87 protein-coding genes are annotated in these 93381 nt (G+C 46.1%); 35 read left to right on the top strand and 52 right to left on the bottom strand.

Translation table 11 applies throughout. The features are described 5' to 3' along the window. The 15 genes from B067_RS20865 to gspC all read right to left on the bottom strand — a co-directional run. Positions 1-195 (bottom strand): transposase (locus B067_RS20865; protein ID WP_420806529.1); only part of this gene is annotated, 195 nt, incomplete at its 3' end. Between the two features lie 181 nt (positions 196-376). Beyond that, on the bottom strand, positions 377-1111 hold the full coding sequence (locus tag B067_RS0117565) for a TerC family protein (RefSeq protein WP_019531406.1): 735 nt from the start codon (positions 1109-1111) through the stop codon (positions 377-379). 251 nt (positions 1112-1362) lie between these two features. Next, the gene (locus tag B067_RS20860) at positions 1363-1656 is read right to left on the bottom strand and encodes a hypothetical protein (RefSeq protein ID WP_156820890.1); all 294 of its coding nucleotides are present in this window, start codon (positions 1654-1656) and stop codon (positions 1363-1365) included. 92 nt (positions 1657-1748) lie between these two features. After that, a complete protein-coding gene (gspN, locus tag B067_RS0117550) occupies positions 1749-2513 on the bottom strand; it encodes a type II secretion system protein N (protein WP_035802638.1) in 765 nt (254 codons plus the stop codon). A gap of 2 nt (positions 2514-2515) precedes the next feature. Further along, on the bottom strand, positions 2516-3016 hold the full coding sequence (gspM, locus tag B067_RS0117545; protein ID WP_019531402.1) for a type II secretion system protein GspM: 501 nt from the start codon (positions 3014-3016) through the stop codon (positions 2516-2518). A 4-nt stretch (positions 3017-3020) separates the two neighbouring features. Beyond that, positions 3021-4280, bottom strand: a complete 1260-nt coding sequence (gene gspL / locus B067_RS0117540; RefSeq protein WP_169335592.1) for a type II secretion system protein GspL — start codon at positions 4278-4280, stop codon at positions 3021-3023. 12 nt (positions 4281-4292) lie between these two features. Further along, positions 4293-5294 (bottom strand): type II secretion system minor pseudopilin GspK, encoded by a 1002-nt coding sequence (gene gspK / locus B067_RS20855; RefSeq protein ID WP_019531400.1) that lies wholly within the window; start codon positions 5292-5294, stop codon positions 4293-4295. Continuing rightward, entirely contained in the window at positions 5272-5904 is a 633-nt protein-coding gene (gene gspJ / locus B067_RS0117530) for a type II secretion system minor pseudopilin GspJ (protein ID WP_019531399.1), read from the bottom strand. The genes gspK and gspJ overlap by 23 nt, the downstream gene beginning before the upstream one ends. Before the next feature lies 1 nt (position 5905). Further along, complete coding sequence (gene gspI, locus B067_RS0117525) at positions 5906-6325, bottom strand: type II secretion system minor pseudopilin GspI (RefSeq protein ID WP_240472883.1); 420 nt, start codon at positions 6323-6325, stop codon at positions 5906-5908. Beyond that, on the bottom strand, positions 6315-6929 hold the full coding sequence (locus tag B067_RS0117520; RefSeq protein ID WP_156820888.1) for a prepilin-type N-terminal cleavage/methylation domain-containing protein: 615 nt from the start codon (positions 6927-6929) through the stop codon (positions 6315-6317). The genes gspI and B067_RS0117520 overlap by 11 nt, the downstream gene beginning before the upstream one ends. 130 nt (positions 6930-7059) lie before the next feature. Continuing rightward, a complete protein-coding gene (gene gspG / locus B067_RS0117515) occupies positions 7060-7515 on the bottom strand; it encodes a type II secretion system major pseudopilin GspG (RefSeq protein ID WP_156820887.1) in 456 nt (151 codons plus the stop codon). A gap of 67 nt (positions 7516-7582) precedes the next feature. Next, entirely contained in the window at positions 7583-8818 is a 1236-nt protein-coding gene (gspF, locus tag B067_RS0117510; protein ID WP_019531395.1) for a type II secretion system inner membrane protein GspF, read from the bottom strand. Between the two features lie 4 nt (positions 8819-8822). Continuing rightward, positions 8823-10277 carry a type II secretion system ATPase GspE gene (gspE, locus tag B067_RS0117505; protein ID WP_205619998.1) on the bottom strand — a complete coding sequence of 485 codons (1455 nt, stop codon included), beginning with the start codon at positions 10275-10277 and terminating at the stop codon, positions 8823-8825. Between the two features lie 85 nt (positions 10278-10362). Further along, complete coding sequence (gene gspD / locus B067_RS0117500; protein WP_019531393.1) at positions 10363-12396, bottom strand: type II secretion system secretin GspD; 2034 nt, start codon at positions 12394-12396, stop codon at positions 10363-10365. Between the two features lie 36 nt (positions 12397-12432). Next, positions 12433-13371, bottom strand: a complete 939-nt coding sequence (gene gspC, locus B067_RS0117495) for a type II secretion system protein GspC (RefSeq protein WP_019531392.1) — start codon at positions 13369-13371, stop codon at positions 12433-12435. Positions 13372-13686: 315 nt separating this feature from the next. On the opposite strand from gspC, the gene B067_RS0117490 reads away from it, so the two are divergent. After that, positions 13687-13884, top strand: a complete 198-nt coding sequence (locus B067_RS0117490; RefSeq protein ID WP_019531391.1) for a hypothetical protein — start codon at positions 13687-13689, stop codon at positions 13882-13884. Positions 13885-13964: 80 nt separating this feature from the next. Here the strand turns inward: B067_RS0117490 and B067_RS0117485 are convergent, their stop codons facing one another. From B067_RS0117485 to B067_RS0117475, 3 genes are read right to left on the bottom strand one after another with little or no spacing between them, the layout of a single operon-like run. Beyond that, a complete protein-coding gene (locus tag B067_RS0117485) occupies positions 13965-15266 on the bottom strand; it encodes a sodium ion-translocating decarboxylase subunit beta (RefSeq protein WP_019531390.1) in 1302 nt (433 codons plus the stop codon). A 13-nt stretch (positions 15267-15279) separates the two neighbouring features. Next, a complete protein-coding gene (oadA, locus tag B067_RS0117480) occupies positions 15280-17073 on the bottom strand; it encodes a sodium-extruding oxaloacetate decarboxylase subunit alpha (RefSeq protein WP_019531389.1) in 1794 nt (597 codons plus the stop codon). Between the two features lie 52 nt (positions 17074-17125). Further along, a complete protein-coding gene (locus B067_RS0117475; RefSeq protein ID WP_026244756.1) occupies positions 17126-17371 on the bottom strand; it encodes an OadG family protein in 246 nt (81 codons plus the stop codon). 426 nt (positions 17372-17797) lie between these two features. Between B067_RS0117475 and B067_RS0117470 the strand changes: the two genes are divergently transcribed. After that, on the top strand, positions 17798-18769 hold the full coding sequence (locus B067_RS0117470; protein ID WP_035802673.1) for a tRNA dihydrouridine synthase: 972 nt from the start codon (positions 17798-17800) through the stop codon (positions 18767-18769). Positions 18770-19049: 280 nt separating this feature from the next. On the opposite strand, the gene B067_RS20850 is transcribed toward B067_RS0117470, so the two are convergent. Further along, a complete protein-coding gene (locus B067_RS20850) occupies positions 19050-19955 on the bottom strand; it encodes a DMT family transporter (protein WP_019531386.1) in 906 nt (301 codons plus the stop codon). Positions 19956-20479: 524 nt separating this feature from the next. On the opposite strand from B067_RS20850, the gene B067_RS0117460 reads away from it, so the two are divergent. Beyond that, a complete protein-coding gene (locus B067_RS0117460) occupies positions 20480-22054 on the top strand; it encodes an ExeA family protein (protein WP_019531385.1) in 1575 nt (524 codons plus the stop codon). Further along, complete coding sequence (locus tag B067_RS0117455; RefSeq protein ID WP_019531384.1) at positions 22054-22797, top strand: general secretion pathway protein GspB; 744 nt, start codon at positions 22054-22056, stop codon at positions 22795-22797. The genes B067_RS0117460 and B067_RS0117455 overlap by 1 nt, the downstream gene beginning before the upstream one ends. A gap of 10 nt (positions 22798-22807) precedes the next feature. On the opposite strand, the gene B067_RS0117450 is transcribed toward B067_RS0117455, so the two are convergent. Further along, on the bottom strand, positions 22808-23731 hold the full coding sequence (locus tag B067_RS0117450; RefSeq protein WP_019531383.1) for a hypothetical protein: 924 nt from the start codon (positions 23729-23731) through the stop codon (positions 22808-22810). A gap of 36 nt (positions 23732-23767) precedes the next feature. Next, positions 23768-24586 carry a hypothetical protein gene (locus B067_RS0117445; protein WP_205619996.1) on the bottom strand — a complete coding sequence of 273 codons (819 nt, stop codon included), beginning with the start codon at positions 24584-24586 and terminating at the stop codon, positions 23768-23770. Positions 24587-24864: 278 nt separating this feature from the next. Between B067_RS0117445 and B067_RS0117435 the strand changes: the two genes are divergently transcribed. Together B067_RS0117435 and B067_RS21900 are read left to right on the top strand one after the other, a co-directional pair. Beyond that, entirely contained in the window at positions 24865-25878 is a 1014-nt protein-coding gene (locus B067_RS0117435) for an HDOD domain-containing protein (RefSeq protein WP_019531380.1), read from the top strand. A 60-nt stretch (positions 25879-25938) separates the two neighbouring features. Then, positions 25939-26088, top strand: a complete 150-nt coding sequence (locus B067_RS21900) for a hypothetical protein (protein ID WP_019531379.1) — start codon at positions 25939-25941, stop codon at positions 26086-26088. 13 nt (positions 26089-26101) lie between these two features. Here B067_RS21900 and B067_RS0117425 read toward each other — a convergent pair whose 3' ends face one another. Further along, positions 26102-26524 carry an acyl-CoA thioesterase gene (locus B067_RS0117425; protein ID WP_019531378.1) on the bottom strand — a complete coding sequence of 141 codons (423 nt, stop codon included), beginning with the start codon at positions 26522-26524 and terminating at the stop codon, positions 26102-26104. Between the two features lie 261 nt (positions 26525-26785). Between B067_RS0117425 and B067_RS0117420 the strand changes: the two genes are divergently transcribed. Next, positions 26786-27151 (top strand): YacL family protein, encoded by a 366-nt coding sequence (locus tag B067_RS0117420; RefSeq protein ID WP_019531377.1) that lies wholly within the window; start codon positions 26786-26788, stop codon positions 27149-27151. 337 nt (positions 27152-27488) lie between these two features. After that, positions 27489-29870 (top strand): Lon protease family protein, encoded by a 2382-nt coding sequence (locus B067_RS0117415; RefSeq protein ID WP_019531376.1) that lies wholly within the window; start codon positions 27489-27491, stop codon positions 29868-29870. Positions 29871-30046: 176 nt separating this feature from the next. Here the strand turns inward: B067_RS0117415 and B067_RS0117410 are convergent, their stop codons facing one another. Together B067_RS0117410 and B067_RS0117405 are read right to left on the bottom strand one after the other, a co-directional pair. Continuing rightward, positions 30047-32023 carry an NAD(P)-binding protein gene (locus B067_RS0117410; protein WP_019531375.1) on the bottom strand — a complete coding sequence of 659 codons (1977 nt, stop codon included), beginning with the start codon at positions 32021-32023 and terminating at the stop codon, positions 30047-30049. Positions 32024-32078: 55 nt separating this feature from the next. After that, a complete protein-coding gene (locus tag B067_RS0117405) occupies positions 32079-32519 on the bottom strand; it encodes a hypothetical protein (RefSeq protein ID WP_019531374.1) in 441 nt (146 codons plus the stop codon). A gap of 224 nt (positions 32520-32743) precedes the next feature. Between B067_RS0117405 and B067_RS0117400 the strand changes: the two genes are divergently transcribed. Both B067_RS0117400 and B067_RS0117395 read left to right on the top strand, forming a co-directional pair. Beyond that, positions 32744-33373 carry a TetR/AcrR family transcriptional regulator gene (locus B067_RS0117400; protein ID WP_156820885.1) on the top strand — a complete coding sequence of 210 codons (630 nt, stop codon included), beginning with the start codon at positions 32744-32746 and terminating at the stop codon, positions 33371-33373. A 905-nt stretch (positions 33374-34278) separates the two neighbouring features. Next, the gene (locus B067_RS0117395) at positions 34279-34716 is read left to right on the top strand and encodes a GFA family protein (protein ID WP_019531372.1); all 438 of its coding nucleotides are present in this window, start codon (positions 34279-34281) and stop codon (positions 34714-34716) included. 238 nt (positions 34717-34954) lie between these two features. Here the strand turns inward: B067_RS0117395 and B067_RS0117390 are convergent, their stop codons facing one another. Beyond that, positions 34955-35821: a LysR family transcriptional regulator gene (locus B067_RS0117390; protein WP_019531371.1), complete on the bottom strand. Its 867-nt coding sequence runs from the start codon at positions 35819-35821 to the stop codon at positions 34955-34957. Positions 35822-36172: 351 nt separating this feature from the next. Here B067_RS0117390 and B067_RS0117385 point away from each other — a divergent pair, with 351 nt between their 5' ends. After that, positions 36173-37303: an S-(hydroxymethyl)glutathione dehydrogenase/class III alcohol dehydrogenase gene (locus B067_RS0117385; protein WP_019531370.1), complete on the top strand. Its 1131-nt coding sequence runs from the start codon at positions 36173-36175 to the stop codon at positions 37301-37303. 46 nt (positions 37304-37349) lie between these two features. Then, the gene (gene fghA / locus B067_RS0117380) at positions 37350-38189 is read left to right on the top strand and encodes an S-formylglutathione hydrolase (protein WP_019531369.1); all 840 of its coding nucleotides are present in this window, start codon (positions 37350-37352) and stop codon (positions 38187-38189) included. Between the two features lie 221 nt (positions 38190-38410). Here fghA and B067_RS0117375 read toward each other — a convergent pair whose 3' ends face one another. After that, positions 38411-38866 carry a GNAT family N-acetyltransferase gene (locus tag B067_RS0117375; protein WP_019531368.1) on the bottom strand — a complete coding sequence of 152 codons (456 nt, stop codon included), beginning with the start codon at positions 38864-38866 and terminating at the stop codon, positions 38411-38413. Between the two features lie 31 nt (positions 38867-38897). On the opposite strand from B067_RS0117375, the gene B067_RS0117370 reads away from it, so the two are divergent. The 3 genes from B067_RS0117370 (at position 38898) to B067_RS0117360 (ending at position 42352) form a co-directional block, all read left to right on the top strand. Further along, complete coding sequence (locus tag B067_RS0117370) at positions 38898-39503, top strand: tRNA-uridine aminocarboxypropyltransferase (RefSeq protein WP_019531367.1); 606 nt, start codon at positions 38898-38900, stop codon at positions 39501-39503. Between the two features lie 107 nt (positions 39504-39610). Then, positions 39611-40375 carry a substrate-binding periplasmic protein gene (locus B067_RS0117365; RefSeq protein WP_019531366.1) on the top strand — a complete coding sequence of 255 codons (765 nt, stop codon included), beginning with the start codon at positions 39611-39613 and terminating at the stop codon, positions 40373-40375. Positions 40376-40975: 600 nt separating this feature from the next. Further along, complete coding sequence (locus tag B067_RS0117360; RefSeq protein WP_019531365.1) at positions 40976-42352, top strand: Hsp70 family protein; 1377 nt, start codon at positions 40976-40978, stop codon at positions 42350-42352. Between the two features lie 85 nt (positions 42353-42437). On the opposite strand, the gene B067_RS0117355 is transcribed toward B067_RS0117360, so the two are convergent. Both B067_RS0117355 and B067_RS0117350 read right to left on the bottom strand, forming a co-directional pair. Next, complete coding sequence (locus B067_RS0117355) at positions 42438-43151, bottom strand: glucosaminidase domain-containing protein (protein WP_019531364.1); 714 nt, start codon at positions 43149-43151, stop codon at positions 42438-42440. A gap of 148 nt (positions 43152-43299) precedes the next feature. Then, entirely contained in the window at positions 43300-43773 is a 474-nt protein-coding gene (locus B067_RS0117350; RefSeq protein WP_051083876.1) for an rRNA adenine N-6-methyltransferase family protein, read from the bottom strand. 276 nt (positions 43774-44049) lie between these two features. Between B067_RS0117350 and B067_RS0117340 the strand changes: the two genes are divergently transcribed. From B067_RS0117340 to B067_RS0117315, 6 genes are all read left to right on the top strand, one after another. Beyond that, positions 44050-44847: an SDR family NAD(P)-dependent oxidoreductase gene (locus tag B067_RS0117340; RefSeq protein WP_019531361.1), complete on the top strand. Its 798-nt coding sequence runs from the start codon at positions 44050-44052 to the stop codon at positions 44845-44847. A gap of 339 nt (positions 44848-45186) precedes the next feature. Beyond that, positions 45187-45894 (top strand): helix-turn-helix transcriptional regulator, encoded by a 708-nt coding sequence (locus tag B067_RS0117335; RefSeq protein ID WP_019531360.1) that lies wholly within the window; start codon positions 45187-45189, stop codon positions 45892-45894. 190 nt (positions 45895-46084) lie between these two features. Further along, positions 46085-47374: an aspartate aminotransferase family protein gene (locus tag B067_RS0117330; protein ID WP_019531359.1), complete on the top strand. Its 1290-nt coding sequence runs from the start codon at positions 46085-46087 to the stop codon at positions 47372-47374. 86 nt (positions 47375-47460) lie between these two features. Then, positions 47461-48474: a phosphotransferase enzyme family protein gene (locus tag B067_RS0117325; protein ID WP_019531358.1), complete on the top strand. Its 1014-nt coding sequence runs from the start codon at positions 47461-47463 to the stop codon at positions 48472-48474. A gap of 88 nt (positions 48475-48562) precedes the next feature. Then, entirely contained in the window at positions 48563-49261 is a 699-nt protein-coding gene (locus tag B067_RS0117320) for a helix-turn-helix transcriptional regulator (RefSeq protein WP_019531357.1), read from the top strand. A 199-nt stretch (positions 49262-49460) separates the two neighbouring features. Further along, the gene (locus B067_RS0117315) at positions 49461-49907 is read left to right on the top strand and encodes a MoaF C-terminal domain-containing protein (protein WP_156820884.1); all 447 of its coding nucleotides are present in this window, start codon (positions 49461-49463) and stop codon (positions 49905-49907) included. Positions 49908-50041: 134 nt separating this feature from the next. Here B067_RS0117315 and B067_RS0117310 read toward each other — a convergent pair whose 3' ends face one another. The 3 genes from B067_RS0117310 to B067_RS0117300 all read right to left on the bottom strand — a co-directional run bounded on the left by B067_RS0117310 (position 50042) and on the right by B067_RS0117300 (position 54335). Next, complete coding sequence (locus B067_RS0117310) at positions 50042-51229, bottom strand: MFS transporter (protein WP_019531355.1); 1188 nt, start codon at positions 51227-51229, stop codon at positions 50042-50044. 94 nt (positions 51230-51323) lie between these two features. Then, on the bottom strand, positions 51324-52664 hold the full coding sequence (locus B067_RS0117305) for an aspartate aminotransferase family protein (protein ID WP_019531354.1): 1341 nt from the start codon (positions 52662-52664) through the stop codon (positions 51324-51326). Between the two features lie 264 nt (positions 52665-52928). Further along, complete coding sequence (locus B067_RS0117300) at positions 52929-54335, bottom strand: aldehyde dehydrogenase family protein (protein ID WP_019531353.1); 1407 nt, start codon at positions 54333-54335, stop codon at positions 52929-52931. A 681-nt stretch (positions 54336-55016) separates the two neighbouring features. On the opposite strand from B067_RS0117300, the gene B067_RS0117290 reads away from it, so the two are divergent. Beyond that, positions 55017-57224: a TonB-dependent receptor gene (locus B067_RS0117290; protein ID WP_019531351.1), complete on the top strand. Its 2208-nt coding sequence runs from the start codon at positions 55017-55019 to the stop codon at positions 57222-57224. A 126-nt stretch (positions 57225-57350) separates the two neighbouring features. Beyond that, entirely contained in the window at positions 57351-59075 is a 1725-nt protein-coding gene (locus tag B067_RS0117285) for an arylsulfatase (protein WP_205619995.1), read from the top strand. Positions 59076-59121: 46 nt separating this feature from the next. Here the strand turns inward: B067_RS0117285 and B067_RS0117280 are convergent, their stop codons facing one another. The 4 genes from B067_RS0117280 to B067_RS0117260 form a co-directional block, all read right to left on the bottom strand. Beyond that, positions 59122-61395 carry a tetratricopeptide repeat protein gene (locus B067_RS0117280; RefSeq protein ID WP_019531349.1) on the bottom strand — a complete coding sequence of 758 codons (2274 nt, stop codon included), beginning with the start codon at positions 61393-61395 and terminating at the stop codon, positions 59122-59124. A gap of 303 nt (positions 61396-61698) precedes the next feature. Continuing rightward, positions 61699-63036 carry an MFS transporter gene (locus tag B067_RS0117270; protein WP_019531347.1) on the bottom strand — a complete coding sequence of 446 codons (1338 nt, stop codon included), beginning with the start codon at positions 63034-63036 and terminating at the stop codon, positions 61699-61701. 121 nt (positions 63037-63157) lie between these two features. Then, positions 63158-63598: a homoprotocatechuate degradation operon regulator HpaR gene (gene hpaR / locus B067_RS0117265; RefSeq protein WP_019531346.1), complete on the bottom strand. Its 441-nt coding sequence runs from the start codon at positions 63596-63598 to the stop codon at positions 63158-63160. Continuing rightward, a complete protein-coding gene (locus tag B067_RS0117260) occupies positions 63598-64458 on the bottom strand; it encodes a fumarylacetoacetate hydrolase family protein (RefSeq protein WP_019531345.1) in 861 nt (286 codons plus the stop codon). The genes hpaR and B067_RS0117260 overlap by 1 nt, the downstream gene beginning before the upstream one ends. 198 nt (positions 64459-64656) lie before the next feature. Here B067_RS0117260 and hpaE point away from each other — a divergent pair, with 198 nt between their 5' ends. From hpaE to B067_RS0117225, 7 genes are all read left to right on the top strand, one after another. After that, complete coding sequence (gene hpaE, locus B067_RS0117255) at positions 64657-66174, top strand: 5-carboxymethyl-2-hydroxymuconate semialdehyde dehydrogenase (protein WP_019531344.1); 1518 nt, start codon at positions 64657-64659, stop codon at positions 66172-66174. A 27-nt stretch (positions 66175-66201) separates the two neighbouring features. Continuing rightward, a complete protein-coding gene (hpaD, locus tag B067_RS0117250) occupies positions 66202-67050 on the top strand; it encodes a 3,4-dihydroxyphenylacetate 2,3-dioxygenase (RefSeq protein ID WP_026244752.1) in 849 nt (282 codons plus the stop codon). Positions 67051-67068: 18 nt separating this feature from the next. Continuing rightward, positions 67069-67467: a 5-carboxymethyl-2-hydroxymuconate Delta-isomerase gene (locus tag B067_RS0117245; protein WP_019531342.1), complete on the top strand. Its 399-nt coding sequence runs from the start codon at positions 67069-67071 to the stop codon at positions 67465-67467. Positions 67468-67510: 43 nt separating this feature from the next. Beyond that, on the top strand, positions 67511-68314 hold the full coding sequence (hpaH, locus tag B067_RS0117240) for a 2-oxo-hept-4-ene-1,7-dioate hydratase (protein WP_019531341.1): 804 nt from the start codon (positions 67511-67513) through the stop codon (positions 68312-68314). Positions 68315-68326: 12 nt separating this feature from the next. Then, positions 68327-69124: an aldolase/citrate lyase family protein gene (locus B067_RS0117235; protein WP_019531340.1), complete on the top strand. Its 798-nt coding sequence runs from the start codon at positions 68327-68329 to the stop codon at positions 69122-69124. Between the two features lie 8 nt (positions 69125-69132). Further along, on the top strand, positions 69133-70353 hold the full coding sequence (locus B067_RS0117230) for a multidrug effflux MFS transporter (protein ID WP_019531339.1): 1221 nt from the start codon (positions 69133-69135) through the stop codon (positions 70351-70353). Positions 70354-70578: 225 nt separating this feature from the next. Beyond that, positions 70579-72513: an FAD-dependent monooxygenase gene (locus B067_RS0117225; protein ID WP_019531338.1), complete on the top strand. Its 1935-nt coding sequence runs from the start codon at positions 70579-70581 to the stop codon at positions 72511-72513. Positions 72514-72521: 8 nt separating this feature from the next. On the opposite strand, the gene B067_RS0117220 is transcribed toward B067_RS0117225, so the two are convergent. Further along, a complete protein-coding gene (locus B067_RS0117220) occupies positions 72522-73280 on the bottom strand; it encodes a helix-turn-helix transcriptional regulator (RefSeq protein ID WP_019531337.1) in 759 nt (252 codons plus the stop codon). A 303-nt stretch (positions 73281-73583) separates the two neighbouring features. On the opposite strand from B067_RS0117220, the gene B067_RS22285 reads away from it, so the two are divergent. Next, positions 73584-74051, top strand: coding sequence for an MsnO8 family LLM class oxidoreductase (locus B067_RS22285; protein WP_051083875.1), 468 nt, complete (start codon positions 73584-73586; stop codon positions 74049-74051). Continuing rightward, the gene (locus B067_RS22280) at positions 74021-74599 is read left to right on the top strand and encodes an LLM class flavin-dependent oxidoreductase (RefSeq protein ID WP_019531336.1); all 579 of its coding nucleotides are present in this window, start codon (positions 74021-74023) and stop codon (positions 74597-74599) included. The genes B067_RS22285 and B067_RS22280 overlap by 31 nt, the downstream gene beginning before the upstream one ends. 221 nt (positions 74600-74820) lie before the next feature. On the opposite strand, the gene B067_RS0117210 is transcribed toward B067_RS22280, so the two are convergent. From B067_RS0117210 to B067_RS0117190, 5 genes are all read right to left on the bottom strand, one after another. Further along, positions 74821-76404: a GMC family oxidoreductase gene (locus B067_RS0117210; protein ID WP_019531335.1), complete on the bottom strand. Its 1584-nt coding sequence runs from the start codon at positions 76402-76404 to the stop codon at positions 74821-74823. Between the two features lie 6 nt (positions 76405-76410). Next, positions 76411-76965 (bottom strand): gluconate 2-dehydrogenase subunit 3 family protein, encoded by a 555-nt coding sequence (locus tag B067_RS0117205; protein WP_026244751.1) that lies wholly within the window; start codon positions 76963-76965, stop codon positions 76411-76413. A 156-nt stretch (positions 76966-77121) separates the two neighbouring features. After that, positions 77122-77610 (bottom strand): flavin reductase family protein, encoded by a 489-nt coding sequence (locus B067_RS0117200; protein ID WP_019531333.1) that lies wholly within the window; start codon positions 77608-77610, stop codon positions 77122-77124. Further along, the gene (locus tag B067_RS0117195) at positions 77611-78699 is read right to left on the bottom strand and encodes an LLM class flavin-dependent oxidoreductase (RefSeq protein WP_019531332.1); all 1089 of its coding nucleotides are present in this window, start codon (positions 78697-78699) and stop codon (positions 77611-77613) included. 282 nt (positions 78700-78981) lie between these two features. Further along, a complete protein-coding gene (locus B067_RS0117190; RefSeq protein WP_019531331.1) occupies positions 78982-81411 on the bottom strand; it encodes a TonB-dependent receptor in 2430 nt (809 codons plus the stop codon). A 316-nt stretch (positions 81412-81727) separates the two neighbouring features. Between B067_RS0117190 and B067_RS0117185 the strand changes: the two genes are divergently transcribed. Both B067_RS0117185 and B067_RS0117180 read left to right on the top strand, forming a co-directional pair. After that, on the top strand, positions 81728-82312 hold the full coding sequence (locus B067_RS0117185) for a winged helix DNA-binding protein (protein WP_156820883.1): 585 nt from the start codon (positions 81728-81730) through the stop codon (positions 82310-82312). Between the two features lie 153 nt (positions 82313-82465). Next, the gene (locus B067_RS0117180; protein WP_019531329.1) at positions 82466-83713 is read left to right on the top strand and encodes a DEAD/DEAH box helicase; all 1248 of its coding nucleotides are present in this window, start codon (positions 82466-82468) and stop codon (positions 83711-83713) included. A 393-nt stretch (positions 83714-84106) separates the two neighbouring features. Here the strand turns inward: B067_RS0117180 and B067_RS0117175 are convergent, their stop codons facing one another. After that, complete coding sequence (locus B067_RS0117175; RefSeq protein WP_019531328.1) at positions 84107-84751, bottom strand: PEP-CTERM sorting domain-containing protein; 645 nt, start codon at positions 84749-84751, stop codon at positions 84107-84109. Positions 84752-85527: 776 nt separating this feature from the next. On the opposite strand from B067_RS0117175, the gene B067_RS0117170 reads away from it, so the two are divergent. Continuing rightward, positions 85528-86016 (top strand): GreA/GreB family elongation factor, encoded by a 489-nt coding sequence (locus B067_RS0117170; protein ID WP_019531327.1) that lies wholly within the window; start codon positions 85528-85530, stop codon positions 86014-86016. A 99-nt stretch (positions 86017-86115) separates the two neighbouring features. Here B067_RS0117170 and B067_RS0117165 read toward each other — a convergent pair whose 3' ends face one another. From B067_RS0117165 to B067_RS21890, 10 genes are all read right to left on the bottom strand, one after another. Continuing rightward, positions 86116-86637, bottom strand: a complete 522-nt coding sequence (locus B067_RS0117165) for a YcxB family protein (protein WP_019531326.1) — start codon at positions 86635-86637, stop codon at positions 86116-86118. 111 nt (positions 86638-86748) lie between these two features. Beyond that, positions 86749-87900 (bottom strand): Fic family protein, encoded by a 1152-nt coding sequence (locus tag B067_RS0117160; RefSeq protein ID WP_019531325.1) that lies wholly within the window; start codon positions 87898-87900, stop codon positions 86749-86751. A 285-nt stretch (positions 87901-88185) separates the two neighbouring features. Then, positions 88186-88941: a hypothetical protein gene (locus tag B067_RS0117155; RefSeq protein WP_156820882.1), complete on the bottom strand. Its 756-nt coding sequence runs from the start codon at positions 88939-88941 to the stop codon at positions 88186-88188. Between the two features lie 98 nt (positions 88942-89039). Beyond that, positions 89040-89228 (bottom strand): hypothetical protein, encoded by a 189-nt coding sequence (locus B067_RS21895; protein WP_019531323.1) that lies wholly within the window; start codon positions 89226-89228, stop codon positions 89040-89042. A gap of 45 nt (positions 89229-89273) precedes the next feature. Continuing rightward, positions 89274-89798 (bottom strand): hypothetical protein, encoded by a 525-nt coding sequence (locus B067_RS20840; RefSeq protein WP_019531322.1) that lies wholly within the window; start codon positions 89796-89798, stop codon positions 89274-89276. Next, positions 89795-90814: a hypothetical protein gene (locus tag B067_RS0117145; protein WP_019531321.1), complete on the bottom strand. Its 1020-nt coding sequence runs from the start codon at positions 90812-90814 to the stop codon at positions 89795-89797. Before B067_RS0117145 ends, B067_RS20840 begins: the two co-directional genes overlap by 4 nt. A 786-nt stretch (positions 90815-91600) precedes the next feature. Beyond that, the gene (locus B067_RS0117140) at positions 91601-92272 is read right to left on the bottom strand and encodes a pseudouridine synthase (protein ID WP_019531320.1); all 672 of its coding nucleotides are present in this window, start codon (positions 92270-92272) and stop codon (positions 91601-91603) included. 6 nt (positions 92273-92278) lie between these two features. After that, positions 92279-92449, bottom strand: a complete 171-nt coding sequence (locus tag B067_RS21970; RefSeq protein ID WP_019531319.1) for a hypothetical protein — start codon at positions 92447-92449, stop codon at positions 92279-92281. Positions 92450-92778: 329 nt separating this feature from the next. Then, entirely contained in the window at positions 92779-93135 is a 357-nt protein-coding gene (locus B067_RS20835) for a DUF2956 family protein (protein ID WP_019531318.1), read from the bottom strand. 61 nt (positions 93136-93196) lie between these two features. After that, a complete protein-coding gene (locus B067_RS21890) occupies positions 93197-93370 on the bottom strand; it encodes a hypothetical protein (RefSeq protein ID WP_019531317.1) in 174 nt (57 codons plus the stop codon). Between the last annotated feature and the right edge of the window lie 11 nt (positions 93371-93381).

Genomic DNA, 93381 nt, shown 5'->3' with positions numbered 1-93381 from the left:
TAACAGTACCGCTGGGTCGTAGGCTGATCGGCCGCCTTTATCGTTTTTATATTTGTCGTTGAAGGCAGATAAATCAAGGCGGTTGCTGATGAGATGATGAAGTGTATATTCGAAGGTATTGGGCTGAAGCTGCTCTTCGAAGTTAATAACAACCATGGCTGTTTGGTTGTAATCGTAGGATTTGAAATTTGGCATGTAGACTCTCCGTGTAGATGCCGTATTTTATCAAAAAACACCGAGAATATTAAGTTTTTCTACAGCCTCAACGCCGCCAACACGGGCGGCAAAGCGGAGCTTTGACGTCCAGCCGCGCAGCGGCGTGTGTGCTTGGCCTTGTTATAGCCTGACCCTCCGGTTAATGAAGAATAATTTTCTATCACAGTTTCTTTCGCGCTCTCCTAGAAAGCATATTCAACCCTTCAATTAACACTGAGAAAGCCATGGCGGAATATATATAGCCCTTTGGTAAATGAGCTCCAAACCCATCAGCAATTAATGTGGTTCCGATTAGCAGCAAAAAACCAAGTGCTAACATGACTATAGTAGGGTTGGCATGAATAAATTTCGCAAGAGGTTCTGCCGCAAGAAGCATAGATAAAACAGTCAGAATAACAGCTAAAACCATTATTGGTATATGCTCGGTCATCCCTACAGCAGTAATGATACTATCTATTGAAAATACGATATCCAACACCAGTATTTGAAGCACAACTACCAAGATAGCAGTTGTTGCAACTGTTGGATTCAATGAATCAGGGCCTGGGTCGGGGTCTACGATATGGTGAATTTCCTTAGTTGCTTTCCACACCAGAAAAAAACCACCTGCAATTAGGATTAAATCTTTCCACGAAAAAGAATTCCCCAAAACCTCGACCACGGGGTAAGTAAGCTTAACAATCGACGCGATAATTCCTAGAAGGGCTAGCCTAAGAACCAATGCTGCTGCGATGCCTATTCGTCGTGCTTTAGCGCGTTGATCTTCGGGTAATTTATTTGATAACACAGAAATAAAAACAAGATTATCTATGCCAAGAACAACTTCCATTGCTGTTAACGCAAAAAAAGCCGCCCATGCATTAGGGTCATATAATAGTGAAATAAGATAATCCATCAGAAATATCCGAGATTGGAAGAATAGTTTGAGCTATAACAGTTTGTTCTTGGGAATGGCTACATCTAACCATAAAGTGTAGATCTAGGCAAAAAAGTATATACCTACACATTTATGTCTATATATAGCCCCATAAAAATGTCTACATCTAACCATAAATTACCACATCATCAATCATGGCCATCAAATCAGGGCGCTGCCTATGTATCAGGCCCAGCTCAACCGCTTGATGATACAAAAGTACCCACACTTTATGTTTTTTTACTCCACTGCGCACCTATTTGTTTAGCTTGCTGTCGTAGCTGAAACTCTTCAAAGGCAATAGGAATGGCCACACTTTGCCTGCGCTTATCAGTATGGTTGGCTAGTATGCTGAGGCCTTTACCGGCGTATTCACGCTCATCGACGATAATCTCTACAGTGGTATAGGTTTTATTATCATTGGGTTTGCGCCTATAACGCACAGGCACCAACTGCTTGCCATATTTTCGTAAAAAACGGTTGGCACCTGTCTGCCCCGGTTTCATTGTTTTTATTACGTTCATACTGCCTCCTTGCAATAATTATTGACCTTGATATTAGACTAACTTTTCTGGCTGTACACTGTGTAGTTCGGTAACCACACGCCAACTGCAATTTATTTCCACTCCCCCCTACGCCCAATAACCACAACCCCCTCACCCCGCTTCTTACCCAACCAAGCCACCGACTTAATTACCGCAGGGTTCAAGCCCTCTCTCGCGCTTGCGGTTAACTCCATTTGATACTCACCACTAAACATGGCGTTTACCAAACCCTCTAAACCCAAGCGGGCATTCTTGTCGCTTATGTTTACGGTAATAGCTTCGGCATTGCTGCTCAGCTGCGCTTGGTAATTACCCAGTGGCATGGGTACGTCACCGCCGCGCCAGATGATGTCGCGTAAGTTAATGGCACCTTGTAGCTTTTTAATTGTGTTTTCTTTAATGGCTATGCGGTTAAAATCAAAAAACACCTGGCCGCTGATTAATACCGGCACCCAAGGTTCGATAATCGATACCGGCACCTCACCGCGCACATCGCTTAGGTTTACGCTGCCATTAGGGTAAGCCTTGGCCGTTGCCATTAAGGTTTGCCCTGCCGCCTCGGTTTTAATACTGATGCTGGGGCTTAGTAACAATAAGCTTAACGGCTGAATAGACCACTGCAGTTTGCCTAAATAAAGACTGCCGCCATTAATTTTTACCGCCGCCTGGGCAACCTTGCCCTGCCAAAAAGACCCGTGAGCCTCGCCCAGCAGTAAATTGGGTGCTGCACTTTTAACGAGTAAGGTTAACAAGGACGCCGGAGCACTGGTTAATACAAAAATACAAAATAGCAGCGCATAAACTTTATAACGCCATTGCCAAACCTTTAACAACACAATCAACCCTTACGTATACGAACAGAACTACTGACTACGCCATCACTATTGCCCGGCGTAATGGAGGCATCTTTAACAATAACCGCGTACTCACTCTCTAGCTCGTGCAACCAAGCCACTAAGTCATTAAACGACACATCTTCAAAACGCAGCTGTATGTCGCCACTGGCCGAAGGCTGCATGCGTTTTAGCCTTAATTGATGGCGCAGCAAGCTGCTATCCACCAGCTGCGGCAAATTGACGTCGGTATTGTGCACGCCAGAGCTGTTTTGTAATTTTTTATATTGTGCTGCCAGTTGTTGCACATTTTGCAACTGCTGTTGCGCGACAATATTAGCCTGCTGCAACTTTTTATTGTCGGTAAGCACGGGCTGCCATATCGCTACATAAAAAACATAGGGCACTAACAACAGTAGCAAAGCGGCCACGTAATATTGCTCTTTGCGTTTCAGTTGATTAAAGCGCTCTAGCAGTTGTTGCTGTATAGACTGTAATGCATGCATAGTTTTAACCCCTCAAGCGCAAACGCGCCCGGGTTTTACCCCCTTCACTGCTGCTACCGGTTAACTCCGCCTGCACGCCTTGTTGCTGTAACTGGCTGCGCACACTCTCTACCTCTTTAAAGCTATTGGCCAATACGGTTAAGCGCACTTCGTTTTGGCTTTCGCTGTAATTCATGCTTTGTATGGTAAAACCCGGCACGGTATGGGTGATGGCGGCTATTTTTGCTAGCAGACTAACAAAGCCTTCACCGCTACCACCCTGCAAGGTTGCCACTTTACGTTTTAATTGTTTTTCGGCATTTATCACCGCGCCTTTTGGTATGGCGCTGCGATAGGCGCTTTCTATTTGGCTGCGCAGGCTGAGGTTTTTGTTTTGCAGGTGATAATTTTCGGTATAGGCATAGGCTAATTGTGCCACCGCAACTATCGCCAATAAGGCTAGCAGCTTGCGCCACTGCAGCCAGTATTTGCGCCAGGCCAAACCACGAGCAAACATGGCCTGTAACAGGTTAAGCTCATCGGCCGCTGTTTGCTGGGCCGTCATTAGCCCCCAATAATGGCCGCTTTGCCATAGCACTAATGCGCGCAACGCTTCTGGCAACACCGCTTTAACCTCGTCGCGTAGTGCATCAGTGCAATACAGCACGATGCTTTTGGGTAGCCCCTGCTCGGCTATAAGCAAACTTAGCGCCTGTGGTAATAACGCTGCAGGCAAGGCAAAACCTTGATAAGCCGATGAGCGCAGTAGGTAACGTAGCTCTACGTCGCCGTCACTGCCACTGTCGTCTACGCACAAAGTCCATTGCTGCTCTAACCAAGGCAACATTAATAATTCGGGGATAACTTTTTTAATATCTAGCTCGCGGTCAACAGCAGCTGCACGTATATCTGCCAACCAGTTAGACAACAGCTTACTGCTAATAATAGCAACGGGCACTTGTTCTTGTAGTGGCTCACCCAAGGCAAAATGCAATTCATCCACATCGGTAAGTAATTCATCTTCTAAACTATAGGGCAGTGTTTGCCGCAGCACTTTACTTTCACTGCTTTCAAAACCGTAGTGTTTGAGTGTGCAATATTGAGCGGGCACGATAAGTTCTAATTGCGTAGCTGCACTAAGGCTGGCCATTAATTCAACCGCGCTGCCGCTGTGTACCTGCTGGCTACTGGTATCTAGCCATTGATAATAAGGCTCGCCGTTAGCCTGCACGCTGGCTTTAACCATGGCAATAGCTGCTGCGTTATTGGGTGTTGGTGTGTTCACAGTCATCTCTCGTTATAAGGGTTGCTGGCTTCTAGCTATTACGGTGGCGCTATCATTACTGCGAAAAATAACACTGTATAGATGGTACTCTCTATCTAACATGAGCACCTTAGTGCTTAGTAAAAACATTTCGCTATTCACCGCTAGCTCACTGCTATCTATTTTTAAATCCGCTAAAGGCGGCTGGGTAAAAACACTAATATCGTCATAGCCGCCCTCTTCGGGCTGTTGCGCCTCGACTAAAATTGCAACGTCCATCTGCGATAAAGGCCTTAAATCTTTAGGCTTGTTTAAACTGCGCAACACTTCTTCAGTAGCCGTATTGATGTTAATTTTGCCATTACCCCATAGGGTAATATGCGGCAGTAGCGCTTGGTAAAGTTCTGGGGTAATGCCTTTTACCCAACGCAGCTCACTCACACTTTGCATAGCGCGGTTGCCAGCCCGCCCTGGCGGCGTGGCCTCGCTGTAATAATAGGACTCAGCACCACCGGGATCGCGCTCATTATTATCAACATCCAACCAATCAAACACCGCATTGGCAATTTCTTCTGCGGTAAACAGCTCCAAGGGCGCTTCCAAATTTAACGTTTGTAATAGCCGTATGAAACGCTCCTGCGGCACAGTGTAATCACCTGCAGAGCCTTTACTAGCCGACTGTAGCGTGTTGATGTTGATGCGCCCCTGTATATCTGACAAGGTTCCGGTAAATTGGGCAATCTCATTAGCAAAGGCTGTGGGCTGCTGCAAAATACCTTCACTGAGGTGATCATAGCTCCAGCTAGGATCCTGCAATACGGCACTACGCCCTAAACCTTCAGCCCCCACCAAATACGCATAGGCCTGCTGGCCGTGAATTTGGTTTTCTACACGCCTAAACATCACTAAAAAATCGCTGCTTACGGTAACTGCCAAGGAAGCCACGATAAACACAATAAGCAGGGCCACCACCAAGGCAGCGCCGGCTTGTTTTTTAATCGCCTTGGCGATGTTAGGGCGTGCTAAGTATTTCAAAGACACGCCTCACTAAGCCAAAACGATTTAGTTGTAGCTTTATTTCCAAAGCTGCGGGTAATTTCGTCTCATCCCAATTGGCCTGCCATTCGCCGCCTATATCATTACTCGCGGTGGCATCGGGTTTTAAAAAACGCAGTTCAAAGCTCTCGACATCAGCAATTAATTTTACGCGCTGCTTGCTGCTATCTTCATCTACCCTATCCAACACCAGCCAATGCTCACGCCATAAGGTGTTATCGCTAAACTCATAACGCACGCGCTGTAATTCACCGCGGCGTATCTCGCTGGGGTTAGTCCAACCGCGCCGGGTCAGTTGCAGCGGAAACTCGGCTAAATCTCCACCACTCAACGCCGCCTGCTCATGGCTGTATTCATCGATGATGGGCCGCGCTACCGCATTGCGTATATCGCGCTCTAATACAGTTAGGGCCAGCTGCACATCGCTAAGCTCTTGCGCTTTTAATTCATGTTGTTCGGCAGTGCTAATAGCCGTACTAATGGCACTGTAACCCAAAGCCGCCACAAAAGCGGTGATAGCCATAGCCAGCACCACCTCTATTAAGGTGAAACCTTGCTGCTGCTTTTGTTGAGATATGTATGTTTTCATATTAGCGACGATGGAAACTATCGGCTAAGGCCATTATTGTTACCAAAGGCTGGTCGCTATTGGGCTGGTCGCTCACCGACACCTGCATTTGGATAAAGCCTTGGTTAGCCGTTTTAATCGGTTTTATTTTCCAATACCAGCTGCGGTTGGCCATATCTTCTTGGCCGCTCTTTTCATCCTTTAATACGGTATTGCTATTTTTATTGCTAATACGCTGTAACTCAATTTGGTTTAATGCCACCCACTGGGCTACCGTTTTTTGATCTAAGTAAATGGTGTCATCAACCAAACTCATCATTTTGAGCATTAAGGCCGAAACGGCCGTAGCGACTATAAACAAAGCCACCATCACCTCTATGAGGGTAAAGCCTCGTTGTTTTTTATGCTTGCACCATCTAATTATGTTTATGCTATTCATCATTGGGTAAATCTAAGGCTATACGGCCCAGTAAATCACCGCTAACAGTATGCAGTAGTTGCTCGCCATCGCGGCTGTAGAACTGCACTTTAAAAGGTGTAATTTCGCCATTACCCCAAAAATAAATATCGGGTTTTATCTCTATTTTTTGGTTTTCTGGTTTTTTTTCTACCGGTACTTTTTGCCCTATCTGCAGCTCTATGCTTTCCATTTCTAAACGCAGCGTAAGTTGTGACGAAAAGAATAATTCTGCTTCTATTTCTTTAGGCGCTACCGGCAGCCATAACCAGCGCGGCTGCTCGTTACTCTCTTCAGCTGGAGCCCAATACACTCGTTGCAACCAGCGATAGGCAAACACTTCATCATCAACGCCGCCATTATTAGCGGGCGCATCATTGGTGCGAAAAATATCTATACCCCAGGGCTGTTGATTAATCACCGCTTCGTCGGCCACCATGGCGCTGAGGTTAGCAAATTGCTTTGCTTGGCTGCGAGCGTCGTCATCACCCAATCCTACGTTAACGGCAACCATGCCGATACCAAAGCCAATGATGAGTAGCACGACTAGTAGCTCTATGAGGCTGAAGCCCTGCTGATGTGAATGCATGCTTTTTATAATGGCTGCTACCTTCAATTTATTCGCTTGTGGACTCCGGCCTACCCCAGGGCACCCTCTCTTGCTGCGCAATTCACCTTGTGCGCCGGAGTGACGATTATTTGTAATCAATTAAGGGTTATCAACCTTCTTCGTTGTCTTTTTTCCACGTGCCCAGGTCGGCGTTTTGGTCTTCGCCGCCGGTTACGCCATCGGCACCTAGGGTGTAGATGTCGAAATCGTTATCGCTGAACTCGCTTGGGCTTAGGTATAGGTAGGGACGGCCCCAGGGATCTTTAGGCATTTCTTCTAGGTAGCCATTTTTTTTCCAGTTGCTGGGTATGGGGTCTATGCTGGGTTTGTTCACTAAAGCCTCTAAACCCTGCTCGCTGGTGGGGTAATTGTAATTATCTAAGCGATACATTTTTAAAGTGGTGGCTATGGTACTGAAATCTGCCTGTACTTTTTGTACCCGAGCGTCGTCAGCACGGTCTAATACATTAGGTGCCACTATACTCACCAATAAACCTATAATAACCAGCACCACCATAATCTCAATTAAACTAAAACCCTGCTGTAAACGTTTAGCTGTTCGCATCTCTAACCTCATCTATTAACTTTTGTCTTTAATCTTGCAACTTACAGCTTGCCGCTTAAAGCTGCCCTTAAGCTACCAAATTATTCATTTGTACAATAGGCAGTAATATCGCCACCACAATCAAACCCACAACAGCAGCCATTAGCACTATCATCATGGGTTCCATGACCGCCATTACACTGCCTAAGGTCATTTCTAATTCACGCTCTTGGTTTTTAGCACAGCGCGCCAACATGCCTTCTAATTCGCCACTGGCTTCACCGCTGGCTACCATGTGCACCATCATGGGTGGAAACACGCCCGCTTGATTGAGCGCCTTGTTTAAGCTCATGCCCTCTTGCACCGCCACCGCCACTTGCTCGCTGGCCGCACGCAGTTGTAAATTATTAAGCACGGCACCGGCTATGCGCAGTGCCTCTAACAGCGGCACACCGCTGGAGGCTAAAATACTTAAGGTGGAGGCAAAGCGGGCGCTATCGGCGGCGGTAAAAAAGTCGCCTATAAACGGCAGCTTTAATTGCAGCTTATGCCAGAGGTAACGGCGACTGGGTTTCTTGAGTAATTGTTTAATGGCAACAATAAACGCAATTATGGCGATTAATAACCAATGCCCCGAGCTATTAATAAAATCGCTGAGGGAAATAAGTACTACGGTGATGGCGGGTAATTCTGTGCGCGATTGCTGAAACAAACCCACTAGCTCTGGCACTACAAATATCATTAGCAGCGACACTACGCCCACCGCCACTAACATTAAAATAATGGGGTAGATCATCGCCATTTTTAATTTTTGCTGGGTGTACTGGCTGTTTTCGGTGTAATCCGCTAACTGCTCTAACACCAAACCTAAAAAGCCCGCGTGCTCGCCCGCTTTCACCATGGCGCAATACATGCTGTTAAACACCTGCGGAAAATCACCCAAGGCGTAGGCCAAGCTATGGCCTTCTAATACGCGTGCCCGAACTTGTAGAATCAAACTTTTTATTTTTGGCTTTCTGGCTTGTTGTGCTGAAGCGGTTAAGGCTTCATCCAAGGGCATATTGGATTGTATTAAGGTGGCCAATTGGCGGGTGAGCATAGAGAGATCGGCGGAGCTAATACGGGTTTTAAAAAGCCCGCCGCCCTGCTTATCGGTTTTGTTATCGCTAGTGCTAGCTCTAGCCCCAGCAGCGGAACTGACTTCTACCGGTTTTAATTGCTGCGCTCGCAATAGGCTGCGTACCTGCCGCTCGGAGTCGCCCTCGACTATGCCCTTAGTCATTTTGCCTTTGGCGTCTAACGCCTTGTACGCATATGCAGCCATGGCGTTACGCTGCGGTTACCCGCAACACCTCTTCTACCGTAGTTTTGCCTGCCAATATACGTTGACGGCCATCTTCTAAAATACTATTGGAGGATTGCCGCGCATAGGCGGTCATCGCTTGCTCGCCGGCTTGCTCGTGCATCATCAGCCGCAGTTGATCATCCACTTCGATTAATTCATAAATACCGGTACGGCCACGGTAGCCAGTGTTATTACAGTGCGAGCAGCCTTTAGATCTAAACAGCTGCGCGGTTTGCCCCGGTAAATTGAGCAACGCCAATTCCGATTCGCCCGCCTGGTAAGGCTCTTTGCAATGGCTGCACAGCAAACGGATTAAACGCTGTGCCATTAAACCAATGACACTGGAGGATAATAAAAACGGCTCTACCCCCATATCTTGCAAACGGGTTACCGCACCTATGGCGGTGTTGGTATGCAAAGTCGATAATACCAAGTGGCCAGTTAAACTGGCTTGCACGGCGATGTCGGCGGTTTCGGTATCGCGTATTTCACCGACCATGACTACGTCCGGATCTTGTCGCAAAATAGCACGCAGGCCACGGGCAAATGTCATGTCGACTTTGGCATTCACTTGCGTTTGGCCTATACCCGGCAAAATATATTCTATGGGGTCTTCTATGGTTAAAATATTACGGCTGCTGTCGTTAATTTCGGTGAGGCCAGCATACAGTGTGGTGGTTTTACCGGAGCCTGTGGGGCCAGTGACTAAAATAATGCCATGCGGTGTATGTAATAATTTTTGAAATTTATTATATACCTGTTCGCTCATATGCAGCTGCGATAACTGTAACTGCCCCGCCTGTTTATCTAACAAACGCAGCACCACCCGTTCGCCGTGTGCAGAAGGAATAGTCGACACTCGTATATCCACCGCATGGCCTGCTAGGCGCACCGAGATGCGGCCATCTTGCGGTATCCGTTTTTCGGCAATATCTAATTTCGCCATCACTTTTAAACGCGAAACCAACAAGGGGGCCAGCATACGCTTGGGGCTTAGTACTTCGGTTAACACACCGTCTACCCGAAAACGTACGGTGAGTTTATTTTCAAAGGTTTCGATATGGATATCAGAAGCTTGCTCGCGCACCGCCTGCGATAAGATGGCATTGATTAAACGGATAACCGGAGCATCATCTTCGGCATCCATTAAATCACCCATGTCGGGAATTTCATCGGCCAAGCGCGATAAGTCTATGTCGGCACCCATATCTTCAGCCATTTGCACGGCTTCGTTATTATCACGCTGATAACGCAGGCTTAGCCGCCGTTGAAATTCATCATCGCTTAATTGGCTACAGGTGAAATGGCTGCCCAATACTCGCTGCACTTCTAACAGCGTCGCTAAGCGTAAACTATCCCTATGTAATAGCACCGGCGTAGCTTGGCTATTATCAATAATTACGCCATGGGCTTGAGCAAAACTAAAAGGCACATGCATAGGCGCTGACGGCAACTCTGCAGCTTCACTGGTAACGTGCTCTTCGTTGTTGTTTTGTTCTGTGCTACTAGCCTCAGCCGACATATCAACCACCCTGCAATGCAGTATCGGCTGCCTGTTTTTGCTCTAACCTTTGCTGCTCACGTATATCGTCTAACTGGTTTAGTTGCTCCTGCCACTCAGGCAATAGTGGTAGGACGGCATGATCCACAAACTCTACCCCGCCCTCTATACGCTCTAATTGTTTTTGTCTTATCAGTTTATATTTAACGGCTGTGACTGCATCCATCTCGCGATTATCGCGAATAATGCTGGAACGCAAAAACACCAACAAATGCGTTTTACCGTAAGTGGTGCTAGTGCTTCTAAATAAAGCTCCAAGAAAGGGGATATCACCTAGGAAAGGGACTTTTTGCTGAGTTTCAGTGACATTGTCTTTGATCAAGCCACCCAAAACGATAGTTTGGCCGTTATTCGCTAAAATTTTGGTATTGATTTTTCGCTCGGTGGTAATCAAGTTACCGTTAATGGCCGAACCGGGTATAGCGTCTGACACTTCCTGCGAAAGCGCCAGTATTAAAGAATCGCCCTCATTAATTTGTGGCGTCACTTTTAAGGTAATACCCACGTTTTCCCGCTCTACGGTTTGAAAGGGGTTACCGGGATTAGATGATGTGCCACCGGTGCTGGTGTAAGAGCCCGTCACAAAGGGAATGCTTTGCCCCACCACTATAGAGGCCTCTTCGTTATCTAAGGTTAATAAAGAAGGAGTAGATAATATATTGGCTTGGCTATTGGTTTTTAAGGCATTGAGCACCACATTAAAACTTAAGGCCTTATCCAAACGACCGATGCCTAACACCTGCCCAGGTACTTGCGACAGTGCTCCGGCCAAACCCAAGGTTGGATCGACGGTATTACCATCGCTATCCTCGCCGGTGCTGGCAGCGCCTAAAGCCCCAGCCAAACCGGCGCCGGAAGAAGAGCCATAGGAGCCATTGTCATCAGAAAACAACCACTCTACGCCTAGGCTTTGGCCATTATCGGCGGACATTTCTACAATAATAGCCTCAACCAACACTTGCGCACGGCGTATATCTAAACGCTGCACCACCGATAATAAAGACTGCATCACATCGGCATCGGCGGTGATAATTAAGGCATTGGTGCCGGCATCTGCCTCAACCGTAGCCACAGATTTTTTCGCTGACTTAACACCATCATTCTGTGACATACCATCAATGTTTTGTATGACTTTACTGAGCATTTTTGACAGCTCTTCGGCTTCGGCATACTCCAAGTAAACCACTTTCACGTTGCCGCTTTGGGTTAGCGGTGTATCCAAATGCTTAACCAAAATTTTAATGCGCTGGCGCTCTAACTCATCGCCGTTGATTAATATGCTATTGGTACGCTTATCGGCAACCAATAAAGTGGATGCCGATTCAGGCTGGCCCTTAGTTTGCTCACGCTTTTGTAGCTTCTCTAACATTTTTACCACTTCTTCAGCGGCGGCATGCTCTAGGCTAACAATTTCAGTTTTTTCCTGGGCCGATCTATCGATCTGTTGAATGATTTTTTGTATGCGTAAAATATTGGCGCGCGTGTCGGAAATAATAATGGCGTTGCTAGGCGCATAGGCGGCCATATGGGATTGCTGTGGCGCTAAGGGCCGCAACACGGGAATCAGTTTGGCTGCCGAAATATTCTCTAGCTGAATAACTTGAGTGATCACCTCACTGGTTTCTGGGCCAGAATCCAGCTCTACCGGCACCGGCGAACTGCGCGCATCTTTGGTGGGCACTACCCGTACCACACCGGTATTTTCTATAGCGGCAAAGCCATGGATATCCAAGATGGTTAAAAATAAGTTGTAGTACTGCTCGCGGTTTAAGGGCTTGGATGAAATCACTTGCACCTTGCCCTTCACCTTGGGATCTATGATGATGGTTTTATCGGTAGCCTTGGCCACGCTGATAATCAGCTGCTGTATATCCATTTCCTTGGAGTTCAAAGTCCAGGTTTTTTCTAGTGCCACAGCGGGCATAGCTAAAGCCGCGCTAACTAGCAACCACAACCACGGTTTAATTTGACGACTACGGGTCACAATAAAACTCACACGATTACCTAATTATTTAGTTATTAATATGGGGGTTTACTCGCTATCCAGCGAAATAAGCATTTGTATAGATTGACCATCACGCTCAATAATAAAGGTGGCCTGTTTCGCCGAACGCATAATTTTATACAGCTCCACAGCCTTGGCCGGGTCATTGAGGGTAATGCCGTTAATACTGGTAACCACATCATTGGATTTTAGCCCCAACTGCTCAAATTGCTGCTTATCCCGGCCTGGATTTATGCGGTAACCATACATTACCCCGTCCACTTGGTACGGACTAATACGCAGGGCATCCGCCAAGGAGCTGGGGTTTTTATAAAGACGCTGTCGATACTCTCTGGCCATGCTGCTGACCTGACCATTCTCGCGCTTATCCTGCTGCCTCACTTGTTGCTGAGCCGGGCTAGGCTCGCTGACTTGGCTATCACCATCTGCGTCACCCTCAAACAGCCATAGCGACTCATAACGCCCCGCGTTTTCTATAATCACATGATCGCGGTAAATTTGCGATAACAGCACCCGCCCTACAGGCAAGCTGTCGCCTATACTGTATTGCTCTTCTTTGCCCTGATAGACGATCATCGCCAAGGCATCGTCAGAGTTGCTGGTCAGCACAACCCCGTTTAATTGTAGGCTTAAACGTGTGGGCTCAGCCTCGACGGTTTGCTTAGGCTGCACCACCGCAGCCTCGGCCTGCACCGTACCACCCTGCATAGCACCAAATAAATTATAAGATTGCAGCTGCGTAATATCGACCTGCTGGCCAGGCTGTGCCCCCAGCCCTTGGCTGCTAGCCACTACAGGCATAACACTGGGTTCAGCTTCAGGCAGTAACAGCCACAGCCACTGGCTCAAGGTATAGAGTAATAATACGGACAAGCCAAAACATAGGCCTCGGTACCACACCAGTACCGGTAGACTTTGTACGGCCTGTAAAATAACGAGCAAACGCTCTGGCACCACTGATGTCATGGCTAACTTGGACAACACACACCCCAATTTCGACTTTTTATTATCAAGAGTATCAAGCCACACATTATAGGCGTCCAAAGATTAGGATTCATCCTTTCCTTACCTCGCAGGGAAATCATTTCTGTGACTTATTCACATTTTGAAGGCAAAAGCTGGCAGGACATCTACATTGAGCTACTTTATAGTATCTGGCTTAGCTATCCCCATGACATTAGCCACTACCATTGCACAGCACATCAACTATAACGGACTGCGACAGTACTGTGACAAACAGCTTTCAACCCTATTATTAAACGACAACAATATAACAAAATTATGACAATACTCATTAACCGCAGAGCCATCAGTGATCGCAGACTAGGCAACGATAGACGCAAAGCCCCTAGGCTAGACCTCAGCCATAAGCGCCGCCGTAAAAGCGACGACCGCAGAGACAGCGCCCGCACCCTAGTAGAAGACTTTCATGCCAGCATCGCCCTTAGGCAATTAAGCAGCAGCAAGCTCGCCCACTGATCACCTACTGAGCGATAAGCCATCGAATAGTTACAGGCATAAAAAAAGCCCGCAAGCGGGCTTTTTAATAAGATCTACGCTTAACCTACCAGACTAATCATTACCCCTGCCGCTACCGCAGAGCCTATAACGCCCGCTACATTGGGGCCCATAGCATGCATTAGCAAGAAGTTTTGTGGGTTGTATTCTAAGCCTAGCTTATTCGACACCCTGGCTGCCATAGGCACTGCCGACACACCTGCCGAGCCTATCAGTGGGTTAATAGGCGTGCTAGAGAACTTGTTCATAACCTTCGCCATTATTACACCGCAGGCGGTACCTATACCAAAGGCCACAATACCTAGCGCTAGAATACCCAGCGTACTCAAGTCCAAAAACTTATCGGCACTGAGTTTAGAGCCCACCGACAAACCTAGGAATATGGTAACAATATTGATAAGCGCATTTTGTGCGGTATCGCTTAAGCGATCAACTACACCACACTCTCTCATCAAATTACCAAAGCAGAACATACCCAATAACGGTGCCGCACTAGGCAGGCATAGTGCCACCAAGATTAATAGCACCAAGGGGAATACGATCTTCTCTACTTTCGAGACCGGGCGTAATTGCACCATCACTATCTTGCGCTCAGCCTCAGTGGTTAAGGCACGCATAATAGGGGGTTGAATTAACGGTACCAAAGCCATATACGAGTAAGCAGCAACCGCGATAGCACCCAGCAAATCTGGCGCCAACAAGCTAGCCACATAGATAGCCGTTGGCCCGTCAGCACCGCCGATAATACCTATGGCGGCCGCGTCCTTCATGCTGAAGTCCATCCAGCCCAAGCTGGTTAAACCCACCGCTCCTATCACCGTGGCAAAAATACCAAACTGTGCCGCCGCTCCTAAAAACAAGGTTTTAGGGTTAGCTAATAGAGGGCCGAAGTCAGTCATGGCGCCCACACCCATAAAGATCAATAAGGGTGCGGCACCACTGGCTATAGCTATGGTATAAAAGTTATACAGCATGCCATTAGCAAAACCTGCATCGCTAGCGGCTTGCACCGCATGATGATGAGCCTCGGCAGGGGCTACGCTATAGGCCTGCAATAAGGCCTTGCCCGATTCCCAACTGCTTAAACCCAGTGCGTGACCGACTTGCTGCAGCACTGTCATATCACCGGACATCACTGCATTTTCTACTGCCGAATAGGCCAAACCAGCACCCGGGATATTGGCCAAAATACCGCCAAAACCTATAGGCACTAATAGCAAGGGCTCAAAGCCCTTACGAATAGCCAAGTACAGTAGCAATAAACCCACGGCTATCATTATCATTTGGCCTGATTGCGCCTGATAGATGCCCGAGTCTTGCCACAGTATAAGTAACTTCTCCATGCAACAATCCCCGTTATGCGATAGAAATCAAAGTATCGCCAACGGCAACGGTGTCGCCCTCTTTGACATCAACAGAAGCAACCACACCGGCTTGCGCCGCGCGTACTTCTGTTTCCATTTTCATGGCTTCAAGGATAAGGATCACGTCACCCTGTTGGATATGCTCACCCACGGCAACATTCACTTTAAAGATATTACCCGCTAATGGTGCCAACACAGGCTCTGCCGGGCCAGTAGCTGCCGCAGCACTCGCCGCAGGCGCTGCCGCGGTGTTTACCGGCGCAATGGCAGAAACATCACCACCATCAGCCACTTCAACCACATAGCTTTGGCCGTTAACCGTTACGGTATACACACCGCTATCGGTTGCTGCTGCCGGTGCTGCCGCCGCTACAGGTGCTTTACCGGTAGGTACGGGCTCGAAGGCATCGGGGTTGCCGCGGTTATCTAAAAACTTCAAACCAATTTGTGGGAACAAAGCGTAGGTTAATACATCGTCCACTTGGCCTTCACCGCTAGTAAGGCTAATACCTTTTTCTGCGGCCACTTCTTTTAGCTCAGCGGTTAGCCTGTCCATTTCTGGCTCTAGCAAATCGGCTGGGCGACAAGTAATGGCTTCAGCGCCATCTAATACGCGGGCTTGTAACTCGGCATTCATAGGTGCTGGGGTCGCGCCGTATTCGCCTTTTAAGATACCTTGGGTTTCTTTAGAGATAGACTTGTAACGCTCGCCAGTCAGTACATTAAGTACCGCTTGGGTGCCTACAATTTGCGAAGTAGGTGTAACTAGCGGGATGTAACCTAGGTCTTTACGTACACGGGGAATCTCGTCTAACACTTCAGCAAACTTATCTTCAGCGCCTTGATCTTTTAGCTGGCTTTCCATGTTGGTTAACATGCCGCCGGGTACTTGCGCCGTTAAGATGCGACCATCAACACCGCGCAACGAGCCTTCAAACTGAGCGTACTTCTTGCGCACTTCGCGAAAGTAGATGGCGATTTCTTCTAGTAACACTAAATCTAAGCCGGTATCGCGCTCAGTGCCTTCTAGCATGGCGACTAATGATTCAGTGGGGGTATGACCATAAGTCATAGACATAGAAGAGATGGCAGTATCGATATTGTCTATACCCGCCTCAACACACTTCAATGCCGTAGCGGCTGATAAACCGGTAGTGGCGTGACAGTGCATGTGCACAGGAATATTACAGCTCGCTTTTAACTTGCTCACTAACTCATAACCCACATAAGGCGTTAACAAACCGGCCATGTCTTTAATGGCGATAGAGTCTGCACCCATATCTTCTATGCGCTTACCCTGCTCTACCCACATGTCGATGTTGTGCACGGGGCTCAAGGTATAAGAGATGGTGCCTTGCGCGTGTTTGCCTTGTTTCTTAACCGCTTTCAGTGCTGTTTCGATATTGCGCATGTCGTTCATGGCATCGAATACACGGAACACATCTACACCGTTAACCGCACAGCGCTCGACAAATTTCTCAACTACGTCGTCCGCATAGTGGCGGTAGCCTAAAATGTTTTGGCCGCGAAATAGCATTTGCATAGGCGTGTTAGGCATGGCCTTTTTAAGCTGGCGTATACGATCCCATGGATCTTCGCCTAAGTAGCGTATGCATGCATCAAAGGTTGCGCCGCCCCACGTTTCTAATGACCAGAAACCTACCTGATCCAGCTTTGCAGCGATCGGCAGCATGTCGTCTAAACGCATGCGGGTAGCAAATAAAGATTGGTGTGCGTCACGTAACACGACGTCGGTAATGCCTAGTGGTTTTTTTGTTTCACTCATGGGTAACGAGCCTTTTATAATTTAACTAAAAAAGGGTGAACAGCGCTGCAAATTAACGCGCGCGGTGTTGTTTAATGGCGGCTGTGATAACGGCGACTAACTGACTATCGGCTTGTGTCGCGGTGGTTGTCGGACGTCCAGTAGCAGTAGCAACAACTGGTGGTTCGATCTTAACAAAGCGCTGTATTAACGCAGACATAATGGTAGTTAATACAACTAAAAGCGTTAAAAAAACAAATACAGTGCCCATGCCATAAAGCATTAGCTCTGTACCCTGCTGCATCAATGTCTGTTGCATTGCTTTACCTCGAATTTGCTTACAAGCGCCAGGATCTGCCGGAGCATGTCAGTATGTTAGTTAACGCTGTAGGGTCATCTACAGCCTCACTTAATAGGGGAGCGCTAATTTACCTATAAATACGGCGTTAGGCAACCAAACTACAAAAAGTAAAAAAATTACATTATCGTTAAAATTCAATCGCTTACGCCCATTTCCACTGTCTATTTATCAGCCAAATTGACGTTTACTGGCCTGCACCGCTCTTTTGCAAAAAGCTTATAGATCAATGAGTTAAACCGCCATTGTAGTAAAATTACATAATTATGCCGCACAGACTACATAATCGAGAATAGGCTTTTTATTCTGAGTAAAAAACTTATAATGCGCGCCATTAATGGAATAGATACGCTCAAAAATCAGCCACCCCAGCGACGTGCCCAACCTATGCGAATTATGCTTGCCCCTATGGAGGGCGTTGTCGACCACACTATGCGTGACATGCTAACGCGCATAGGCGGCATCGATCGCTGCGTCACCGAGTTTGTGCGGGTCACCAACCAGCTGCTACCACGCCGCGTATTTTACCGACTGTGCCCGGAATTAAAACAAGGCGGCACTACCCCCAGCGGTGTCCCCGTGTATGTGCAATTACTGGGTGGGCAACCCGAGCCTATGGCCGCCAATGCCCAACGTGCTGCCGAGCTGGGCGCACCGGGTATAGACATCAACTTTGGCTGCCCCGCCAAAACCGTTAACCGCAATGATGGCGGCTCGGTATTACTGCGTGAACCGCAGCGGCTATACGATATTGTTAGCGCCATACGCAACGCCGTGCCCCAGCCCACACCGGTCACCGCCAAAATACGTTTAGGTTTTGATGACCATAGCCTGCTGGCTGATATTACCGACGCCATCTTAGCCGCAGGTGCCAACGAACTCACCATACACGCACGTACCAAGCTGGACGGCTACAAGCCCCCCGCCTATTGGCAGCATATACACGCTATCCAAGCCAAGGCCAAGATACCGGTGATCGCCAACGGTGAAATATGGACGCCACAGGATTACCAACAGTGCTTAGCCGAAAGCGGCTGCCAAGATGTAATGCTGGGCCGCGGTCTATTAACCCGCCCCGACTTGGCTAGGCAAATACAGACCTTTAATAAAGGCGAAACTGTAACTAGCATGTGCTGGAGTGACATCGCCCAGCACTTGGCGCAGTTCAGCCTAGTCACAGAAGAAATGTACGAAGCCAAATATGTAGGCAGCCGAGTGAAACAATGGCTGAGCTATTTGCGCCAAGCTCACCCCATGGGCCAGCAATTATTTGAACAGGTCAAACGCATGCGCTGCCCGCAAGAAATTTATCAGACTATAGAGCAGCATAGAGAGGATTATTTGCTGACTAAGCGCTAGGGCTTGGAGCAAAGGCTTGATGCCTGTGCCTAGCAGCTGCCTTACTCCCGGCCAGTGCTGCTCACATAGATACTCTACTTTTCTTGCAACTTGTAGCTTGCCTCTTGTAGCTTAAATGTTTTCTCACTTCGCCATCACATCCAAATACAATATCACCGACATCGTCACCAGTATCACCGCCGTTAATACCCAGCGGGTACGCTGGCAACGTTTACAGGGCTTTTTCTTCGCCACAAGCACTCACCTCTTAAATCATATCATCACAGTTAATGGCAAGACGCTAACGGCTTAACCAGTAGCACTTCGCTTTTTGCCACAACCAAATAGGTATACCTTCATACAGCATTAGGCCAGTGATAATCAGGCCCGCCCCCATCAGCGTTATCGCCGATAACTCTTCACCGGCAATACTCATGCCCAGCCACAGCGCTAGCATAGGGGTAATCACCGGTATGATAGCGATTAGGCTCATAGGCAACTTGCCCAGTATGCTAAAAAAGGCAAAGAAACCCACCAGCGAACCAATAAAGGCCAAGTACGTAATACTGATCGCGCTGGTGCTACTGAACACTAGCTGATAATCATCAACTAATAACCACCAGCAGATAAACATGCCCGGCAGCGAAAACAATAAAGCCCCCACGGTTTGCTCAAAAGCCGGTACCGCTTTGCTTGCGTTATATTTTTTTAAATACACGCTACTCCAAGAGTAAATCGTGGTGGCCAACACCGTGAGCAGCACGCCATAAATAGCGTGTTCACTGAGATTTAATTGATTGTAAGAAATTAACACCAAGCCGGCCAAGGCAATGAGCTGCGCCACGACCCTGCGCCATGTTAAAAAATGCTCATCTAATATATAGGCGGCAAACACCGCAGACACCAAGGGCATTAAACCAAATAGCACCGAAATCAAACCCGAAGAAATAAACTGCGCGGCGTAATAAACCAACGGCATAGAGGGAAACAGGGTTAACGAGGCCAGGGCATAGGATTTAGCATTGCCCAGCTGCAAACGACCAGCCTTACGCCACAGCAGTGTAATCAATAACCCGCCCACACAAGCCAGCAACATACGCAGGCTTACTGCGGCGATGGGCGCTAGGCTATCGTTGCTCAACTTAATCGCCAAGGGCGTTGTTGACCAAATCAATATCACAGCAATATAGGCAGCAATAACAGCCATAGTAACCTCTACATCCTTGCCGTAGCATCAGCCTGCGGATGCTTGTTTGCGAGTATTAAAAACAAAAAAGCCGCAGGTTTCAGGCTGCGGCTATAGTAAACAATCTAAAAAAGACCTTAACTCAACCGCGCCCAATCCTAATCACCGCCACTGGATGACCCACCATAACCGGCAGCAACGGTAGCCGGCAATAATAGCCAGTAACAGACAACGCCAACATCGAGGCAATATTCATGTATATATCCGAGGGTGATAGTAGGGTGACTGCACAAAGGTATAACTTTAAATGACAGCCATTAGCGGCGTGGTAAAGATAAAACTATCGATAGCACTAAAATAATAGCACCAGTGTAATTTACCACCTTTAATATGCAAGCCTTATTTAGCAGCCAAACTATCCCCCACAGCTAAGGGTAAGCTGGGTTGGAGGGCACTCACCCCATAGCCTTCGCAGCAGTGCTAAGGCATAATGCCAACTAGCCAAAAACACTAATGATAAAGCGACAGGGTTAAGTACAGCGACTATGTATCACCGCTATTTTGGATTAACAGAACCGCCCTTCTCCATAGCCGTAGACCCGCGCTATTTATTTATGAGCGCCAGGCACCGCGACGCACTCGCTCACCTGCTTTATGGGGTAGGCGCTGGCGGCGGTTTTATTTTATTAACCGGCCCGGTGGGCACAGGCAAAACCACCATTACCCGCAGCCTGTTAGCACAACTACCCGTCAATACCGACTTAGCATTAGTGCTTAACCCCTCGCTTAACAGCCTAGAGCTACTAGCCACTATTTGTGATGAGCTAGCCATCGCTTACGATAAAGACGAACTGCAAGGTAAAATCCTTACCGATAAAATACACCGCTACTTAGTCGACAATTTTTCGCAGGGCCGCAACACGGTTTTGCTCATAGACGAAGCCCAGCATTTGCACTTTGATACCTTGGAGCAAATACGCCTGCTCACCAATTTAGAAACCAACACCAAAAAACTGTTACAAATTATTTTAGTGGGCCAACCTGAGCTGCGCACACTGTTACAAAAACCCGAACTCAGCCAACTAGCACAACGCATTACCGCACGTTTTCAACTCAGCACACTTAACTTGGCCGAAACCCAATCCTATATACGCCACCGCCTGCATATCGCCGGCCTGCCGGGCAACCAAAACCTGTTCCCTACCCGTATAGTTAAACAAATATATCTAGCCAGTCGCGGCACCCCGCGTATTATTAATGTGCTCTGCGACAGAATGCTATTAGGCTGTTACGGCAAAAACAAAACCATTATCGATAAAGCTATAGCCCAACAAGCTATCAATGAAGTCAATGACGAAGAGCAAAACACCACACCAACTTACCGCCACTGGCCTAGCATTAGCAAAGCCTTAGCCGCCACTGCGCTGATTATTATGGCTATTTTAGCGGCACCCAAACTGCAGCAATTTATTAGCAGCCCTGCCCAACCAGTACCAATAAGCATCCCTGTTGCTAGCGTCACCGCGCAAGAGCAAGAGCAAGTGCAATCCAACCCCCGTACTAGCAACTGGCATCCACAGGAAGACGCCGCCATCACACAATTAGCCTCGTATATGGGAATGGCTGGTGAGTGCGGCACCGCCTTTCGCTGCGAAACATTAACCGAGAACAACTGGGCTGCCCTAGCGCAATACCAACGGCCAGTGATGCTAGAACTTAGCGATGGCCAACAACGTTACTATGGCAACCTCATAGGTCTGGCCCAGCAACACGCCGAACTGTTAACCGTAGAGGGCAGCAAAACACTGGCGCTAACTGAATTAGCCTTTTTGTGGACCGGCAATTTTACCCTACTATGGCAGGCCCCAGAAAATTACGATGGCCCCATAGGGCTAGGGGATGAAGGTGCCCTAGTACAATGGTTAGGCCAGCAGTTTGCCCAGTTAGATCAGCAAAGCCAGCCTCTTAGTGAGCACACATTTAACTCCGCCTTATTCCAGCGGGTAAAGCTGTTTCAGCAAGCACAGGGCTTAACCGCTGATGGCGTAGTGGGTTTAAAAACCCTGCTCAAATTAGAGCAACAATTGCAGCCTACAACCGTTTTGAAGGGGGGCAACTAATGTCGCTAATTTTAGAAGCCTTAAACCGCGCCGACCGTGATAGAAGTGCCGCAGACCACAGCCCCAGCCTGCAAGCTGCACCTATTAATATAGAGCTCGCAAGCAGCGGCCCTAATATTGGTTTGTTCGCCGTTATAGGTTTAGCCATAGTGCTTTTAGGCGGCGGGTATTTTTATACTAACGCCAACAGCCCAAGCAATAACAATAGCTATGCTGAACAGGCCGCTACGACTATTGCTCCCATAACCGTACCCAGCATAGTAGCCCCTGTAATAAAAGCCCCGGCCATAACAGCCCCGATAGCCACTACAACTATAACTACAACTAAGAAAAACACAGCAAAAGAAATTATCATCGAAGCCAAACCGCCCATTAAAAACGACAATCCTGACGTAGCCAAGTTGTATCAACAACACAGTAGCAGCAAGCCTGTCGATGCGAGTGACAATACCGCCAGCCTAAAAACCAAGCTGGCAACAAGCAAGCAGTCCACCCTGCCACCCTTTTTGTCTTCCCTGCCAGTCACAGTGCAGAAACATATACCCACGTTAAATTACGACCAGCATATTTTTTTAGAAAGTGGTGAAAGTTTTGTCGAAATAAACGATAAAATATTTAAGGAGGGCGCGGCGATTACTAGCGAGTTAAGCCTAGAAAGCATACAAGAACGCTTTATTATTTTGCGCTACCAACAAACGCACTTTCGCTTAAGCGCGTTAAACAGCTGGGTTAATTTTCAGTAGTAGAGTCAATTTAATCTATTAAAAGCTCGGCCATATAAATAGAGGTCTTACCCTCATGGCTAGAGTAATAGCTGCACCACACTTTACCTTCATGCTCGACTAAACCGGCATAGCTACTATCCCCCTTCGAGGGCAGCGTTATTAATTCCTTAACCTTGCCCGCCTCTACATCCAAAGAACATAAGCTAGTTCTTTCGGGCTTTAATAAACGCACTGCCAGTAACAGCTGTTGATTCAATAACAGTAACGCCACCGGGCCACCGGTGTATATACCTAAGTCGCGCCACTGCCACTGTGTATAGGGCGCAACACTACGGCCTAATTGCGCGCTAGCACTATCGGCATCACGCCTTAGCAAACAACACAGCTCACCATTGGGCAGGCTAAATAAATCATGTTCGTTGGGGTAACCCAAACCATTTTGTGCCTTGCTAAACAAAGGGTCGACATAGGGGCTGTAACTATAATCAGCATTCATTTTATACAGTGTGGTACTTTCAGCGCTGGGCTTGTATGAGACGCCATAACCCACACCATCAATGAAACGGGTACGCCATATCCAATCGTGCTCTCTACCTACAGCTTGCGGTGTTGACCACTGCTGGCCGTCTTTAGAGTGATAAAGATAGCTTTGTAAATCCACCTTATCGTCACAGCTGCGATCAGCCCCTACAGTGGTAATCAGCAATTGCTGCGCGGGCGTTGCTACAATTTTGGGGTCTCGTAAATCTATAGATGCCATGGTTAATTCTGCTGCACACAGCCAATCAACTCCATTGCTGCTTTTTAATACGACTATGCGACCATCATTAGATACGTGGGCCTGCCCTTCGCGGAACACCAACCAAAAGCAATTTTTAAAATAACAAAGATCGGTAAAAGCATTATGCTCACCTCTATCCCATACTTTTTTTACCGACACCAACGCTAACATAGCCCTATATCCTAACTAACATTTTATAAATGTAGACTACGCATTACTGACACTGTGGTCGGACTCGGTAGCACCCTGCTGCTTCATATCTTTGCGCCAATCGGCCATATTCATTTCTATAGCAATAAAACCCGCAATCCAAACAAATTCATCCCACGCGTACATATAATGCCCCAGATAAATCCAGTGGCCTATAGCCACCCACAAAACCGTATAAAAAAGTATAGAAGCGGTATTTAGCACGCGCAGTCGTTTGCCACTGGATATGCCTTTATTCTGTAAACCCACCACCAACTCTATAACCAGCATAACCCCTATCCAACTAAGTGACTCAAACAAATCCAGCCACGACATATATTGCGCCAAGGCCAAACCGGGTTTATCGGTGATAGACTTTCTATCGCCTAATTGATAGAGCTCTGTACCTATTAATAAGTTATTACAATTATCGCTGTTTATTTCTACATACTGTTCGTTATATACATAGGCAATATCTTTATCCGCCCGCTCGCATAAATGCATAGCTTGTAAGGGTTGCTCGTCAGCCAACTCAATTACCGCTGCAGCATTAACGTAAATAGTGTGCGCCAAAAACAAATAACACACGGCGCGCACAATATTCATCGCTCTCACCCTAGCCGGGGTAAACGCATGGTCGCTTAAAACATAAGTTTCTAGTTCAAAAATAATTAACAAAACAAACCAGGCAGTTTCATCTATGCTGGTTTTAAAACTTGCCGCCCAGTCTAATAACCCAGAGCTAGCCGACAGCGTATGTTGTGCCACCTGCCATTCACCAACAATGTAAAGGCCATAATTAATGACCAATAAACTGTACACTAGTAACTTGATCAACTGGTGACCGCTTAAAGGTATAATGACCAGGCGTTTATTATTAGGGGTACTCATACGCGTTTGGGGCCCGTATTTAATAAATGTATATTCATATTGTTGATTGTTATACCTGCATCATAGGGCAAGCCCCGGTGATAGCCAACAGCTGAACCGCCAAGCCCAAGCCAGAATCACGTTGTTTCCATAAAATTGTTTCCATAAAACAGCTAAGCCCTTAGCAGTAGCCGTGAGTTGGACTACACTAAATAGCCTCCTCCCTAAACTGACTGTGCAGTATCATGACCGACCAACAAGCCCTTGCCATTTTTAGACGTTACACCTTATTAAGCACCCTAGATGACGGGCTATTTACCCGCCTCTGTAAGTCTATCAGCATCTGTGAGGCGGCCAAGGGTGATACCCTGTTTAGCCAGCACAGCAATGATACCTTAGACTTTTTTTTGGTTAGCGGCAGCGTCACTCTGAGTAACAACACCCAAGCCAGTAAAGTGATAGAGGCTGGCCTGCCCAACTCCAACCACCCACTATCGCCTAGCAAACCTAGGCAACACAGCGTTACCGCTAACGGCCCCGTGCAATACTTCACCCTGCCCAGTTCAGTCACCCAGCTATTACATGAAAAAAGAAAACGGCACAGCGACAGCATTACGCAACTAGCCTATGGCAATGATTGCTCCCATGACGCACTGTATAAACATTTTGAGCATGAGCTAAACCGCGGTTATTTTGTAATACCCAGTTTTCCAGAAACAGCACTAAGCATACGTAACGCCATAGACAACCCCGACTGCGACATTAATCAAGTGGTTAACCTAGCCCACAGCGACCCGGGCATTAGCGCCAAACTGATCAAAACCGCCAACAGCGTTTTATATCAGGGCGTAAACCCCTGCGATAATATTAGCAAGGCCGTTATGCGCCTGGGATTAGCTACCACCAAACAATTGGTGACCAGTTTTGCCATACTCAGTTTATTCGAATCTGATTCACCATTATTAAAACAGCAAATGGAATTAGCCCGGCAAAAAAGCATTAGTGTGGCCAGTTACGCCTTTATACTGGCCGAAAAAATCCCCTCGCTACATGGCGAAGAGGCCTTACTGGCCAGCCTATTACATCAAATAGGTAAGATAATTATTTTAAGCTATGCCGAGCACTACCCAGAATTTGATAAGCAACCCTTGCAACTGGCCTTAGCCATTAGCCAATTATCCAGCCATGCCGGCAAACTGGCCTTACAGGCCTGGGGGTTTTCGGAAAGCTTAATTGCGGTGGTGGCAGACTCGAATTAACCCCTACGCAAAAACACAGAGGCTAGCGATTATTGCGATTTAATCATAGCCTGCAAACAATTGGCGTTATGCGGAAGCAATATACCCGATAATGTTGGCAGCATACCCGCGTGGCAAAAAATCCAGCAACAGCTTCCTCAACAAAGCATCGCTGAGTTATTAGGCCTCAGCCAACAACGCCTAGCGGAAGTACGCAGTTTATTTATTTAACGGCTGTTAAGCCTTACAGCAGCTCATCGTCATCTAAGACATAGGAGGGTAATTCAGACTCCATGGGAATCTTAGTGGGTAAGCCTTCATCATCTATGGCGACAAATTTAAAATGGCCGTCGGTCACTTTTTCGCGATTACCAATACGATCACGCCTTACCCAAGCTTCAACATTAACCACCATAGAGGTGTTACCTATATGTATTACCTTGGTATATACCCCTAGCACATCACCCACTTTTACTGGGCTAATAAAACTCATACTATCTAACGCCACCGTTACCACCCGGCTTTGTGCGCGCTGGCCAGCACAAATACCTGCAGCTATATCCATTTGCGACAACACCCAGCCACCAAAAATATCACCGGCCGGGTTGGTATCACTACTCATGGCTAATGTACGCGTTGTTAATCTACCTATAGCTTTTTCAGCCATTATTCACCTCAGTTACTCTGGCTGCGGCTTATGGGCAATTACCCAATCAAGCCACCCACACCTGATCAATAAACAGCCAAAAGCTTTACGCGCCATGAAAAATGCGTCATCTTAACCGAATCAGGGCTTAGCTGCGAAGAATATACATCACCTCCATCTGGTCGTTATTTAAGCAAAACAGCGTATCACTATTTAAAGCCCACAAAAAATCATTATCGGGTAGAATGCCCCACGATTTTCAACCGTTATATAGAGCAACACATGGATTACGAATTTACCCTAGATGAATACGACCGCCCTGTAGCCGAGTTTTCCTCAGGCTTTGAAGCATTAGGCCGCTGGCTTTCAGAAGAAGTGGGTAGTGATGAGCAACAACTACAAGAATTGCTGGATATTATCGAGCAGCTACAACAACAAAGAATTACCAGCCGGCAACTATTCGGCCGCGACGCTCAGCTAACACTCAACCATAACGAGGTGGAAGCCGTGGCCTTGGCGCTGTCAGAAGATGCCGATTACGAGCTGCCGGAAGATACCCAGCTTTATAAGGATGAATCTGAAGCCAGTTGTGGCTTGTTAGATTTTAAAGAAGCGGTATTAGCTTGGCAGAAATATATAGCCGAGTAATAAGCAGTTACCCCCTAGCTACCGGGTCGCAGCCCGGTATGGCACACAGTCAATTTACCGGGCAGTAATGGACCCTGCATCTATAGCTTAAAAAATAACTATTAGCCCTAGTGTGATTTTATCCACGCCTGCAATCCCTAGCACAACCCCCGCCAGCTATTAACCCTCAAACAGCCACACATTTCTCCCCCGCTAACCTAAGCAGCCTAGCGACCATTACGTCAGCAGTATATTACTCGCATCAAGTATTCACCGGCACTGCCACTTACAGCAAAGTTCAACTACGCTGTAACTAATAAGAACCCAGTAACGCAGCCCCACACGCATAGGTACAGCCGTGAAATTATCCGCCGAGCAGTTACGCAGCCAAGTTTCAGAACAGGACTTAGGCTTTCAATCTACCCGCGAACTTAGCCATTACAGCGGCATACTTGGCCAAGCTCGCGTCACTAAAGCGCTAGACTTTGGCCTTGCCATCGGCCAGCCCGGTTACAATATTTATATAGCTGGTGAAGCTGGAGCCAGCCGCTTTCGCTATGCATTGGATTATTTACAGCCTTTAGTAGGGCAACAACAAACCCCGCCCGACTGGCTGTATGTTAATAATTTTGATAATCCCTATACGCCCAGAATTATTAAAATGCCGCCCGGTCAAGGCAGCCAGTTACACAAAGATATAGACAAATTAATTGATGCACTGATAGACACCTTCCCTGCCACCTTCGATAACCCCAGCTATCAACAAAGAAAGTCGACCATACAAAATCGTTTTGACCAAATCTACGACGATGCTATTGCCAGCGTGCAAAGCGCCGCAAGCCAACAGCAAATTGCCATGTTTAACGAAGAAGGCAGCGTCACCTTTACTCCCATCATAGACGGCAAAGTGATTGATGAATCGCAATTTGCCAGCCTCAACCAAGAGCAACTCAATGAGTTTCGCCAGCATGTTAATCAGTTTGAAGAGCTACTTAATGATGCCTTACTGGAATTACCGCAATGGCAGCGTGACTTCAATGACCAACAGCGGCAGCTCAGAGAGTCCACTATAGAGCAAGCCTTAAAACCCATATTGCAACCCCTGCGCCAGAGCTACCAAGGCAACACCGCCATCAGTTTATTTTTAGCGCAAATCAGCAAGCACCTACCCAGAGTTATTGAAGAAAACTTTAGTGATCATAATAAAACCGAGGCAGTAATAGCATCCAAACAACGCAAACTGTTAGAAAGTTATTACACCCCTAACCTACTCACTTCCGCTATTAAAGATGGCGCTCCCATCGTGTTGGAATCAAATCCCAGCTATCAAAACCTGTTTGGTAGAGTGAGTTACGGCAGCGAAGAGAGCGGCGGTGCCTACCAGCAAATTACCCCCGGCGCATTGCACCGGGCCAACGGCGGCTACTTAATTCTTGATGCTGAAAAACTATTAATCGGTGAGGGTACCTGGCCAGCACTTAAGCGCATGTTGCGCGATGGCTGCATACATTTAGAGCCACCACCGGGTGATATTCAACTCAGCGGTGTAACACCACTACACCCAGAACCGGTACCCTTGCACGTCAAAGTTATCTTGATTGGCTCTAGAAGTATTTACTATAACCTCGACCAACTAGACCGTGATTTTAATGATTTATTTCGTGTGCTGGTTGATTTTGATGACTACATAGAAAGCAATCCACAATCACTAAAGCAGTTTGCCGAATTACTGCATACCCGTAGCAGCGAAGCTAATATAGCCGAACTTTCTGCGGCGGCAGTAGCACGCTTAGCTGAGCATGCGCACCGCTTGGCAGAGCATCAACAACGCCTAAGCGCACGTATAGATGCCATACTGGAAGTAGCCGTAGAGGCCGACTTTGAACGCCTAAGCAGTGGCCAAGATATAATTGACGGCCAACATATACAGCTGGCCATAGCGGCCCGCTGGTATCGAAATGCCCGGCTGCGCGATCAATTACTCAACCAAATTTTAGACGGCACGGTAGTGATTAGCAGCGATGGCAGCACTGCGGGACAAATCAATGGTCTCTCACTATTACAAGTCGGTGAAATGACGTTTGGCTGCCCCACTCGCATTACCGCCAGCGTTAACCCCGGCCACCGTGGTGTTATCGATATAGAACGGGAAGCAGAACTGGGACAATCGGTACACTCTAAAGGCGTGATGATTTTAACCGGGTATTTAAGTAGCTTTTATACTCAAAAAATCCCCTTAGCCATTTCTGCGCATATTGCTATGGAACAATCCTATGGCTACATCGATGGTGATAGCGCCTCACTAGGCGAACTCTGTGCCCTGCTCTCGGCCTTAGTTAATCAACCGCTACGGCAAGACTTGGCCATAACCGGCTCCACCAATCAACGCGGTGAAGTGCAAGCCATAGGTGGCGTAAACGAAAAAATAGAATCTTTTTTTGATGTCTGTGCCGCCCGCGGTCTTACCGGTAATCAAGGCGTAATATTACCAGCCAGTAATAAAAACAATTTAATGCTAGAACAACGCGTAGTAGACGCCGTGGCACAGGGGCAATTTTCCATCTATACCGTCAGCACCGTTAATGAGGCGCTGGCACTCTTGATTAAAAAAGACCCCGGTAAAATAAACCAACGCGGCAACTTCCCCAAAGGCACCTTCAACGACCGTGTGGTTAAACAGCTGGAATACTTTGCCCGCATAACGCGTTCAATAAGCCCCAGTAAAACCAAGAGCTTATAAAAAACGACTACCGTACTCATAAAGGAAGTATCAGTATGCTGATCAAAATAAACCATCAACTTCCGTAACAACAACTGTGCGACGCCTTAACCTTGATAAACGGAAGCTGAGCTACAATAGAAACTTTAAAAATATTGATTGCGCTATAGTTGGCAAGCCTATAGCAGCAATCAATATTACGCCTTTAGAGCTAGCACTTGTTTAGCTGCACGCTCCCCCTCATGGCAGGCATTAGTCCATAGTTGCTCACCGGTTAACTCTGAATGGGCAAAGCGTATGCGGCCATAACCTTCCCTAACAACATCCCTAGGTGCGGGCTGGCCATTTTCACCAAAAAAGAAACCGGGCTGCGGGGCCACATAGGCATGCCCCCAACGGTTGGTCACTATGCCAGCAATATCTCGCTTGGCATCAAAGCCATAGTCAGCAAACATCTCTGTCATTTGCTTTCTTATTCTATATTCTATATCCCTATAGCTCATGGCAAATAAGGAGGCTCTACCTATAGCCCCTTGCGCCTTAAGCGGTAAACCCTTATCCGAAACATCATCGGTAAACGCATTGTAAAACGTTAATGTTGTCGGCAAGTTAGGGTCCAAAGGCATATGCTTGCCCTCTATGCTCATAGGTGCACGTATATTGGTAAACCAGCCAAAACCTTCAAACCAGCGTGCAGCTGTAATACCCAACTTTTCCATAAAGCGCCAATTGTGTAGAGCAACGTTAATCACCAACATAGGTGCATGATTAAACTCGCCCATTGCTGTCGATAAGGCTGGCGGTGAATCACGCAAAATATATTTATTAACCCACTGGCCGCTGGCCATAACTACCGATTTCGCCTTAACCCGTTTAGGGGTGTGGCTGGCATTATCGATATACGTCACATTGACACTTTTGGCCGAGGCAACATCCCCTTCGTGCTCAACAGCCACCACCGTGGAATTTACCCGTATACGTAAATCTTGCCCTTTTTTATCCAACGTATCCCAGTTGATATCGCCATAGACAATATCATTAAGATTGTATTTTCCGGTGATAGATTCAGGGATCATCTTCTTAACAAAATGGCGTGCAATAGCAGCGTTACCGCCGGGAAAACTAACCAAGTTGAGATCAAAGTCATCAAAAGGGTTGGAATGGCCATTAGCTCGCGGAACATCCTTAACCCCTGGCATACCGAAAGAAAGCGCGCCAAAAGCAGAGATAACATCCGTGCCTAAGCCCGGGCCATGCGCAGCCATCATAGGGTTGAGGTAATTGAATACATGCGGGTGAGTGATACCCACTTCGTTTTTCAAAAAATCTTTATAGGTCATAGAGTCCAGCCACGTTTCCCAATCATCACGCTTTTTGCCGCCAGCAAAATTTTCTAGCTTGATTAACTGTTCTTTGGCTTCTTGATCTATAGGCGCATCTTTGAAGTTAGTGCCCCAGGGGTCTAAGGCCCACACACCTTTACCGTTTTTATCTTTATAGTAATAACCTAAAGTTGCGGTTTCTTTAAATAACTGCATGGCATCGTAGTTATCCTCGCTAAACTTTAGCTCTTTATTTGTGCCCTCGGCCTTATAAATAAACTTAAACGCTTCAGGGCTATCTTTTCCGGGCAGGCCTAATTCATGCCATACCGGATGATAGAAAAACCCCGCTTTTTCAGCTTCTTCTGGCGGCCAAAGTGTACCGTTAGAACCCTGTGGTGCATGCAAACGATAGCCATCAACCTCAAATTCATTTTGCTTGCCCTCACCACCAAATATAGGGTGATTTTCTATAATAAGAACCTTACCCCCTTTCTCTTTTAAAAACGTATAGGCTGTCATCAGGCCCGCAAAGCCACCACCCACAACAACTAAATCATACTCTTCGCCAGAGTCAGTATGTGCTGAGGGTAACGTCTTCCATTTGCCATCACGAATAGAATGCGCACCGTTGACGACTTCATGGGTATTACCGTTAGAGCGAGCATAGTCTCCCACCCCGCCTGGTCCGGTCCAATCATGTGTTAAGCCTTGAGCTTTAGCTGAGTTTGCAACAAATGGTGCAGCCCCCGCTAACAGCCCTAAGCCAGCGCCCTTCAATACCCCGGAGGAAAAATCTCTACGAGTAATGTTTTCACCCATACCCAATTTTTTTTCGTCATCAGCGCGCATTTTATCACCTCATACTAACGTTAGCGTTTTAAGATACCCGTAAACATCGTCTGGCTTAGAACTTACCGGGGATATACATATCAGTAATACAAAACCATTCACCGTTAAATTTTTCCCATACAAACAGCAGCTTTAAATCAAACTCCGTGCCGTCCATTAAGTTCACATGAAAGGTTGTATAGTCATAGCCTACATTGCCTTTTTCAGCCAAGTAGGTGTACTTAGAGTCTATCTTTACTGACTTAGCGCCGGGCACTAATTCTTCATACATCTTGACGACTTCATCATGGCCATTAACAACGGCATTTTCTTCCACTAATAATGCATGTTTAGCGTAAAAACCATTAACCAAACCCATCACATCATTGTCACGGAAGGCTCGCTCTTTTAAGTCATACTTAACTCTTATCTGCTCTTTAAATTCTTCTAAAGCATTATTACTAGATCCAGCATTAACGCTGGAAGTACACAGCAGCAGCACACAAAGTGCAACCATATGACGTACCCCTACGACCCACTTACTAGCACTCAACATTACTCATACCCTCGAATTTTTTAATATGACCGTCATTTGACGGAAAAACAATTTATACTACTCTACGTAAATGCTGTCAAGCGTGTCGACTTCACTATTTAAAACCAGCAGGCGTGTTTCATTTATGGGATACTTGCTACTATAAGCTAGAAATTTACTGCAATTACAACGACTTAATCGATACTATGAAAACATCTATCACAACTAAAAAGCCTGACACCCCGAAATCACAAGAAAAGAAAACAGCCATTTTAGAGGCCACTAGGGTGATGCTGGCTGAAGAGGGCTATGCTGAACTATCTCTAAGAAAAGTGGCCTCAAAGGTGGGCATACACCTCAAAACGCTGCAATACTACTACCCCACCAAAGAGGGACTACTGCAATCCGTTTTGGAATATGCCGATTCTTTATATGTTAGAACCTACGAAGAACTTAGGCCTAAAACCTACAACCCAGAAGTTCATTTTGACCGCTACGTAAATTACTTAATCAATACCGAAAAAGATCAAACAACCGCTGGCTTTTTTTATCAGCTCTGGGACAGAGCCCATAGAGATGAGCATGCCAAGAAAATTATGCACGAGATGTATGATAAACATACGGATCACCTAGCAGAATTAATGGCGCCTCTAAACGAGAACCTAGACAAAAAAACCCTAAAACAGCGCGCCGTCATTTTAGCGGCACTCATAGATGGCATGATGTTATTTATCGGTTACGGAAAGCAAAGGCCAAAAAATATCGGCAACATAGAAAAAGAAGTGTTAAAGCTGGCCAAAAAGCTGGCAAGCTCTGAAGACTTTCTTGATGAGTAATAGCCCATAACAGCGTTTATATTTAATGAGAATTACAGAGCTATACGCTAGAACCCATGATCAATTCAACAAAAAATCGTTAAAGCACCCGTCATCCAGAGCGCCTAGTAGGCAGCGGTACTGACTGAGCTCAGAGAGTAGGTTAGTCATACCCAAACTTGCTAAATACTCAGACGAGATACAGAAGTAGTTTGTGCGCAAGACTAATTTTCAGCCATCCCTGTAGAATCGCTTAAGCTCTCTATCCCTATTGCACTTGCCCCCACCAATCCTAGCTAACAGCAGCCATGCAGCGCACCGTCGTCACAACATGCTATTTACCTAACCTAGAAACACCTCCAGCACTAAGCTCATAACACGACGAAACAATAAACATCCGCTCAGTGAATTATTACTACACAGTAAAAGTGAATTGCATTATCACCATATTATCCCCCTAGAGGAATTGTAATAGTATTCCCTTCATTAGAGGCTGATGTACACTTCATCTCTAAAGCATCTAGCCGCTCAACAGTAAGGATGTATGTGCCTAATCAGTTTATCAAATAAAAAGCCACTATAACTTAAGGCCCAAGTCAGCCACCATCCGTAGCAAAAGCGGTCTTAATACTGTTTAGATAAACCAATCTTTAGTTAAAGTTATAGCCAGAATGTTTGCATATCGACATCTTCACCCATCAGGCGACAACCTTAAAAGCATAATACAAAATCTCTAGCTTATTTGCTGTAGAGACTACTCAACGAATACTTAGCAGGTGATGACACAGTAAAGGCCGCAGGCTAAATAGTGAATTTTAATCAATAGACCTTATTGGATAATATAATCTGCTATTCATAGCCTCCTGCTTTAACCGTGAAATCTAAGTATATTTTAAAAATACACACTTATATAAAAGGAACGTTTTATGTCTCATAAATATTCAGGTGGCTGTGATCATATACACACTCACTCAAGTAACGACCCTATAGACAATCACACTTGTCACTGCTCTGTATGTAAAGGTGTTACCGGGCAAGACACAACCCATGTTGTATTTTTTAACCACAATGATTTAGTGGTAGATGATGTCAGCAAGCTTAACCGCCAGCCGTTTAACGCTAGCAACCCTAACGGGCCATTAGAGTTATGCACTTGCGCTGAATGTGGCACACCTATCATGCTAGACGATAAAGAAAGTCGTATTCGTGTTATTGTTCCCAATCTAATGGGTTATAGCACTGACGACTTACCCGCCACATACCACGCATTTTTTGACCCTGCGTCAGGCGTTACCAAACCAAGCGACGGCCGCCCCGTTTTTGAAGGCTTGCGCCCTGAGTTTGTTTGGCCAACACCCGCGTAAAGTTTAATCTTTACATTGCAGCATAGTTTCGTTTAATACGGGCTATGCTGCATTCTAACTCTTCTGTTTGCCACGCCCTTGCTGTAACACAGCCTCAGATATTCCAAATACTTCCTCTTCAGCAGTAGAAACATCAGCGGATTTATTTTCGTTTATTATGTTAACTACCTATACGTCATTGAATACTTACGAAACGCCTAGCCTTCATGTTTTTTTGACCTTAACAATAATAAAAAACCTACGCGATGTGCTTGGCTAAGTAATCTACCAGCAAGCGTATTTTTAATGACAACTGGCGATTGTGAGGGTAAACCGCCCATATCCATTCATCGGGCTCTCTATAATTGTCTAATAGGGAGATTAAGCCACCACTGCTTAAATGATCCTGCACTAAATAATCAGGTAATTGCACGATACCCAAGCCTTTTAGCGCAGCATCAACCAAACCAATACCACCGTTATAACGAAAGCGCGGCACAAATCGCATTGTTTTTTCTTTGCCGGCCTCTCTAAAGCGCCAATAATCTGAAGTCCCTAGCAGGCAGCTGTGCTGGCTGAGTTCAGAGAGTGAGTTAGGCATGCCATAACTTGCCAAATACGCAGGTGAGGCGCAGAGGTAGTTTGTGCGCTTGCCTAGTTTTTTAGCCATCATAGTCGAGTCGCTTAAGTTCCCTATGCGTATGGCTAAGTCATAGCCCTCTTCAACTAAATCCACACGCTGATTACTGAGATTGGTAGAAATATCAACTTCTGTATATTCCACCATAAAGTCATTAAGCAAGGGCAGTATTTGCTGCTCGCCATAGCTCACAGGGGCAGTGAGTTTAATTTTACCCTGAGGCTTAGATTGTAAATTAGTCACCGCCCGCACTGCGGTATCCAAACCGTCTAACACGCTGCGGCAGTGCTGATAAAACACCCGCCCTTCTTCAGTTAGCGACACCTTGCGGGTAGTGCGGTAAAACAATTTGATATTGAGCCGCTGCTCTAAAGCGCTAACCTGCCGGCTTACCTGGGCCGTAGAAACCCCTAACTTTTGGGATGCCTGAGTGAAGCTCTCACTTTCTGCCACAGACACAAACTCACTAACGCCTTCCCATATCATAACTATTGCTCATTAGTACAAGTGGATTGATATATAAACCAATTATTACCTACTGGCAATGAATGTTTTACTGGAGCCAGCCCCGCCCTGCCAGCCCTAGCGACCAACCGGCATGCGGCTTACTCTCGCTGCAGCACACTATGCGCCTACTCCCTAGGCTACACGGACACTAGCTCATAGTACGGCGAAGCGAAAAGAGTCAGATCAGACAATTATTACCATATAGTAAAAGTGAATTGTATTTTTACCCTATTATCCCATTAAGAGGATTGTAATAGACTTTCTGCCACTAGAGGTCCCTTCTGCATTTCAGCCTCTACACCACCTAACCCGGTAACAGTGAGAAAGAATATGTCTGATCAATTTATCAAATCAAAAGCCGCCATAGCCTGGGGCCCTGGCCAGCCACTGTCTGTAGAAGAAGTAGACGTGATGCTACCTAGAAAAGGTGAGGTTTTAGTCAAAATTCTCGCCTCTGGTGTTTGCCATACCGACGCCTTTACTCTATCAGGCGACGATCCTGAAGGTATTTTCCCTTGCATCCTAGGCCACGAAGGCGGCGGCATAGTTGAACAAATAGGCGAAGGCGTAACCAGCGTTAAAGTTGGCGACCATGTTATCCCTCTATACACGCCCGAGTGTGGCGAGTGTAAATTTTGCCTATCGGGTAAAACTAACCTTTGCCAAAAAATTCGCGAAACCCAAGGCAAAGGCTTAATGCCCGACGGCACCACCCGCTTTTATAAAGATGGCCAGCCTATCTACCACTACATGGGCTGTTCTACCTTTTCTGAATACACCGTATTACCCGATATTGCACTAGCCAAAGTAAACCCAGAAGCGCCGTTAGAAGAAGTTTGCCTACTAGGCTGTGGCGTTACCACCGGTATGGGCGCGGTAATGAACACCGCTAAAGTTGAGGAAGGCGCAAAAGTTGCCATCTTCGGTTTAGGCGGCATCGGTCTCTCAGCTATTATTGGCGCTACCATGGCCAAAGCCTCGCGCATCATTGCTATCGATATTAACGAAAGCAAATTTGAACTCGCGAAAAAATTAGGCGCCACAGATTGCATCAACCCTAAAGATTACGACCAACCCATACAAGACGTTATTGTTGAATTAACCGATGGCGGCGTAGACTACTCCTTTGAGTGTATAGGCAATGTTAACGTCATGCGTTCCGCTTTAGAGTGCTGCCATAAAGGTTGGGGCGAGTCTGTGATAATTGGTGTGGCTGGTGCTGGCCAAGAAATATCTACCCGTCCATTTCAATTAGTGACAGGTCGAGTCTGGCGCGGTTCAGCTTTTGGTGGCGTTAAAGGCCGCTCAGAATTACCGGGTATTGTTGAGCGTTACTTACAGGGTGAATTTAAGTTAGACGACTTCATCACCCACACCATGCCACTGGAAGAGATTAATACCTCGTTCGAACTATTACATAAAGGCGAAAGCATACGCACCGTTATTCATTTTGATAAGTAATCGTTAATCAGCTGCCTCTTCATGAGGCAGCCATTAAGGCCTTAATATGAGCATAGAAAATTTAACGGTAAATAAAGCATTTGGTGGCTGGCATAAACAATACAGCCACTTATCTACGGTTTTAAACTGCAGCATGCGCTTTGCTATTTACCTACCACCGCAAGCAGCTAACGGTGACAAAGTACCGGTACTATACTGGCTATCTGGCCTGACCTGCAGCGATGAAAACATGATGCAAAAAGCGGGTGCCCAGCGTATAGCCGCAGAACTAGGCATAGCTATCGTCGCCCCCGACACCAGCCCCCGTGGTGACGATGTCGCCAACGACGAGGCTTACGACCTAGGCCAAGGCGCGGGCTTCTACGTTAACGCCACACAGGCGCCGTGGAGTAGCCATTATCAGATGTACGATTACGTGCTTAAGGAATTGCCGGAATTAATCGAAGCTAACTTTCCGGTCACCAACAAACGTGCTATTTCTGGCCACTCTATGGGCGGCCATGGCGCATTGACTATTGCCATGCTAAACCCTGAGCGCTATTGCTCTATGTCCGCATTTAGCCCTATCAACAATCCCATCAACTGCCCTTGGGGGCAAAAAGCCTTTACCGCTTACTTAGGTAAAGACCAAGCCACTTGGCAAAAACATGATGCCAGCGTATTAATGCGCCAGGCAACCGCGTTTATCCCCGCCCTTGTTGACCAAGGTGAAGCAGATGATTTTTTACAGGAACAGTTAAGGCCAGAAACCTTACAAGCCGCAGCACTAGCCAGTAGTTACCCGCTAGAAATACGCATGCAGGAAGGCTACGATCACAGCTACTATTTTATTGCGAGCTTTATTGAAGACCACCTGCGTTTTCATGCAACTTATCTAAACAAATAACGCAATTATTGTTTGTCTATTTGGGCCTGGTTTAAAAAACAGGCCTTGTTTTTTTAGACCTTCGCGCCTTTAACATCCTCAATTAACAAGTGAACTTGCTATGTTCAACGACTGCGCTATTAAGCAGCTTGAATACTTTGCTCGTATCACACATTCAATAACGTCCACCAAAAAAACCAATACAGCCTCCCCCACAACGCCCAAGCATAAGCGCTACAGACTCAACCTAACGTCCTACTAGGGCGCGGCTGATACAGCATCATCACTATAGGCCTACCCTGCTCTCGGTAGCGATAATATATGTCACTCACAGTTTCAGCTTGCTGATCTGGCGCCACCAGAGCAAACCCTAACGAAGCATACAATGACTGCAAGTGCTGATAAGGGAAGGTATAAGTGCGTTGATCAAAATAACCCACCAGCTGGTTTAACAATAACCGTGCAACACCCTGGCCTTGATACGCGGGTGCCACCGCTACACCGGCCAATAGATTAATGGTTTTATAATTTCTGAGGTAAGCGCAGGCAATAATCGCGTTGTGCTCATCTCTCACCACCACACAGGGCTCATGACGTTTAGCTTTGCCACGAAAACCATACTTGCGGTAGAATTTATTCGCCAATGGCGTTTGCACTGCTGTTAAAGTAGCCACAGTTAAGGGCTTAATCGCTTTCATACCACTCAATAAACTCTAAAAAACGTCATTTATGCCTAGAGCCACCTGCCCAAACTGCCAGCGCCCACTAGCCACCTGCTACTGCAGCGCACTGGTTAAGCTTAGCAATAACATTAAAGTGCTGATCATACAGCACCCGCTAGAGGCTACCCATCCCTTTAACACCGGCCGCATGGCCAAGCTATGCCTAAGCAATAGCGAGCTTATTATTGCCGAAACATTATCCAATACTGACTTAAAAAACATGCTTGGCATCCCATCTGCCCTGCTTTACCCCTCGTTGAGCTGGCTACCTGCCACCCCAGAAATTGGTGATAGCGTTAACGAAGATGCCATCACTCCAGCCATACAACAACTGATAGTCATCGATGCTAGCTGGCGTAAATCCAAAAAAATGTTGCACCTACACCCGGCATTACAAAACCTACCTAGAGTCAACCTCAGCGGCGGCTTAGCCTCACAGTATCAAATCAGGAAAACATCTATAAGCAATGGCCTGTCGACCATAGAAAGCATCGCCCAAGCCATGCAGCAACTCGAGCACCATGCTGAGTTTAAGCAAATGCTTATGCCCTTTGAAAAGATGATTGCCTTACAACAAGCGAGCTACCAGAAAACACAAAAAAAGCCTACATGAACCACCACTAAATCATAGGGCTTTGGTTTATCTAAAAATAAGACATATTAAAATATTACAGCTACACTCTATAAACGTAAGCATCCTTAATAATCAAACACCCTAATATGCCTATAAACCCTAAAAATAGAATAGCGAAATATGTTTTTTTCATGTTGTTTATTTTATTAAACACAAACGCTAAGGCAGAAACAATCACCCTAGTAGCTGATGCATGGTGTCCGTTCTCATGCTTGGCAACCAACGAGCGACATGGCATAGGTGTTGATATAGCAAAAGACATTTTTGAAGCTGCTGGCTTTACGGTTATATATAAAACCACCAATTGGCATGACGCCATACAACAAGTCGCCAGCAGTAAGGCCGACGTTTTAATCGCGGCAAGCGGTGTAGACAGTAATTATTTGCTTATCCCAGAAGTTCACTTCTCTTATATGCACTCATGCTTCATTACTTTACATGAGCAATGGCAATACCTTTCAAACGCATCGTTAGATGATGTAACGCTGGGAATAGTCTCTGAATATACTGACGGTTTCAGCCCTTTGCGAAAAAAATCTTTCCAATACAGCGAGAATAGACATTTATTAAAAAAATATTCCAACACCGAATCGCTAGTTAAAGCCTTACACAACAAAGAAGTTGACGTAATTCATGACAATATGGATGTTACTGGCTATTTATCGAAGAAAAACAATCTTACTGAAAACCATTATTTTAGCGGCTGCATTAGGAGCAAACTTTTCTTTGGCCTGTCACCAACCACCAAAGGGAAAAGATTGGAGAAATTAGTTAACAAAGGTTTATTGCAGGCGTTACAGGATGGAACGATAAAACAAACACACCAGCAATACGGCATAACTAACTATTAGCCTTATGCCATGCTCCTCAAAAACAGCTATAGCTAGTTAAGCCCACAATAAAGATAAAATAGCCCCCTAAACATTGCCAAGGCGAATTCTAGCTACTCTCACTAATAATGAAAAAGCGTATAAATTGATGGGGGCTAGCTTATTTACAATGCCTCAATGTAGCACCAAAGCTATGGTTTATTCGCTAGCTCACCATCCGGCCACTTCTTCAGGCGACCAACGCATAAGACGCTTTTTCCGCCCCTGAAGACGGAATAGCTGATCCCTCAGCTTAACTCTGTGTTATTCGATGCCTCTTTCCCCGTGTTGCCTCCATATTGCATCGCAGTAATTGAGCCACTTTGACTTGCCATAAACCCTGGGCAGAAAGGGAACTGGGGGAATACCTAGGGAGCACCTATTACCCAGCAAACACCCGATCAAAATATAATCACCTTTTAACCTCTACAACGATAGACAACGATAAGCCGTTGTGGCCTAATCGCGGGCTTTTTAAAATATAGACAACAGACTCCTCGCACGGCGTGGACATCATTAATATCAAATCGATGTCTAACTAGCTTTAGCCGCACGCATTACAATTGATTACAGTGAGTAACTATGAAAGGTATAGGCATCGATTTTGGTACCTCTAATTCCGCCGTGGCGGTGTTTGATGGCGTCAATGTACGGATGATAGAAGTTGAACTCGGTGCACAGACAGTGCCTACAGCCATTCATCTCGACCGCGATTTTCAAGCACTCACCGGCTCCGTGGCGATAAAGTCCTATGTTGAAGAAAATTCAGATCGCCGCATTGAGATGACCGCTAAGCTTATTGCCGAGGTAGAATCCGAATTTGAGGGTTCAGAAAGCGAAGGGGTAGGCAATCAAAAAGTTTACGGCGCGGTTGAAGATCACGATTTACCTGGCCGTTTATTTTTAGGCATCAAACGGCTATTGGGTAAAGAGAATATCCGCCGACTAATGGTATTTGATCGCCCTTATCGTCTAGTGGCATTAATTACCCCCATTTTATTGTCGTTTCGTAATGCCATAAGCACCGCTGTTGGCCCGGTTGCCAAGGGCATTTACATGGGCCGGCCGGTAGAATTTGAAGGTAGCGACGCCGGTAAAAATGCACTCGCCACCGATAGAATTCAAGAGAGCAGCACTTACGCGCAACTGGGCCAAGTGACTTTTTATCCCGAACCTGTAGCCGCGTGCTTAAGTTTCGTGCAAGAGAATAATATTAAGGATGGCAGTACCGTTTTAACCGTGGACTTTGGTGGCGGCACCCTCGATTTATGCCTAGTGAACTATCAAGACAACCAATTTCAAGTGCTGGGTACCGAGGGTGTTGCTTTAGGCGGTGACTATATCGATCAACTCATTTATAAAAAATTGATCTTCCCCGAATTAGGTAAAGGTGTGCAGTGGTCACGAATGGTGGATGGCATGCTAGTCACCACCCCGTTTCCCTTCGACCAATATGAGAAAGCGTTATTAAACTGGACTATCACCCATACCTTAAATCAAAACCAGTACACGGCAACCATTGCTGAATACCTCGCCCAGAATGATACCGAGCAAGAAAAACTGCTACGTTTACAAGATGTGATACGACACAACTATAGCTACAGTATTTTTCAACAAATCAAAGCCGCCAAAATTGCTCTATCAGACGCAGAAAACACCGTGTTATCTATTCCAGAGCTGCAGTTGGAAATACCGCTTAATCGCCAACAATTTAATGACATTATTGCCGAAGTCATGGATGCTCTACAGCTGTGTATTGATAATCTGTTTAAAAATACTCAGGCCGACGCTAACACCTTAGATTATGTTGTTCGCACTGGCGGCTCATCTCGCATTGCCGCGGTGCTAGCGTTATTAGAAAGTGAATTCCCTAATAAAGTGGTGCAACACAACACCTTTACTAGTGTTGCCAGCGGCTTAGCCATAGCTAGTTATTATGCCTATGAATGTAAGCTTTGATCGCTAAGGGAATATATAGGGTTTGGCCCCATATATTCCCTTCGTTTATTTCTAGCCTTCATCTTTAAACACAAACAGCTTATATCTAATCGAACTGCGCCCACTGATTAAAACGAATCATCTCTCTAAGTTCTTCTATATATGCCTCTCCCCGCTCGGAGTATCCCACTAAGCCGCCAGCCATAGCTGCCCCAGACAAGGATTGTTGATTACTACGCAGCTCATTTCGAATAGCTCTAAGCTGTGTGTATGCGTAGTGACGGTTGAGATTCAACATATAAGATTTAACCGAATCTACCGACGAATCAAAGTCTGCCACTTCATGGCTAGCGCCGGCATTACGGCTGTTAGGCACAACACCACAGCCCTTCTCAAAACACCAGTGGCCAAAGAAATTATTAGCAACACGTGCAAAACGGGAGGTACCCCAAGAACTTTCATTAGCCGCCTGTGCTAGTGACAATGACACAGGTATAGCACCTACCTTTATAAGCAACTCGTCCCAATGCGCTGCCTTAGTGCCATCATAGTCCTCGACACGATATTTTATAGCTAGATCTTGCACCCACGATTTGTTGCGGCTAGTTTCATCCAACGCCAATAGTTCTTTTCGTAACGCTCGTAGCCGTGTATTTTCCTCAGCGATAATCGGCTGAAAGTGGCCAACAAAGGCATCTTTTCTAGCTTGACCAGCTTCATAAGCGGTGAAGTCTATAGCAGGTGGCGTGAGTATAAAAACTATCACCAAAGCTATTACAGCAATAAGTAAAACAATAATTACACTAATTTTTTTGTTCATATGAATCCGTTTTTTTAACGTAACGTGAAAGACCTGCAAAGTAACACTTTATCTTTTTCATAAAGCATCATGGGTAATTTTTGCTATGTTGACAATATTGCCACAGCCTCTGTTAACGTTTACTTTAATGACTGACTCAGGGTGAGCCTCACCCACCATTACCCTCATCAACTAAGTGGTAGCGATAAACAGGTGATCGATAAAAATCGTCCAAGCGTATCGTTTTTTCGGCCTGCAAGGACGGCAATGCAAAGTTATTGCTGATGAGATACTGGATCGCCGTTTTCTGCCCTGCCAGCTTAACATCAAGTGCCGCCATAGCCGCAGGAAACAAATAGCAAACGATGATTGCGTCAGCTGATAAGTCTACCTTTAAAAAGTCTTGCCTATACACGGTAATATTTTTTAAGCCCAATAACTTACTGGTTAACACCGTCACCAACCATGGCATGATGGATAACTCATAGCCAACAACCTGGCGACCGGGGTATTTAATCGCCAAGCGGATAATCAAACTCCCCCAACCACTACCTAGATCAACTATAGGCGTTTTTTCCACTTCTGTCCCTACCGTTGCAAGCAACTGCATCATCGCCTCACGTGCTTTTCTAGAACTAGGCATAGGCGATATGCCAACCCTAATAGTACTCCAAATAATCGAAGCGCCGATCAAGAAAGTCAGGGCAATTAATGTTAATTCAAAAACGGACAAAAGGAGACTCTTAGTAATAATGAATGGCTAACAGCAAGCGCTGCTTAGAAGGTTATGTGCTAATCATAGCAAAAATAAAGAGCGAGCTAGCCAAAGGAATTAGCATGTAGTAAACCTTACGGTTGATAGCAAAGCGTATGCAATTACCTATACTAAACTTATTTCGCCATAAAAAGGTAGATAAGCATGCATATAGCGCGATTAGCAGGCAAAGTAGCCATCGTCACCGGCGGTGGTACCGGTATAGGAGCAGCTATAGCCCATCGTTTTATTCAGGCGGGTGCCAAAGTCGTTATTACCGGTCGCCGTTTAGAGCCGCTGCAGGTAATTGCCCAGCAAACAGGGTGCGAAGCGATACGCTGCGATGTGGCAGTGATGGCCGACTGCCAAGCCGCTGTTGATAAAACCGTAGCGCTCTATGGCGGCCTAGATATTTTGGTATCAAATGCTGGCGTGCTCTACAGTGGTAGCGTTACCGAGCAGGATATAACGCAGTGGCAGCAAAGCTTCGACATTAATGTTAGTGGCGTGATGCACATGGCTCGCGCGGCCATTCCTGCCATGGCAAAACGACCTGCCAGTGCTATCGTTAATATAGCGTCGGTGGCCGGCATCACTAGCGGCCAAGGCATGTGTAGTTATGTCACCAGCAAAACAGCAGTAATAGGCCTTACTCGCTCACTCGCGCTTGATTGTGGAGCCCATAATATACGCGCCAACACCCTATGCCCTGGTTGGGTTAAAACCCCTATGAGCACAGAGGAAATGGCTGAGCTTGCCCGTATTAAAAATATAACAGCCGATGCAGCGACCGCCGAAACCACACGTCACCTACCACTAAAACGCATGGCCGAACCCGATGAAATAGCCGCCTGCGCTGAGTTTTTAGCCTCGGATGATGCATCCTTTGTCACCGGTACTACCTTGATTGCCGATGGCGGAGGCAGCGCCGTTGATGTAGGCACCTTAGCATTTAACGATTAAACGCTAGCCGCTAAGCCTCCAGCACAGCACCATAATAGCGCTGCAGTTGAACACAGCCCTAAGATGGTGTCGTGCGCACCTTTCTTTTATAACACCTAGTGCATCATGCATTACCCACCTTTCTATACTAGCCGCTAGCCCAGCAATTAGGCGCGTCGAAACCAGCAAACCTTAAAACAATCTATAGCAAGCTAATCAGCTTAGCGCCTTGACTCAGTAGCGTAGAAAGATAATCATGCTTTTTCACTTATCCCATAACCATAAGCCATTATTCATTAACCATAAGCCATTAACCGAGGCGTTATTGCCTAGGTCTCATTACCACGCGATTTTTACTCTATGACTAGCCGCTCTAACTTCCCTAATCAATTCCAGCAACAGAGCCTGGATTTAATCAATAGCCTAATTGAGATAAACGCAGCGGTATTTTTTTTAGTCGACCCCGATCTACAGCACAAGGGTGTGGTTCGCTATAATCTTTCATCCGCCACGGAATCTGATTATCAAAAAAAATTCGCCCACCTAGACCCCCTATCACCCGATAATTTTCATCACAGCACTGATCTAGTAATCACCCTAGACTCACAAATATCCGAACAACAGCTACAGCAAACCGAGTATTACCAACAGTTTATGCTGCCCAATAAGCACCGCTATGTGGCCGACATACTGCTAAGGCAAAGCAATAGAATTATTGCAGTTATTAGCGTTATACGCGCACCTTGTTCAGAAAATTTTACTGCTGCCGAGCTGGCGTTATTAAATAAGCTACAGCCCTTTTTTGAATACGCGCTCAATGCCGTCTACATGCCCAAGCGCGTTGCCGAGCGGCAATCGCTGCAAGAAAAATATCAACTCACCCTACGGGAAGTGGATGTACTGGAACTCATTATTGCCGGCTTTAGTAATAAACTGATTGCCCGTGAGCTCATGGTAGAGCTACCCACCATCAAAACCCATTTGATTCATATTTACCAAAAAACGGCTGTCACTACCCGCGGCGAGCTGCTAGCACGTATCATCTCAGACCTAAAACACAGCCTATAAGCCCCAGCTATCCACCTTTAGATGGATAGCAAAGTAAGCCCCTGCCCCGCTATTATTACTCCTACTATTGATCCGCCACTACACTACACAAAACAGTTACTTAGCTACTGTTATAGATCTAGGGCCACCGCGATATAGCCACTAGGCTTAACTGAACGCGCTAAACACAAGCAAAGACAAGGGTTTTACTATGAACAATACCGAGAAGAATGCTGAATTATTGGAGCGTCGCTATCGTTTAATCGGTAAAAAAGCACCCCTTTTTTACGACCAGCCCATCCATATAGTCAAAGGCGAAGGGGTATGGCTACACGACGCCGACGGCAAGCGCTACCTAGATGTATACAATAATGTACCCAACGTAGGCCACTGCCACCCGCATGTGGTAGAGGCTATTAGCAAGCAAGCCGCCCAGTTAAATATCCACACCCGCTATTTGCATGAAAATATTCTGAATTATGGCGAAAAGCTCACCGGTTTATTGGATGACTCTTTATCCATGCTCTTTCTCACCTGCACTGGCAGCGAGGCCAATGAAGTAGCCTTGCGCATGGCCCGCCACCATACCGGTAAGCAAGGCATTATTTGCAGCAATGCCACCTATCACGGCAATACTACCGCCGTAGATGCCTTGGCTACGCTATTTAACGACGGCAAGCCCAATGGCCCCTATGTGAAAGCGGTAGACTTTCCAGACAGCTACAGGCCACTCAATGGCCTAAGTGGTGACGCCTTAACCGATGCCTATATGCAGCAAATTAAAGACACTATCGCCGCCTTTAATGAAGAAGGCACAGGCTTTGCCGGCATGTTGATCTGCCCTATTTTTGCCAATGAAGGGCTACCCGATTTACCGCCCAACTATTTGCAAAAGGCGGCAGCACTAGTGCGTGAAGCCGGCGGCCTAGTCATCTTTGATGAAGTGCAATCTTCCTTTGGCCGCACCGGCAAGATGTGGGGGCACGAGCACAGCGGCGTAACACCCGACATACTCACCCTAGGTAAGCCTATGGGTAATGGCCACCCATTGGCCGGCGCCATCTGCAGCCCTGAACTAGGCAACGCCTACCGTGACGATGTGATGTATTTTAATACCTTTGGCGGCAACCCCGTTTCCTGTGCCGCCGGCCTAGCGGTGCTGGAAGTCATAGAACAAGAAGGCCTAGTCGCCAACTCACTGCAGGTAGGCCAGTACATTAAAGCAGGCTTACAGAAGCTGGCAGCAACGCAGGCCTTAATCGGTGATGTGCGCGGCAGTGGTCTGTTTTTTGGTATTGAATTAGTACTGGATCAACAGAGCAAAACCCCCGCCACCGCCGAAGCTGCGCGCATTAGCAATATTATGAAAGAGCAAGGCGTACTCATCAGCAAAATTGGCCGGCATGACAATATCTTAAAAATGCGCCCGCCTATCTGCTTCCGCCAAGAGCACGCTGACATACTACTAAGCAACTTAGCGCAGGCATTTGCCAAGCTATAACAAGCCTCTAGTACGACTGCTTAGCTAGGCCACTCATTAACGGTCTAACTAAGCTAGTTTAACCACAGATTTAACAGAGCCTGCATATGAATACCTTTTATCAACAAAGCCTCGCGCAACAAGAAGAACAACTGTTACGTTTAGCCTATAGCGCGCTACCCGCCTGGGGCCTGGAAGGCCATTTAAGCCTGATTAAACATAGGGAAAACGCCGTTTACCGCTTAACAACCGCTGACAATCAGCTATACGCCCTGCGCATACATAGAGCTAACTATCACTCCGATGCGTCTTTACACTCCGAATTAAGTTGGGTAAATGCCTTACAAGGCTGCGGTATAGAAGTACCTAACGCTATCCCCACCCAAACAGGGGCATTCTTTACTCTGGCCTCGCTAGACAGCATCCCAGAAACCAGACAAATTGATTTATTAAGCTGGGTAGATGGCAAACAAATAGGCTCTATTGAAGACGGCCTCAGTGATAGCCCCGAGCAAATACAGAAAAACTATTTCATTATTGGCCAGGTCGCCGCGCAAATACATAACCAAGCGTCGCAGTGGCCCACGCCTGAGGGCTTTCAGCGTCACAGCTGGGGCCTAGAAGATCTAGTCGGTGAAGAGCCCTTCTGGGGGCCATTCTGGGAGCTGCAAGCACTCAGCCCAGTGCAACGTAGTCTTATACTCAAGGCCCGTAAAACCGTGCGTAAGGGACTAATGACGCTAAGCACCGATAGCGCAGACTACAGCATGATACATGCCGACTTGGTACCGGAGAATGTGCTGGTTAATGCTAATAGCGTGCAAATTATCGATTTTGATGATGCCGGCTTTGGCTGGCACTTATTCGAAATTGCCACCGCCTTGTATTTTATTCAGTTTGATCAACATTATGAAATTGCCAAACAAGCCCTGATAGCGGGCTATCGCCAGCACAGGCCACTGTCCGATCAGAAACTGGCACAATTACCGTTGTTAATGGTGGCGCGGGGCTTTACCTATTTGGGCTGGGTTCATACTCGCCAAAACACCGAAACCGCACTAGAGTCTACCCCACACTTGATCAATCTATGCTGCCGAACTATAGAGCAATACATCAAATAAACAGCAGCGCTAAAAAATAGCGTGATAATAAACTTAACAAGTTAAACGCTTCATGGGAAAATAATTAAAAATAACTACAGGTAAGCGAATGAACTTCCCCGATGAGTTTCAAAAACAATGTATAGACTTAGCCCAAAAGCTTATAGGGATTAAAGCAGCGCGCTTTCACATCACAGACCCACACATGCATAAAAAAGGCTTTGTGGGTTTGAATGTAAAAAATGAAATGGAGAAAAAATACTATAACAAACTAGAATACATAGACCCCATGCACCCCTCAAAGTTTGAAGACACCAACACCACGGTTATCAGTAGCAACACCATCATGCCGCACACCAAGTGGCTAAACTCCGTGTTCTACCAAGATTTTATTAAGCCCTATGGTTATGTACATGTAGCCGATATATTTTTCAGGAATCATGGCAAAATCATCGCCATTTTAACCTTGTTACGCGATGACAGCATGGATGAGTTTGGCAGCAAAGACTTGGATACCATGCGCAATATACAGCCATTTTTAGAATACTCCCTCAACAGCATTTATCTGCCTGCACGTATCTCTGAACGCGAATTTATTGCCGATAATTATGGTTTAACCAATAGAGAGCTGGATGTTCTTGAATACGCGTTAAGTGGTGCCGACAATAAAACAATAGCCAAGCAACTTAATATTAGTTTGCCTACCGTTCGCACCCACTTACAGCATATATACCCAAAAATTGATGTGCACTCCACCAATGAATTAATTTCAAAGGTATTAAGAGAGCTTAATATTCAGACTAGCTGAGAAAAATTAAGCTTGTGGCTATACCTAATATCCACGTCAGTGATAATTAAAGACTTACATCCTGAACAATCAAAAAACGCAAACTATCTATATTGTTGCGGCACTAACGTAGCTAAATAAGCCTTTTGGTTGATAGCAGTACTGATTGGTAAATCTTATTATCTGCCTTCTCCTCAGACTTCATAAGGCCTACATGATAATGACCAGCAATAAGCACACTATAGCCAAAACCCATATAGAAAATATTAGCTTACACCCTCAAGGGCACCCACTCACCAATGATCTTACTGGCAAGGCTGTAAGGCTTGCCTACTGCTCGGGCCATATTCTAGAGCAACACTGGCAAGCAGATAGCAGAGTACTCTGGAAGGGAGTATCAGGCCCTCTAGCAGGCTACGATCAAACCGAGGCTTACCGCGCATTTGAGATCGCTAAAGATATTTACCTCATCACATGGATTGAAGCCTCAACAGCCGCATCATCATCTGCACCACAAGCTAACGGCCCTTGGTTGACGAATGTTATTCTAGACTTCAATAAAATGCAGGCAACAGCCAGCTGGATGGGGCCAACGAATGCCGGCGGAACAGAACATGTACTCGATCAAGCAACAATGAGCTACGTCGAATGTGATTTGCGGTACTGAATAAGTAAGCCCTAACAGCTGCAGATAACGGTAAATTATTTTTCACCTTGACCAAGCCATACTAGCAATGGCCTATAGCCAATAAGCGCCCTACTGCAAAACGTTTATTGGCTGCTATCTGCCATAGACATCCGTTAGTTACACGTCCCCGTTGCAGCATAGTGCTTATCCTGCACACGTAGGCCCGGAAATAACAGTATCGCTGAAACAATAAACAGTACGATGGCAATAGTATTAACCAGCGTGTAGTTGGCATCGCCTAGCATGGCTGAAGCAATCGCAGGGCCAAAGGCAAAACCTATTAGCTGCAAAGAAACCCCCGCTGCTACCATTTTTCCTCTAGCATCAAAATCCGCTAATACCGCAAAAATATAGGGCATAGAGAAATTCCACAGGAAGTTAAAGGCACACACACCTAGGGTAAACAGTAAAAACTCAGGCTTACCTAATAATAAACCTATGGCAATAGCGCCGCCCACTATCCCTGCCAACAAAGGTAAATGACGGCCAAAACGCCTTTCAAACACTACGACTAGTAAAGCTCCTGCGATACCTAAAATTTGAGAGGCTGTTAATATATTAGCTACAGTCTGCTCTTTAATGCCGGCATCAGTACCCACCAAAAACATATAGACCCATACAATACCTATCGCTAGGTTGTAGGCCAACACGCCTAATAGCGTCAGGAGTTTGATAGGCCGTGAGTAGCTGGCAACATCGTCTACAACCTGTTCATGCATTTGGTGGTTGCAAGGTAAGTAAGCAACAAACAGTAAACAGCTAGCACAGAAAGCTGCAAAAAAAATCAGCACACCATCAACACCAAACCCCTGAAGCACACTGGGCATCACAAACAAACCTAGCGCACCATAAGTCAGCACACACACGATAATTAGCGCCATATTCCTATCACTACGCTGAGTAAGCCCCATCATAATAAAAGTAATACTAATTAAACCGCCACAGCCCAAACCGGCTAGCACCCTGGCCATAATTAATAAGTTGATATCAGTTACACCTACCGACAAGAGATTACCAGCCGTTGCCAACGTAATAAAAATAAGCGTCAGCAGCCGCCAGTTCACTAGGTTAATAACGAAATTAGTCACTACAGCCGTAGCCGCCAAGCCAAACATTTCTGCTGCGGCAATCATCCCGGCGTCGCTTTCAGAAAAGTGTAAGTAGCCTACTAGGCCTTGAACATAAACCGGTTGCAATATAAACATGCAGGCACCGGCAACAGCAATAAATAACACCGCAATAATAGATCGCGTTGTATTAATATCGATAATCGTTTTTTTAGAGCCTAAATAAGCTGTCATAAACCCCTCGTTCTATTAATTATTATCAAGGCTGCATCGCTACACTGTTAGCTAGTGATGCAGCATAGAAGCTGTAAAAAAATTTAACAGGGTATTAACTTTTTACTGTACTAAAAGCCTTATCTAAAGCCTCCGCTAGCTTGTCACAATGCTCTTGTTGAAAAATCAGTGGTGGCGATAAGATAATCTTAGTGCCTACAGGCCGTACTAACACGCCCTGCTCCCGCGCCACATCAGCAACTCTGTTGGCATAACCGCTAGTAGGGTCTATAGGCTGGCGGCTATCTTTATCGTCTACCAAGTCTATTGCCAGCATTAAGCCCTTGCCGCGTACCTCACCCACTTTAGCAAACTTATCGGCAAAGCCTGTAAGTTTTTCTAATAAGTAGGCACCTTGCACTTTAGCATTTTCTGGCAGGTTTTCCTTTTCAACGATATCTAATGAGGCGATACCCGCTGCACAAGCAACTGGATGACCAGAATAGGTATAACCGGTCATAATTACGCCATTAAAATCGGCGTTATTATCCCAAGCTTTCTCCATACGCTCGTTAATCATAACCGCGCCCAAGGGAATATAGCCCGATGAAATGCCTTTTGCCAAACACATCATATCTGGCGCTACACCCCAGCCACGGCTGCCAAACATAGAACCCGAACGGCCAAAGCCAGTAACCACCTCATCGGCTATTAACAAGATGCCATAGCGATCGCAAACTTCACGAATTAAGGGCCAGTACTTTTCAGGCGGCACAATGACACCACCCGCACCCATTACCGGCTCGGCGATAAAGGCCGCTACGGTATCAGGCATTTGGTATTCAATTTCTTGTGCTAATTGGTCGGCACATAATTGCGCTAACTGGTCAGGGTCTTCACAGTTCCAGGGGTTACGGTATAACCATGGCGCATCAACATTAATAGTGTGATTAAGTAAAGGCTCATAATTACGACGGAAGGCATTGATACCGCCCACCGACAAACCACCAAAGTGCAAGCCGTGGTAGGAATTTTTTAAGGAGATAAACTTTTTACGCTCAGGCTGGCCATTAATAATATGGTACTGACGCGCTAATTTGAGAGCTGTCTCAACCGAATCGGAACCGCCAGAGGTAAAAAAGGCGCGCTTCATGTTTTCTGGCTCGGTCATTTTAACCAATTTAGCAGCCATTTCTGTTGCCCGCGGGTGAGAAACACCGTCAAACAGCTGAAAATATTCCAACTCATCCAGCTGCTTCATTATCGCCTGCTTCATCTCAGGGCGATTATGGCCAACGTTTACACACCACAGCCCAGCTACACCATCGAGTAACTCGTTACCTTTATCATCTTTAATATACACACCATCACCACTAACAACATGGATAGACTCACGTTGCTTAATTTCATTGGGGTGTGACATGGGATGCCAAAAATCTTTAGAGTAATTACTCATAATATATGCACTCATTTTTAATTAGAGGTGATGTATTTACATACTGATTAGGGTTAAAGAATATATAAATCACAGCAGCTGCCAATCATTGATAAAGATGATATTGCTTAAATTCACTACGCCATCGTGTGATAGCACCTGTGTCTATAAAGCTAATAGAGCAGTAAAAGGCTAGCTGTAATGGTCATCTGCAACTATCAAACGAATAACAGTGCAGATGAGCCATAGCGACAAAAGCCCTAATAACCTAGGTTAAAAACCGACTTATTTAGGAATATGCATGGATTGCATAGTGGTATATTCCTCCAAACCCTCAATGCCAAACTCAACACCTATGCCAGAGCTCTTAACGCCACCAAAGGGTATATGTGGAAGCACGGCGCCGTGACTATTAATCCACACCGTGCCACTTTCTATCTGGCAAGCAACTTCTCTAGCTCTATCTATATCACTAGACCATACCGATCCACCTAAGCCCATATCAGAGTTATTCGCTCTTCTTATAGCATCGTCAACATCGCTGTATTTAATAATTGGCAAAGCTGGGCCAAACTGCTCTTCATCCACTAGACGCATGCCATCAGTGACATCAGCAACCAAAGTTAGCGGATAAAAATAGCCCTTACCGGCCAAAGGCTTACCACCACAAAGTATACGACCACCCTGCGCCTTGGCATCATCCACCAACTCTCTCACTAAATTGAACTGACTCTTATTTTGAATGGGGCCAAACATATTCTTTTCATCTAGGCCGTTACCCATAGGCATAGCCGTAGCGATAGCGGTTAGCGCAGTGCACACCTCTTCATATTGCGACTCATGTACATACAAGCGCTTTAAGGCACCACAGGTTTGGCCGTTATTGATAAAGCCGCCCCAAAATAAGCCCTCGGCAATGTCAGCGATATTGGCATCGGGTAACACGATACCCGCATCATTACCGCCCAGCTCTAGGGTAATACGCTTTAAACCAGCAGCAGCGTTGGCCATCACTTTCTTGCCTACCGGGGTAGAGCCGGTAAATACCACTTTTGCGATACCGGGGTGGCTGGGTAGCTGATGCCCTATATCACCGGTAACAATATTCAGCACACCCTTAGGCAGCGCTTCGTTTAAAATTTCGATTAAGCGCAACGTACTCAAAGGTGTATTAGAGGCAGGTTTAATCACTACAGTACAACCCACCCGTATCGCAGGGGCAATATGCCAAATGGCTATCATTAGCGGCCAGTTCCAAGGGGTAACGGAAGCGACAACGCCTACCGGCTTGCGGTATAACAGCGCTAAACGCTCATCACTATCTTCCAAGGTTTTTACCGGCAGCGACATACCCGCCGTGGCCCGCAACCAGCCTATGCAACCCTGTAACTCAAACTCCGACCCCACCCCTTTTAAGGGTTTACCCTGCTCTTGGGTTAATAAGTTAGCTAACTCATCGGCATTAGCCTCAACAAAATCAGCCATCGCATTAAGGGCGTCTACCCGGGTTTGATCCGGGGTTTTTGACCATATTTTAAAGGCCTCATTGGCAGCGGCTACCGCCTGATCCAATTGCCCTTGAGTACATACGGGATATTCGCCTACTAACTCTTCAGTAGCCGGGTTGGTCACCCCACGCCATTCAGCACAATCGGCTTTTAAGCCGCCTATAATTGCGTCATATTTTCTCATGAGACTTTACCCTTAATCATGTTTGTTATTGATAGCCGTAGAATGATAATTATTGCGTCGTTAACTGGTAGCTATATAGATACAGCGTAATCACTTACCAAGCTTTTCCTATCTATAGATGCACAAACTAGACACACAAACCACGCTACACTTTTATGTTTTAAATAAACAAGTACTTACATTATCTTTGCATATAGAAAAAAGGCAGCCTGAGCTGCCAAATGAGACACAAAGAGTGCGTAAACCTTTAATACAACACAAACATTACTTAGCCAACGGAAATATTCATATCATCCAAATAGATGAGCTTAAAGAATAAGTGCGAGCGAGCTAAAAAATCTATATCGCAATTGGTTATATCAATAAAAAACATCAATGGATACTTATCTAACTAATAAAAACAAAAAACATACAAACGTCTACTATCAACCATATAGATGATATTCAGCCTGACCTTTAGACTCTACTATAAATTGACTCTGTATTATTAATGTTCATTCTTTAACATTTATTCCTTTTAAGTAACACAAGGAATCATACAGAAAAAAATGAATTAGATGCCGCTGTGACTCGCTAAATTCACACAGCCAAAATCTAAAATAATAAAATATACATATTAATTGTATGCCTCAAAAAAATTAAACTATGCGTTTAATTAAGAGGTACCATGGGAGAAAAAATATGAGTAAATCATTACGCCGTTCCAGCCTAAGCCAGGCTATTAGTGCCAGCCTAGTTGCCTTAAGCTGCGCATCAACTGGAGCTAGCGCCTCGGTGCTGGAAGAAGTTATAGTCACCTCACAAAAACGTATAGAAAATATTCAAGATGTTGGTATCTCGGTATCAGCTTTTACCGGCGATCAAATGAGCGCCTTGGGTATGGTCAACACCATAGACATCATTCAACAAGTGCCAGGCTTACAATTACAATCTTTTACTCCGGCTTTTACCGCCTTTAATTTACGCGGTATTTCCCAAAACAATTTCCAAGACAATTTAGAGGCGCCAGTAGCTGTTTATATTAATGATGCTTATATAGGCAGTATGAATGCTATAAACGGTCAACTGTTTGATATGGAAAGGGTTGAAGTACTTCGTGGCCCACAAGGCACACTATTTGGTCGTAACGCTACCGGCGGTTTAATTCACTATGTTACCAATAGAGCGTCATCCGACAACCTCAATGGCTATGTGCAAGGTGGACTTGCCAGCTTTGATAGAAAATCATTAGAAGGTGCCATCGGTGGCGGCCTTGCCGATGGTATACGTGGTCGCTTAGCTGCCCGCTGGGAAGAAGCCGATGGCTATATAGAAAACAAAGTCGGCGGCGAAGATTCACAAGGTGCTGATGGCTACGTTGTCCGTGGCGCCTTGCAGTTTGATATCGGTGACACCATTGTCGCCGATTTAATTGCGAGTTACTCAGAAGATAGCGATGTTCCTACAGGTGTTTATGTTGTACAAGACGCCGACGTCAATGCCTTAGGTTTAGCCATACCCACCAATGCTCCTAGCCCAGACCCCCATGAAGATTTTTCCGATGGCGGCTATTTTGATCGTGAGACAACTAGCGTAACAGCTAAAGTTTCTTGGGAAATTTCAGATACGGTAGAATTCGTTTCTATAACCAATTCGCTAGAGCTAGATAAATTCTATACTGAGGATGCCGACGGCACACCCAGCGCACAGACTGGTGCCATTTTTGAATTCTCTACTATTGCGGATTACAGCCAATGGTCACAAGAACTACGTCTTGCTGGCGATCACGATAATTTACGCTGGAATACCGGCTTATTCTATCTAGATATACAAGGCAATAATCAGTCTATTGCCGATGGTAATGTAATCACCCCAACCTATAACACTGCCCTAACCACTACTGAGTTAAACTCAACTAACTGGTCGGTGTTTGGCCAGATAGAATATGACTTTAACGACAGCTGGACGGGTATAGTAGGTTATCGCTGGTCACAGGATGATAAAGACATAGACGTGCTAACAACCGACGATTCGCGTAACCCCGATGGTTCTGATGATGGTTTAGCGCCGGTACTGCAAGCAAAAGATATCTCGGCAGTTAATACAATTGATTATGGTGATTATGCGGCAAGGCTACAGCTAAACTATACCAGTGCAGCGGATGACCTTTACTTTGTATCCTATAACCGCGGCATTAAAGGCGGTAACTGGTCACCCAGCCGCGATGTGGCAGTAGAAGACTTCAAACACGACGAAGAAGTTTTACACTCCTATGAAATAGGCTCCAAGCTAACGCTTAAAGATGGGGTAGCACGCTTAAACAGCACGGTATTTTATTATGACTACAAAGACTATCAACAATTTTCTTTGTTAAATGCAACACCTCAAGTCGTTAACCGCGACGCAACTAACGTCGGTGGTGAAGTAGAATTATTTATCACCCCTAACGAAAGCTGGGATATCGTTTTAGGTTTATCGATTATAGATTCCGAAGTTGATGGCGCCCCCACAGCATTAGGCATAGATAATGAAGATGTTAAACTGCCCAACGCCCCAGAATATAGCGCCAACGCCTTAGTACGCTATAACTGGAACGCTTTAGGCGGTGAGATGACGGCACAAATCGATGGCGCTTATACCGGTGAGCAATACCTAGAGGGCACCAACAATGAATCATCAAAAGAAGATGCTTACTTTGTTGGTAACGCCAACGTAGCCTACACCACTGAAGACGGCGCATGGAAATATAGTGCTTGGGTTAAAAACTTCACCGATGAAGAATATCGCGTGTATCATCTTGATTTAGCGATACTCGATGTATTTATTGGCGATGGTTTTGGCTTTACCCAAGAAGTGTATGCACCACCACGTACCGTGGGCTTATCAGTCACCTATAATTTCGGCGACTAATGAATAAGCCTATCGTTTGATATCGCTACTAACAAAAAGGAAACCCACATGGGGTTTCCTTTTTTGCATCAAATCCTATAAAAATTCTACATAAGCTGTAGCGTTTACTCAGCAACTGCGAGTTTTATGATGAAAAAAATAACCTTGGGCTTAGCGGTATTTAGCCGCCACTTATTCCTCTACCTGCTGCTTACCCCGTTAGCTTACGCTATGAGCCTAGCACCTGAGCCAGGTAAAACCCCCAACACTGCACAGCCACCCAACATCCTATTGATAGTCGTGGATGATATGGGCTATACCGACATAGGCAGTTTTGGCGGCGAGATAGCAACCCCCAATTTAGATGCTCTGGCCTACCAGGGCGTGCGCTTTACCAATTTCCAAACGGCCCCCACTTGCTCACCTACCCGAGCCATGTTATTAACCGGTGTTGATAACCATAAAGCCGGCTTAGGTAATATGGAAGAAGAGCTAGCCCCCAACCAAAAAGGCCAGCCCGGCTACGAGGGCTATCTTAATAAACGTGTTGTTACCGTTGCCAGCCTATTGCGCGATGCCGGCTATAACACCTACATGGCGGGAAAATGGCACTTGGGCTTGGCTGACCATAGCAGCCCCTACCAACGCGGTTTTGATAAAACATTCAGCATGCTCAGTGGCGGCGCCAGCCACTTTAGTGATATGAAGCCCGCCTATGCAGCGACACCTGTAGCCAAAGCACCCTATAGAAAAAACGGCAAACTACTCAGCGAACTTCCTAAAAACTTTCATTATTCAAGCCAGTTTTATACCGATAGCATTATTGAAAATATTGAACAAGACAAAGCCCAAGGCAAACCATTTTTTGCCTACCTAGCTTACACCGCCCCGCACTGGCCCATACAGGCACCGGATAAAACCATAGCAAAGTATAAAGGCCTCTACGACAGTGGCTATGAGACTCTCTATACCCAGCGCTTAAACAAGCAAAAAGAATTAGGCTTATTACCGGCATCTCAAGCTACAACAGCCAGCCCATCGATACGTCCATGGAATGAACTCACTAAAGACCAGCAAAAAATAGAATCTAGGCGCATGGAAATCTATGCAGCCATGGTAGATGAAGTTGATAGCCACACGGGGCGGTTGGTTTCCTATTTAAAACAAAATAACTTATTTGAAAACACCGTCATTATTTTTATGTCGGACAACGGCGCCGAAGGACATGATTTGGACAACACCTGGCCCAAAGATACCTTTCCTAAAATTAGAAAAGTGATAGATGAAACTCACGATTTTAGCTTTGACAATATGGGCAAACCTAGCTCCTATACCTTTTTGGCTGAAGCGTGGGCTAGAGCCAGCTCCCCTGCCTTAAAATACTATAAAGGATCCACCACAGAAGGCGGCACTAGAGTGGCAGCCTTTGCCCACTACCCAAAACACTTTCGCGCCGGCGCAATAGAAAACAATCTAGTTTCCGTAAAAGACCTTACTCCCACACTGCTGGATATAGTAGGTATTAGCCCACCAAAAGATAGCTATAAAGGCCGCCCCATAGAACCTATAACCGGTATATCTATGGCCACACTGCTTACCGACGGCGTATTACCTCAGGCGGCACAGCAGCGCGTGCTAGGTATACAGTTAATGGGCAAACGAGCCATACGCAAAGGGGACTGGAAGTTAGTCCATATGCCCGCCCCATACGGCAACGGCGAATGGCAGCTTTACAACGTAAAAAATGATGTAGCCGAAGCTAACGACTTAGCTATAAGCCAGCCCAAAAAACTGCAAGAAATGCTGACGCTTTGGCAGCAATATGCGACAGAAAACAATGTTATTTTGCCTGACTGGGTCAGTGGCTACTAAGATGGCTATAACACAAAAGCAAAAACGCCAGCACCATACTTAGCAGCTAGGGCAGCTGCGCGGCATAGGCACTAGCCTCTTCCGCCCTGCCCATACGCTGCAAATAAGCGACTAGGGCTGATACTATATCGGGCTGACGGGGATGCTGCTTAAGCGCCCTTTTTAATACATCAATAGCCTGCTCTGGCTCACCGTTTTCAAATAAGGCCACCCCATGAACATAACTGTAGTGAGCGCTATTGGTCGCTATCTCAGCGGCCTGCTGCAAATGGCTTAGCGCAAGCTTCAATTGTTTAAGCCGTATGTACAACAAGCCTAATGAAAAATGCACCTCTGGACTCTCAGGCGATGAATTTAGGCTTTGTAATAATAATGGCAAAGCCAATCCATCCTGCCCCTGCGACCTATGTAAATCAGCAAGGTTTAACAACGCCGGAATAAAATTGGGCTCTAATAGCCGTGCATGTTGATAAGCGTTTTTTGCCTTATCCGTTTGTTGCATATACTCATACATAACCCCTAGCTGCATTTGCCCCGTGGGGGTATCGGCAAGACTGTTAGCGCTGGCCATAGCTTCATCTATGGCTAGCTGTAACTGTTTCTTCTGCTGCTCGCTAAGGGCCGCCGGCAAGGCTGCGGGCACAATCGCCGCTGCCAATAAACGCGTCGCCTCCAGCCTTACCGCTTTAACAGGGTCTGCCAATAAGGGCCAAACATTAGCCATGCGCTGCTCTAAAGGCATAGCGGTTAATACCCGCAAAGCGGCCACCCGTATTAAAGGCTGCGGTGCCTGTAATAAGCTCACAGCTGTGTTAATGGCATAGGGTTCAGGGTAGGCACTCAAGCGCTGCAAAGCAGAGGCGCGTATGATAGCCGCCTGCGCGCTATCCCTAGCCAATGCCGCCAACTGCGGCACCGCGAGGCGGTTGGCCTGCTCACCGGCAAATAAACTAAAGGCGGGGTGTGGCTGCTTAACTCGGTGTGGGTACCACTGGCTAAAAGCGGCTGCCGCCCAAGCCACTGTTTGATCATCGTGGCATTGGTTACAAGCGTTAGGTACGCCCAACTGCTGTGATATGTCAGGCCGGGGAACTCTAAGGCTGTGATCACGCCTAGGGTCAACCACCATATAGCTAGTCGCTGGCATATGGCAATTAACACATTGTGCTCCGGTACTCTTTGCAGCATGGTGGTGATGCTCAGAGCGATCAAACTGATTGGGATTATGACACTGGGCGCAAAGCGCATTGCCTTGCTGCTTTAGCGCCAAGCTATGGGGGTTATGGCAATTGCTGCACACCACCCCGCGCTGCTGCATTTTGCTTTGTATAAAAGAGCCATGCACAAACACTTCTTCTTTAATCTGGCCATCCACATAATAAAGCGGCGGCTCTATAAGCGATAACATATGAGTATCGAGTAATTGATCAGAGAAAACTGAGGCTTTATCATCATGTATAGGGCTGCGGCGCGCATGGCAGCGGCCACAATTATTAATTTGGCGGTCACCATCAATATCATGCCGACTATTAATTACTGCCGTAGCCGCGCCGTCTTGACGCAGCCATTGCCTGGCCTTACCGGCATCACGCTGTAAGCCTTTATTGCCATCTTTGTTAGCCTCTTTGTTATCGCTCCATACAACATGCGCTGCCCCTGGGCCATGGCAACTTTCACAGCCCACGCTAATTTCTGACCATGTGCTTTGGTAACGGTTAGACCCGGGCTGATAATTTTTTTGCAGATTGGTAGAGTGGCAGTCCGCACATTGGCTGTTCCAATTTTGTGACTGCCTAGTCCAGTGCAGTGCATCACTATGGGTCATTTTATCCTCTGGGTATAGGTGAAACCAGCGCTGGCCGCCCTGCGCTACGCTGCGGCTATCCCAAGCTATGGACAGGGCCTGCAAGCGGCCATCCTCAAAAGCGATCAAGTACTGTTGCAACGGGCTTACCCCGAAGGTGTAGGCAATTTTATAATCCTGCAAGCTGCCATCGGCACTGTCGGTTTTAACCCAGAACTCATCGCCTTTTTTATAAAAGCTTGAGGTAATGCCGTTATAGGTAAATTGGCGATCAGCAAAATCAGCTAATACCGTGTCATTATTGGCGTGCTGCATAGCCAGTTGATGGTGGGAGCCCTGCCAATCCTTAAAGGCCTGCAGGTGACAGCTAGCACACTGCTGGCTGCCTATATAGCCAGCGTCCTTAATTCGTTCTTTAACAGGCTCTTCAGCAATCGTAGCCCAGCTATGCAGGGTAAAAAAACACAGAATCAACGTGCACGCTAGCGCAGCGCGCAATGGGGCTAACATAGTCATCAATATCCCAGCGATTAGATTAAGGCGTTGTTTAAACAAACAATTGACTCGAAATAGTACCACTAATTAACCAGCATATTAGCGGAGCCTATATGGAAATGCTCAGCAGCCAATTCATGTGCGCCTTTTTTAGCATAGCTATTAACAATATCCTGCTAATCATCGGCCAGCACATTAACACTAAAGGTTTCCGTTATTTTAAAAGAGGCAATACATTCGAGTTATTTTATATACCCCATTACACCAATGGATAAAAACTCATAACAACACTCTCTAAATAATACAAAGCACTGTGATACTGAATTAGCGTATGCGTAAACGATAAGCTAGCAGGCCACTAATCAACATTGGCACCGCAAAAAACATAAAGCTCATAGACATAGTGACATTCGATGCAATCATATAACCGGCTATCGCTGGGCCAAAAACCGCACCCAAGCGACCCAAACCTATAGCCCAGCCCACACCGGTGCTGCGAATATTAGTGGGGTAGAGTTTCGCCGCCGTGGCATATAAACCAGTAAAGCCACCTTGTAGAGTTACCCCAATTAAAAAAATAATCGCCAGTAATAGCGTGCTATTGGCGGGCGAAATTGCGAATAACAGCATCAATACAAATGCCGCTAATGAGAATACGCATACCACGGTGGTTAACATCCAGCGTGTCGCCAAAGTGCCTAGTACAAAAATACCAATCACCCCACCAAAATTAAATAAAGAAAAGGCGTAGTTACCTATCTGCGAACTATAACCCGCATTAACCATCAGCTTCGGGGTCCAGCTCATCAAAAAATACATACTGCAAACACACATAAAAAAGGAGGACCATAAAATTAGTGTTTGCCTTCTATACTGTTGCGCTAAAAGCTTAACCATATTGCTAACAACACTGTTCTGGCCAGGCTCTGCCATAGTGCTGGAATCTTTATCGATAGTGGGTAACTGACCCACTGCGGCCATAGAAAAACGGGCTAATATTTTATTCACCTTTAACAGTGCGTTTTTAGGCCTTTTTTCACACAAAAACTGCAAGGATTCTGGTAACAACACATGGGCCAACAGCGCCATAGCCAAGGTCACCACACCTCCTAATAAAAACATACCCCGCCAACCAAAGTCGGGCACGATATAACCGGCCACCAAGCCCGTCATCATGGCACCCAATGGGTAACCCGCCGTTACTGCAGCTACCGCCAATGCCCGGTACTTATTAGGGCTATACTCCGACGCCAAGGTCGCCTGACTAGCCAACATGGCCCCCGCGCCCAAACCACTAATAAAGCGCAAGGCGATTAACTCGGCCAAACTACTGACATAGGCTGTGGCCAGCACGGAAAAACCAATTACCCATAAACAAATAATTACCAGCCTGCGACGACCAAACACATCGGAAAAAGAAGCCAGAAACATCGCCCCCAACATCATCCCGGCTAAAGAAAAGCTAAACACCAAACCCAGTTTATCTTCAGCTATCTGCATTTCTATACCCACCGCATTGGCGGTAACCGCCATTGCGGTAATATCGAATCCATCTAGCATATTAAAAATAAGGCACAGTACAATTACTAAACTTTGCTGCGGGTTAACCCTGCCACTGTCAATGACATCGTTAATTGAGAAACTTTTGCTATGTGTTGTCATTATTATTATTCACCTAATCCTGTCTTCAAACTGACGTTCATTATACTAACGCCGCTCAGTTATTAAGGCCGCCCATACAAAGGTGCTTTATTCCTAAGTAATAGTCTTACCGTATATATGTTTACTCATCGATTTTTTCTATCAACTCGTCTAACAACTCATAGAGTAACTCTAGCTTTCCTGGGCCAAACTTCTTAGTAATATGCTCATAGCGCTCCGCTGATTTGGGTGCAATTACATTAAACAGTTTCACGCCCTCATCAGTAATAAAAATAGCTGATCGTCGCTGGTCACCAGCCACTAATTGACGATTCACCAATTGGCGCGCTTCTAAGTTTTGAATAATTCTAGATAGGCTAGGCATTAGTAAATAGCAGCGTTCAGACAGCTCAGATATATCCAAGCCATCTTCTTCTTTTAATGCCCTAATAACACGCCATTGCTGCGCGGAAAGATTATGCTCCTTCAATGAAGGAGCAAATTTTTTCATCACAGCCTCACGTGCCTTTAATAAGGACATGGGCAAAGAACGGTTAAAACCGCGTAGCTTAGCGTTACTCATTATAAAACCTCGTCGGCAACCCCGTTAGATAAAACGCCTACGCCTTCTACCTCTACCTCAACCACATCGCCAGGTATCAAGTAAATTGGGGGATCAAAACGTGCTCCAGCACCATTAGGGGTACCTGTTGCTATAACATCGCCCGGCTTGAGGTGAAAGAATTTTGAAAAATAACTAATAATGTATTTAAAGGGGAACATCATACTGGCGGTAGTATCGTCTTGACGAACCTCACCATTGACTCTAGTTGTTACCCGCATATTTTCTAATTGCTCTTCACTAAACTCATCCATGGTTACCATCCACGGGCCTATAGAGCCTGAGTGCACAAAGTTTTTGCCTTGGGTAACATTGAATTTGGCGTGACGAACCCAATCGCGCAAGGTGCCTTCATTCATAATAGTGATACCGGCGATATGGTCATACGCATCTTCTTCTGCAATGCGACGACCTTCTTTACCGATAATCAAAACGATTTCGCCTTCATAATCTAACTGATGCGATTCCGGTGGGCGTATTAGCGGTAGATCATGGCCGGTTAAAGAGTCTGGGGTACGAATAAATAAGCTAGGGAATTTAGGCGCCTCAGAGCCATCTTTATACTCCGCATTGCGGTTGGCATAATTTACCCCTACACAGGCGATTTTTTCCGGTGCGGTGATAGGGGCTAAATACTTAACACCCTCAGCTGGGAAATCCGCCGCTAAATCAGCAGCCATCTGCTTCATAGCCTCTAGCTTGCCCTGTTTTAGCACATCATGTAGGTCGCCACTCACTCGGCTACCTAAATCGACTATGCCCTCATCCTTAATTACACCCCAGGACTGTTTGCCATCTTTTTCAAAGCTTAAAAATTTCATCTGCTATTCTCCACTATGTCTTGGCCGCCTAGGCATTTAGCCCAGCCAGCACCCAAATTACTTAACATGTTATGCATAATAAACCAAAGACCTAGGATTTAAAAGACGAAACACCGATAAATAGTTTTACATCTCCCTAAGGTGCACCCTATAATACTTAACATGTTATGTACTTGAATCAGTGATACGGAGCCTCTCATGTCAATTTTCGATGAAAACACAGCCAATGCCGAAAAGTTTTTAGCGCGCTTTAAAGCCAACACCACTGGCCACCACATCAATGGCCAAGCTTATTTACCTGCTGACTCAAAGACTTATGTCAACGTCACGCCCTCGGATAACAGCTCTTTAGGTAATGTAGTAATAGGCACAGCAGCCGATGTTGACCACGCCTGTGAAGCCGCGGGAAAAGCCTTCCCCGCCTGGCGCGATATGCCCGGTGCCGAGCGCAAGAAGCTGCTCAATCACTTTGCCGACAAAATCGTTGAGCGTGCCGATGAGATTGCCCTGGTTGAATCTATGGATTGCGGCCAACCTATACGCTTCATGAAGCAAGCCGCCATACGCGGCGCAGCTAACTTCCGATTTTTTGCCGATAAAGCACCCGAAGCCCAAAACGGCCAGGCATTACACCAAGAAGAGCACACCAACTACACCATACGTTCGCCTATAGGCCCCGTGGGAATCATCACCCCTTGGAACACGCCCTTTATGCTGGCCACATGGAAGATAGCCCCCGCCCTAGCCTCTGGCTGCACCATAGTACACAAGCCCGCCGAGCTAACGCCCTTAACCGGCATGCTATTAGCCGAGATCGCTCGCGATGCAGGCATACCCGATGGTGTCTGGAATACCATTAATGGTTTTGGCGAAGTTGCTGGCAAACGCCTTACCGAACACCCTGCCATTAAGGCCATCGCACTCGTCGGCGAAGGCGCTACCGGCAGCCACATCATGCGCCAAGGCGCTGAAACCCTGAAGCGTGTACATTTTGAATTAGGCGGCAAAAACCCGGTTATCGTTTTTGATGACGCCGACTTTGATCGTGCCCTAGACGCTGTGGTGTTTATGATTTATAGCCTCAATGGCCAGCGCTGCACCTCCTCTAGCCGCCTACTAATACAAAGCGGCATTAAAGATAAATTTTTAGCAGCATTAGAAAAACGAGTTAAAAACCTGAAAGTAGGCCACCCATTAGACCCCGACACCGAAGTAGGCCCACTGGTGCATACCGAGCACTTCGAAAAAGTGATGAGTTATATGGACATTGCTAAAGAAGACGGCGCCACAGTTGCCGCTGGCGGCGAGCGCCGCACCGACTTAGGTGCAGGTAACTACGTAGCCCCCACCCTATTTACCCATGCCAATAACAGCATGCGTATCGCTCAAGAAGAAATCTTTGGCCCAGTGTTAACAGCCATACCCTTCGATACCGAAGAGCAAGCTATCCACATAGCCAATGACACCATCTATGGCTTATCCGGCTATATTTGGACCAATGACAGCGGCCGCGCCATGCGCATGGCCAGACATGTAGAAGCTGGCATGCTGTGGGTTAATTCCGAAAACAACCGCAACCTGCCCTCGCCCTTTGGCGGCGTCAAAATGTCGGGCATAGGTCGCGATGGTGGCGATTACAGCTTTGACTTTTACATGGAAACTAAAAACGTGTGCATCGCCCACGGCACCCACAAAGTCCCCGTCTTGGGCCGATAACAGCACAGTAATTAAGAGGAGAGAACAATGGGAGAGATTGCACTAGCGGCCAAGGTCACACATGTACCGTCCATGTATATTTCAGAGCTACCAGGTCCCCACCAGGGCTGTCGCGAGCAAGCCATAGAGGGTCACAGAGAATTGAGCCGTCGCGCCCGTGAATTAGGCGTCGATACTATCGTAGTCTTTGATGTGCACTGGTTGGTCAATGCCGGCTACCACATTAACTGCAACAGCGCGTTTAAAGGTATTTATACCAGTAATGAACTGCCACACTTTATTAAAGATATGGAGTACAGCTATTCCGGCAACCCCGAGCTAGGCCGTTTAATTGCCGAGTGCGCCAATGCCAAGGGGGTCAACACCCTTGCACATGAAGTAGACTCGCTAGAACTTGAATACGGCACCTTGGTGCCCTGTCGTTATATGAATAGCGACTCACACTTTAATGTTATCTCCATCGCCGGCTGGTGTGCTTGGCACAGCCACGAAGATTCCAGACGTTTTGGCGAAGCGGTAAAAGAAGCGATAGAAAAAAGCGGCAGTAAAGTGATGGTCTTGGCCAGTGGCTCCTTGTCGCACCGCTTTAACGATAACGGCTCTGACAAAGAAAGCATGTTTGACATTAGCAATGAGTTTTACCGCCAAGTTGATTTACATGTTTTAAAGTTATGGCAGCAAGGCCAATGGAAAATCTTTACCGACATGCTGGGCACCTATAATGAAACCTGTCACGGTGAAGGCGGCATGCACGACACCGCCATGTTACTAGGCATGTTGGGCTGGGATAAATACCAAGGCAAAGTCGAAATTTTAGGTGAGTATTTTGCCAGTTCAGGTACCGGCCAAGTTAATGCGGTATTTCCCTTAAGCTAAACTATCGCAGGAGAGCACATGCCACACTTTATACTTGAGCATTCAACAAATATTGATGATGAACTACTGGCATTGGATCAGCTGTTTGAAAAATTACACAACGCCGCGCTAGCCACCAAGTTATACCCGCTGGCAGGCATACGCAGCCGCGCACACCGTTGTGACAATTTTAGGGTAGCCAATGGCAACCCTAACTATGCCTTTCTACACTTACAAGTGAAGATAGGCGCTGGCCGTAGTGATGAAGAAAAACAGTCTTCAGCACAGGCTTTTTTTAAGGTACTGAGCGAACACTTAGCGCCTATACAGCAACAGCAGGGCCTGGGCATTTCCTTTGAATTGAACGAATTGCCCGAGGTCCTGAAATACAATTTAAATAACTTGCGTGAGTACCTATCCCTAGAGTCAGGCCAATAGTTAAAACAAGAGTTAGACCAAAAGTCAGAACAAGAGAAATTACATGCTAAACGAAACTGATATCCAAAAAGCTGCCGATGACCTGTATCAAGCTGAAGTTAATCGTAAGCAAATAGACCCTATCACCTTGACTCACCCTAAGATGACTATGGATGACGCCTACGCCATTCAAAAAAAATGGGTAGATAAAAAAGTGGCCGACGGCCGTCGCATAGTGGGCTATAAAATTGGCCTAACCTCGCGCGCCATGCAAGACGCCATGAAAATTAACGAGCCCGACTACGGTGTGTTATTAGACGACATGGTTTTTCCCGATGGCGTCGATATCGATGTCTCACAATTTTGCGACCCGCGCATAGAAGTCGAATTAGCCTTTGTATTAAAAGATAGATTAGAAGGTGAAAACGTCACTATTTTTGACGTACTCAATGCCACCGATTATGTGGTGCCTGCGCTGGAAATTATTGCCGCCCGCAGCCACCGGGTACACCCAGAAAGCGGCTATACCCGCACAGTGTTAGATACTATCTCTGATAACGCCGCCAATGCCGGCATTATCATGGGTGGCCGCCCCATTAAACCCAACGACATGGATTTACGCTGGTGCGGTGCGTTATTTTACCTAAACGGTGTATTGGAAGAGACCGGCCTAGCCGCTGGCGTACTCAACCACCCGGCCAATGGTATTTGTTGGGTAGCTAAACGGTTTGCCCCACACGGTATAGCACTGGAACCCGGCCAAGTTATTTTATCGGGCTCGTTTACTAGGCCCATCGCTGTTAAAGCCGGTGACACGGTACACGCCGACTACGGCCCACTCGGTGGCATTGCCTGCCGTTTTGTTTAAGAGAGCGTTGCTATGAATTTACCCATCAATCAATTCAAACGAAAACTCGCCAGCGGCAAGCCCCAGTTCGGTTTGTGGCTAGGCCTGCCCGATAGCATCTGCGCCGAAATTGGCGCAGGCGCAGGTTTTGACTGGGTATTGATAGACGCCGAGCATGCGCCCTATAGCCTTCGTGATATACAAAATCACCTCTCGGCTATTGAGCCCTATAAAGTGCCCGCCATTGTTAGGCCCGCCGAAGGTCGCACCGCCGTGTTAAAACAGTTGCTAGATGTAGGCGCGCAAACTTTACTCATCCCCATGGTAGATACCGCCGAACAAGCTAGGCAATTGGTGCAGGATGTACGCTACCCGCCTCAAGGCATACGCGGCTTGGGTACTTCTATGGCCAGAGCTGCGCGCTGGAACCGCGTCGATGATTACCTTAATCAGGCCAATAAAGAAATCTGCTTAATAGTACAAGCCGAAACCACAACGGCCATGCAAAACCTGGCCGAGATTGTTGCGGTTGATGGCGTTGATGCCGTTTTTATCGGCCCTTCTGACCTATCAGCCTCTATGGGCCATATAGGCAACCCCGGCCACCCCGATGTCGTTAAAGCGATAGAAGAGGGTTTTAAAACGATACTGGCAGCGGGTAAAGCGGCGGGCGTGCTAGCCGTCGATGAAGCCTTAGCTAAAGCCTATGTGAAAAAAGGGGCCAGCTTTGTTGGCGTAGGTGTGGATGCAGCCTTATTAAGCAGTGCCACCCGTCAATTAGCTAATCGCTTTATCGAGTCCGATAACGACACGCCACTTGCCGGTTATTAAACACTGTAATGCCGCAAGCAACGAACAGCACCGCACTCAATAGCCTGTCTTTTGGTTTCATTATTCTGCTAGGTGCCTTATCGGCCCTAGCGGCTATTTCTACCGATATTTATTTACCCGCCACTGCTAGCATGGCGGAGTCGTTGAATGCCAAACAAGAGCAGGTGCAATTAACCCTAGGCATTTTCTTTTTAGGCTATGGTTTTGGCCAGCTCTTTTTTGGGCCACTCTCCGACAGCCTAGGCAGGCGCCCGGTTTTACTGGCCGGTTTATATATTTATACCGCCTCCAGCTTACTGTGCGCGCTTAGCACGGATATAGACTTTCTTATTTTTAACCGCCTACTACAAGCACTGGGGGGCTGCGCCGCCGCCGTAACCTCACGGGCGATTATCCGCGATTGCACCCAAGGCGCAGAAACCGCTAAAGCCCTAGCAGGGGTAATGAGTGTCATCCAAGTGGGGCCATTAATTGCCCCCACCATAGGCGGCTTAATATTGTATTTTGGGCCGTGGCCAGCCACTTTTTATACTTTATCGATCTATGGTTTAATTTGTATAGTTGCCGCCCATTTATGGATTAAAGAAAGCCACCCCAAACAAAAACGCCAGAGCCTACACCCGTTTAATATTGCTAAGGGCTATCTGGAAACTTTTTTAAACAAATACGTTATGTTGTTATTATTTGCCGAAATTTCGGCATCAATTTCTTTACTAACGTTTGTTACTGGCTCGGCGCTTATCTTTAGCCAATACTACGCACTCAGCGCGCAACACTATGGCCTGCTATTTTCATTAATGGCCAGCGGCATTTTAGCCGGGTCGTGGTTAAGCAAACACTATGTGGCCAAAATAGGCACCCATATCATTATTGTTAGCGGCCTAGTTATAGCCCTCTGCAGCAGCAGCCTATTGTTGTATCTCACCCGCTACAACCCCGAAAATTTACCGGCTATCGTCATCACCCTATGGTTTTGTTTGCTGCCCTGCGGTGCTATACGCCCCAACTATGTGGCATTGGGTTTACAGTACTTACCCAACCGCACAGGCACATTGTCGGCCTTGTTTGGCGCTTTTAGTTTGGGCATGGGGGGAGTTACTGCTATTGTTATTGGTGGCTTTGCCCATTACACACCGCTGATTATGGCCATTATGATAGCGTTGGGCTTTGCCTCATCAACCGCCTTTTACCTGCTGTGGCGTGTGGTAGACAACCCATCACAGCCATAAAAAAACGCCAGTTACAGCTGTTAGCAATTCAACAAGGAAAAGCACAAAATGATCACCGATTACCTGATAACAACATACTTGGCCACCTAAACACTAGCCAAGCATGTACTAGAGCGTCCCCTTTTTTGGGTGACAGAGTTTCTTGATAACTCATATATGCTTTTATGCTACACATACGAGCGGCAGTTAAGAAAATAAATTCACGCTAGTTAAGAGGATTATGTAATGCAATATCATCTCAATGGTTTTAAACCTGGCAACTATCAGATCCCAGATGCAGCTAGAGAACCCGCTGCTACGCCACCTATAGTTGACTTACCAAAAGAGGTAGATGTGTTAATTGTCGGCTGTGGCCCTGCAGGTCTAGCGCTGGCAAGGCAGCTATCAGAGTTTCCTGACATTAAAACCTGTATCGCTGACCTAAAGCCCGGCCCTCTTATGTTTGGACAAGCTGATGGAATATCCTGCCGCACAATGGAAATCATGGAAGGATTTAACAGCAGCGAAATGCTTGTTAAAGAAGCTTATCAGTTAAGACAGGGTGCATTCTGGGAACCTGACAGCGAACAGCCTGACAACATTAAGCGTACACACAAATCGCCAGACGCAAGAATTGGCCTCTCTGAATTCGCCCATGGTATTGTTAACCAGGCACGACTACACGAGCTATTACTCGAAGGCATGCAAAATTCAGTAACTCATTTAGTGCCCCATTACAGCCGCCGATTACTTAAGCTAGATATTGATCCTAAGCTTACCCAAAATCTAAATGCACATCCTATCACTGCAACTTTTGAGCTAAATGATGATTCCCAATCACCTAAAGTCGAAACTGTGCGCGCTAAGTATGTTGTTGGCTGTGACGGCGCCAGAAGCTCTGTACGAAAAAATCTCGATATAACCTTGCAAGGTGATTCGGCCAATAAAGCTTGGGGGGTTATGGATGTTTTACCCGTCACAGACTTTCCCGACATTAGAATCAAGAGTTTTATTCAATCAAAAGAAAGTGGCGCGGTAATGCTTATACCCCGCGAAGGCGGTTATTTAGTTCGGCTCTATGTTGAGCTTGATCTATTAGGTAAAGACCAACGAGCGTCCCACCTAGACCTTAAAGTCGAAGACGTAATAGCAAAAGCGCAAAAAATTATGCACCCTTATAAACTAGACGTTAAAGAAGTCGCCTGGTGGTCCATCTATGAAGTTGGGCAACGCGTGGCCGACAGATTTGATGACACACCTGCCGACAATAACGAAAACATTATTCCACGCGCATTTGTTGCTGGTGACGCCTGCCATACACACAGCCCTAAAGGCGGCTGGGGCTTGAACACGTCACTGCCAGACACCTTTAATCTAGGCTGGAAGTTAGCTTCTGTTTTATTGGGTAAATGCCAGCCGAAATTGCTGCAGACCTACTGTTCAGAACGGCGCAAAGTAGCCTTAAAGTTAATTGATGCCGATAAACAATTATCAAGATTAGTGGCTACTAACCCTACGTCAGAAGAAGGTGTAAACCAAGTTAAAACAAACACAGCTGATATCGAAAAATTCATGGCCAGACAAAGTGGTTTTATAGCGGGCACATCTATCCAATATAACCCTTCATATATCTGTACCGGTGAAGAGAATCAGAATTTAGCTAGCGGCTTTATTATAGGTCAACGATTCCATTCAGCCGAAGCTATACGAGTGGCAGATGATAGGCGACTACATTTAGGGCACCTGAATAAAGCTGATGGCCGCTGGCGCATTTTTATTTTTGGTAACGTACAAAGCCCAATAGAAAGTTCTTCAGATGCATGCAAACTTGTTGAGTTTTTAGCAAACTCTAAATCTTCACCCGTTAAGAAGTACACACCCGGCACCGCGGACATTGATTCCGTAATTGATTGCTATGCTGTATTTCAGCAACAAGATCTATCAATTGAAGACATGCCTGACTTTTTATGGCCGGCCAAAGGTAAATACGGATTAAGAGATTACGAAAAAGTATTTTATGCCGAAAAAGACAACGACATTTTTGAGCAACGTAATATAGATCGCTCTCGCGGATGCATGGTTGTAGTAAGACCTGATCAACATATCGCCAATATCTTACCGCTTAATGCACATGAGGAGTTAACTGCGTTCTTCGATGAATTTATGATTCAGCAAAACTAACAAAAACGCTAGTTTTTACGGCATAAATCGAACAAGGAAGTTCGGCTTGTTATGCCCAATTTTGCGTATGCTCTTTTTTTATAGGTGATTGCACTACTTGTTGCAATACCAATTTCAGCGCTAACGGCGTCCATTTTTTGACCATGAAGAATACCTTGGCAAACTTCTCGCTCACGATCTGAAAGAATAGCCAACGGGCCTTCATCACTTAATGACTTATTGAGCCTATAATGCTGAGAAAGAATAGAGGCAAATAATTTAGCCTCTGAACCGCCTACAAATAGTTGTTGATCAACAAAAGATACTCTACCTTTACCGCGGTAAAAATTGATATAGTATTTTCCGATATTAACAGCCGTTAAAATACTAACCTTATCAATTAAATGGGGATAGCTAAAAAAGTGTTTACGATAACTATAATCCATCTCCTTCTCCGTATCTTTTAGGTGAATTACTTTAGTATCACCTATAGCTAAAGACTCAAGAATAGAAAAATTTGGATCGGAATTATAGCCATCACCGACATAGTTACTGGCTAACGACTTAGCTACAACATCATCCATAAAGTTTCGAGAAAGCAAACACTCCATACCAGACGAGGGATCAAGAAAAAAAATAGTGCATTGATCGACCTCGAATATATTATAAATCATCTCAAAAAAAGGATCGAAAAACTGCCTAGTCCCTAAATGTTCTATACAGCGAGCAGTATAATCTAGCAAGTCGCTAGATAGCTTACCGGGTTTATTTGACAGAATGTCATCCAAAGCAAATACCTTTTTTTAGTCTCATAGCTATCATTATCAGCAGCCGTTTTATACTATCCCTTATAATCAGCCGCGAATAAAACGCCTACAAAAAGTACAAGCTTTTACTGAATTTGTCTATGATTTTCCAGCTATCAGCACAGCACATGATTAAGAAGTTTATCGTACCTAGCAAAATCGACAAATGATATCGTTGGTTAACTCAATAACTCTAGCACAAGCATTATTACAAAACGGTGCTGTTTTTTTATGGCATAATTCACCCTACTATTAACTATTAACCCAGCTGCCACTCTACGATTTATGCCCTTACTTATTAGCGTTACCGACCAAGCCCCTATACATGCCAACTCCAGTTCTGCGGAATCGCCACTGCTGTCCGTTAAGTTAGCGCAGGCTTGCGAACGTTGGGGCTACCATCGTTATTGGATGGCAGAGCACCATAACTCCGGTATTTTTGCCTGCCCCTGCCCCGAAATACTCATAGGCCATATCGCCAGCCAAACAGAACGCATTAAAGTAGGCAGCGGCGGTGTAATGCTTTCCCATTACAGCCCCTATAAAGTTGCCGAACAGTTTCGCATGTTGGCCCTGCTCTACCCCGATAGAGTTGACCTAGGCATAGGCAGAGCCCCCGGCGGCGATGTGCTCGCCAGGCACTGGCATACCCACATCAGCCCTCCCATAGCCAAGCCTATGCGCAACAGGCAGAAGATTTACAACACTTTTTGCATGGCAGCATGCCGGCTGATCACCCCTATGCCAGCTTAAAACTTACCCCCGAAGGCGACATCAACCCCAACCTATGGATGCTGGGCTCAGGTAGTGGCTCCTGCCAATTTGCTGGGGAGTTAGGCATGGGATTTGTGCTGGCACAGTTTATTGATAGTAGAACCCCCGCCGACAAAATCTTTCAGGCCTATCGCGCCGCGTATGCTGGCGCTGGCCACACCGGCCCCGCCAAAACCATGCTGGCCTTAGCGGTAGTGTGCGCCGACAGTACTGAGGAGGCTCAGCAGATCGCTTCCATACGCGCCTATGCCAAGGTGTTAGCCCATATGCACAATATGCGTGATGGCTTACCCTCGCCACAACAAACTATGGATGCGATCGCTAAGATGTCCCACAGCGAAAAAGATTATTTTGACCAATGCCTAGCGGACATCATCGCCGGCACGGGCGCTGAATGCCGACAACGCATAGAAACGCTGGTCGCCAACTGCCAGGCCGATGAGGTATCGGTGGTTAATGTTACCCATACTTTTGAGCAAAGGCTGCGCAGCTATGAGTTACTGGCGCAAGCCTTCGAGATGTTTTAAAAAACCTTCTCGGCTAGCCTCCCAACAGCTAGCAAGGTTTCCCCATAGTACTCGCACACGTTTTGCGTACCCATTATAAAAATAGAAATCCTATTTCAGGCTCTTACCGCACATTGCTAAACAACGCATCAACATCAAACTAAAAAAGAAAGCCGCGTCGCTTACTGGCGAAGGGAATCCTAATTCATATAGGTAATCTCTTATGACTAATGAGCTACGCCTTAAACAATGCCTTCCCATTCACGCAACATATACTCCACCGCTTGCAAACCTAGTGCATGTAAACTAAACGTTGGATTAACCGCGCCGCTAGAGGGGAATAAGCCCGTGCCCGCAATAAATAAATTGGCGATATCATGGCATTGACCATAACGGTTAGTCACTGAATTATCTCTAGCTGTGCCCATAATAGTCCCCCCCATTATATGCATGGCTACCCTAGGCCCAGTCCATATTTGCTCGGCATCCGCCGCCTTAAAAATTGTTTTGCCCTCGGCCACAGCATGCTGGCACATCGCCTCTGTTTCCGGCTGAATATTATGTATGGCTCTGGCTAGTGGCACACCATACTTATCTTTTTGCTGACTCAAGACCACTCTGTTTTCAGCGAGCGGTAAATCTTCGCCAACAAAAACCATAGTTCCCATATGCTCAGCGGCTTGTTTCATAAAGGCATCCAGTTTCGGACCGTAAATATCAGGGCGAGTATTGGCTATCCCCAACAAACCATTAGGTTTGAGTGCGTTAGCGATTAACCATTGATACCCTCCAAACGCGCCCTCTCGTGCACGCTTATCATCATAGCTATCCTGATTAATTAACTGCCCCCCGGTAGCACCTAAATAAGGTTGCGTAGGCTGCTTGAATAAACCATAAATACTCGTTGCAGGGTGCGTCATTAAATATTTTCCAACCAGACCGCTTGAATTAGCTAAACCATCTGGGTGCGCCTGATTAGCAGAAGCCAATAACAACCGCGGGTTCTGTACCGCAAAAGCCGCCAATACAACAACATCTGCCATCTGCACATGCTGTTTACCGGTTTCGTCACAATACTCAACCCCTGTCACTTTATCGCCTTTTTTGCTAGTTAAAAGGCGGGTGACCGTAGCATGATTAATAATTGTGGCTTTCGCGGCTTTCGCTTGTGGTAGGTAAACTGTTTGAGCGTTGGCCAAAGCACCCGTTGGGCAACCAGCATCACACCAACCATCATAAACACAAGAGCTACGGTTTTTGTAGGGCCGACTATTAATCGCTAGGGGAATAGGCGCAGTAGTGCGCCCCAACGCGGCGAAGCCTTTGGCAATAATTTCACCCTGGTTAAAAACAGGCAGGCCAGGCATGGGGTACGGCGCTCCTGCTGGCCGCCATTTTTCCAACTTTTCGTCACCGCTAATCCCCACTTCACTTTGAATTTGATCATAAGCGGGGCGTAAATCTTCATAGTCAATTGGCCAATCATTACCTTTGCCATAAAGGCTCTTAAGCTTAAAATCATTGGCATGTAATCGAGGCCAAACAGCGTAATGATGCATGCTACTACCGCCGGTTCCCCAACCTGTATTAAAGCTATGCCCCACTTTTAAATTACCCTCTTCTTCAACCTGTGCCCCACCCCATTTAAGGCGACGAGCCCACAACTGCGAACTAACCAAATCATTATTGCTACGCTCAGGACCCGCTTCAAGCATCAACACCTGCTTGCCCGCCTGCGCTGCCTTGGCGGCAAAAACACTGGCCGCCGCGCCGGAACCGACAATAAGCAAGTCAACTTTTTCCAAACTATTAATCGCTGTATTCATTATCAATTACCAAGGCTGTTCAGGAAGAATATGCGGCATATAAGGGATATCCAAACGATCAAACCCCTCTTGCGTACCGTAGACAACATCAGCAGCATCAGACCGCAATACAAAAAAGAAAAAACTGGCAGGTGGGCCCGACCAGTTGTTAACGTTCCCTTCAGCCATGTCGTCAATTATTGGAGATAACTCCGTTATATTAAGCGCTGCTATGTTTTTTTTATGTCTTGCCTGAGCCTGTTCCTCGGAACTTCGTAAACCATTGGTATAAAACCCAAGATAAGGCGCTGGCACACCTAAGTAACGAATCATCAACAAACTACTATCAACATCAGCATTCAGCTGGCTATCAATAAAATGCCGAATTCCAGCAACTCTGGCCCCCGGCACAATCGCCTCAGCCAAGACTTCTAAAATGGTAGCCTCTGACTCACTTAGTATCTGCAAAGGAATACTGAGTGCATACGCCTGCCGAGGAGATAACAGCAAGGTTTTTGCACCAACAACAAATGACAAGGCCAAGGTTGAAGATTTTAAAAAATTACGACGCGTTGTATTCATAACAAAGTTTCAATCGCCATCAAAAAAATAAAACGAAGGCTTTAGCTGATAACAGCTTCGTTAATATTGGTTAATAAACAAGCACCCTTTACGTTAATGGAATATAGTGAATCCATATTCTCATAATTTATCAGGCACTCCCCCAACAAGCCGACACTAGTTCAGAGTTTGAAACGCCCCGTTCCAATAAATCAATGCCCCTGCATCCGGCGTTTCTTTGATTGCCCGAACCCGAGCAATCACAATGGAATGGGTATCTCTATCAATTATTTCGTCGACCTCACAATCAAAAGCTGCCGGGGCACCCTTCAACAATACCGCTCCGGTGACCGCAGTTTCCCACTCGGCTCCCTCATAACGATCAGTGCCTTTGACGCCACCAAATCCTGCAAATTGTTCAGCCACACGTTGATGGCCAGCTCCAAGCGACGACCAGCCAAACCGACCGTATTGTTTAAGCAACGGCCAGCTTGACGAGCTCCGGCTCACACAAACCAGCAGCAAAGGCGGGTCAGCACTGAGTGAAATGGCCGACGTCACAATTAAGCCTGACCTGTCCTGCCCCTCACCTACCGTGATAACCGAACAATTACCTACCAACGCACGCATCGCACCGGTAAAGTCCTCGGCGGATGGGCTGGCCATTTATCTAATCCCCGCGTCTGCCAAAAGCGGCAGTACCTGGTCACGGAAGTATGGGAATTCCTCAACATAATCAACAAAGGACAGTGTGGTGCCGGCAAAGCCAGTTTCATGCAACGTGATAATGCCATCCGCAACTTGGCGCGGTGTGCCAACCAGCGGAAACCCACCGTGGCCCATAGCAAAGAGGTTCTTGATCTGCGCCAGTAAATCATGTGGGAAGCTTTGCGCATGGGCAAATTGCAAGTTCACTAGATTATCGACGGCCTCCCAATCAGCTAGGTCCCCCATCAAGCGATCCCGCAGCGCGGTTGCCTCTGCTTCTGTCTCGCGGCAAATCACATGACTAAAGGTTAGAACCCCAACATCACGTTTCTTGGTGGCGGCCAGTGCCTTCAATTCTTTGATCTCTCCCACAGAACGGCTTAGATCAATGGCTGGCGTGAACAGGTAGTCAGCGTTATCCGTCGCAAAGGCACGCCCAATCTCGGACCCCGCCGCATTAAGAATCGGCGGCCTGCTACCTACTGGTTTAGGGTTACCCACAACATGTTTGAGCTTGAAATATTTACCATCCCAGTCGAAATACTCTTCTGACGTCCATAGTTTTTCGACGATATCAAACCACTCTTGCGAATAACCATAGCGTGTTTCGTGATCGTCCGGCAGCGTCAGCCCCAGCGCTTCATATTCAGGCTTATTCCAGCCAGCCACGATGTTCAGTCCCGAACGTCCCTGCCCGATATGATCCATGGTCGCAATCTGCTTAGCCACCACCACCGGGTGGTTAGCCGCCGTGTGTACGGTTCCAAAAACGGTTATATTTTTGGTCGAGGCCAGCAGCGCCGTGGCCCATGTAATAGTTTCAAGCACATCGTTGTGAAAGTCTGTCTCGCCGCCGTAACCAATCCAGCGTGCAATGGGCAGCATAAAATCAATACCGGCGTCATCCAGCATTTTTCCCAGTTTGAGGTTATTTTCCCAACTATTTACCCAGCGATCAGGTGATTTTGTCACCGTCATCCCAGATGAACAATTCGACGAAAATGTGCCCAGCTTAAACCCGGCTTTTTGTTTCATGAGGTTGGTCATTGTTATCGCCTTTGTAGAGTGATTTTTTAAAATTATTAAAAACTCTTATCAAAATATTGCTTACATCAACGGCTGATCATGAGGAACTCGCAAATCAAGTGTTTCTCGATTTCTTACCAAACTAGACGATAACAGCAAGGTTTTTTACACCAATAAATGGCAATGCCAAACGTAAAGGCTTCAAAAAATTGCGGCGAGTGGTATTCATAACGAAGCGTCAATGCTTATAAATAAATTAAAACGAAGGTGTTAGTCGATAACACCTTCGTTAAACTAGGACAATTAAAAAGAGTATTTCACATTAACAGCATATAAACGGGGGGCTCGGTAAGAGACTTCGTTACAACCACACAATGTCGCCAGATCAAATCCTTGAAGACCTGCACGCTCATCAGTGATGTTTTTAACCGACAATGCTAGTTCCCACTTTTCTTCAACAGATAACCAGCTAACACGCGCATTCGACATCACATAACTATCGAATTTGTCAGCATCAAAGTTACGCAAATTATAATAGTACTCATCGGAGTAGCTCACATCGGCTTGAACAGCCATAGTGCCGCCGGAAAAAGATTCCCACTCATAACGAATCAAACCTGTCGCTTGAAACTCTGGCGCATAGGTAGGATCAACATCCCGTGGTGGCAGCGGCGAACCGCTTCGCAAAGGAATATCTTTAACCGTTGCATCAAACCAACTCGCACTGAACATAAGATCTAAGCCGTCCATAGGGTTAGATTGCAGCTCGACTTCAATACCATAATTTTCTGCATCGGCATTGACAACCACACCACCAACACCGACAAACAAAAAGGCTTGATAGTCACTATAATCATAGTAAAAAGCGTTTACATTGAAGCGAGTTCGGCCGTCATGGAACGTCGTCTTAAGCCCCATCTCATAGGAAATCAAAACTTCTTCATCATAAGGAAGCGCGTCAACACCACCCGAACCCAAAAATGCCCCCAACAACGGTGCATTAAAACTACCCGATTTCACACCACGATTAACGCCGGCATACATCAGAGTGTCATCGTTAAGCCGGTAATCTAACTGTATCTTCCCTGCCCACAAAGTATCTGACTTATCGGCTTTTTCATGGAAAGGGGACCCCGCTCCAAGCGGATTATTAAGAAGTTCACCTTGATTAACACTGAAGTTACTAAAGGAGGAAAATACACCAATATCCACTTCGAAGTCTTTTTCCTCCTGAATAACCCGCAAACCGGTAATCAGAGTAAAGTCCTCAGCAAAGTCATATTCATAGTGGCCAAATACGCTGTAAGAATTGGTCTCAAGGTCAGCAACGACACCAATATCAATTGGCGCATTGGGTGCCGCACCCAAAATACTATTTGCAGATCCCTTTAATCCGTTATCTGAGTGGTTATCAATATTCAGGAAGAAAAATCCTGCCACCCAACGGCTGTTCTCAGTACCGCCGTTGAGGCGGAACTCTTGGGTGAAGCTGCTAGCATCGACACCCGCATAATTTGCAAGCTGATTGACGGGGGCAGCATCAACATCAATAAAAAGTAATTTATCGTATTCTTTATAATCGGTAATGGAGGTGAAGGTAACATCATCATTAAGCGCCCATTGCACATTGGCATTAAGCCCCCAGGTATCTGTCGACCCTTGATCTTTAAATGCAAAATCACCAGAGAAGGTAAAGTCGTCGCCATCAGGATCTAAATAACCAAAAAAATCACCGCCGGGAGTTGAACGCCCGCCCAAACCAATACCCCCACCGGGCAAAGACTGGCTACCATCGAACGTATTCGCGCCACCATCCCCATTACCTTGAATACTCAATCGAGTTTCATCGGGCGGGGTATCAATGACATTAACAATCTCACCATTAGCATCAAGTACCGCAATGGTGGATTTTGCTTGGAAAGGCCCGGTGCCTACTTCAGACGACGCATAATTGGCTGACAGACTAATATCTAAGGTATCGGTAGGCTTAAAAGCAAGGCTTATACGTGCAGCTTCTGTATCGTCATCACCAAGATCAGCGCCGGCACCCTCACCCGGAGAAGGATTAAAAGCGTCACTTTCTGAATAAAGGTTTTTTAAATACCCATCCTGCAAATTTTTACGAATGGCTACCCTGCCCGCAACAGTATCTGTTATCGGCCCACCAACAGCCGCCTCCAAGGTATAAACATTGGCATTAGCTGGCGTATCGTATTCCCCGATAGTGATATCTATAAAACCTTCTACCACATCAAAATTAGGTTTGTTGGAAATATAATGGGCAAGACCACCCGTAGCATTACGCCCAAATAATGTCCCCTGCGGGCCCTTGAGTATTTCTACCCGCTGGATATCAAAAACCGAAAAGGATTGTGCTTGAGCTATCGCCAAATAGCCTTCATCAAGGTAAACCGCATTAGGCGCCTCAACAATATCGTTAAAATCGTTTTGTGTAACACCCCGGATTGAAAACTGGGTATTTTGACCTGCGAGGTTACCACTGATATGAACACCCGGTGTAAACGCCGCCACATCAAAGCTCTGGGTAACCCCCATCGCCTTCATTTGATCACCGGTAAACGCCGTCACAGAAATACCAACGTCCTGCATATTCTGCTCACGTTTTTGAGCAGTAATAATTACCTCTTCAAGAATAGTAGCCGAGAGTACAACAGGGCTAACCAGACCCGTTGTTATTGCAACAATACAACTAGTAAGTGCTTTTTTATTCATTGTTATAAGTCCTTATTATTGTTAATTAGTCACTTAATTCTGAAACGCTAAAAGCTCTTCTTTCCAAACCGAATACTCACACATTTGAGCCAACACAAGACTTCCTTATCAGCTGCTACCCCAGTGCTCTGGTGCCCTTGTAATGACATGACATCAGTACAATTGGTGGAAAAAACAACGTGTTCCATGAAAAAATACTTTATACGTAAGATACTGCAAACTTAATTTAACCTTTAAATTAATGTTTGTACACAATTTAATCGTTAAATTATGCAATGGAATGTTAGAATCGATTTTTTACAACGAGGCCTAATCCGTGCCATCTAATAAAATGCCCGATCGAGAAGAAACCTTAGATAAACACTGGCATCTGGCCAGAAATGACCATGAGATCAGCCTTACAGAGTTTGAACTAGCGCTATTTAGAGGGTATGCCGCCTTTTCCCGCTGGATGGAGGACTGCACAGCATGCAGCCATACCGCGCCGGAGAATTGTAATGGGCAGGATTATGCGATGCTCAACCTAATACGCTTACATGATCGGCCAAAGAGCATCTCTGACATTGCCAGGCTAATGAATCGCGATGATACCTCCAATATCCAGTATTCCACTCGAAAGCTAATGAAGGCCGGATTAATAGAAAAACAGGGGAATACAAACCATAAGCGGGGCGTTAGGTACCAAATCTCAGAGCAAGGCATTGCGGCAACAGACAGGTACGCGGCTTTTCGTCGAGAGCTTTTGGTACCACTAACACAGAAGATTTCTGACAGTGAGCAGAATATGGCAGAGGTTACTCGCACACTCAGCCTGTTATCCGGCATTTACGACCAAGCCGCCTGTATTGCCGCCTGCCACCTAGGTCCAGAAGAGGGAGCAACTCTCCTTAATGAGGGTTAAGAGGCCAGAGTGAGTGTTTTTTTGATCACGCTGCACTTTTTGACCAACCCCTTTCATCCCCAAATCAATCCAGCAGTGCTGGCCTAAACACTCTATAATCGCGCTCCTCGTTGGCCATCAGCAGCCAGCCCGTACATTATTCAAGGACAGCACATGCTCTTTAAATCTTTAGGCCTGGCGCCAAATCTGCAAAAAGCGTTGGATAGCTGTGGCTATAAGGAAATGACCCCCATACAGCAGCAGGCCATACCCCCGGCGCGGCGCGGCCAAGACGTGTTGGCTAATGCCCAAACCGGCACCGGTAAAACAGCCGCCTTCGCCCTACCCATACTGCAACAAATGCTAGATCGCCCCAAGGCCACGGTAACCAACAGCCCGCGCGCACTCATACTAACCCCCACCCGTGAGCTGGCGGAGCAATTAGGTGACACCATCAAAGCCTATGCGCAGTTTACGCCCATAACCGTAACCGCCATTTACGGCGGCGTTAAAAGCAGCAGCCAAGAGAAAAAGCTAAACGCCGGTGTGGATATACTCATCGCTACCCCAGGCCGCTTACTCGAACATATCGTGCAATGCACGGTAAACCTCTCCAACGTCGAATTTGTGGTGCTGGATGAAGCCGACCGTATGCTGGATATGGGTTTTGTCGCCGACGTTACCGAGCTGCTACAAAAAACCCGCAAAGGCTGCCAAACCTTATTGTTCTCCGCCACCATGTCACAAGCGGTAAAAGAGCTGGCCCACAAACGACTCAAAAATCATAAAGTAGTGAGCGCCGCCAAACCAAACGCCACCGCCGATACCGTAGACCACGTCGCCTACCCTGTGGAAGAACGTCGCAAAGCCGAGTTATTAATTGAGTTAATTGCAAAGCACCATTGGTTTCAAGTATTGGTATTTACCAGCACCAAGGCGCAAGCCGACAACTTGATGCACGCGCTGCAAATCGTTAAATTAAAAGCCGCACTATGCCACGGCGACAAAAGCCAAGGCACTAGGCGCCGCGCCATCGCCGATTTTAAATCCGGTAAAATTCAAGTATTGGTCGCCACCGAGGTAGCCGCTCGCGGCCTAGATATTCAAGGCTTAGAGCATGTGGTCAACTTTAACCTGCCCTACCTGGCCGAAGACTATGTGCACCGCATAGGCCGCACCGGCCGTGCCGGCAACAAAGGCCAAGCCATCTCCTTTATTAGCCGCGAAGAAGAACGCGCCCTGCACAATATCGAAAAATTAATTGGCAGCAGCATTAAACGCATCAACCTACCCGATTATGAAGTAGGCAAACGCGACGACTTAGTCAAAAAAGTCGCCAGCAACACCCGTAAACAACGCACCAACAAAGTAAGCCAAACTAAAATTGTTCGTAATGGGGTTACCTCGAAGAGAAAAAAATAAAGCTCACCCGCTATAGTCATGTCCAACACACTCACTCTGCTCGCGGGGCTCTACCGCGAAAGCTGGCATCCATGTTTTAACAGCTAGATTCCGACTAAAAGACTGCCGAAATGACCTGCATCGTACAAAAGAAAAAAGCCTAGAAATAGTTTTTGCCCTGAGTCCAAATGTTTTAGCTGCTACCAGGCCATAAAAGCCTAGGCAATACTATGCACTCAGTTTGATACCGAGATTGACGATACGCATGAAATAGCAGATCAAACAGAAAGCTAGGTGACAAGAACGTTAGCAATTTAATATAGAAGTTGCTAACGCTGACCAAACTACCAGTCACTAGATAGCAAAAAACCTCAACTGGATAGCTGAGGTTTTCTTTTGTCTTAACAAGTGAGTTTAGACATTTACTTTGCGGCGCCTAAAACTTAAGGCTACTAGACCTAAACCAAGTAGAGCTAGCGAACCTGGCTCTAGAACCGGAACTGAAGTTGTTTGCAGCTGAAGGCTCGTAATCTCAAAATTCGTCCGCTCTGTCGCTCTCAAGCCATTACCTAAATCGCGCTGGTTCATGAAAAACAGCTGATTCACATCAAATAAACCTATGTCAATTGCAGCAGGAAAATTGGGCGCATCAAGAGCGGTCTTCCCTACCCTGTCCCTAAGAATAAGACCGATTGCATTATAGTTGGTACTTGGGGCTGGAGTGATAACCTCGCTAACAAAAGCAAGCTGATCCCATCTATAATCCTGCTGAATCAACACACTTTGAAGCGCAATATCGAGCGTGGCAGCCAACTCATTAAAGGTAATTACCGCTGGTTCATAATAAACGTCCACGCCTGATGTGGAGATAATAATGTCGGAGAAAGTTATAGTGCCGGTAATCGTTGAAAAGGCTTTCGCCTCATCTGAAATCGAGTATACGCTGGTGTCTTCGCCACCACCGTATAGATAATTAGCCGAATAGTTGTAAGTATAGGGTGTTGCCAATGACGGACCCGCGACTAGCAGCCCGGTTATTAAAGCAAATAATAAGCGCATGTTAAAACTCCTGATTAAGATACTACTGAAAATGGTATACCTGCTATTTAGGTTTTAACGCTAAATTAAATTATCTTATTGGCAGCTAAGTAACATTCCAGGCCAAGCTATTTATTAGCAAATTCAGGGCCAATATCTATATATTCTTTTTCAATCAATAAGTTATAGAAAAAGCTTTCCCTAAGCCCATTTATAATGTAAAAATAATCGACGTTGCTATCAAGGGCCCATCACTATTACAAATGATTAATCCATTTATACGCGACTACCAGGCTCAGACTCCATCATAGGGATATCGGCGTCACTAGACATCCTAAATCGAAACAAGGTGCGTCATCAGCAACCATTCCGAAGATCAATGGAACCAGAGATCGCCTTGGTAAGGCCATCATTTTCCCTGAACTTAAGAAAACTTCCTATGGCCTCTCATACCTTCCAAAACGAGACTCTATATTTTCGCTTGTAAACAGCAAAAACACTCTACACATATCACTCTAACTGAACCCATTTTTTTACCCTAACAGCGCCCCCTTGATGCGGAGAATGTGATACAGCCTAAACTAAAGGCCTTATAGAGGCTGAAGCAACTTTATGCACTGTAATTATCTAGCCTTTCTGGTTATTTAAATCCTTTCGGTATTTGACATGCGAGTCTATAAAAAAGCGTGGGTAAAAAGTAAAAATGAATTAGAATAGCGCTTACTCTGATATAAAAATCGTTGATAATCAGCCTTTATGTCATATATTTATTTAGAAGTTTTCTAATCTTATTATTCATGAAAAACAACAATTCTTTACGCCAAACCATTATCACAGCCCTAGAAAGTGATTTAGCCGCTGCGGCAAAAGCTGCAGAGTCCGCAAGGCAAACCGCAACCCATAAAGAGTCCGTAGCTGAAAACAAATACGACACCTTTGGTCTAGAAGCATCCTATTTGGCACACGGCCTATCCATGCGTGCCGAGCAATCGCTACAAGCCATCGCTGCTTATACCTCCCTACCCTTTAAAGAATTCAACAACAATGATCCAATCGCCTTAACAGCATTAGTCACAGTGCTAACAGAGAGCGACGAAGAGAAAGTGTTTTTTATTGGCCCAGAAAGTGGCGGGGTAACATTTTCTTGGCAAGGCAAAAACGTCATGGTAATAACACCTAAAACGCCATTAGGCCAAAAGTTAATGGGTAAGCGTGTGGATGACACCGTTAAAATTACCGTTGCTGGTAAGCCTGTAAGCTATGAAATATTAAAGCTAGAGAATTAGTTGTTGGCAAAAAACCATAACTGCCTGATATAAGCTAACTTCGTCATGCCGGGCCACGACCCGGCATCCAGTTACTTCACCATTTAACTGAGGCATACGCTATTGAGCTGGCAGACACTTAGCCCTTAAAAAAACCAACGCCGCCTCATCTAACGCACTTTTTGAAAGATAATTGCGGCCGCTTTTATGGCTAACAACAAAGCCCTTCTCGGTTTCCCTCAGTTCACTTATATCCCCCCAAAGAATGCACTGCTGGTGCTGCTGGCTATCGGTGCTAATACCCTGCTCATCTAGGTGTAGCTTTACCTTGCTGCCCGAAGCGCGGCTAAGCATCTGCCGGGCAACCCACCAGCCACGGCGGTAACGTATCGAAAATATCTCCACAACTGCCAGTGACAACATAAACCAGGTAGCGTAACCATTCGCCTCAAAATAAAATAACCCGGCAGCAATAGCCAACAGCATAATAGCCTTGCGATAAGCGTTAACGCCGGTTTGGCTATGAGCAGATTCGTCAAAACATTCGCTGAAATACTCACGATTAAGAATATAGTCGCTGCTATGGCTGGGGGCGTTTACTGCATCGGTTGTGCTTTCATCAGTGGTTTTTTGGTCAGTCATATGGCGCTGCTTGTGATTGTAGTGGTGGGAAAGGAGCACTAATGTGCAAAAAGAGCGGCATGATTATTTTTTAACTGTTGCGCCCCTTATAATTCTCTTTTAATTTACTGCCTACTTAGGCCAGTTAATATCGTAGCGGGTGCTTCTGCCACCGCCGTCTAATTTAGTAATACATTTTTTTTCTAACAGCTCTTGTAAATGCCGTGTAGCCGTGGCTTTTGCCACGCCCGCTATACCCATGTATTTTTTTGCATTGAGCTTTCCCTCAAAGCCTTCTGGGCCAGCATCTAACAAGCGGTTGAGCACTTTCACTTGCTGGGGATTCAAACCCTTTTGCGCATGCGTTTGCCAATATCGCGTTTTTAGTAATACAAAATCGATACGGGTTAGTGCTGTCTGCAGGGTGTGCTTGAACGTTTCTAAAAACCATTGCATCCACGCGGTAATATCACAATCACCTTTTTGGGTGGCTTCAAGAATAGCGTAATAGCCATTGCGATTTTCCATGATACTCGCAGCCATGGCATAAAAACGGATAGCCTGATGCTCGGCCTGCGCTAAGGCATAATCACTTATTGCTCGCGCTAAACGGCCATTACCATCATCAAAGGGGTGCAAGGTAACAAACCAGAAGTGTGCTTGGGCCGCTCTCAATATAGGATCTAAGCTTTGGTCTTGTTCACTTTCAGCTAGCCACGTTAAAAAGGTATTAAGCTGCGTCTCTAAGCCTACTCTTGCTGGCGCTTGAAAGTGCACGGTGCGTTTATGATGCGGCCCAGATACCACCTGCATAGGCTCATCACCCCGCAGTTGCCCTACTTTTACTGACTCAAGCTTAAACTCGCTTTCATCTTTTTCAGGGAATAAGTAGCAATGCCATTGCAATAGCCGCTGCAACGTTAACGGTGCGGCGTAATTTTGTGTGGCATCGAGCAGTAACTCAGCTAAACCTTCTGTTTTTTCAGTTTCAGCGCTTAGGCCTGCCTCCTCCAGCCCTAGGCGCTTTGCCAATGAAGAGCGCACGGATTCAGCATTCACCACCTCGCCTTCGATAGCTGAGGATTGCACAATATTTTGCAGTAAGGCATCGAGGTTGGATTTGGCACTACTCTCTTCAGCTATAACCCCAGCCTTGCCCAATAAACTACCTTGTAGCTGGGTAACTTCACGTAAGCTGGCCGCCAGCGCATGACTATCCCAATGCATATTGGGCCAGCTACTTTGCTGCCAGATCCATTCTGGTGGTTTCTTTTGCGGCGACATTTGCGCTACCCAATAATTATAACCAGTTGATTTTATTAACTTTCCACTAAAATGAGCCGAATAAAAACCCTATTCGGCTCACCTAAAGAGCCAATTATACAGAGTATTCGGCTCATAGCTACATAACAGCACTGGGCTCCCGCGTTCGCGAGAAGAGAGGCTGCCCCACTAGGGCGAAAGCTAAGATACTAACTACTAAATAAACAGCAGTGCTCATAAAAACATGTTCACTGTTTATGCTTGTACATTAATAATGAACCGCCATAAATAATGAACACAATAAGCTTATGCCCTATAGATATAGTTGTAATGCCCGCGGCTACAAACCAACAACTCATCCAACAAGAAACACTCTTTAGCTGTTACATCGCTAGGGGCAGTCGATTTTTTGATACCCATCGTTCGCTTATCTTTTTTCAAGTAGCGATACATAGTTTCAAAGCGCTGGTTAAAATCTATCGCTTGGGCGCGTAAATCATGAAAGATATAATCGAAATTACCATAGGTTAAAGTAACGCCGGCCAAGCCTATCTCAATCATCTTATGTAAATAATGCTCATAGGCTTGCGCTAAATACCTAGCAACCTCCCCATTATCATAAACCGGCAGTTGCATGGTGTTGCTAGCGTCAAGCACACCAGCGGCTAATGATGCATTGCCTTTATTACCCATAAAATAATATGGCTTATCGTTACAGCTAATTACCTCTGTTTCAAAACTACAGTGGCTAAGGCCGCCATCGTTAACAGCAGCTAAAGGCGGGCTAGTAACCACCTGCTGCTTTGTTGTTTTAGTAGCCATCTTTATGGTAATGCCTAATTTTCGCGCGTAAGGCTTTAGCAACAATGACTGTATTAAAGGCGTGTTTTTTTGAAACTGATTAAAACTGGGTAAACTTTTGCCTTCACCACTGGCTTCGATTTCACAATACAGCTGTTCGTTATAGGTTTTGGCCACAGAAAAGCAAAATTGACTGGCTTGGCTGCCTGTTGAAACAACAAGCAATAGCATAAGTAGAAAGTGGCTGGGTAGTGTTGGCATGTTTATATTTACTTAGTTTAATTGTATCGATTGTAATGGTTCATAGGCTGAAGCCCAACGCCTATAGTTAAGTTCACCGAACCTGATCTTTAATATTCTTACCCTAAATCGTAGACACTATTATACAACGCAAGAATTTGATCAAGCCTAAGCCCTTTCAGCCCCAGTGCTTTTAAATCCACCCCTTCAGTTGGCATAGCCTTAATAATTTGATGCATATCGGCTTTAATCGTTTCTGAAACAGCAATCTTTGTCACTGGCGAAAGCAACTGAGATATTTTCAACACATCATTTCTATGCTTTTTTATTTTTCTAGAATCAACGGATTCACCCTATAATTTTCGGCCCGTTAACTCTGACCAGGCCTTCATTTTAAAAGGGATAATATATTCAACCCTCAAAACAGAAACGCCATCAATGATATCCTTACCTGCTTGAATACACTGATAGTAATCATCGCCCAGCAAAATTGCTGACAAGCTCGATACATCGTCACCCACCGGGATAGGTGTTAGCTTATTATCATGTTCCAGCAAAAAATTATCGGGTGCGCGTGAAAATAACTCCAGCATCACCGGGTAGTTGGCTTTTTTCGGGATACTAAAACGATAAAACTGTTTATCGCCGGTACTTTTTTCTTGATGTTGGTAGTTACCGTCTATAACAAAGTCCCAAAACTTTTTTGCAAACTCTACACTTAGCGACTCTGCTGAGAGCACAATATCTAAGTCTTTTGTGGCCCTAAAATCGATATCTGCCTCTTGCATAGACAAATAACAAGCAACCCCACCAATTAAGGTGTAGTTTTCTTCAAAGCCTGCAAAGTGCTTGCGAAATATTTCTAATCCTTTAATCATAAATCCCTATTCCAAACGTCGCTCAAGAGTTCCTCTCGCGCTATTACCACTCGGTCATCCGTCTCAGCAGCGAGGCTCAAATACAACGACAAGCCGTCAACAATACCCCGCGCGCTTAATACCGCAGGGTCATATTTCCACAATTCTACCGCAACACCCTGATCGTTGCGCCGAACTTGCTCGTGTATAACCATCAGTTTTTTTAAACTTGCCCCGTCTCGGTATGATACCGCCACTGTTTTATTTTTCGGCATCATCAACAAACCTAATTCAGCTAAAGCTGACTCACCCGCTAACTGCCGTAATTGCGCAGCATGCTGATGATAATCATGTTCATCAATCCAAACCCGTTTTTTAATGGGGCTGGTTAAAAAAGGCTGGGCTAACTGCCACAACTCTCGATGCTCAGCAGTAAACAACAATCGCTTGATACGGCCTACAACTTCAAGCCTAGCCAGGCCAACTGCAACTAATTCACCATAAGCGCGAGATACTGTCATTTTGCTTACCGCCAAGCGCTCAGCAATTGCCAGCGCTGCTTGCTGAGTATCCCAACGGTCATACAGTTTCAATAATACAATCTGTTGCGCCACAGCCCCCAGCTTGCTGGCTTTATCTTTTAAGGTATCTGAGCGCCCAAAATTCTCACGAAGGTCAGTCCCCAAAAAAGGCAGGTACAATTGCTTGCCTGGCACAGCAAAGGCAATGCGCTGGCCTATCAAGCGTTTGCGGTTGTAAGATGTGGTCTCTTGCACCACATAGATAACAGGGCCTTTAAACTGCTTTGCAACAACGCCTATATGTTTTTTTAAGCGAGTGGCACTATCTACCTGCTCAACCTCCTGAGCCAGCATCAACAAGCAAGTTTGGCCATCTAGGCGCGCACACTGATAGCTATAGCCCGCTTGCAAATACAGGGGTAAAGAAGCTGCCATTGGCCATGGTTCACCCAGCACAAACTCAGTGTAGACCTCATTAATATAAAGGCCTAGCCGATTAGAGAGCTCTGATTTCACGACAACACCTTTACTTTCATCAAGTTAACACGAAAAATGCACGGTAACATCGGCAATGTTACTGTGCAAGTCGAATGTTACAGTTAAGCCGATATTATTAGAAAAACAACTTAAACCATTGAACCCGTTAACTCTCTGACAACCCTAGCCACACCTCGCGCCGCTTTTTCGGCTAGGGCCTAGCTGGTGATCGTTGACCCAGCAGATGCTACGTTGTTGCCACGGTCTTTTTCCCAATGGATATTAGGTTTGGCGAGTAACCGCAAGGCGGCTTCTATTGAGAATATGAGACTCCCGCAAGACGTTGCCTCAATAAATAAGCAATGTGCATTTTTTGCATATTGCTCGTTAGCATGGGTTTTAGTGACTAAATCGCAGCACTAACGCTAATTTACGGCCGGTTTATTGGCCGGATTGATAACAGGCAACATATTGATATTCATATACTTTTTACCACTTATTAGTGATTTAGCCAGCCAAAATGGCCGGATTATGCCATTGCTATCCAACCCGTGCTTTAAAGGCTAAGCAAGTTTTATCTGCCCCGAATGGCACTTACTTAAGCCATATTTCTTCACTGCTTTGTCATACCCAAGGCACTCGCTACGCTCATGGGGCAGGCCCTACCGGCGAAAGCCGGTATCCATATTCAACAGCTGGATTCCGGCTCGGAGGCCGGAAAGACTCACACTTTTTGCTTAAGTAAGCGCCATTCTTATCTGCCCCCACTAAAGATTCCTAAATTCCATGTAACGGTAGGTCTGGCTAAAACTACACTGAAATAAGCTAAAACGGACAGGGACAAAGCCCTTCAACTCGCTCACCGGTAATAGGATGATCAAACGTCAGCGTGGTGGCATGCAACATCAAACGATCGGCCATAAAGAACGCTTCATCGCTAGCATACAAATCGCAGCCTAAAATGGGATGGCCTATCTCGCGGCTGTGGATGCGCAATTGATGGGTGCGGCCCGAAACCGGCATAAAGCTCACTTTCGTCGTAGCGGGCCCTTGGCAACGTTCCATCACCTGATAGTTGGTCTGCGCCAGCTTGCCGGTTTCAAAACAGATTTTTTGTAAGGGAAAGTTAGGCTTGTCTTTGGCGATGGGAAATTCAATCGTGCCCTGCTCATCCGCCAAATGCCCATGCAACACCGCCGTGTAACGCTTGCTCACGGTACGCACTTGAAACTGTTTGGTCAGCTGCGCGTTAATCGCTTTGTTCAATGCCACCAGCATAATGCCCGACGTTCCAAAATCCAGGCGATGCACCAGCGTTGCCGTGGGGAAATCTTGCACTAAACGAAAATGCACCGAATCCTTATTCAACGGATGTTTGCCTGACAGGCTCAGTAAACCCGTGGGTTTATTGATCAGTAGCAGGTGTTCATCCTGATACAGAATCTTGATGTCGTCGTGACATTTGGGGACGATGAACGGATCGGCTTGCGGTTGCATAACTTTTTAATCGTGTTTATCGATAGTGACAGTGATTTGCTTACTATTACCCGCAAACCACTTCTGCACATACAACGACCCCACAATCGGAGCCTTGCCTTCTTCGGGCTCTTCCTTGTAACGCACGCTGTTCTTAGTTTCTTTTTCAAATGTAAACTTAACGACGGCCTTAGACATATTGGTTTCTTACCCCACACTGGTTAAATACTAAAACTTTACTCTGGCCCGAATGGCACTTACTTAAGCCATATTTCTTCATTGCTTTGTCATACCCAAGACACTCGCTACGCTCATGGGGCAGTCATACCGGCGAAAGCCGGTATCCATATTTAACGGCTGGATTCCGGCTCGGGGGCCGGAAGGGCCTGCCCCGTGAGCAAAGCGAGTGCTGTGGGTATGACTCACACTTTTTACTTAAGTAAGTACCATGCTAATCTGGCCCTAATTATTCGACACTCCTAATCTGAGGCTCCCACAATACGCCTCCTTTTACACTCAACCGCGCATTAAAAAATGGCGAACCCAGCCCAAGATACAAACAACAAAATCCAAGGCGCTAACGAAGCTGCTGTTAGCTTGTTCGAATTCTCCGGCGAACTATCACTAGTCTTACTCACCTGCTGCGCATCCGTCAGCTGTTTTTGCAACTGCTTAACTTTTTTGTCACGCTCACGGTTGTTGGCCTTTGCCTGGATTCTAACCGTTGCCATGCCCTTTTCAATCGCTTGCTGTACTTCTTTGCGTTGTTGCTTGGTAAAACTCACAGGCACAACGCCAGAGGTAATTGTTTGTAGCTGTTCTTTGGCTTCAGAAGACAGTTTCGGTTTATTACTTTTTTTATCAGATCGGCTTCGTGTAGCCATTAGACATGCCCTATTAATATAGTGGGATCAATTGTAGTGGGCCATCATCGCAGGCCAGTGGTTAGATTAAAAGGGCTGCCCCTTTAACGCCACTGGCTTGAATTTCACCATACAACTGTTCGTTATAGGTTTTTGCCACTGGAAAGAAAAATTGACTGGCTGGGCTATAAGCTGAAAAACCAAGCAATAGAATAAACAGAAAGTGAGCTGGCAATGGTGGCAACTTGCTATTCACTCACAACTTAA

The sequence above is a fragment of the Dasania marina DSM 21967 genome (assembly GCF_000373485.1).
In the GTDB taxonomy this organism is placed as follows: Bacteria; Pseudomonadota; Gammaproteobacteria; order Pseudomonadales; family Dasaniaceae; genus Dasania; species Dasania marina.
This window is presented reverse-complemented; position numbering and strand designations above follow the sequence as displayed.

Coding starts and splice junctions, on each gene's coding strand:
- B067_RS0117565 (WP_019531406.1), bottom strand. CDS start 1,111: ATGGATTATCTTATTTCACTATTATATGACCCTAATGCATGGGCGGCT.
- B067_RS20860 (WP_156820890.1), bottom strand. CDS start 1,656: ATGAACGTAATAAAAACAATGAAACCGGGGCAGACAGGTGCCAACCGT.
- gspM (WP_019531402.1), bottom strand. CDS start 3,016: ATGCATGCATTACAGTCTATACAGCAACAACTGCTAGAGCGCTTTAAT.
- gspJ (WP_019531399.1), bottom strand. CDS start 5,904: ATGAAAACATACATATCTCAACAAAAGCAGCAGCAAGGTTTCACCTTA.
- gspI (WP_240472883.1), bottom strand. CDS start 6,325: ATGATGAATAGCATAAACATAATTAGATGGTGCAAGCATAAAAAACAA.
- B067_RS0117520 (WP_156820888.1), bottom strand. CDS start 6,929: ATGCATTCACATCAGCAGGGCTTCAGCCTCATAGAGCTACTAGTCGTG.
- gspG (WP_156820887.1), bottom strand. CDS start 7,515: ATGCGAACAGCTAAACGTTTACAGCAGGGTTTTAGTTTAATTGAGATT.
- gspF (WP_019531395.1), bottom strand. CDS start 8,818: ATGGCTGCATATGCGTACAAGGCGTTAGACGCCAAAGGCAAAATGACT.
- gspE (WP_205619998.1), bottom strand. CDS start 10,277: ATGCATGTGCCTTTTAGTTTTGCTCAAGCCCATGGCGTAATTATTGAT.
- gspC (WP_019531392.1), bottom strand. CDS start 13,371: ATGACATCAGTGGTGCCAGAGCGTTTGCTCGTTATTTTACAGGCCGTA.
- B067_RS0117490 (WP_019531391.1), top strand. CDS start 13,687: ATGACAATACTCATTAACCGCAGAGCCATCAGTGATCGCAGACTAGGC.
- B067_RS0117485 (WP_019531390.1), bottom strand. CDS start 15,266: ATGGAGAAGTTACTTATACTGTGGCAAGACTCGGGCATCTATCAGGCG.
- oadA (WP_019531389.1), bottom strand. CDS start 17,073: ATGAGTGAAACAAAAAAACCACTAGGCATTACCGACGTCGTGTTACGT.
- B067_RS0117475 (WP_026244756.1), bottom strand. CDS start 17,371: ATGCAACAGACATTGATGCAGCAGGGTACAGAGCTAATGCTTTATGGC.
- B067_RS0117470 (WP_035802673.1), top strand. CDS start 17,798: ATGCGAATTATGCTTGCCCCTATGGAGGGCGTTGTCGACCACACTATG.
- B067_RS20850 (WP_019531386.1), bottom strand. CDS start 19,955: ATGGCTGTTATTGCTGCCTATATTGCTGTGATATTGATTTGGTCAACA.
- B067_RS0117460 (WP_019531385.1), top strand. CDS start 20,480: ATGTATCACCGCTATTTTGGATTAACAGAACCGCCCTTCTCCATAGCC.
- B067_RS0117455 (WP_019531384.1), top strand. CDS start 22,054: ATGTCGCTAATTTTAGAAGCCTTAAACCGCGCCGACCGTGATAGAAGT.
- B067_RS0117450 (WP_019531383.1), bottom strand. CDS start 23,731: ATGTTAGCGTTGGTGTCGGTAAAAAAAGTATGGGATAGAGGTGAGCAT.
- B067_RS0117435 (WP_019531380.1), top strand. CDS start 24,865: ATGACCGACCAACAAGCCCTTGCCATTTTTAGACGTTACACCTTATTA.
- B067_RS0117425 (WP_019531378.1), bottom strand. CDS start 26,524: ATGGCTGAAAAAGCTATAGGTAGATTAACAACGCGTACATTAGCCATG.
- B067_RS0117420 (WP_019531377.1), top strand. CDS start 26,786: ATGGATTACGAATTTACCCTAGATGAATACGACCGCCCTGTAGCCGAG.
- B067_RS0117410 (WP_019531375.1), bottom strand. CDS start 32,023: ATGCGCGCTGATGACGAAAAAAAATTGGGTATGGGTGAAAACATTACT.
- B067_RS0117405 (WP_019531374.1), bottom strand. CDS start 32,519: ATGGTTGCACTTTGTGTGCTGCTGCTGTGTACTTCCAGCGTTAATGCT.
- B067_RS0117400 (WP_156820885.1), top strand. CDS start 32,744: ATGAAAACATCTATCACAACTAAAAAGCCTGACACCCCGAAATCACAA.
- B067_RS0117395 (WP_019531372.1), top strand. CDS start 34,279: ATGTCTCATAAATATTCAGGTGGCTGTGATCATATACACACTCACTCA.
- B067_RS0117390 (WP_019531371.1), bottom strand. CDS start 35,821: ATGATATGGGAAGGCGTTAGTGAGTTTGTGTCTGTGGCAGAAAGTGAG.
- B067_RS0117385 (WP_019531370.1), top strand. CDS start 36,173: ATGTCTGATCAATTTATCAAATCAAAAGCCGCCATAGCCTGGGGCCCT.
- fghA (WP_019531369.1), top strand. CDS start 37,350: ATGAGCATAGAAAATTTAACGGTAAATAAAGCATTTGGTGGCTGGCAT.
- B067_RS0117375 (WP_019531368.1), bottom strand. CDS start 38,866: ATGAAAGCGATTAAGCCCTTAACTGTGGCTACTTTAACAGCAGTGCAA.
- B067_RS0117370 (WP_019531367.1), top strand. CDS start 38,898: ATGCCTAGAGCCACCTGCCCAAACTGCCAGCGCCCACTAGCCACCTGC.
- B067_RS0117365 (WP_019531366.1), top strand. CDS start 39,611: ATGCCTATAAACCCTAAAAATAGAATAGCGAAATATGTTTTTTTCATG.
- B067_RS0117360 (WP_019531365.1), top strand. CDS start 40,976: ATGAAAGGTATAGGCATCGATTTTGGTACCTCTAATTCCGCCGTGGCG.
- B067_RS0117355 (WP_019531364.1), bottom strand. CDS start 43,151: ATGAACAAAAAAATTAGTGTAATTATTGTTTTACTTATTGCTGTAATA.
- B067_RS0117350 (WP_051083876.1), bottom strand. CDS start 43,773: ATGCCTAGTTCTAGAAAAGCACGTGAGGCGATGATGCAGTTGCTTGCA.
- B067_RS0117340 (WP_019531361.1), top strand. CDS start 44,050: ATGCATATAGCGCGATTAGCAGGCAAAGTAGCCATCGTCACCGGCGGT.
- B067_RS0117335 (WP_019531360.1), top strand. CDS start 45,187: ATGACTAGCCGCTCTAACTTCCCTAATCAATTCCAGCAACAGAGCCTG.
- B067_RS0117330 (WP_019531359.1), top strand. CDS start 46,085: ATGAACAATACCGAGAAGAATGCTGAATTATTGGAGCGTCGCTATCGT.
- B067_RS0117325 (WP_019531358.1), top strand. CDS start 47,461: ATGAATACCTTTTATCAACAAAGCCTCGCGCAACAAGAAGAACAACTG.
- B067_RS0117320 (WP_019531357.1), top strand. CDS start 48,563: ATGAACTTCCCCGATGAGTTTCAAAAACAATGTATAGACTTAGCCCAA.
- B067_RS0117315 (WP_156820884.1), top strand. CDS start 49,461: ATGACCAGCAATAAGCACACTATAGCCAAAACCCATATAGAAAATATT.
- B067_RS0117310 (WP_019531355.1), bottom strand. CDS start 51,229: ATGACAGCTTATTTAGGCTCTAAAAAAACGATTATCGATATTAATACA.
- B067_RS0117305 (WP_019531354.1), bottom strand. CDS start 52,664: ATGAGTAATTACTCTAAAGATTTTTGGCATCCCATGTCACACCCCAAT.
- B067_RS0117300 (WP_019531353.1), bottom strand. CDS start 54,335: ATGAGAAAATATGACGCAATTATAGGCGGCTTAAAAGCCGATTGTGCT.
- B067_RS0117290 (WP_019531351.1), top strand. CDS start 55,017: ATGAGTAAATCATTACGCCGTTCCAGCCTAAGCCAGGCTATTAGTGCC.
- B067_RS0117285 (WP_205619995.1), top strand. CDS start 57,351: ATGATGAAAAAAATAACCTTGGGCTTAGCGGTATTTAGCCGCCACTTA.
- B067_RS0117280 (WP_019531349.1), bottom strand. CDS start 61,395: ATGACTATGTTAGCCCCATTGCGCGCTGCGCTAGCGTGCACGTTGATT.
- B067_RS0117270 (WP_019531347.1), bottom strand. CDS start 63,036: ATGACAACACATAGCAAAAGTTTCTCAATTAACGATGTCATTGACAGT.
- hpaR (WP_019531346.1), bottom strand. CDS start 63,598: ATGAGTAACGCTAAGCTACGCGGTTTTAACCGTTCTTTGCCCATGTCC.
- B067_RS0117260 (WP_019531345.1), bottom strand. CDS start 64,458: ATGAAATTTTTAAGCTTTGAAAAAGATGGCAAACAGTCCTGGGGTGTA.
- hpaE (WP_019531344.1), top strand. CDS start 64,657: ATGTCAATTTTCGATGAAAACACAGCCAATGCCGAAAAGTTTTTAGCG.
- hpaD (WP_026244752.1), top strand. CDS start 66,202: ATGGGAGAGATTGCACTAGCGGCCAAGGTCACACATGTACCGTCCATG.
- B067_RS0117245 (WP_019531342.1), top strand. CDS start 67,069: ATGCCACACTTTATACTTGAGCATTCAACAAATATTGATGATGAACTA.
- hpaH (WP_019531341.1), top strand. CDS start 67,511: ATGCTAAACGAAACTGATATCCAAAAAGCTGCCGATGACCTGTATCAA.
- B067_RS0117235 (WP_019531340.1), top strand. CDS start 68,327: ATGAATTTACCCATCAATCAATTCAAACGAAAACTCGCCAGCGGCAAG.
- B067_RS0117230 (WP_019531339.1), top strand. CDS start 69,133: ATGCCGCAAGCAACGAACAGCACCGCACTCAATAGCCTGTCTTTTGGT.
- B067_RS0117225 (WP_019531338.1), top strand. CDS start 70,579: ATGCAATATCATCTCAATGGTTTTAAACCTGGCAACTATCAGATCCCA.
- B067_RS22285 (WP_051083875.1), top strand. CDS start 73,584: ATGCCCTTACTTATTAGCGTTACCGACCAAGCCCCTATACATGCCAAC.
- B067_RS22280 (WP_019531336.1), top strand. CDS start 74,021: ATGCCGGCTGATCACCCCTATGCCAGCTTAAAACTTACCCCCGAAGGC.
- B067_RS0117210 (WP_019531335.1), bottom strand. CDS start 76,404: ATGAATACAGCGATTAATAGTTTGGAAAAAGTTGACTTGCTTATTGTC.
- B067_RS0117205 (WP_026244751.1), bottom strand. CDS start 76,965: ATGAATACAACGCGTCGTAATTTTTTAAAATCTTCAACCTTGGCCTTG.
- B067_RS0117200 (WP_019531333.1), bottom strand. CDS start 77,610: ATGGCCAGCCCATCCGCCGAGGACTTTACCGGTGCGATGCGTGCGTTG.
- B067_RS0117195 (WP_019531332.1), bottom strand. CDS start 78,699: ATGACCAACCTCATGAAACAAAAAGCCGGGTTTAAGCTGGGCACATTT.
- B067_RS0117190 (WP_019531331.1), bottom strand. CDS start 81,411: ATGAATAAAAAAGCACTTACTAGTTGTATTGTTGCAATAACAACGGGT.
- B067_RS0117180 (WP_019531329.1), top strand. CDS start 82,466: ATGCTCTTTAAATCTTTAGGCCTGGCGCCAAATCTGCAAAAAGCGTTG.
- B067_RS0117175 (WP_019531328.1), bottom strand. CDS start 84,751: ATGCGCTTATTATTTGCTTTAATAACCGGGCTGCTAGTCGCGGGTCCG.
- B067_RS0117170 (WP_019531327.1), top strand. CDS start 85,528: ATGAAAAACAACAATTCTTTACGCCAAACCATTATCACAGCCCTAGAA.
- B067_RS0117165 (WP_019531326.1), bottom strand. CDS start 86,637: ATGACTGACCAAAAAACCACTGATGAAAGCACAACCGATGCAGTAAAC.
- B067_RS0117160 (WP_019531325.1), bottom strand. CDS start 87,900: ATGTCGCCGCAAAAGAAACCACCAGAATGGATCTGGCAGCAAAGTAGC.
- B067_RS0117155 (WP_156820882.1), bottom strand. CDS start 88,941: ATGCCAACACTACCCAGCCACTTTCTACTTATGCTATTGCTTGTTGTT.
- B067_RS20840 (WP_019531322.1), bottom strand. CDS start 89,798: ATGATTAAAGGATTAGAAATATTTCGCAAGCACTTTGCAGGCTTTGAA.
- B067_RS0117140 (WP_019531320.1), bottom strand. CDS start 92,272: ATGCAACCGCAAGCCGATCCGTTCATCGTCCCCAAATGTCACGACGAC.
- B067_RS21970 (WP_019531319.1), bottom strand. CDS start 92,449: ATGTCTAAGGCCGTCGTTAAGTTTACATTTGAAAAAGAAACTAAGAAC.
- B067_RS20835 (WP_019531318.1), bottom strand. CDS start 93,135: ATGGCTACACGAAGCCGATCTGATAAAAAAAGTAATAAACCGAAACTG.